Origin of the sequence: Bacillus sp. A260, from assembly GCF_009861435.1 — a bacterium.
GTDB lineage: Bacteria > Bacillota > Bacilli > Bacillales > Bacillaceae_G > Bacillus_A > Bacillus_A cereus.
In genome coordinates, this window is record NZ_CP046398.1 from 3323995 (window position 1) to 3439337 (window position 115343).

Below are 115343 nucleotides of genomic sequence, written 5' to 3' on the forward strand. Positions count from 1 at the left end.
TGATGTCAATTTCATATCCTCCCTTTTTAACGGACAAAAGACATGACCTATTGAACAAAAATGTGATGTTTATAAAAAGGGCGGTAAAGTTTTATCTCCTTACTCAAAGAATTATAAATGATTTAGAATTAGATGAAATTGAAGCTAATATTGCATCTCCCTAAAAAGAATGTTACTCTAAAAATAGAATTATGAAAGGAATGATGGATGAATAATGATTAACTAATTTATATTTTAAGTTGAATTTTATAACTTCAAACTACAAAATATAGGGTTAGTCTATCCATTTTTAAAATTCAGTTCATACTTTATTTGTCATGATTCAAATGATTAATAAGTACTTATTAAGTATAGACGAAAGACTAATCCTTCCGATTACAAATTGGGGGATTTTTTTATTCCCGTTTGTCTTAGTTGAAACTTACTAATTGTTAAATGTACTTCACAAATAAAGGAGCGAGAAAAATGAGTACTTCAGATACTATTGTTACACATGTAATGCTCTATATAAGTCGTTAATATCCATCAAACTTATATAGAGGAATTAAAAAATGGATGGATGCTCCGACTTTATATGAAACGTTTCGATATATAAAGGAGGAATTATTATGTCAATGATAAAGGTCCAAGACTTAACTTTTTCATACCCAGGTAGCTTTGATAATATTTTTGAAAGTGTAAACTTCCAAATAGATACGGATTGGAAGCTAGGATTTATTGGTAGAAACGGACGAGGTAAAACGACATTCTTTAATTTATTGTTAGGGAATTATGAGTATAGCGGGAAAATCCTTGCTTCAGTAGAATTCAATTACTTCCCCTACTCTGTTTCAGATAAGAACAAATTCACTCATGAAATCCTTGAAGAAATTTGTCCCCAAGCCGCAGATTGGGAACTTCTACGTGAGATATCCTATTTAAATGTTGATGCTGAGGTCATGTACAGACCATTTAAAACATTATCAAATGGGGAACAAACAAAAGTGTTGCTTGCTGCACTGTTTTTAAATGCGGGTCAATTTCTATTAATTGATGAACCAACAAATCACTTAGATACAGATGCACGAAAGATAGTCTCCGATTATCTAAGGAAGAAAAAAGGATTTATTTTAATTTCACATGACAGAATCTTTTTAGATGGGTGCGTTGACCATATCCTATCTATTAATAGAGCAAATATTGAAGTTCAAAGTGGTAACTATTCTTCTTGGAAGTTAAATTTTGATAGACAGCAAGAACACGAGAAGGCTACAAATGAGCGTCTACAAAAAGACATAGGGCGATTAAAACAGTCTTCCAAACGTTCAGCAAGTTGGTCTAATGACGTGGAAGCTTCAAAAAATGGAACGAGGAATTCAGGCTCTAAGTTGGATAAGGGGTTTGTAGGACATAAAGCAGCCAAGATGATGAAAAGAGCAAAAAACCTTGAATCAAGGCAACAAAAAGCTATTGAGGAAAAATCAAAATTACTAAAAAATGTGGAAAAAACTGAGTCATTAAAATTGGAACAATTGCAATTTAAATCAAATGAATTGGTTACTTTAGTTGACGTGTCCGTTAAGTATAATGATCAAATTGTGAATGAGCCGATTAGCTTCATAGTTGAACAAGGTGACCGAATTGTACTTGATGGAACGAATGGGAGCGGAAAAAGTAGTATCCTAAAACTAATTCTAGGACATCCGATACAGCATACAGGCTTAGTTACTTTAGGTACAGGACTCATCATTTCCTATGTCCAACAAGATACTTCTCATTTGAAGGGATCGCTATCAGGCTTTATTGAAGAGCACAAGATTGATGAAACCTTATTTAAGTCCATCCTAAGTAAGATGGACTTTGACCGAATTCAATTTGAAAAAGATATATCTCATTATTCTGGTGGACAAAAGAAAAAACTGCTTATCGCTAAAAGTTTATGTGAAAAAGCTCATATATATATATGGGACGAACCACTAAATTTTATAGATATCTATTCCCGCATGCAGATTGAAGAACTTATTCAACAATTTAATCCCACAATGGTTATTGTTGAGCATGATAAAATATTTCAACAAACAGTTGCAACGAAAACTATATCTATATAGCTCAAAACGAATACTTGAAAATATAATCATTAACTTGAGTCCTTGAATTATAAAAACTTTAATGAATTGATAAAAAAAGCCTAATTTCTCTACAATACATTGAGAAATTAGGCTTTAAATAGTAATAATAGAATTCATAAACACTGAATAATTTACACATTAGGTTTATCTGTTAATGCAGTAACAATCCTGTCCACTAAGTTTTCTGGCATCCATTCATGATTTGTATCATTCGTTTCATTTGGTCCTAAAAAATCAATAAACTTTTTAAACTTTGGAAATAAAACAATAGAAGTGATCCAATGTATTGTATGATTTATGGAGAAGAAATGAAAAACTCCTTGCTTTTCACCCTCCTGTAATATTTCTTTTAACTGTTCAAAATTACCTATAAAATATGGTTGCTATTTTAAATGCCATTCACGCTTAAATATAGGAGTCTTCTTGGCTAAAATGATAAAAATAAGCACATCTTGTTATAAAAACAGATGTGCTTATTTTTTAATTTCTATGCATTTTTACGTTTTAAGAAAATCACTCCACCAACAATTAACAGTAATGCTCCTGCAGCCATAGAGATCCAACTTGTAAGATTAGTACCTGTTTGCGGTAACCATCCAATTTTAGATTGAATTTCTTTCTTAAGTTGTGGTTGTTCTTTTACTTGCTCGTTAGGTTGCTCTGGTGTTGTCGTATTTTTACCTGAATTTGGCTGTTCTGGTTTTGGTTGTTCCGATTTTCCCTCTTTAAATTTCACTGTTTGTCCCTTATCTTCAATTTCAGCGTGAATAGCTACTAATATATTATCTTGATACAGTTCTTCAAATACTACTACTTCTTTACCTTGTAATGCAGAAGCATTGAAAGTGAAGTCTAATGTGATAGAACCATTCTTCTCTTTAGCAGTAAACTTAGATTCTACTGTTACTTCTTTACCATCAACTAATAATGGCTTGTTTGTTGCTTTATCCACTAGTTTACCTTTTACTACGTACTCTTTACCCACGATTAAGTCTTTGTATTCCACTTTATCTTGGATTGTTACAGATTTAGAAGCATCTAACTCTTTAGAACCATCAGCTTTGTTTGTTGCTGTCGTTTTTACTGATGGCTTAACGAACTTAACTGTTTGACCTTTATCATTGATATCAGCATGTGTCGTAACAACTTTTCCGTCTTTCAATAACTCTTCGAATACTACTACTTCTTTTTCTTCTAAACCAGTTGCATCAAAAGTGAAATCTAGTGTAATAGAACCATTTGCTTCTTTTGGTGTAAACTTCGTTTCAGCAGTTACTTCTTTACCATTTACAACTAATGGTTTATTAGTCTCTTTATTCATTAATTTACCTTTTAAAGTATACTCTTTGCCTACTTGTAGGTCTTTGTATTCCACTTTATCTTGGATTGTTACAGACTTAGACGTGTGCATTTCTTTTGTACCATCTGTTTTATCAGTAGCTTTTGTTTCTATTGAAGGAATCTTTTCATCTTTGACAATGTGTTTAATGATTTGACCATTCTCTTTAATTTCAAAAGAGAACGTTTCTTCATTTAATACATAACCTTTTGGTGCAACAGTTTCTTTATATGTGTATTTTCCAAATGGTAACTTTTCAAATTTAGCGATTCCTTTATCGTCTGTTTTTCCTTTTACTACTTCTTTTCCTGCTTCGTTATAAATCGTAAATTCTGCATTTTGAAGCTTGTTATTTCCATCAGCTACATCTACCTTTGTAATTTCTAGATCACCTTTGATAAGATGATTAACTGCCAATAGCTCAATAATCTTTCCATGTTCCTTTATTTCGAACATAATTGGTTCTTTAACAAGAACGTAACCATTTGGAGAAGCCTTTTCTACAAATGAATATTTACCATACGCTAAATCTTTGACGTTAATCTCACCATTTTTATCTGTCTTATATTCCCCAACTACTTTTCCACTTGCATCTTTTAGCTCGAATACTGCACCTTCTAATTTTTTACTAATATCTTCATTATCTACTTTTAGTAATTTTACACTACCTTTCACTTCGGTATTTTCCACTGTAAAAGTAAGTGTTTTATTGTGCTCTTTAATTTCAAAAGGATACTTTGTTTTATTTCCAATATATCCATTAGGTGTTTTTGTCTCTAAGAAATAATATTTACCATACGTAAGACCTTCAACGTTTGCAATTCCATTTTCTTTTGTTACTACTTTTTTCACTTCTTTTCCATCTTCAGTGAAGACTGTGAATTCAACATTTGGTAAAATCTTTCCTGAATCACTAAGCTTTTTAATTTCGATGTTACCTTTTACTTTGTTATTTACTATTTGGACAGCTCCTGTTTCTCCTGTCTTAACTTCAATAGTTTGTGGTTTATCATCTGAAACATAGCCTGTTGGTGCTTTAATTTCTTTTAATGTGTAAGTACCAATTGGTAAGTTGTTTAATTCTGCCATACCATCAGCACCAGTCGTGATTTTTCCGACTGATTCATTATTTACATTAAAGACCTCAAATACTGCACCAGCTAAAACTTCTCCATTTTCTCCAACCTTTTTAATTTTTAAAGAACCAGCTGCTTCCCAATTTACTGCAAGATCACTACTAAGCTTTTCTTCATTTCTCTCTAATAGTACTGTAGCATTCTGAACAGTATCCGTACCACGGTAAGCAATTGCTTGAACTTTAGTTAAATTAGCAGCAACACTTAAATTAAATTCACCCGTTTTTGTATTCTTAGGAATTTGGATACGAAATTTTTCTCCAACTGAAAGCTGATCTTTCACTTCTCCATTTTCACTTACAATTCTAACTCCATTAGGTGCATTTTTCGCTACTACCTTATAAGAACCACTCTTAGCATTTGTTTGTACTGAATATAGATTTGTTTCGAAGAATTCGCCCTTTAATTCTGCTTTTTGCTTTTCAGCAGGAATCACATTCATAAAAACATCTTGAGTCTCTTCACTATTATTAGCATTACTAATAATAGCCTTAGCTGCTTTTTCAACATTTTTATTCTCATATTTTAATTCATTTACATCGAGTTGACCTAATGCATTCCAAACCGCAAGTTGCGTTGCATAATGCGCTTCATTTTTATTAGCTACTCCCAGCTGTTCAGCACTTTTTTGCGGGAAACCATTTAATAAGGCTCTATATACTACATTATCTGTTTTCCCCATTTCAGGAAGATCTTCACCATTTGGTGATTTTAATCCAAGGGTTAAGCAATAAGCAATTTGACCACTTGAATTTTTAATCATTTCAGTGCGAATGTACTTACCTAGACTATTACTATAACTCCAGTCCATTGAATATTTCTCATGCGTCATAACCTCTGCACTAGCCCTAGGTAAAAATACATTAAGGAATAATGCCAGTACTGATAATAATGTAAAAACTCTTATAATGACTCTCTTACCCAATTTTGTAACCTCCCTAGAATAAATTAATCCGAGTATATATCGCAATATCTAAAACATTCACGATCGACCCATTTATCATTATAAAACAATAAATTACAAATATTAAATAATTTTAATAAAATAGTCAAAAAATTTACACATTTTATTATTTATCAAGTTTTTTAACGAATTTACTATATACAAATTCTAAAACACGCCTACAATTTAAAAGACAAATATGTATGTTAAATATATAAATAGCAATTCCTTTACTCCAGTTATTAAGCTTTCCCCTATTAAAAATATCCTCTTCATTTTCTTGTTAACCTGAGTAACTTATACACCTCTTCTAATCTATTACACTCCTCCATTTAAATATAAAGGTGACTTCTCGTTCAAAGAATAAAGTGAAACTTTAATCCTCCCGATTCCCATCTAACTTCTTTGCTTTCATTGAATTTTGGGGCGGGAGTCTTACTGCCCCAAAATAGCGGAATACATTATGCAATATTGCATTTGATAATCATTTCCAGTGTAACTATAATGATTACAGGATTACTATTAATCCAATATTCTACATGGAGGTTTTATTATGTTTAAAAAAATTATTGTATCTTCTATGGCGCTTACTATGTTCGGTGGAGCTGCAACTATGCTAGAGGCACCTACTGCTCAAGCAGCTTCTTATAACTCAACGTCATCCTCTTACTTTGATGTCACTCCTGAAGAGGCCGTGGCTTTCTATCAATCTCAAGACTATAAAAAATTAAAAGTATTTTTGGATGACTTTGAAGCTAGAAACCCTTATACTCCAGGTGGAGGCTACGCTCAAGGGAGTGTACGTATGCAAAAATTCAACGATGCTCTTAGAGATGCCAAATTAACAAATGTCTACCAAGAATTTATTAGAATCTCATACTACAATCATTATCCAGAACCAAAATAATAACAACGGATTAAATGTTTATTATTTCTATAACTTAGCCTAATTTTAAATGTATAACCTAAAAATAATTACTAAAACCACTCATATAAGGGTGGTTTTTCTATTTCCCCATATAATTTAGCGGAATGTTACATCATCTTTATTTTAATATGTTTTATAGTAGACATTCTCTAGTTGACACAATCTAGTAGGTTAGCAATGAGAATATCAAAATATATTTATAATTATTTTCTGTTTAATAGCAAAAAACGAACACCCTCTCACAATTAGATAAGGTGCTCGTTTTCATTTTTATCGGTAATTCTCAATTCACTTTAGCTTCTTTCCAATAAGTAAAGATTAAATTAACTTAAAAACAAAGCGTTTTAAATTTAATTCATAGATCTTACTGAAACTTGGAATTGCCCCTTAGAACCATCATCATTTGAAACGTAAATTTTATATGTTCCATTCGGCAATGGAGATAAAGCATTCCGTACATTTGTAACATTAATTTGTTGTTCTCCAGGTTTTATATAACCACCAACAATTAGCTCTGTATTTGGACCTTTTACACTATATCCCATTGTATTTTGACCATTATTTTTCATAGAAAAGCTTAAGTCAGTACTCCCATCATATACGAAAGAAGTTACAGCCTCGCCACTATAATCCATTGTTTGGGTTAATAATAAGTCTGCAGAAACATGTTCAACTACATGAATTGGATCATTCGTTTTGTGTACTTCTTCAGCATAAGTATTATTCCCTAACACACCAAGTGTTAATGCTGAAACTACTCCACAACTAAGCACTAGTTTATTTAACTTCATTTTAAGTTCCCCCTTGATGTTTGTATTCTATTACCATCATACATCCTTTTTTAAGTGCGTTTTTATGTAATAATTCATATCTATAAACCTATATATATTAACTTTCCGCCTTAATAGTTATTGAGAAAGCCACATAGATAAAGCTACAATATTACACTTCATAAAAAACTTATAAATTTTAAAATCTTTTTCTAACAAAGTTTTATACGAGGAAGTACCAAAATACTCAAATAAATAGCATTTCTATTTCAGATAAAATGTACTAATAAAATTTTTCTAAAATTTCACTTTGTAATTTGATATATTCCATGTTAATATAACGAAGGCTACAAAACAGGAGTCACCACACATATCACTTTCACAGAATATTCATACTTAAAGAACCTTATTTTATCAGTAACTCAATCCCAATTTTACCTATACAAAAGTTAGTTTATAAATTCATATGCACATGAATTTAAATAGATTTTTTATCTATTATTTTTTCTATTTTCCTTATCGATTTTAATACGAGTAATATAACAGCACTTTTCAAGTACCCTTCCTTTTTAGATAAAAAGTCTACTAATACTAAACATCTTTGTCCAACTCATACATAATTCTACTTACAAACTATCGGAGATGCAAAACTATGGGAATTTCTACTCTTTTATTAAATACCTTTATTATAATAATTTGTATCCTTAGCTATCACGTACTCTGGCTAGAGTTTAAAGAAAAAATAACATGTAATAATATGTTATTTTCTATCCTTTCCTCCATTGCTATTATTTTTTGTATGACTTTTCCTTTTCATTTACATGTGGGATTTATTTATGATTTACGTTTTATTCCTATTATATTAGTTTTTCTATATGGAAATACAAAAAACATTGTTTTTATAGGAATTTTATATCTTTCTTACCGGTTTTACTTAGGAGGAAATGGCGTTCTTCCATCATTTATTATCTTCACTATTATTTTGGGTATAACAATGCTCTTTCGTTACTTATTACCTATGTATTTTAAAGAAAAAAAGATATTATTAAGCTTACTTCTTATTTTAGTATGTACAGCTTCACTTTCTATTTGCGGTATTGTAACTCAAATAAATACAGGAGGTAAAATAGACTCTACTCTCATAGAATTTTTATTAAATTATATAGTCATTAATATTTTCACAGTATTATTATCAGTTTATTTTATAGAGGAAATGATTGAGAAATATAAAATGAAAGAAAAACTGCAACGGGCTGAAAAATTTTATATAGCTAGCGAACTAGCAGCGTCAATTGCACACGAAATCCACAACCCACTAACCACGGTACATGGATTCACTCAATTATTAAATGAAAAACATGCCTCTAAGCTATCTCAGGAGCAATACTTAGAAATCATGTTAATTGAAATGCAGCAAATACAATCTACTATTAATAACTATTTATCTTTAACCAAACCACAGAACACCCTAAAAGAGAAAATAGATATTAATCACATTTTAAATCAGGTGAAAGATACTATTTCACCACTCGCTCTGTCATACAAAGTTGAAATCAAACAAAATAGTACAGATTCCTTTTATATAAATGGGGACCCCGAAAAATTCAAACTCTGTCTAAACAACATCATCCAAAACGGAATTGAGGCTATGAAAAATGGTGGATTATTACAAATAAATATACAAAAAGTAAAAGAAAATATCATAATTGATATTATTGATTCAGGAATTGGGATGTCATCTCAACAAATAAAACGAATTGCTTTGCCATTCTATTCAACAACAGAAAAAGGAACTGGGCTTGGTACTATGATTGCTTATAGTATTATTAGAGAATTAAACGGAGATATAGAGATAGAGAGTGAATTAGGTAAAGGGACACGTTTTTCTATTAGTATCCCTTGCTAACGTGATAACAATTTTCTATTTAGTTAATTACATAAAAGGATCAGATCTTATCTATTGTTACAGATATACTCTGATCCTTTAGTTTAATTCAATTAAAAACACTTAATATTTATAACTTTTCTTACATCGTGATGAAATACTAGTTCATCGATTTTATCTCATTTACTGATTAGATTTGTTTAATGTAAATATAATATCTCGCGATACTTAATTTGTTATTATCATTAGGGACATTTCCTGCAGTTGTTTTTTCATTAAAGTACAGACCTTATGCCATTCATTGAAAAAGACAACTCCCTTTTTACTACTTCACTTCCACCGTATAATTCCCTGTTCCACCACCATACTGATACACATGTAAATAATACTTCCCTGGATACGTGTAGTAACTACCTACTAGTTTATTCCCTTGTTGCTGAGCATACGTAACATAATTATTTAAATCTGCTTCAGAATAAAGTACCCAGTTCATTCCGATATTATTTTCATTCGTTACGTTAATTTGAAGGTTTTTAGCATTCTCCACATTAATTTCAAAGAAGTCACTTGTATCGCCATTTCCTAAACTAGCACGTAAAACTTGATTTAACTGCAGTTTGTTTGCTGTTTGGAATGAGTTATTCGGTTCTTTTTCTACACTGTTATCTTCTTTCTTTTGAACAGTTACAGTCGCTGTAGCAGTATTAGTTGCTCCTTTATCGTCTGTTACTGTTAATTTAGCCGTATACGCTCCTTCTTTTGTATATACGTGAGTTGGATTTTGCTCATTACTTACTGCTCCATCACCAAACTCCCATTTATATGAAATAATTTTCCCATCTTCATCTTTTGATCCGTTGCTTGTAAATGAAATTGCTTCATTTACATTTCCACTATACGGACCGTTTATAACCGCAACTGGTGCTTTATTCTCTGCCCCTTCTTCCGTATCAATACCATGGAACACAACATCATATTCAAATTGTCCTGATGCATTCACGCGATAATTTACGAAGTATGCTGTTACTGTTTTATAGCCTGTCCATTCCTTTACACTTAAACGTTTTAACGTATCATTAACATTTTGTGTAATTGTTTTCCAATCTTCATATTCTCCTTTTGCTGCAGTTCCTGTATATGTTCCTTGTAGTGTGAATGTATTAAAAAACTGTGATTTATTTTTCTTCACTGATACATTTTTCAATTTTGCTTCCGCTGTTATTTCTGCTGCAATATCTGAAACTGGCTTCGATGCATGATTCGCTAAATAATCGTCTGATACTAATGGCACATTATACTTCTCACGATTATCAACTAGCATTTGCATATAGTCTTGATATTCTTTATTTAAATTCGCATCTTTACTTAATGTAGAGCGATATGCATCATATGCTGTTACATCATTTTTCCTAATAAGATCATGTATTTTATCGAACATATCATATCTCTTATTGTACATATACGATTGTAAAGCAAAGGAATAATTATAGAAATCCCACGTTCCATACTTTGCATTTAACGTTCGCTCTGCCGTATAACGCTCTGCTGGATTTGAAGATAATCCTCCTATAATACTCTTTCTCGGTACAACATTATCCGTTCTCGTTGCCCCTGCAAAAAATTCAGCATTCCCTTCTTCAAACCAAGATAATCTTTCATTTTCATATATTTTCCCTTGTCCCCATAACCCTGGTACTTCATATCTACCTTGTAAATAATGCGTGAACTCGTGTCTGAATAATTCTTCTAAACTATAAATACTTTCTTCTGGCGTACGCTCATAAGTAAAGAACGTACCTGTTCCTTCTATATAAAGACCACCGTTATTCGTTTCATAACCGTACAATTGACGATTAAATTGATATTCTGCTGGGCTATTATAAATAACCATCGTTAGTACATCATCAGGATTTCCTTTTTCTAAAGGTTGATCACTTTCAACCGTACGATGGAATTGTGCCTTCACTTCTTTTGCCGCCCAATATAAACGTTTTACTTTTTCTTCTGTCACTTTATCTCCAGCTTTTAAAACAATTGCCCCATCATCAAACGTATACGTTTTTGGCAAATATTTTTTCTTTCCATCTTCTCTTATTTGATCTAAATTCACCACTTTACCATTTGCATCTTTTCCGCCATAATTCGTTGCGATTTGCTCAGCAGCTACGAAATATTGCTCCCCTAAATACGGATAAATTTTCATCGCATCTGTTACAACTTGTAACCCTTTCGTTCCTGTACTATGGAATGTACCGAGTCTACCTGTATAATAAATGCCATTATTAATAAGCCAACCGTTTTTTGCTGTAATCGTTCCCATTAATGCAAAACGACTTAGTTCATTAATATAACTATCTATTTTCTGATACCATACTGTATCTTTCGGTGCTTTCCTCGTATCGTACAAATACGATTGAATGTCGTAATCAACACCTTGCATAATATCGTAAATAGCATTTCCAGCTGAAAGATTATCTACTAATGTAGAAAAATTATCATTATATTGTTTAAAAATCTTTGCAGCTGATGTTATCGTTTCCACATCACTCGAAGCGTTTCCTATTAACTTTCCGTATGATGATACCACTCTATTTTGCTCTAATGTACCCAGCTTGAAATTTGAATTGTTAGCTATCGCTTTTAATGCAGGTAAGCATTTATCATGATAACTCCGTTCATTTAATTTACTAAGTTCCGAATTATAAAATCCTAAATAAAATCCTGAACGCAATACCTCCACTAATGTCTCAATCCCTTTTGAATCATCCTTCGTATAGGCTTGTCCTTGCTGCTTCAATTTATCAATAATCGCCTGCATCCTACTATCATTTTGATAGAATGCTAGACTGTCTGTATTAAACTGAAATAGCCCCGTAATTTGCTCCCAATCAATTGTTACAAGTAAATCTACTAACTGCTGATTGCTTAATTGATTTAATTCAGCAATTGTATAAGTTTTCGCTACAGCTAATTGCTTACTTTCTTTTTTCACCTCAGGTGGTCTTTGTGATAAATCGGCAAATTGTAGCCTTTTCTCAAAAGACTTGCTTTCGAGCACTTTCGATGAATGAGCTAATTCTTGTACTGGTAGTTGTACACCGACTGGCTCCATTTTGAGCACATTTCGATAAGAAACTTGCTCTCCCTTAGTATCTTCTGCCAAACTGCCCCCTTGAAAACTCCCTAACATTAAACTAGCAAAACTTACCCCTACTAACATTTTCTTTGAATAGCTTTTCATGCTCTCCCCTACCTTACATTTTTAGTGTCCCGCTCCATTATTTTACTATTTTTACTTTTTGTCCTGTATTGAGAAAAAATAAGGTAACGTTCACACATATATTCATTTCATGTAAAATTAACGCTTGACTTTCCTTGCATTTTAGATCAAAAAAAGATAGATAATAGCAAAATTTCTGCTACATCTATCCTCGTTTTCAACACTATGACTTTAACTTTATAAACGTAACTTCCGATAATGTTTGCATATGCTGAATAAACTCATTCTTTTCTTCTGACGATATATTTTTCAGCTGCATTCCTACCTTATAAACAGTTTCTGTACCTTGCTGTGAAGCTTCCACCTCATATGAGAGTATTGGGATGCCTTTCACTTGTAGTGTTTCTAATATTTGTTGTATCGCTTCATGTTTATTTACAAACATTTGCACTGTTATATTTTGTGGAAATAGAAATTGCACCTTAAAAATACGACTTACAATTTCTAAACCAATTAAAACGAGGATCGTCGCTCCAATGCCTACTACATACATTCCCGCTCCAATTGCTAATCCTATACCGGCAGTAGCCCATAAACCAGCCGCGGTCGTTAATCCTTTCACCGCCTGTTTTTGAATAATAATTGTGCCTGCACCTAAAAAACCAACTCCACTAACGACTTGTGCTGCAATCCGACTTGGGTCTAGAGACGTATGCTCTTCATACACAATATCTGAAAAGGCATATTTCGAAACAACCATTATTAACGCACTTCCTACCGCTACGAGGAAATGAGTCTTTAATCCAGCTTCTTTCGATCGAATTTCTCTTTCAATACCAATCATTGCTCCTAACAAGCCAGCAACACCGATTCGTATAATAAAATCAAAATCTACACTCACGGGCACTTCCCCCTTTCATTCATTATAGATAGATAAAACAAAAATTATCACAAACATCCATTTATCACCATGAAAGAATACCACTAAAATACACTTAATACTCCGACTGTTTTATGTTAATATTTTAAATATTAACATAAAATAAATAACTCCTGATTTTAAACCTTCACTAATTTTCTAAAAAACCAAAGGTGGATTGCATGAAATTAGGTTGAGAAATTTTAGAAAACGCTTTCATTTTGTTTCATAATTTTTTATAAAAAATACATAAATAAAGGAGCTTACTAACAATGAACGTCTCGTTACTTACACCTACTACTGATTTACAAGAAGAATACTTAGATTTCTATAACGAATGGAAAGATAGCGGTGAAACAATGATCCCGTGGGTTATCTCAAAAAATCCTGCCAACTTCCCAGCTATGGTTCAAGAACTTCTCGATGCGCATAACGGAATAAATATCCCTGAAACTTGGGTACCAGACTCTACATATTGGCTTGTTACAGATGAAAATAAAATTCTGGGAGCTGTTAATATACGTCATAGTTTAACCGAACATTTATTTAACGCTGGCGGTCATATTGGTTATGGCATTCGCCCTTCTGAAAGAAGAAAAGGTTATGCTACGAAGTTACTAGCATTATCATTAGAAAAAACGAAGGAATTAGACATCACGAAAGTACTTGTCGTTTGCGACGCAGTGAATACCGCTTCTGATAAAACGATTTTACATAACGGCGGGCTTCGTGATGATGATTTCACTGAGGAAGATGGGAATGTAGTAAGAAGATATTGGATTGAGCTATGAATGATCACAAATAAGCGAGAAAGTGATTATACACTTTCTCGCTTATTTTACACTGCTTCTATTTCAAACTGCACTGTAATACCACTTGGATCTACCACCACAAACCCATTTGTAGTTTCATTTATTTCATGTTGTTTTTCTATTAATCTTTCTTTCACTTCATCTAACGCTTCTTTATACGGTAGTACAATCGTATACACCTTTAGCCCAGTTGCATGTACTGGTGGGTGTGGATTGTTTACTCCGTTCCACGTATTTGCACCAATATGGTGATGATATCCCCCTGCTGAAATAAATAAGCAATCCTCTTCACGCTGTTGTACTTCAAAACCTACTGTTTCCACATAAAATTCATGTGATTTCTCTACATCAGCTATTCGTAAATGTACGTGCCCAACGACAGTATTAGCAGGCAAACCATCAAACTCATAATCAACGACTGTTGCCAATTCTTTTAAATCAAGTGGTGTACTTCCTCCTGGCCCTTCTCCCCATCGATCGCGCGGACGGTCTGCATAAATTTCAATACCATTCCCCTCTAAATCTTGCAAATAAAAAGCTTCGCTATATGTATGATCACTTGCACTATTAAACCTTGAAATTGGTAAAATTTCATTTGAATATGTATAACGCCCTTCTTGCTCAGCCGGGCTGTCAATTACATTCTTATTACGAAGAACCCCAAATAGCGCAGAAGCAAAAGCTTCACGAGTCGGAACTAAAAAGGCTACATGATATATACCAGTCGTACGCGGTTCTTGCAGTACCCCGTCCTCTAACTTTTCAAGAACAAGTAACGCATTCTTTCCACCTTTTCCAGATAAATATGCTTTATTCCCCTCTTGCTTAATTACCTCTAATCCTACAACATTCTCATAAAAAGCAATTTGACGCTCTAAATCTTTCACTTTAAATTCAACATGACCAATACGTGTTTTCGGATGAATTTTTACCATGAATAACTTCATCTCCTTATCCCTATATTTTCCCATTACATATAACCGTTACTATGAAGGATACAACTAAAATCATCCTATGTAAATAAGAAAAGTCAGAATTTACATACATTTTTATTTTCATAATAAAAAGCCACCTTTTCTAACTTTTAGAAAAGGTGGCTTTTTAACTCTTATCTCATTTTATGTACTTCAGCAACTAGCTTTCCACCCTGAATGCCCATATAAAGCTTCACAGGTGCATCATTCGTATTTTCAAATACTAAATCTAAGTATGGATATGCAATTGTAGCATCTCTTCCTTGTGGAACATAACCTACCGTTTTAGAATGTGTAGTTCTCTCCACCATTTTCAGACCAGCTTGATCTGCTGCATTGTATAAAGTTGAAGATGTTTGACAAACACCACCGCCATATCCATCTACTAATTTACCATCAACTATTTCTTTCCCTAATTGATATCCTTTATCTGGTGTTGTATCACCGATTAATGAATTAAAAGAGAAACGGTCTCCTTTTGCTAACACAACTCCATTTATGCTCGCTGCTGACAAACGAATATTCTCAATACGGCCACCTGTTGAACCACCTAAGTTCGTTTCATATCTACCAATTACCGTACCATTTCCTTGCGCATCACTTAATGTTGCGACTGGTTTTTTCTCCACGATCGGCAACTGATACGTAGCATCCCACATACCAACATTTAACAATTTATCTACTAATTCTTTTTCCATTAATTCATAAGAAGGTTTTCCTTCTTGCCAACTTCCATCAGGTGCTATACGTGAAGGAACCATTTTTTTGTCGACGCTTTTTCCAACCTCACCAACAACCTTTGTTACAGACTTTTTAAATTTCGCTTCATCTTCAAAATAGCCTAAACTAGATAAATCTAATTTTTTCACTTCAGTACCAGTTCGACCATCAACTAAACTAATAGTATCCTGCACTTCTGCTTTAGCCTCTACAGTATGCCCACCAATATCACTTACCAATGCAACATCACTTACTTTTGCACCACAGCCACTCATTATAGCTACACATAACACCCCAACCAATATACCCTTTACTTTACGGAACAATATACTCTCTCCCTTTCCCCAACATCACTATTATGTATTTATTTCATTTTTATGTATGTTTTGTTACAATCATTTTACAATATGTTTATAAAATGTTACAAGTTATTTTTCACTCTATATAAATTACTCTTTTCTTTTATAAATGTCTATACATATTTACATAAAAGTTTGAGTTTGATAGAATTGTAACTTTTATGTAAACTCTCTCTTTTATCCAGTATATACCATTAAGCAAAAGAAATACAAATCAAAAACCCTCAAGCTATTTTTTATAAAGTGAAACTGTAATCAGTGGGGGTTTTACGGGCATCCCGACCTTCTTTGTTTCTGCTGAATTTTGACATGGGGGTCTTATTGCCCAGCAAATAGCGGGATAAAGAGAAATCCCGTCAACATAAATAGGTATTTGCCGTGCCACCACTCCGCTTTTGCACATACATTATGGTGAATTCAACCTATTTTAAAGAAATGGAGGATGTTATTATGTATCCCTACAATCCATATGATCCATATAATCAATATGCGTACCAACAACCACAGTATGACTTACAAACACAATATCAATCTTATATAGATCAAGCAGAGCACACGAATCCATATGACCAAAATAGACAATTCCAACTTCCAATCTCTTTTCCTGGCACTGGAAATCGTCAATTAGAAAGACGCGTAAATGAGCTTGAACAAAGAGTTCGTCAACTAGAAAATACAGTTGAGCGCCATACACGTAGACTAAACCGCTTAAACCAACGTTTACGCACAGTAGAAAACAGACTAAACATTCCATTCGCAGCATTAGAAGACGGATTTTAATCGAGAAAATAAAGATTATATAAAGGAAGGGGCTTCCCCTTCCTTATATAAATTGACGAAAGTTTTTTCCATCTCTATACTGATAAGAGTTAATGAAATGAAACAAGGTGATAAATATGGATTTTGAAATAAATTATCTTTCCTTTTATGTTGTACAAGTAGAAGGAAAAGGTGAAGCAGTTGATAAACGCTACAAACATTTTCAAACTTTAGACGCTGAAGAATATGAAGATAGTTCCTTAAAAGAATTTTTGAATGGTGAGTTATTAAAAATATCGAAGCGAAAAGTAGAACGTCATGCAAAAACAGAACAAGCCCCAACAAAAATTGGTCGCTTTATTGTAGAAGAAGGGCACGAACTTGATTCAAACCCTCATTACAACCTTTTTAATCGTATTCGCTTTGCAGAAACAAAGGACAATTTTAAAGATATGAGCGAACCTCTCGTTTATACATATCTTGACACAAGCGCTGTACGCGGTGGTGTATTTTTAATTGCTCAGGCAAAACTACGCAAATACTTTGATGACCCATTCGTATTCGTAATGAAATGCGACTTCGAACCAAAGGTTGCTTCTATTTCTGATGAATCCACACTGATTCGTAACGTTGAAATGGCCATCACAACAAAGAATATGAAATCTATCCAATATCCGTACATGCCTGAAGAAGGTATGGTTGAAGTAGGCGAACTAAAAATACACCAAGCATCACATGCCCGCTACTTTGAAGACTTCTTAAAATTCGTCGAATATGAACGCTCTATGCCTGAAATTATGAAAACACAAGTAATGGACATGGTATACGACCAAATTGAAGATGTATTTGAAGAAGGTACGGAAGAACGCGAACAATTCGACCAAGCGATGGAAGTATGGGCTGCTAGTCCGAAGCGGGAAATTATGGAACAATTTTCAACCGAAGAAGTAATGGAAGCTACCGCTCAAATCGTCGAGCATGCTCCTGAAGTGGAATTAAAACTAAAAGCCGATCATATCTCTGTGAAGGCTTTGCTTGCTGATTTCGGGGATCAAATACATATTGCGAAGGTAAATGACCGATATGTACTTATGATTGAAGCAGACACACTTACGTTTGAAAAAGGCTTCTCTCCGATTGAGTTTCTGAAGCCAGATGAGCTGCAGGATGTGATTGAGCGGATTGAGAATAAGCAGCAGTATTCGTTTGATCCGAGCGGTATTGAATAAAATGAAACTTTAATCAGTGGGGTTTTGTTCATCCCCCACTAATTATTAACCCTCACCAATCGGGCTTTTACGGGATAAATACTTCCATATAACTGTTGTTACTGGGCGCTTATAATAAGCGCTCTTTTGTTTATATTAAAAACCGATTCTACTAAGAATCAATTTTTCTGCTTTATAATAAAACATGTTTATTTTCAAATTTTTTTGATGCAAGATGACATTTGTTGCAGAATCAAATACATCCCTTCCTTGTTATACAAGCTTATTTCCATTAGAAATATCTACTTCAATATTTCTATTTGACCAAGTCCTTCTATAAGTTGTTAAGATGCAAATTTCACTTTACTACCTCAAATTTATTGTACTCGTAAAAAGATAATTGAAAACGATATTCCGGATGTTCTCTCACCCAATCGTAGGCTTCTTCTAAAATTTCCATTTTGTTTTGCAAGTCATTAAGTTCACTACATTCGTCCCTTTTCTGTTTGCACAGAGGGCAGAATCCATTCACTATTTCCGCACTCGTCGCCCTAATAGTTTTACTTTCTAAATCAACTACTAGACGAAGAATAACAGAATGCTCTTCTTTTGTAGTCACCTTCATTTCAGCAATCCGATCCTCATTCCAAAAGACACCGTTTAATTCCATCTTTACTGTGACATCTTTAATATCCAAGTCTACCACTATCACACCTCCCTTGTACAAAGCTCAATCTTACTCTTCTATTTTAAACTTTAATACACCACAACTTAAAGAGATATTAAGTTTTTTCCAATTCTTCTTTACTATGAAAGAAAGTGTAGTTAATGCTAATTGTGTGGTAAATATTATCCCAAAAACTAAAACAGTTAAAATGTTAAAGATTGTTTCCATTAAACTACACTCTTTTCTTTATATATATATATATATTATTAATACGGTTTAAAGCTCTTATTACGTCTTAACACTCCCAAAGCAATTATAATGCACAATCACAACAACAAGTTGATGCCTATTTAATATCAATACGCTGTTATTACATGTATGTAGTTAGAGGCGGAGGAGAAATTCATTTAACCTCTGTATTCTCCTCCATCTCAGCCAAATACCTAATCTGCCGTTCCGCTTTTCTCACTGCTGTACGAAAATGTTTTTTCAGGAGTTCTACTGTATTTTCACTTATATAATATCTTTCCGTTATACTTTCCCACGTGTCACTACTTTCAAATGTACTCCATTCAAAAGGGCGTTCTGTATTTTTCTTTAGTTCTTTAAATACCCATTTTCGCATCTTTTTTTTCGCTTTTTCTGTTAGTTTTCCGTTTTTTACAAGTTCAAGTTCACCATGTCTTTTGTATCGCTTATTAATATCTCTCTCGCTATATACTTTAAGAAGTATATTTGCTGTATTTTCAGCATCTGCTAAAGCACGGTGCTGTTTTCCTTCCCACGTTAAAGCGAGCTGTTCTACCGCAAAGTGTAAACTTGGCGTATGTTCAAACAATTCCTCATATGCTTGGAAAACAAATTTTTGCAAATCAATTCTATTTTCTTTTTCTATACTTGGGCATTCAACACCATATAATGTACAATCATGAGATAGAAAGCGATAATCTTCTTTTCCCCATGAAACAAATATAGAACCTTCGCCGATGAACTGAATAAATTTCTCTATAATTTGAGGGAATTTTTCTACACCCATTAAATCTTTTTTCGTAATACCGGTTAATTTTGTTGTATGACGAGTTAATCGTGCACTTGGTTTTACTAACTCCGAAAATTCTTCAATTATCTTCATTGTACCTATTTCTATTTTTACAGCTCCGATATCAACTATTTCTGATGGATCTTCTGATTTATACGGTCTGAAATTCCTTTCAATATCAAACACAATGAAATGTGTAGCGTTTTTCAATTTATTTACCTCTTTCTAAATTCCTTTTCACACAAACACTTTATTTTCAGTATTTATTTATTCATGTACTTTATACAAAAATACTCCGAATAAATAAATGAAAATTCAGTCTTGTTATGATATGTAAGTAGGAGGACATCTATAAAAATGCAAAAAAAAGAAGGGCGAGCCCTTCTTTTTTCAAAAATTACTTCTTGTTTACGTTAGTAGCTTGAGGTCCACGGTTACCTTGTTCTACTTCGAAAGTAACTTCTTGACCTTCTTCTAAAGTTTTGAAGCCTTCGCCTTGGATAGCTGAGAAATGAACGAATACGTCTTCTCCGCCTTCAACTTCGATGAAACCGAAACCTTTTTCTGAGTTAAACCATTTTACTTTACCGTTTTGCATGAAAAAAATCCTCCTACAATGTACCTATATGTACATATTCATTTTCAACCACCTTACAATAATAAGCCAGATATTAAAAAACTGCAACCCCTGAGGAGATTTAACATTGCTATCCTCCTCGGAAGTTACAGCTCATTTAAATCTCTATATTATTAAAAGTAAAATGGTTTAAATATACTATATCATATCAATATAATAAAAGTAAAGTTTTTTTCTTAAATTATTTTTTGTTCCCACTGCATTGCTTTTAATTCACCTGATCCGGCTACTACATAACCATCTTTTTGATTAACAATGCGCCATCCGTGCCCTTTAACTGAATCACATACTGTAACAATACCTTCTTCAAGAAGCACACGGCACACACTACTAATCCCCGCCTTATTTTGCGTTGAAGTTGTATATAAAACATGTTGATCTACACTTAAGTCTAAATAACTACTTGCTTTCTGCTCACTTTGACATGTATGCCAATATATTTTTTCACTTGCAATACTTTCATCTATTTTACAATAAGAAATATTTCCGCTAACTCCCTTGCACGATCCACTTGCCGCTACTAAATAAGAATTGTGTAAAGTCAACGCGGAGATCATTTGATTCATCGCAATTTTAATCCTCTTTAATTTACGTGTCTTCAAATCAAAGAGCCAAACACCACCATATTTAGCATGTATTTTCGTACCAATAAATAAGTAATGTTTATATAAAAATAATGATCGAATAGACGGTGCCGCACTGCCATACTCAAGAAACGGATGAATAGTTTCCCATGTCAAACCGAAATTATTAGAAAGATACAGCGTTTTTTCTCCATGAGCAACAACAGTTCCTTGTACATTGCTACATACATTCCAACTCGTTGCTTTTGTTGGAAAACGCTGAATTGTCCAGTTCTCTCCACCATTCATACTGCGAATAAAAATCCCTTCGTCACCTACACCATAAACTACATTATCTTCGCTATGTAAATCCCTAATTCGTTTTTGAAAACCATTTAAAATTCGTTTCCATTCTCCGTCTTGTTCAACAAATAAGCCATTATATGTAGTAGCTAACAGCAGTTTTCCATCTCTTAACTTTGTAATAGCAGTTGCACTTAACATTGTCTCCACGTTGACACTCCCATTCTTAGAACTTCTCAGCAAATGCAATTGCAAAATTACTGCATTTTTCAACATCCTCTTCATCTTCTGGAGCTAATTCAATTTTCAGCCCTTCTTGTACAAGCTCTGCACCGCGTTCCACAAGACGTTCTTCAAATATCGTTACCGCTTCACAAAACAGTTCATACGCTGTATCACCCGATCCGAATACCGCTACCTTTTTCCCAGCTAAATCTATATTTTCTAAGTCATCATGAAAATCTTCCGCTTCAAATGGTAATTCACCATCGCCCCACGTATAAGATCCTAAAATGATTCCATCATAAGCTAATAATTCTTCAGCGTCCATGCCTTCCATTTCTTGCAATACTACTTCATGATCAAAAGCATCTAAACTAACTTTAATTAAATCAGCAATACTCTCTGTATTTCCTGACATACTTGCATAAGCTATTAAAATTTTTGCCACTTTGGCATCCCCCTCTAACAATAAATGATTCTCATTCTCATTATATTAATAATGATAATCAATTTCAATTGATTTTTTCTACTTTTATTTACATTTCACATTACTTATTTCAAATAAGGTGAAACTTTAATCAGTGAGGGTATTCATCCCCCACCTAACTTCTTTGTTTCCGCTGAATTTTGAGGCGGGGGGCTTACTGCCCGGCAAATAGCGGGATAAAGTGAAAGTTTAATGAGTCCTCACCAATCAGGCTTTTTCAGACAACCCACAAAGAGCGGAATAAATAAAAAAGCACAGATGACTATACAATCATCTGTGCTTTTTTATTATTTTTTAAAAATACCAAAAGGCTTTCCTACTGGTAAAACAACTTTTCCGAAGTGTGTATTTAACACTGCTGCAGCTGAACCGTAGAAAGATAATAATGAAATAAGAAGTTCAGAATATGCTGCTAAATTATGCATTGCATGCGGCATAACACCTAAAGTACTTAATGAAAGACCGATAAATAAGAAATCAATAAGGACGAAAATCATAAATAATACTTTATGTGTTTCCATTGCACCAATTGTCATAAAGATTGTGAAAATCAAATATCCGATAAAGGCTACACCAAGCTGTTTTGAATCTGCAGCTTGTGCTAATTTTTCGCCAAATACTCCAAGTTGAATTAACCAAGTCATTCCAACACCTAGCCAAAATAGACCGTACGCACCGAATGCTGTTGTACCGAATGTATTGTTATGCTTTGCATCATGAATGCAAGCAAAGATTTGTGCAAATCCTCCTAAAAAGATTGCCCACGGTAATACAAGTGAAACGCCATCTGTTAAGCCTAACTTTTGAGATGATGCTACAAGTGTTACCATCGCTAATCCAAATAGACCAATTCCAGATGGATCCGCTGTTGTCATTTTCACATGATGTGTAGTAGTTTGATTGCTCATATAAACCTCCTGATTATAAACATACTCGAATACAATACTTAAATCAGAAGACTATGTCAATGGTTTTTTTTGTATGTTGTCAGACGTTATATTTTATAATGATTAAATATATTTCTGACCACTTCATAAGGTTTTATATTCACTTTTCCAACTCGTTTATCGGTAGCCATAACGGAATATAATTTCCCCTACCTTCCAGCTGAAATTCCTCAGCTGTTCCGCTTCCGAACACTCCGCCTGTAATATAGGCAGCATAATAATATTCATTTCCTTTATATTTTACCTTTGCAATAAGGTGCTCCACTTGTATATGTACCCCTAATTCTTCGTATACCTCTCTTTTCGTTGCCTCTTCAGGCGTTTCACCTTCCTCAATCCCTCCGCCAGGAAAAACATAATATCTTTCCTCTTCTCGAATACGTTTTATAAGAGCGATTTTTCCTTCCTGTACAATGATAGCGGCTCCGCGATTTCTTATCATTTTATTACCTCAATACGAATCGCAACTGTTCCCCACTCTTTTTCTTGTTCTTTCGTATATATTTTGTATGTACTTTCTAACATTTCCTCTAAACTATCATTTTCACAATCCAATAATTTTTTATCGATTTGTTCATATATAGCTTTAAAGCTCTCGTATCGCTTTATTTCCGTTACTTTTACCGTCATCATTTCTGTTGTCTTAAGATTCGTAAATACGATTTCATCGTCTTTGTTTATTAGTTGACGTTTTTTATCGTATAGGCGTACTTCATATACTTTTTTCCCTGATCGAATTGACTGAAACGGTTTATTATATAAACCCATTTCGTATCGCATACATCCCACTCCCTTTTGTTCATTTCACCTATTAATACAGTTCACATTACTACATCTTGCATATAATATTCCATACGTATCACTTAATTGAGAAAGGAGGCTGAAGAAGCATGTTATATTTAAATCAAAAACCTGAATATAATAAATATGATATTGGTGATTATACTTATAGTAAAGTAGGGCCAACCATTTTTTCTTGGAACGATGAAACAAAATTGAAAATAGGTAAGTTTTGTTCATTAGCAGAAGAAGTCGTTTTCATACTTGGCGGTGAACATCGCGCAGACTGGATAACAACTTATCCATTTAATGCACTTTTTGATGAAGGAGCACATATTACTGGTCACCCTTCTTCAAAAGGTGATATCGTAGTTGGCAATGATGTATGGATTGGTTATCAATCCTGCATTTTATCTGGTGTTACAATTGGTAACGGTGCCATTATTGGTGCAAAAAGTGTTGTTACAAAAGACGTCCCTCCATATGCAATTGTGGCTGGTAATCCAGCAAAATTTATTCGATATCGTTTCCCGCAAGAAACAATTGACAAACTAGAGAATCTTGCATGGTGGGACTGGGACATTTCTGTTATAAAAGGAGCTATTCCATTACTACTTTCCGACAAAATCGACGAATTTTTCACCTCGCCCGAAAATGAATCTATATGATTAAAACAGAAAGAGCATCCAATTATTTTTCAGGATGCTCTTTCTGTTTTTATTTTTTATGTCCATGCAAATGATTACACGGAGAACATTGAAATGGAATCTTATCTAAGCAATTAAAGTTTGTTTCGCAAATTTGTTCAATCGTTGGAACAAATGGAATGACAACTATGTTACTTTCTACTATTTGTGTAACAGGTGGCAATACTGTGCCTACTTGATGTTCAAAACGAATACTCGCTTGATTTATATAATTTCCTGAACCATTTGGCGCGCTCTGTACTGCTACTTGGAACGAAACTGTCCTTGCTTCACCAGGATTTAAACTTCCGATAAGAAACCCTACTGCCGGGCTTACATTCGGCACTGGCGTATTATCAACCGTTACACTTCCAGGAACAAATCGAACACTACTATCTAACATATCTTGAAAACGAATATTTTGCATTACAGTATCACCCGTATTTGTGATGACTGTCGTAAACGTAATGACATCTCCAATTGTTGCTACCTGTAAATCTGCCGTTTTTACGACTGTCGTTGAGACATTTTGAGGAATAAACGGGATAACAACTGTATTACTATCACCTTCAACTACTACTGGCGGCTCATTCGGATTTACAGTTGCAAGCCCATTCGCTGTAGCAGTATTTGTAACTAAATTATTTACTTGCCCTCCTATTATTACAACTTGGAAATTAATAATTGCTGCATCATTTGGCTGAAAATCACCTAACGGAATACCAGTATTCGGATTAGCAAATGGAAGAGGTACATCATTTACAGTTACCGTACCATTTATAAATAGCGTATTCGGATCAATGATATCTGTTAACACAATATTGGTCACAGGAACTGTACTATCATTTATAACAGCGATTCCGTAAGTGACAACATCCCCTATCATTGCTACTTCAAAGTTTGCTCCTTTTGCAACAAATAAGATTGCAGTATTTACCGTCACTATAACTGTATTGCTTGTATCCATCACTGTAACTGGCGGCTCCCCTGGTACTAAAATATATTCTGCTAACGCCCCAGCAACGTTCACTACTGTACCACCATCCGGAAAACTTGTAATCGTAGCTTCATATGTTACAAGTGCCGTCTCACCAACTGGTATATCAGGTATCGTAAATCCAATCTGCGGATTTACCCCCGGTTGCGGAACCCCATTTATCGTTACACTATTTGGAACGAAATCAGCTTCCTGAGATAGCACATCGATAAATTGAACATTCATTGCATCAGCAGTACCAGTATTTAATATACGAACAGTATACGTTACCGTTTCTCCTACACCAACAACTGAATGGTCTACTTCTTTTAGCATATCTAAGCTACCTCTATTTACCGGCGTAACCGTCGTATTACTTGAATTTGTAATTGTAGACGGAGGTTCTCCTGGAATCAATTCGAAATCACCCGTTACTCTTGCTGTATTCATAATGCTACTAGAAGGCGGAACTGCGATTACATTTACTTCAAATGTAATTAATACACTATCCCCTACTGCAAGATCAGGCAATGCAAAGCCTACAAATGGATCTAAACCTACTTGCGGAATCCCATTTATTTGTACACTTCCAGGAACGAATTCTAAACTAGGTGATGGAACATCGATAAACTGAACATTCGTTGCTGTTACCGTTCCCGTATTTGTAACTTGCACACTATACGTTAACGTATCTCCTAATCGTGTCGCTTCTTTATTTACAGATTTTATAACGCTGAATCGTCCTCTATTCACTCTAGTTATCGTCGTATTACTCGGCTCTGTTACTACAACTGGTGGTTCTCCTGGCACTAAAGTAAAGCTTCCTGTTATATTTGCAACGTTCGTAATTGTTCCTGATGACGGGATGTTTGTAACTGTCGCTTGAAACGTCACTATAACTGTTTCACCAACTGGGATATCTCCAACTCCAAATCCAGTAATCGGATTTAAGTTTGGTTGCGAGGCTCCATTTATCGTTACACTATTTGGTACAAATGACGCCCCTGCTGAAATGGTATCAACAAACTGAACAGCATTAGCTGTTACTGTTCCAGTATTTGTTATTTGAACCGTATACGTTAATATATCTCCAACGAGAGTAGCAACCCTATTTACTTGTTTAATAACATTAAATTGCCCTCTATTTACAGTTGTAAGTGTTGTATTGCTCGGCTCTGTTACTATAACTGGTGGTTCTCCTGGTACTAATACAAAACTTCCAGTTACATTTGCCGTATTGGCAATTGTTCCGTTTGATGGCGCACTAACAACGGTTACTTGGAAGATGACTTCTACACTTTCACCTGGGTTTATATCTGGAAGCGGGAATCCATTATTCGGATTGAATCCAGGTTGTAACACACCGTCTATCGTTACAGTGTTCGGCACGAATGCTATAGAGGAAGGTAATACATCACTATATTGAACATTCGTTGCTGGCACTGTTCCTGTATTTTGAACTACTGTTGTATATGTGATTGTATCGCCTACTGCAACAACCGGCTGACTCACTGATTTTAAAACATTCAAACCAGGCTCATTGATTTCTGTTAATGTCGTATTACTTGTCGTTGTTTCCGTAATAGGCGGTTCTGTTTCACTTACAGCAAATGTAGCTGTAACGTCTACAAAATTAACAATCGTTCCACCTTCTGGTATGCTTGTAACCACTTCCTGATATGTGACAAGTACAAAATCATCGACAGGTATATCTGGAACTGTAAAACCAATGAAAGGATCTAATCCTGGTGCTGGTACCCCGTTTATGCTCACACTTCCTGGTACAAATGCTACACCCGCGGAAGTAGTATCGATAAATTGAACATTCGTCGCTGGCACTGTTCCGAAATTAAAAATCAATACATCATACGTTAATATTTCTCCTACCGTCGCTACTTCTTTATCTACTAGTTTCAACGGAAAAATAAAGGCTATATTAATTGTCGTAACGACTAAATTTGTTAATATCGTTTCCGTAATCGGTGGTTCCTGCGGATTTGGTTGTGAAGTAAATGTAACATCTGCATCATTTAATATGACTTCATTATCTGGAATTTCTGTAATCGTCACTTGGAATGTGACCTCAATACTTCCACCAGCGATTAATAATGGAGTAACTGTAAATCCTATTTCTGGATTTAAACCAAGTTGCTGCACTCCACCTATCGTTACACTATTGTCAACAAACGTCGTTCCTTCTGGTATGACATCTTGGAAGAACACATCTGTAACAGGGATAATTCCTACGTTTGAAATGAGCACAGTATACGTTAATACATCCCCAATGGCCCCAGTTGCAACATCAACTGTTTTTGTTGCAGTTACTTCACCAGGAGGAGGTAACGGTATTGTAACTACCGTTGTATTACTTGAATTCGTTGTTGTTACAGGTGGCTGTAAAGGATTTAATAAGAAAGTGGCTGTAGCAGATGCTGTATTTAATACCGCTCCACGTGTAGACGGTGCAACTACCGTAACTTGGAACGTTACTGTCAATGATGTTCCAGCTGCAATATTAGGAAGCGGGAAACCAACATTTGGGTCAAATCCAGGTTGTGGCGTTCCATTTATCGTTACACTATTTGCTACAAAAGTTGTTTCTAAAGCAATTGGATCAAGGAAAGAGACATTCGTTGCTGTTACTGTACCGTTATTTCGAATGACAACAGAATACGTGTAAGTTTCTCCAAGTGCTGCTTGTTGTACAGATGAAGATTTTTGTATATTTAACTGTGCTGTGTTTACTTGCGTCACTACAAAATTACTATTTGTAACAGTCGTTATTGGAGGGTTTGCTGGATTTATAAGAAAACTTGCAGTAACGTTCGATTGGTTTCTTATATTTCCACCGCTCGGAACACTCGTCACTGTAACTTGAAACGTAATCGTAGCCGTTTGCCCGACCGGAATATTTGGTACCGGGAAACCTAGCATAGGATCCGCGCCTTGCTGTACGACTCCATTTATCGTCACACTATTTGCTACAAAGGCAGTACCAGACGGAATTGGATCTTGAAAAACAATATTCGTTGCAGGAACAGTTCCTGTATTTTGAATAAGAATCGTATACGTTAACGTATCTCCTACACCGGCTTGTAGTGTATTTACACTCTTCATTACATTAAGTGATCCTACATTCACTCGCGTCACAACAATATTACTAATCGTTACAATTGTAATTGGTGGCTGGAGAGGACTTACTTGGAAATCAGCAGTGACATTCGCATTATTCGGAAGAACTCTATTTGGTGGTACACTCGTGATTGTCACTTGAAAAGTGACCGTCACCATTCCTCCTACTGGAATATTAGCAAGTGGAAATCCAGTTGTCGGGTTTAAACCTGGTTGAGGCGTCCCGTTTATTGTTACACTATTCGCTACAAAAGTGGTTCCAACTGGAATCGGATCAAGGAATGATACATTTGTCGCTGTCACCGTTCCACTATTTTGTATACGAACTGTATACGTTAACGTATCTCCTACACCGGCTTCAGTAGCACTTACACTTTTCATTACATTTAACCCTGAAGAATTCACGATCGTCATAACAGTATTACTTGGTACTGTTACAGTAATCGGCGGCTCTGTTGGATTTACAAGGAAATCTCCAGTTACATTCGCATTATTTACAACATTATTTCCTTGGGGAATTTCATCAATTAATACTTCAAATGTAACAATAACACTGGCGCCAGTAGGCAAATTATTTAATGGGAATCCAAGTTCTGGATCTGCCCCTTCTTGTAAAACACCATTCACAACTACACTATTTTCAATAAATAATGTCCCTTGGGGAATTGAATCTTGGAAAAATACATTCGTAGCTGGTACACTACCTGCATTTATGACTTCTATTGTATATACTAAAATATCCCCTACTGTTGCAACATCCGTATTGACTGCTTTCACAACTTCAAAGTTTCCTGATTGTACTGTCGTATTCACAACATTACTCGGTACATTGATTGTTACTGGTGGTTCATTCGGATTCACTTGAAAGCTTGCTGTTACATTTGCTTGATTTAAAATATCTTCATTTTCTGGATTCTGTACAATTACTACGTCAAATGTGACTACAACCGTTTGAGCCGCAGGAATATTCGGAAGAGAGAATCCTGTATTCGGATTTAGTCCACTTTGCTGTACTCCATTAATTGTTACAGAATTTGCAACAAATGAAACAGCAGAAGAAATAGGGTCTTGGAAAAATACATTTGTTAACGGAACATTCCCTGTATTTTGAACGGCAATTGTGTATGTTAAAGTGTCTCCTACTGCCGCTTGCGTTGTATTCACTTCTTTTATTACATTTAAACCGCCTGTATTAACTTGTGTCACAACTGTATTCGTTTGTCTATTAATCGTTATTGGTGGCTGATTTGGAATAACGACGAAATTAGCAGTTACATTTCCGCGATTCGCAATTGTGCCTCCTGATGGCGTTGATGTCACTCGTACTTGAAAAGTCACTGTCCTACTTCCGCCGGGAGATATATTTGCTACTGTAAACCCAGTCGCTGGATTTACCCCAGGTTGTGAAACCCCATCCACAGTCACACTATTTGCTATAAATGTCGTTCCAATTGGTATTGGATCTTGAAAAATAACGTTCGTTGCAAGTACATTTCCTGTATTTTGAATTGTTACCGTGTACGTAAGAACATCGTTAACCGTTGCAAAAGCTCTATCCACTGTTTTTCTCGTTGTTATATCAGCTATATTAATTGTCGTAACTACAGTATTACTTGTCGCTTGCCCTGAAACTGGTTGTTGACCAGGCACTGGAGTAAAGGTAAATGTTGCACTTGCACGGTTTGGAATTGGATTGACAAGAGGGTTCGATGTTACTCGAACTTGAAAGCGCACTACAGTCGTTTGCGAAGCATTAATACTTCCTAGATTAATACTACTTGCTGGATTCGCTCCTGGACGCGCTACTCCATTTACCGTAACGCTATTTGCGACAAATGTTGTTCCAGCAGGGATACTATCAACAAAAATAACATTGCTCGCAGTGACATTTCCATTATTTGTGATATTAACTGTGTACGTTAATACATCATTAAGCGTTGCCGTCTGTAAATCTACAGATTTCTGCATACTTATAGTTGCTTGATTCACTGTCGTTTGTACTGTGTTTGAAGAAGACGTACTTGTAATAGGAGGACTACCAACGAAAGGACGAAATTGATATGACACCATTGCACGATTTAAAATAGGATTGGGATTCGGGAATGATATTATTCGAACTTGAAATGTAACAATTCTTTGCGTGTTATTTGGGATTGTACCTAAATTAATTCCATTAGAAGGGTTTGCATTCGGCTGTGTTACTCCCCCTACCGTAACACTACCTGCAACAAACGTCGTTCCGTTCGGAATACTATCACGTAATACAACGTTTTCTGCACTTCCTGTTCCTGTATTTGGGACCGTAATCGTATAAGTGAGGGTATCCCCTACCCCTGCGACTGTTCTATTAACTGATTTAACAGGATTAATAATTGGACCTGTTGCATCAATTTGAACACCAAAACCAGCTGCTGCGTATCCATCTCCATTTGTAACAAATCGAACCGTTGCTGATGTTTGACTGTTTACTAAAGATGAGGAGGCATCTACATTCGTAATATCCCACCCTTGTCTTCGGACGGCCAAAGCTACCCCTAACGGCTGATTCAAATCTCCAAACGTGCCGCTCGTATCTAAATTTCCACTATCATTACAAATTTGTGACTGAAAGAAATTATTCGCAGGATTTCTCGGTCCGAATAATGCAACTGTAGCATTTGCATTCGGCCCAAAGCGAAGTTGATCTCCAACAATGTTAGAATCACCTTCTTGAGCAGTTACGAGCACTCTTCCTGTAACAGCTCCTGTTGCCGGCGTAGCAAAACCTGAAATTGTAGCATCAACTGGCGGGGATGAAGCATCGATAATTTCTTGACCTGCATATACTGACAAATTTCGAAGTGGTAAACTTGCATTTTGATACACAACCTCAAGCGTCCATCCAGCTGAACGACTGATTGTCGGGTCGGCTGAAGTTCTTGCAGCTGGCACAGCACCCGTTGTATATGTGCCTGCTCCACCTGCACTAACAAGATTTGTTACATTGGCAGAGCGAGCATAATAAAACTGATTTCCTACTGAACCTTGCTGCGCGGTAGCAGGATCTGGCGTAACAGAAAACGTCCCTGCTGGCGTTGTAAATGTAATGTTATCATTTAAAAATGGTAACACATCTTCCGTATCAGTCCGGAAAGTACCAGCCCAAACTAATTCTGCATATAATACACTGCTTCCCGCTGGAAGATTTAAAATTGCACTTGAAGAATTCAATTGCCATTCATCTGTTGTCCCTGCTGGGAACCCTGGTACTTGCAATGCTGTATTTACTGTCGTAAACACAGCAAGTGTACCAAAAATATTACCTGGTGCAGGTGATGTAGGGCTAAGTCCCAGCGTATTCCCAGTAAACGTGACGGCACCAGGTACTGTTGTCGTAAACCTATTTATAAAAGGCACACAATCATCTCATTTCAATTATAGTAAAAAGTGCTCTATACTATAAAATGTAGACAAACTATACAATGTACGTTGTCCAACAAAATTCCGCACATATGAGAGGGGTTTATAAAACTATGCGCTACGTTATCATAACAGGAACTTCACAAGGTTTAGGTGAGGCAATCGCTACGCAATTATTAGAAAAAAATACAACTGTCATCTCTATTTCTAGAAGAGAAAATCAAGAGCTTACAAAACTTGCAGAGCAATATAACAGCAATTGCATTTTTCATTCCCTAGATCTTCAAGATGTACATAACTTAGAAACTAACTTTAAAGAGATCATTCCATCTATTAAAAAAGACAATGTATCCTCTATTCATTTAATTAATAATGCGGGTACAGTTGCACCTATGAAGCCAATTGAAAAAGCTGAAAGTGAACAATTCATTACGAACGTTCACATTAATTTACTTGCACCTATGATTCTTACATCTACATTTATGAAACATACGAAAGACTGGAAAGTAGATAAACGCGTTATTAACATTTCATCTGGTGCAGGAAAAAACCCTTACTTTGGCTGGGGCGCTTATTGTACAACGAAAGCTGGTGTAAATATGTTTACACAGTGCGTAGCAACTGAAGAAGTGGAAAAAGAATATCCAGTAAAAATCGTCGCTTTTGCACCTGGCGTTGTTGATACAAATATGCAATCACAAATTCGCGAAACAAATAAAGAAGATTTCATAAATTTGGACCGCTTCATTGCATTAAAAGAAGAAGGAAAACTATTATCACCTGAATATGTTGCGAAAGCTATTCGTAACTTACTAGAAACTGAGGACTTCCCTCAAGGCGAGGTTATTAGAATCGATGAATAACAAAAAGGCGTGCTAAAATAGCACGCCTTTTTGTTCTACTTCTCTAAAAATATAAGCACAGACTCCGCAATTTGCTCATAACCAATTTCTTGATAAATTTTATTCGATGTCGGATTCGCTAAATCAGTATATAACGTAGTCGTCTTGTACCCTTCATCTAACATACGTTGACTAAGTGCCGCTACACACTTAGATGCGTATCCCTTTTTCCTTGCTTCTTTCGGCGTATATACAAAATTAACTGTTATATTATTTTTAGTTGGTCTCGTTTTTGCAGCTACAGAAACGAGTTTCCCATCCACTTCCAAACCAAACAGTCGATTTGTAGTTATTAATGTATATGCAGTTTGTTTTGCTTCTTCTTTCGTAGTAGGAAGCTTTACATCTTCACAAAATTGATATATCCACTGTTCTATTAATGGTAATTCATCATTATTTACCGCTCGAAAAAGTCCATTCGCATTACACTTCTTCTTTACTCTGTTCAACTCATACACACCTTGCTCCATTGCAACATTCATTTTCTTATTTTCTAATACCGCAATCTCTTCCGCTAATTTCTGTACAATTTTCTTATTACCGATCAATCCAGGAATATCCGGATATACTTTCGTTAACTCTTTTGCAAGTTCCTCAATAGCTACTCCCGAAATTTCAGAAGTTGCAACAATGATTTGTTTCTTCTCTTCTGTTTGCAGAAATACAACCGCAATTTCTTCTCCTTGTTTCGCTATCCCCATAAATGTTGGTTGTTGGACCATTTGTAATACACCTAATATGAGATTGTTTTCCTGCTCATTCTTTTCTAGAAATGGTGTAACATCTTCTTTAAAATGAAAAATCTCTTCATATACATGTAATTGAATCATCGACAATCTCTTCTCTCTATTTATATTTTAATTAAGTATTGGCGATTAATTCATTAAATCCCTCTTTTACGATTCAATAATATTCAAAGCTAATGTATTCAAAGCATTTTCAGCTTGTAAAATTCTCTGTTTTTCCTTTTCAAATACATCTTCTTCTTTTCGAAATGACTCTTGTCGATTTTTAATCATACGATTCATTTCTTTTTTACTCGGTCCACCGTATACATTTCTTTTTTGAATAAAAGCTTCTGGCGATATAATTTCTTTCCACTCTTTTTCTAATAAATTTATTTTAACATGTTCTTGCAAGTACATATTTACCTCTTTGAAGTGTAATTCATGTAGTTCTTTTTTCTGCTCCAATGACATATTTGCAATAGCACTTGCTGCATGATGAGCATGCCGAAATGGAATTTCATAGTTTTTTGTTAAAACATCGGCGAAATCCGTTATCGTTATTGCATGTTTATAGGAACGACTTTTTAACGTTTCTTCTTCTACTTTCATCGTTCGGATCACTGCATTCATCATACAAAAAACACGAATTGCCTTTTCAATCCCTTTATATAAATATGGCTGCAAGTCATCTTCCGTATCGACAATATCACCAAATGGTGTATTATGAATCATTTGAAATACTGTAAATGCTTCTCCTAAAGCACTGCTCGTAATTGCACGAGCGTGTTCAATTGAAACCGGATTTCGTTTTTGCGGCATAATACTACTAATTTGTACATATGGCTTTGCAACAGTAATACCGTCATATTCTTTCGTTGCTAACAACAAAAAGTCATGAATCCATCTACTCGTATTCGTCATCATTACCATAAGTAGCGAGCTAACTTCTAATAAATAATCCGCTCCGGCAACAGCATCATATGAGTTCTCAATTACAGTTGTAAATCCAAGTAGATGAGCAACTCGTTCTCGTTTAATCGGGAAACTTGTTGTAGAGAGTGCAGCCGCCCCCATTGGAGACTGATTTAAAAGCTGGTACGTTTTTTTCATTCGTTCTAAATCTCTTTGCATCGTATCATAAATTGCTAACGTATAATGACCAAATGTTGTTGGCTGTGCCGGTTGTGTATGTGTATAAGCTGGCATGATCGTTTCCTTATGATCATCAGCAAGTTGCAGTACACTTTCTTGCAATAGCAAATAATGTTCCATTAATCGTAATATATACCGCCTTAAACTCATGCGATACATCGTTACACCCATATCATTTCTACTTCTACCAATATGCATATTACTTACAAAATCGCATTTCGCTTCTTGAGAAATTAAATGTTCGATTAAAAAAAAGAGGTCTTCATGCTGCTCTGTATATACCAATTTATCTTTTGGTATTCGCTCTACTTTTCTAAGTGCGTTTAATATAACTTTAGCTTCTTCTATTTTTATTAAACTTTCTTCAGTCAGCATCGTAATATGTGCTTTATGCACTTGAAACATATCTTTCAATAAGTAATTTCGTTGAAAATCAAATACATGTTGTAATACACAATCCACATATGTTTTTCCAGGGAAATCAGCGCCTTCACTCTTTATAAACTCTTCCTTACTCTGTTTCATCACCTTTTCCCCTCTCACCTAAGTATTACTACCCATCATACCCATTGATAGAAAAAAAGTGCCTGTACATCAAAATAAACTCGGTGCTCTCTGCACCGAGTTTATTTAATAAAAGTCGCATCATACTTATCACTTTGCAACACTTGGAAATGTAAGTTTGCTAAATGTTTCCGTATTTCTGCACTATCGTCTTCATTTAAATTATTCGCCAAAAACACAATCTCCGTACAGTTTCCACGTTTATCCATAGCGTAAACTGCTTTTGTAACCGTCCATGGTGTATAACCATTCTTTTGCCCAGCATGTCTAAATGTTTTACGGTATTTCTTGGCACTCATGTCTGTTTCAACGATATTTGCCCACACTTTTTCTTCAGCTTCTGTCAAGCCACCTTTATGGTTTGCCTTTTGAAGTAATACCATATAATCATTTGCAGAAGCTGCTGGTAATCTATCTGACCAAATTTTGTCGTAACGTTCCTCTAAATAAAGCGGAATTTCCTTCTGTAATAATGGTCCCTTCTTCTTTAAGCGTTCATGAATAATCATCGCATATTCACGATATTGCTCTTGAGACATTTCTTTTAACTTTTTCTCTATTTTATATTTTGGAACATGTAATTCTTTATGCAAATATCCCGGGATATACAAAGATGAAACGATTGGAAATAGTGGTTGATGTGCAGGAAGTGATAAACTTTGTAAATTTCGATTGATGTTATCTAATCCTAACAATTCCATTAAGTATTCAGCATTTGCATTCGAACTAAACTTAACCATTCCTTTTGCCACTTCTTCTAAAGAAACCGCTCCTTCAGTTATCTTGCCCGTTTTCTCCAAATACTTTTGCCATCTATCTTGTGCACCACCATCTGTATTCGGCACATAATAGCGATTCACATCATTAATCGACACGAAACTAGAAGAATCAATTTTCCCTTCAGTAACTTGTTTCGTATATTCAAGCGCCACAATTAATTTCATCGTACTAGCAACTGGCAATACAACATTTGGGTTTACAGAATAAACAACTTTATCATTTCGCTTTACTAGAAGCGCACTATTTTTTTCATCTTTATGTTCTTCAATAAAAGATGCAATATACTGTGCATCATCATTATTTGAACTCCACACTTTTTTCACTAAAAAGTTACCCGATATTAGCAAAACAAAAATACCCACAATTACTGCGCATACTATAGTTTTTTTCAAGTAAAATTCCTCTCCTATTGTGTAACTCTTCTCTATTTATCATTTAAAAACAAAATAATGGAGATGGTCATTTACATAACCATCTCCATTATTTTAACTTGTATGCTCCTATTATGTCTACGTCATAAATTTCACAAAATCCTCAAGAAACTTTTTATAATGTAACGACCAACCAATTCGCACCCAATTTTTTAATGCTTTTGCATCAGGTTGAGGCCGAAAATCAGCAATACTCTCTCCTTTTGCAATTCCAGCTGTATCTACATCGACACGACGATATACATAATCTAAAAGGGATGGATTTGCCGCAACCATCATTGTAACGACGTCATGTACTGGACTTCCTTTTATTTTCGGATTTAACTTTCTATAAGCTTTATAATAGTACGTAAATATCGGCTCGATTAACTTATTAAAACTCGTTTTAGAGTGTTTCGTAATATATTTTACCATTTCCGGTGTAATAATTGCTTCAGATGTAACGTTAAGTGGCACTAATGTCACATTTTTGGCATTTTGCATAACTAATTGTGACGCAATGGGATCACCATGAAAATTCGCCTCTGCGACTGGTGTTACATTGCCAGGCATTAAGAAAGCACCGCCCATTATATAATATTCTTTCACATACTTCATCATCGGCTTTTCTAAAATAAATGCTGTCGCTAATGTTGTTGATCTACCAGCATCGACTATTATTAATTCTCCTTTATATTTTTCAAGAAGATCAAAAAATGTACAAAAAGGCTTTATATTTGGTGAAAAAGTTTTTGGAGGTTTAATTGGCCCTAAACCGTCTGTCCCATGAATTTCTGGATAATACGTCGTAATATCTCCGGATAAAGGAATTTTCGCACCATTAATAACAGGTATATCTTCCCGTCCTGCCATTTGCAATAAATATGCGGCATTACTTGTCGCCTTTTCTTGTGTTACATTTCCATATCCCGTTACTACACCAACAATATCAATATCAGGATGCAACAATCCATACATAATTGCTAAAGAGTCATCAATTCCTGGGTCTCCTAAAAATAACACTTTTTTCATCGACCTCAACTCCATCCCCTCAGTTGTTATTAATTTATGAATAACCGTGGATATACAGAATAAAAAAAGAACAAATTCATACGAAAAAACGCAGTCTTATAAGGACTACGTTCTTCAGCTAACCTATACTGTTTTTTTTACAGCACTCATACTTCCAATAACATAAGCGATAAACGCAAAACAAATCGGGAAGACAACTGTATGTATACCGAACGGATTTGGATAGAAAAGATGAATACACATATATGAGCCTACCCCAACTAAAATAGACGCAAGCGCTCCTGTAGCATTTCCTTTCCTCCAATATAACCCTAATACGATTGGCCAAATGAATGCTGCTTCTAATCCACCGAAAGAAAATAAATTTAGCCATATTAAAAAATCTGGTGGTTTAATCGCCGCTGCATAAACGAGTAGTCCTACAATACCAGTAATCCACAAACTTCCTTTTTTTATCGTACTGTCTGCTGCATCTTTATTTATGTAATTTACATATATATCTTTAATAATTGACGAGCTTACAAGTAATAATAAAGAGTTTACTGTAGACATAATCGCTGCCATCGGTGCAGCTAAGAAAACTCCAGCTAACCAAGGAGGTAACACTTCCATCGCAAGTAGCGGCATTACTTTATCTGGTACCGTTATACCTGGAAGTACTACTCTTGCAAATACACCAGTTAAATGCATACCGATCATAATTGTGCCAACGACAACGGTTCCAATTATTAAAGCTTGATGCATCGCTTTTGAATTTTTATAAGACATGGCACGCACGCTAATTTGCGGTAAGCCGACAACGCCAATTCCAATTAAAATCCAAAATGATGTAACATATGATTTCGTTAAACTGCCATCTGCTCCGAATGGTGTAATTAACTTTGGATTAATTTGAACAAGTTCCTGCATAATCTTTTCAATTCCACCACCAGCAATGACAGTAGCAATTAAAATGATTGTCGTTCCAACTAACATAATGATTCCTAATAATGTATCTGATAGAGCAACTGCACGAAATCCACCAATTAATACGTACACAAGTACAGAAAAAGTAAATAAAAATAGTGCTGTTGTATACGATAGACCAGTTAGTGACTCGATTAATCGTCCACCACCGACCCACTGGGCTACTGTCGCTGAAAATAAAAAGATAATAATACATAACGCAGAAAGTATAACAACTGCTTTATTATTGTATCTCCCTTTTAAATAATCGATAAGAGTAATTGCTTCCATCTTCCTAGCGATAATTGCAAACTTTTTACCGATAACCGTTAAAACGATATAGCCTGTTACAACTTGAATCGCAGATAACAGTACCCATCCAAGACCCATATTGTAAGCAATACCAGGGCCACCAATAAAGCTACTTGCACTACCGTACGTAGCAATCATTGTCATCGCTAATAATAAACCGCCTAGCTCACGCCCACCAAGAAAATATTCTTGTAAAAATTTATTATGAGCAGTTGCTTGCACACGTCTTGAAGCATATACACCAATTAAAAATACAACGATAAACGAAATTATCATTGGAATGATTACATACCAATTCATCTATTATTCCTCACTTTTTTCTTCCTCATCGAGTGAAATATCTTGAAATACAAAACGAACAACTAAACTAAGTAAAATAACCATAACGATAAATCCAACGATACAGCTATAAAAAAACCATGCGGGAAAACCTAATACATATGTATATTCATTCGGATTTTTACTACCAAGCCCATAAGCAAATCCGTACCATATTATAAAATTAATAATAGCAAGTCCAAGACCAATTAACGCTTCTCTATGGGCTATTCGAAAGCGTGGATCATCATGATAATCTTTCATTTTTACCCCTCCTCTCACGATGTATTATTGTACCATTGTTCTTCTAGTTTTTCCTACTAGAAAGCAAAAACAAGCAGGATTTTTTATAATCATATAGAAGATTCTCTTACATTACATATTTTTTACAATTGTAACACAAATGAAATTTGAATTTTCAGTATTTCTTAATTATGATTTTAATTAGAGGCTTTCCATCTAGTTTCCACATCCTTGATTTCGGAATAAGCGCCGTCTCATACTGCGTTTACATTATATTTTCAAGGGGGTTATACAATGAGTCAACTAGCTGTAAATCTTCATGAAAAGGTAGAGAAATTTCTTCAAGGTACAAAAAAGTTATATGTGAATGGATCTTTCATTGAAAGCGCTTCCGGTAAAACATTTAAAACACCTAACCCAGCAACTGGTGAAACACTTGCCGTCGTTTCTGAAGCTGGTCGCGAAGATATTCATAAAGCTGTAGTCGCAGCTCGTATGGCTTTTGACGAAGGTCCTTGGTCTCGTATGAGCACCGCTGAACGAAGCCGTCTCATGTACAAGTTAGCTGATTTAATGGAAGAACATAAAGAAGAGCTTGCACAGCTCGAAACATTAGATAACGGAAAGCCAATCCGTGAAACAATGGCAGCAGACATACCACTTGCAATTGAGCATATGCGCTATTACGCTGGATGGGCTACGAAAATCGTTGGTCAAACAATTCCTGTTTCCGGTGATTACTTTAACTATACACGCCATGAAGCTGTTGGTGTCGTTGGTCAAATTATCCCTTGGAACTTCCCGCTTCTTATGGCAATGTGGAAAATGGGAGCAGCGCTTGCTACAGGATGTACAATCGTTTTAAAACCTGCAGAACAAACTCCACTATCTGCTCTATACTTAGCTGAATTAATTGAAGAAGCTGGATTCCCGAAAGGTGTTATTAATATCGTACCTGGATTCGGTGAATCAGCTGGACAAGCTCTCGTTAATCATCCACTCGTTGATAAAATTGCATTTACCGGTTCTACTCCTGTCGGTAAACAAATTATGCGACAAGCATCCGAAACATTAAAACGCGTTACACTTGAATTAGGCGGTAAATCACCAAATATCATATTGCCAGATGCTGATTTATCTCGCGCGATTCCTGGTGCACTTTCTGGTGTTATGTTTAACCAAGGACAAGTATGCTCTGCTGGATCACGCTTATTTGTTCCGAAGAAAATGTATGATAATGTCATGGCTGATCTCGTCCTCTATTCTAAAAAACTAAATCAAGGTGTCGGTCTTAACCCTGAAACAACAATTGGCCCTCTCGTTTCCGAAGAACAACAAAAACGTGTAATGGGCTACATTGAAAAAGGGATTGAAGAAGGCGCTGAAGTCCTTTGTGGAGGAAGTAATCCATTCAATCAAGGCTACTTCGTTTCTCCTACAGTATTCGCTGACGTAAATGATGAAATGACGATCGCAAAAGAAGAAATTTTCGGTCCAGTTATTTCTGCAATACCATTTAACGATATTGATGAAGTAATTGAACGTGCAAATAAATCACAATTCGGCTTAGCGGCTGGTGTGTGGACAGAAAATGTTAAAACAGCACACTATGTTGCAAGTAAAGTACGTGCAGGTACAGTATGGGTAAACTGTTATAACGTCTTTGATGCAGCATCTCCATTTGGAGGATTTAAACAATCTGGTCTTGGCCGTGAAATGGGATCTTACGCATTAAATAACTATACAGAAGTAAAGAGCGTTTGGCTTAACTTAAATTAATGAGAAAGAACCTGACCTACCTGGTCAGGTTCTGTTCATTATGTATTCCTTTAAACTTGCAGTCCTCCGCTCACATTTAATACTTCACCTGTAATATAAGATGCGTATTCTGATGCTAAAAAGGCTGCTGCGTTCGCAATATCTTCTGGCGTTCCAATTCTACCAACTGGAATAGCGCCAACCATCTTTTCTTTCACTTTATCTGGTATCGTTTTGGTCATATCTGTATCCATAAACCCCGGACAAATCGCATTACAAGTAATACCGAAACTTCCAACTTCTTTCGCTGCTGTTTTCGTTAATCCTACAACTCCTGCCTTTGTAGCCGCATAATTTGCTTGACCTATGTTTCCTTCTCTACTAATTGAAGATATATTAATAATGCGTCCATACCCTTGTTGTCTCATGTAAAGAAGCGCGGGTTGCATACAATAAAAAACTCCAGTTAAGTTCACTTGTAATACTTGTTCCCAAGCAGACTTCTCCATTTTATGTAACATTGCGTCTCTTGTAATTCCAGCATTATTCACCAAAATATGTAATGTACCAAATTTTTGAACCGCATATTCAATTAACGACTTTGCTTCATTTTGATTACTCACATCACATCGATATGAGCACACTTCATATCCTTCATCTGATAACTCACGTGTCGTTTTTTGTAGATTTTCTTCATTTACATCGCTAATTAATACTTTCGCCCCTAGTTTTGCATAAACCCTTGCAATCTCTTTTCCAATTCCCTGTGCAGCTCCTGTTACAACAGCTGTTTTCCCATTTAAAAACTCCATTCCTATCCCCCATTTCTATTACTTATACTGTATATTTCGGCTCCTTGCTTTCCAATTCCTCTTTGTATAAAAAAGTCTATTTGTGTCAAACTAACTTTGCAACGTCGCATAAACGCAAGGAGATTGTGTCGAATGAACAAAAAGAATTTCAAACAAAGCAAAGCAACTGATGGCATTGATGTTGAGTTCTCTCGCGAACTCGCTGACCACAATGACTTAGAAGCAAACGCACGTGCAAATGCCGCTGATGCACGTCAAAAGCGCCAATCAACCGAAAAATAAGGTACATCACAACCTTATTCTTTTCAAAAGGGACCTACTACCCAACAAAATAAACCGAGAGACATCTCTCGGTTTATTTTCTATATTTTTTTGCATAATGAGCCAAAGTAAGCAATGGATATATATGAGCATAACTATGATAACGAATATAAAACCCACCTGGTAAACCTGTTCCAGTAGGATATTTTTCATTTATATAAGAGTTGGAGAGCAAATATGAAATACCTTTTCGAATGACTGGCGTTTCTTTATCATAGTAAGAAATGAGGGCATCTAACGCCCATGCTGTTTGGGATGGTGTACTAAATGGCAAAGTAACAAATCTTTTTTCCACACTACTTTGGCAAGATTCTCCCCAGCCACCATCTTCATGCTGTATATGTTCAAGCCATAAAGCTGCTCGTTTCACTGATGGATCGCTAGATGGTATTCCTAGTGACCGTAAACCAGTCAACACTGCCCACGTACCATATATATAACAAATTCCCCATTTCCCATACCACGATCCATTTTCCTCTTGTACATTCATTAACCAATTTATCGCACTTTGTTTTTGTTTCTCGGGCAATTCATTTTGCGTATACGTTCCGAAAAATTCTAATACTCTTCCTGTAATATCTGGTGTAGAAGGATCTGTAATCATATCACTTGCATTTTCGATTGGTAAATTTGCTAATATATGGCTCGTTACCCCTTTTTCAAAAGCCCCCCAACCACCATCATTATTTTGCAATCCTTTAACCCAATTAACCGCTCGCTTCCAAGCAGTGTCTACATTTTCGTTCCCTCTACTTCGCGCCAATGCTCTTAACGCAGCAGTTGTATCATCAACATCTGGAATCGTCGTATTCACATCCGAAAAGCCCCAACCACCCGGGAAGAGATCCGGTGCATGTACACTCCAATCTACTTTCTTCGTTTGCTGTTTTCTTAGTAAATATGCTGATGCATTGTGAATCACTTTACTTGCTTTCGGAACTTGAGCTTCTTGCAAAGCATAACTGAGTAAAGCTGTATCCCATACAGTTGATGGAGAGTTTTGCAAATGGCTCCCTCTCTCCATCTTCCATATATAAGATGTGATTCCCGTTATAGCTTTTTGAATAATTGGTGATTGAATAGAATGTCCTAATGCAAGTAAAGCATAAATCATATAAAACGAGGCAGTTGCGTAGCTATATAATGTTCCATTTTCATCAATACGCTCTTTCATAAAACGTTCTACTTCCTCATATCCTTTATGATGCAAAGAAAGTGGATACGTTATAATTTTCTTCACGTCACTTACTAACGTTTGAAAAACTGGAGACCGATCCTCCCGAAACCATTCTCCGCCCCCGCCTGCAATGTGATTTAAATTTGGCAATAACTTTTTCCCTACTCGAAATCTTTTATTTAAACACAACATCATCGGAATTAAATGAATACGTGCTGAGCTACTCAGTTCAAAAATACTGAGAGGGGAATCATTCTGCAGAAACATAATTGGTGTTGGCAAATGAAAGAGAGAAGGATATTCATATTCTCCATGAATCGCTAATAAAAACTTCGTCATAAAATGAGCACGCGCTACCCCACCGCGCTCATTTATAAACATTTCCGCTCGCTTCATATTCACATCTTCTTTTGTATATTTTTCCGATGCAAGTAAGGCAGCATAAGATTGAATTGTAGCAGATAAATTACCACCCACTTCATCTTCATACAATTTCCATGTTCCTTCATTTGTTTGGAGTGATGCTAATCTTTTTACAAACGGTTCTATCTCTTTATCTTTACCTAATAATTTTAATAAAAAAATCATATGACAATCTGTTAGTGGCGCTCCTTCAAAACAAAACCGCCACGTACCATCTTGCCGTTGCATTGTTTGAAGTGCAGTTGTTCTTCTCGCTATTTCTTCATGCACTTTTTCATATAATAACAAGTTGCTCACCCACCCTTTCGAAATCCGTATAACGATATTCAAAAAGGTAGCTGAATATGTATAAAAACAAAGAAAAGCAGAACATATAAAATGTTCTGCTCATAAACAATACCCTACTCCGACAATAATCCCTAATAAAGCACCGACTACTACTTCATACGGTGTATGCCCAACAAGTTCATTTAACTTCTTATATTCTGTTTCTCTACCGTGAAAAAAGTCATTCAATATTTTTGCTTGTTTACTTACTGCAAGCCTTACTCCTGAAGCATCATACATAACAATAATGGCAAAAATTGTAGCAACCGCAAACATCGAGCTTTCCACACCTTCTACTACTCCAACTCCTGTAGCAAGCGCTGTAACTGTTGAAGCATGAGAACTTGGCATCCCACCTGAAGCAAAAAACTTTGCAAAATCAAATTCACCTGTTTTAACTAATTTGAAGACTACTTTCGTTAATTGTGCTAAAAACCATGAAATTACAGCTGCCATAAGCGGATCATTATGTAAAATTGTTTCCATGTTCTCAGCTCCTTACTGACTATAATGGAAATTCTATATAATATAAGTATAAAGAAAAATGCGTAGAAAATACTACGCATTATGATACTTTTGCTGATTTATTTTTTATAAATTTCGGTTGTTTCTGCACTAAAAACTTAGTCTTCGCTACCGAGAATACAAATAATGCAACCCATATACAGAAAAATGCAATCATATGAGTAGATGTGAAATGTTCACCAAATACGAATACACCTAAAATTAAGCTAATTGTTGGTGCAATATATTGTAAAAAACCTACCATATAAAGCGGAATAAGTTGGGCTCCTTTTGCAAAATAAAAAAGTGGTAGAGCTGTAACAATACCTGCTCCTATTAATAGTAATGTCGATAACATTGAAATAGATCCAAATGAGCCGAAACCATGGGCGCCTGTCATAACAAGGTAAATGATTGCAAGCGGTGTCACTAACATCGTTTCCATCGTAAGTCCAATTGTAGCATCATAGTTTAACAGTTTTTTCGTTAATCCGTATAATCCAAATGAAAAGGCAAGTGAAAGAGAAACCCACGGAATAGATCCGAAACGCACTGTTAAAATGATAACCCCCACTCCAGCTAAACCAACTGCAACATATTGCCAGAAGTTTAACTTTTCCTTTAAAACGACTGTACCAAGTAAAATACTAATAAGCGGATTAATATAATAGCCAAGACTCGCTTCAATAACATGATTATGATTAACGGCCCATATGTAAACAAACCAGTTTCCGCTAATCAAGACTGAAGCTATTGTTAATGACATTAATAATTTAGGTCGTTTAAAAAGATTCACAAATTCCCCAATAAACTGACGAAACCTCTTCGTAACACCTAATACGAGTAACATAAAAACAAATGCCCAAACGATGCGGTGTGCTAATATTTCATCTGCTGGAACTTCCTCAACCCATTTCCAATAAATCGGTAGGATTCCCCACATCGTGTAAGCACCAGCCGCGTATAGTATCCCTTTTTTTTGCTCTGCTGATTGACTCCCCATCTTCCTTTTTCTCCTCTTCTCATTTTTTCTCCATTATACGGTCTCACATGCTCACTTTACCAATAATCAATCTGCATTTCTTTCGACATTTCTCATACAACGAATAATAAACATACCGTTATTACAACAAGTAACGGTATGCCGAAAACAAATTTCTTTTTATGAGTTTTATGATGAAACATATACATGCCGATCCAAGCTCCAACTGCTCCTCCAGCTGCCGCCGATAAAAACAACGTACTTTCTGGCGTTCTCCACTGTTTCTTCTTTGCTTTTCGTTTATCAAGCCCCATAAGGCTAAAAGCTATAACGTTAATAATAAGAAAATAAATCCATTTCATCGCTTTCTCTCCTTATGAAAAATTCGATTAATAGTAACACGAAAAAACGACGGAAACAACTGAAGAACTCTTTTTATCCAACTAGTTTCATTCCTTTTTCTTAATTAGTTACCTTCATATTTACATAACCAACTAAAATCGCAGTTAAAGCATTTAATATAGAAAAATGTTATGAGTAGAATCTTATATTTCATTACATTCATCCACTACCATATCATCAAAAAAATTGCTCTCAATCACTTTCTCATCAAAACGAAGAACTACAATTAGCCCTACATATAAAGAAACAAAATTTAGAAACCATTCCCCATTCTCATCTTTCTTAGCTAAGCATTTAAATATCTCTTGAAATTGCACCCGCTCGTCTGCAGCAACAATGTGACGTACACCAAAATATTTCAATACAAGATTCAGCTTCAGCTGTACGGATAATGATAAAATATATTTTAATAGCTTCGTATACTCTGCACTATCTTTTTGACTATACAACTTCACAAGCTTTGGATGTAAATTCGAAATCGATAATTCCTCGTCAGTCACTCTAGTTACTTCTATCGTTTCAATCATCTTTTTCATATCCATCACATTCACCCCTTCTGAAAAAATTCTAAAGCCAAAGAGTACTTAATTCAAAATGTACAACAATTGTGCGTTTCTCGTCTCTCGTTCTTCCTCACTGACTAAATCATACTTTTTTAGGAGGTGAAAAACATCATTTAATAATTTCTGTGAATGAATACCTTGCAAAAAACTCTTTAACTCTTTAAAGATCCCTTCAGGTAAAAAATTCTTTTGACTTTCAAGCTTATTCATCACATCTTCAATAGAATGATCAATGTTACATACCATACTAAACTTCCCCCTCTATCCTCTATAAATAATATCCTCAGCTAACGATGTAAACACTTCTCCAACAAGAGAATCTTCATCATATACAGATGAACCATTATTTTCTTCACGTTTCGCAAAAGGTATTTTGGCAATTACTTCTGTTTGCAATTGTTCTGCAAGCATTTCGCCGCCGCCTTTTCCGAAGAGATAATTTTTCGATCCATCTTCTTCTTCATAATAAGCCATATTTTCCACAATACCTAAAATCTCATGCTTCGTATGTTTTGCCATTACACCAACTCTTGAAGCAACGAATGAAGCTATATTGTGCGGAGTTGTAACAATTATTTCTTTCGCTTGCGGAATCATCGCTGCAACATCAATCGCAACATCTCCTGTACCTGGTGGTAAATCAAGTAATAAATAATCTAATTCTCCCCAGTGCGTATTCGCAAGGAAATTTTGAATCCATTTATTTAGCATCGGTCCGCGCCACATCACTGGGTTATTTCCTTCTGTAAAGAATCCCATCGACATGATTTTAACACCGTGACTAATGACTGGAATTGCCGTTTGATCAATCATCGTTGGTTTCTTATTCGTTTCCATCATAGCTGGAATACTAAAACCATATATATCTGCATCTAATATCCCCACTTTTTTGCCCATACGAGCTAGTGCAGTTGCAAGATTAATTGTCACCGTTGATTTTCCAACTCCGCCTTTTCCGCTCGTTACAGTAATAAAACGTACTCCTGAATCCGGGCGAAGCATGCTCGGCATACCAGTTTCTGTTCTAGTATTTCGCTTTAACTTCTCTGTTAAAGCTGCACGTTCTTCTTGTGTCATAGAACCAAATGTTACCTCCACTTTAGAGGCACCAATTGCGTGAAGCGATTCTTCAATATCTTGTTGAATTTTTGCTTTTAACGGACAACCTTGGATTGTTAGTACTACTTCAAGTTTAACCTCTGTTCCGTTCATTTGTATATTTCTAACCATATTTAATTCTACAACACTTTTGTGTAACTCTGGATCCTCTACATGTTTTAATGCATTCATTATTTGTTCTTGAGTAAGCATAGAACTCATCCCTTCTCTTATTCTAATTTATATACAACATTTTCTTGGCACTTCATCTGGTGAAAAAGCTTATTATCCCCCGCTAACGGGTGGGATTAATGCGACTATATCTCCGGCTTTTATCATCTCTTCATTTATTACAAACTCTTCATTAACAGCCACCATCACTTTATCCAGCGATTTTAAACAATAGCTGGCTTTGAGCCATTCTTTTAATTGCTGCACTGTCATTTCTTGCTTTTCTGAAATTACTAATCGATCCGATCCAACTTCCTCACGCAAATTTGCAAACAGTAAAATTGTAATCATTTTTTCATTCTTCCTTCTTTGGTTTTCCTTCTGGATAAGGTGTGTTTTCAAGTTGATCTCCAACCCACATCGTTCCATCTTCCCAAAATTCTTTTTTCCAAATTGGAACGATTCGTTTTATACGTTCAATCGCGTACTCATTCGCTTCATAAGCTACTTTACGATGCGGTGATGAAACTGCAATGACTACCGCAATATCCATTATTTCTAGCCGCCCTACACGGTGCGTAATTGCTACTTTTGCATCCAGCCATCTTTCACTAATTTCTTCACCAATTCTCATAAGTTGTTTTACTGCCATCGGTTTATATGCTTCATACTCTAAATGTAGCGTTCGTTTTCCTTTTGTTAATTCTCTCACCGTACCAATAAATGTTGTAATCGCACCTGCTTCCCTTCTTGCGACTTTATTCGTTACTTCTTCAACTAAAATCGGTTTATCTACAATCTCAAATAGCACTTGTCCCATTAAAACCACCTCTCACTTTATGAAATGTCCAAGGCCATTCACTACCTTCGTTATCTTCTAATAAAAGAACATCGACAAACATATCTTTTTTATATCCTCTTGTCCCGCCCGGCAATACGATAAACGCGTTGGATTCTGCCAATGAAGAAACTGAGCTAGATTTATCAAACCCTGATGGATAAGCGATTAATTTCCCCTCATCATATTGCAATTTTGCTCGTACAAATCTTGTAAATGGATTCGGTTTTAGAAAATCTTCTCCTAATAACGCTTTTTCTCTTTTTAAATGTACTTTTTCACTAAACATATACGTCCGAATACACGGTCTTACGAATAATTCAAACCCTACGTAACAAGCTGATGGATTCCCTGATAAACCAAATAATAACTTGCCATTTAATTGTGCTACAGTCGTAACACTTCCTGGTCGCATTGCAACTTTATTAAAAAGAACAGATGCACCTAACTTTTCGTAAATAGCTGGTAAATAATCATAATCTCCTACTGATACACCGCCCGTTGTAATTAACATATCTACTTGGCCAAGCGCTTCTTTCACAGCTGTAAAACACGTATTAAAATCATCACTAAACTTCCCAAAATATTTTACTCTTCCGCCCGCTCTTCGAATTTGAGACAATATCATGTACGTATTACTGTTTCGGATTTTCCCTGGCTGTAATGAATCATTGACATCCAGTAATTCACTCCCAGTCGCTAACAGTCCAATTACAGGCTTTCTCGCAACTGGTACTTCACTATAACCGAATGTAGCAAGAAGAGCTGAAATACCTGGATTAATGTACGATCCCTTCTTTGCAAGAACTGTTCCTTTACGAGCATCTTCACCTTGAAAAGAAATATTGTCGCCCGTTTTGAATGATCGCTTCACTTCCATATAATTGTTGCCATTCTTCTCATATTGACGAGTCAGCTCTAACATAACAACCGCATCACACCCATTCGGAATTTGTGCTCCTGTCATAATTCGAACTGCTTGAAATGGACCTACTTTCTCATGGAATAGCGATCCTGCACCAATTTCACCCACTACTTCAAATACAATTGGCGTTTCATAACTTGCTAAATTAGTATCTTCTGCTCGAATAGCAAATCCGTCATACGGCGAACGATTAAATGACGGTACATCATGGTCAGCTACTAAATCCTCTGCTAATATACGTCCATAAGCTAATTCAATTGGTAATAGCTCCTTTAAGCCCTTATCAGCAAATCCCATCACTTTACGAACAGCTTCTTCAACCGTAATTGGCACTCTTCTTTCCATTGTTGACATCCTCTCTATTAACCGAATACGCGATAATATAGTTGTTTCGCTTTCGAAATATCATTTGTACCATGAATAAAAACACGACCATCCCGAAAAAAAACGATGCGGTAATCATCGAATTGGCAAGATAGTAAATACGGATTCCGATCTACTTTTCCCAGTTTTTTTAATACTTTTTCTATATCATCAAAATTGTATTTCCTATTGTCTACTGTTCTAATTTGAACTGTATTTCTTCCGCATAAAACAGCTGCTTTCGTTTGATTTTCGTATGATAAATAAGGATAAGTTCGATTCAAACCGCATGAGAGACAAGCGTCTGTTTTTATTTTCCCTAATTTTATAAAATGATTTTGATTACTCCATATATCAAACATGAAAAATGTTTTTCTAATTGCTGAGAAATCTTCCACTAAAATTTTGAGCGCTTCTGCCACTTGATATGCTGCGACGATTTGAACAGTCGGGCTAATAATCCCAGCAGTATCACACGTCACACCTGTAACAGGGATATTTTTCAGCATACAATGTAAACACGGTGTCTCTTGCGGAATAATTATATAACTCATACCATATGATCCAACGCAAGAACCATATACCCACGGAATATTATGTTTTTGTGATAAATCATTTATTACAAATCGAATATCAAAATTATCTGTTGCATCAATGATTACATCTACATTTTTTAATAGACCTTCCATATTTTCTGAAGTTGCATCCATTACGAAAGCATGTATTTGTACTTCCGAATTAATTTGTTCTAGCCGATTTTTTGCAGCAATTGCTTTCGGCATTTTCTCTCTCGCATCTTGTTCAGAGTACAATTGTTGCCTTTGTAAATTACCCCATTCAACGTAGTCACGATCGATAATCGTCAACTTACCAACACCTGCACGTACGAAACTTTCGGCACTTGCACTTCCTAATGCGCCTGCCCCTACAATTAACACATGTTTATTTCGAATTTTTTCTTGTCCTTTACTCCCAATTGGTTTGAACAACTGTTGTCGTGAATACCGATCAGCCATTACATACCCTTCCTCTCAAGAACTCTATTTCATATTAGAATGTTGTTTCTGATAACAAGCAAAGTAAGCAAAACCAACAAACCCAGCTCCTCCAATTACATTTCCGATAAAAACAGGAACAAAATTTTTAGCCAGATCCATCCACGTTAGATGACCAGCAAAAATAACAGCGGAAATGACAAACATATTTGCTACTACTTGCTGAAATCCAATCACTACAAATGCCATAATTGGAATCCAAATTCCGATGATTTTCCCGACAAAATCACTCGTCCCGTAAGCGAGCCAAAGAGCAAGACAAACGAGCCAATTACAACCAATTGCTAAAATCAAAGTTCTCCCAAATGATTCATGTAACTTCCCTTCCGCTATCGCTACCGTTTTATTTAAATACTCTCCCTCTGTTAATCCGCCAAGATGTCCAAAGCAATACGCAACGAAAATTGCCCCAATAAAGTTCATGAGAGTAATCCAAACCCAGTTATTCAGTACACTTATCAATGTAATTTTCTTTGCATAAAGCGCCATAGACAGTGACATCATATTTCCCGTAATTAATTCTCCTCCTGCTAATACTACGAGCATGAGTCCAACAGGAAATACTGCTCCTCCTAAAACATTCACTAGACTTCCCCAGCGCTCAGGTAAATTCCCTAAAACTCGAATGTTAAGTAAAAAACCTATCGCAATAAACGCTCCTCCTAAAAAACCGAGAATAAGCATCGCTGGCAATGTCTGTCTTACTTTTTGAACACCGGCCTCAATGACAAGCTCAGCAATTTGTTCCGGCTTATGAAATGCCATTACCCATTCCTCCATTTTCTCCAAATAAAAAAGCAGCTTCAAAAAACCTCCTCAAAATAAAGGTTTTTGAATGCTGCTTAATTTCTCTGCACATCTTTTACAGAGATATCAATCATCACTTTTACTATAAAATAGAAAATCCACAACTCTTGTAAATTTTCCATTTTTCACTATGACGCTAGCTATATATATTAACCACCGATATGTGACATTTCAATTTTAGGTATTGTTTTCTTATTTGTATGATTTAAGCGTTCATCTGAATAACGATCTTCCCTATTATTCCATATATCGCGTACTACATCTGTAATGTCCTCATCTGTATGTTCAGAACGAAGCAATTCTCTTAAATCATTTCCTTTAGAAGCAAATAAGCAAGTATATAATTTTCCTTCTGCAGAAATACGAGCTCTCGTACATGATGAGCAAAAAGAATCTGTTACTGATGAAATAATACCTATTTCCTCATCGCTTCCTATATAACGATACCTAGTAGCCACTTCACCAGAATAATTTGCTTCTATCCGTTCTAACGGCATAACTTGATGAATCGTATCTACTATTTCTTGTTTAGAGACGACCTCTTTTAAATCCCAACCATTATAATTTCCAACATCCATATACTCAATAAAACGAAGAATATGCTTATTTTCCTTAAAATATTGCGCCATCTGCAAAATGTCCTGTTCGTTTTTTCCCTTTTGAACGACCATGTTTATTTTAATTTTCATTCCAACTTCAGCTGCAGCCTGTATTCCTTCCAGAACCCTTTGCACTTTGCTCCTATTACCATTTAAATAGAAAAACCGCTCTTCTTCTAAGGAATCTAAGCTAACTGTTACACGTGATAGTCCCGCCTTATATAAATCAGGAGCAAACTTTTTAAGTAACGATCCATTGGTTGTTAAACCGATATCTTCTACACCATCAATTTTATTAAGGCGCTCAATAAGCTTTGGAAGCCCTCTTCGAAGTAACGGTTCTCCGCCTGTAATCCGTAATTTTCTCACACCTAAAGAAACGAAAATACGTGTTATCCTTTCAATTTCATCAAAAGATAAAATTTTATCATTAGACAAAAACGAGTAATCAGGACCAAATATTTCTTCTGGCATACAATATCGGCAGCGAAAATTACAGCGATCAGTAACTGAAATACGTAAATCCTTTAACGGACGTTGCAACTTGTCTAATGTAACTGATTTCATCTTCATTGCCTCACTTTTATTTTATATTTAAAACACGTTCTGGATGGGTATATACATTTAAGGAGTGATTACGAATAAATCCTATTGTCGTAATACCTAAATCTTCCGCTAGTTGCAAAGCTAACTCAGTTGGAGCTGATTTTGATAGTATAATTTCACAACCGATTTTTGCAACTTTCAATAATATTTCCGAAGAAATACGACCACTAAAAACAATGATTTTATCTTTTATAGAAATATCGTTTCTTAAACAATAACCGTAAATTTTGTCTAGTGCATTATGCCTACCAATATCCATTCGGCTTAAAATAATACCATTAACATCACATAAAGCTGCATTATGAACCCCACCAGTACGATGAAACGTATCCGCAGATTGCTGCATTTCTTTCATTAACCGAAAACAATCATCGGCAGCAACCTGTACATGGACACCCTTCATTTTTTTTGCACTTAGTGCATCATTTGCAAAAACAAACCCTTGCCTACTCATACCACAACAAGACGTAATATAGCGTTTATTTTGCATTTGTTCATAATACGGATTTACTTTTGTCGTTGTTATATGCACAAATCCTTCTTTCTCCTGCACCCATACACTATCAATGTCTTCATACTTCCGAATGATTCCTTCAGACGCCAAGAAGCCTATTACCATATCTTCTATATATTCTGGAGTACTAACCATTGTAACAAACTCCTGTCCGTTCATTTTAATGGTGACAGGAAACTCTGTTACAATGCTGTCCTCTATATGTTTAAATGCTCCTTGTTCATAACGAAAGATTTCTCTTTCTACCTGTATCGGTTTCACGATCAGTATCCTTCTCTCACGTTATATTTTTATCAAAAACAAATACAGAAACTGCAATATCTTCTTCTACTTTCATATCTGAAAACAAATTCACTAATTTCGCTCCAACAAGTTCCTCCAAATGTTCACGGGAATTCGCAGCATACACTTCTTGAATCATTTTCGTTCTAGCCATATGAACCATTTCCGCACCGTCCATCGTACTTGAAATAAATTTTTCAGTAGGTGTTAAGTTTCCATAAAGAGTCGCTATAGCCATATTTTCCGCAAAAACAGTATGAATTCGTTCTGGTCCTTTTCCGAAAAGTTCCTTTCGAAGTTTTCGTATCATATCATTAAATTCATGTACTTTTTTTGACATACAATTATACCTCCCAAAAGCCTCATTTTACTCTATTATATATTTTACCAAAATGAGCCTTCCGCCCAAACTATTTCCTACAAATATTTGGGCGGAAAGGTTCACTTCATGAAGTTTATTCGTCTTTTAACCCTTTCCCCATACCTTTTAAGAAATGAAGCCCAAACCCGATAGCACGGTTAATATCTGGGTCTTTCAATACTTTCATAAGATCGAATACCCCTACTTTTTTATTACTTTCTAGATGTTCATTACCTTCTTCTAGCCCGACTAATAAACTACCTATAAGCTTTTTCGTAAGTTCTGGGTCAAGATCAGTTAACGCACCTGCAGCGCCCATCATATTATTAATTAAATTTGTAACAGGCTCACGAGTTACTTGACCTAGAACAATTTTCGCAATTGGTTCTTTCGCTTTTAGCATTGAATTTGCAGCTTCTAGCATTCCAATGTCATTTAATTCCCCTACTATATTAAACATCTGATTTAGAGCTTCTTCATTATTAGTTAGAAGCTCTTTTAAATCATCTAACTTTTGCTGTTTTATTTCTTCCTCAGTTAATTCTTGTTTTTGAATCATTTTTATAGGTGCAGCCATAGTTTTCTCCTCCTACTTATCCGTTAAATGCACATACCCTGGACGTGCCCACTTACGATGTACCTCAATTCCAGCTTGAGGGTGACGTTTTTTATTGCGTGGGTTCGCTTTTGGCATCGGATTTTCGCCATCAACTTCTAATACTTCCATACGTACTTTTGTTTGTTTATACGCAGGTGTATTCGTACGTACATCCACAGCAGGACCTGTTAAGAAATTAATTGCCGTTTCGTTATCTGTAGAGTTCATCGGTAAATATAACTCATTCGCTTTTACACGATCTGTAACGAGTGCACGTAATTTTAATGCTCCAAAAGGAGAGACAAGACGAACTAACGAACCTGTTTTTACGCCACGTTCTTTTGCAAGGTCTGGAGAGATTTCAACGAAAACACCAGGTACTTTCGTTTGAATACCTGTTGATTTATTTGTCATATTCCCTTCATGGAAATGCTCAAGCATACGACCGTTGTTAATGTGAAGGTCAAACTCAGCTGGAAATTCAGCTGGACGTACCCAGTCAGCAATCGCAAAACGAGCCTTTTTATCTGGGAAGTTAAATCCGTCTTGCAACAGAAGTGGTGTATTCGTTCCATCAAAACTTCCCCAATGGAAACTGTTCCATCCTTCAAGCACTTCATAGTTCGCTTGCGAGAACAATGGTGATAAACTTGCCATCTCAGCAAAGATTTCACTTGGGTGGCTATAATTCCAGTTTGCACCTAGTTTATTCGCAACTTCCTGGACGATCCACCAGTCTGGTTTCGCATCTCCTAGCGTAGGAAGAACTTGATATAATCTTTGGACACGGCGCTCTGTATTTGTGAAAGTACCTTCTTTCTCAAGAGATGGCGCTGCTGGTAATACAACATCTGCATATTGAGCAGTTTTAGAAAGGAAAACATCTTGCACAACGAAGAAATCAAGGCTCGATAACACTTCATGTACATGATTTGCATTAGAATCTACAAGAGCCATATCTTCTCCGACAAGATACATTGCTTTCATTTTTCCTTCGTCAATTGCGTGAAGCATTTCGATATTATTAAGACCTGGTTCACTATCAATTTTCACTCCGTAAGCAGTTTCAAATTTCGCACGTTCCATTTCGTTAGTAACGTGCTGATATCCTGGAAGCCATCCTGGTAAAGTACCCATATCACAAGCACCTTGTACGTTATTGTGGCCTCGAAGTGGGTATGCGCCTGCTCCTGGACGACGGTAGTTCCCTGTTGCAAGAAGTAAGTTTGAAATTGCAGCGGAAGTATCAGAACCACCTGTATTTTGCGTTACCCCCATACCCCAAAGGATACATGTACCATCTGCATCACGAATCATTTCAGCCATTTGAATAAGCGTTTCTTTTGAAATGCCTGTTACTTCTTCTGCATATTCAAGTGTATATTCCTCTAGGCTTTCTTTGAAATCTTCAAAGAAGTTTACATTCTCATTAATGAATTCCTGATCATGCCAACCTTGATCAATCATATATTTCGTAACAGCCATTAACCAAACTTGATCTGTTCCTTGTTTTGGACTAATAAAGACATCTGATCGCTCTGCCATTTCGGTTTTACGAAGATCAGCTACAATTAACTTTTGTCCGTGTAATTTATGTGCACGTTTAATACGTGTAGCTAGAACAGGATGACCTTCTGTCGGATTACATCCTACAATAATAACAAGACCAGATTGCGCAATATCTTTAATCGTTCCGGCATCACCGCCCATACCAATTGTACGGAACAAACCATCCGTTGCTGGTGATTGGCAATAACGTGAGCAGTTATCAATATTATTCGTTCCAAATACTTGTCGAGCTAATTTTTGAATTACATAATTGTCTTCATTTGTAATTTTAGAGGAAGAAATAAATCCGATAGAACCTTTACCGTACTCTTCTTTAATAGCGCCTAATTTATTTGCAACTACATTCAGTGCTTCTTCCCATGTAGATTCAACAAACGTTCCATTTTTACGAATTAAAGGTTTTGTTATTCGTTCTTTAGAATTTACGAAATCCCAACCAAATTTCCCTTTTACACAAGTGGAAATTGCGTTAACTGGTGCATCTGAAGATGGCTGTACTTTAAGAATTTTACGCCCCTTCGTCCACACTTCAAACGAACAACCTACACCACAAAATGTACATACTGTTTTCGTTTTCTTCGTACGAGTATCACGCATGGCCGCTTCCACTTCTGATACCGCAAAAATACCGCTATATCCAGGCTCAACTTCTTTAATTAAATCTACCATCGGTTCAAGAATATCTGGTTTTAATCCCGTCATAAATCCAGCTTCACCGAGCATCGTTTTCTCCATTAAAGCGTTACAAGGACAAATCGTTACACATTGACCACAGCTAACGCATGAAGAATCATTAATATTTACTCCTTCATCCCAAATAACTCGTGGGCGTTCCGCTTCCCAGTCTATCGATAACGTTTCATTTACTTGTAAGTTTTGACACACCTCAACGCATTGACCGCATGCAATACATTGATTAGGATCATAGCGATAAAACGGATGCGTCATATCAACTTCACTTACATCTACTTTCGGTTCATACGGATATTTTTGATGTTCAATTTCCATTAATTCTGCTGTATTATGCAGTTTACAGTTCCCATTGTTGTTGTCACATACTGTACAGTATAATAAATGATTTTCTAGTAACCGATCCATCGCCTCTGTTTGTGCTTCTTTTGCGCGAACAGAAGCACGTTCAATGTTCATACCTTCCGTTGCTATCGTCGAACAAGAACGCATTAACTTTCCGTCAACTTCTACAATACAAGTGTCACATGTTTGAATAGGATCTACTTCTGGCACGTAACAAATTTGCGGATGTTCAATCCCGTTCTCATTAATAACACCCAATATCGTTGAACCGGGCTCCGCTGTATACTTTTTTCCGTCAATTGTAATATGAACCATGTTGTTATTCATGGTCTTTCCCCCTTTTTGAGAATAAAAAAACTCCACCACGAAAATATACGCACCACATTTCGGCACGTTATTATCATGGTGGAGTAGTTTATTAGCACATCTTGCTAAAATACCAATCCATTTATTCATAAATAAAACGATAGAGTCATAACAGATCATATCACGATTCCATCTTTAACACTATAATTATAGCGTTAAAGTTAAAAATATACAATATAAAATTTAAACTACGCATATGTCAGCTTGTAACTATCCATAATAACCCATATAAAGTGAAACTTTAATCAGTGGGGGGTTTTCTTCATCCCCCACTGATTATCAGCCCTCACCAATCGGGATAAAACATAACAAGGAGTAAGCGAACAAATGGGGTCTTTTAATAAATGGATTCGTGGTGAAAAATCTCTTTCTACCCAAGAGCAAGCTGATTACGCATTAAATAAATCTATCTCTTCTTCCCTTTCCCTTAATTTAAAGCACTTGTCCAAACTGTTTAGCGGTATTCCAGAATTAATAACACGCACTTTTCCATTAAAAAACGGACAGGAAGCTGCACTCATATATATGGAAGGACTTGTAGACAAAACTGTTATTAACGTAAACATTCTTCGTCCTCTCTTATTTAAAGAGTGGAATGAAGACGATTTTTGGAAAGCCTCTGTTTCTATCGGAAATATTAAAAAAGTTCAACAGTGGACAGACATTGAACAATCTCTTTTACACGGCAAAAGTATTTTATTTATAAACGGACAACTATCCGCTTTAGAGCTCGATACACAAGCGGCACCAAAAAGGAGTATTGAAGAACCTACAACAGAGAGCTCCATAAAAAGCTCACACGAAGGATTTAATGAAGTAGCGAGCGACAGCCTTGCACTTATTCGTCGATATATTCCAAATCGCGAACTGAAAGTGAAGGAATTCACTGTTGGTGAACGAGCTACTTCAAAGGTTTTTTTGCTTTATCTAGCAGATGTTGCGAACGAAAATGTCGTAAAAGAAATGGCATCCCGTATCGAGTCAGTAAAAGTTGATGCGATTCTTACTACTGGTGAATTAGAGGGGTTTGTTGAAGATAATTCATTTACTCTCTTTCCGCAATTATCAATAACTGAACGCCCCGACACAACAGCACATCATATTCTTGATGGGCGAATTGCCGTTGTTGTAGATCGCTCACCAGGCGTATTAATAGGACCTATGACCTTTTCATCCTTTTTTCAGACGATAGATGATTACAGCTTCAGACCTATGATTCCATCTTTTATACGACTCCTTCGTTTCACTGGGCTATTTATTGCAATATTTGCTCCTGCTCTTTATATTGCTATGATTTCCTTCCATTATGAAGTGATTCCGCTCAAATTGTTGTTAACGATTGGAGAATCTCGAGCCAAAATTCCTTTTCCTCCCATATTAGAAGCTTTATTAATGGAATTAGTTCTCGAAATGCTCCGAGAAGCAGCGATTCGGCTTCCTGGACCTGTTGGGCAAACAATCGGCGTCGTAGGAGGAATTGTAATTGGACAAGCTGCCGTTCAAGCTGGGATTGTTAGTAACGTTATGGTTATCGTCGTATCAATTACTGCGGTTGCCTCCTTCATTATTCCTAACTTAGAAATGTCAGCAGGAATTCGGCTTCTTCGATTCCCAATGATGATAGCCGCCTCTTTATTTGGCGTCATTGGAATTATGGTTGGGATGGCGATCATTATTATTCATATACTTTCTATGGAATCTCTCGGTGTTCCTTATGGTAGTCCTTTTTCTCCGTTATTTGCTTCGGATTTAAAAGATACCCTTGTACGTTTCCCATGGAAAATTATGAAGAAACGGCCACTATCTCTACAATTAAAACAAGATAACCGGCAAAGAGATGTTGAGGAAAAGGAGGATAATAAGTGACAAAACGTGCAAAGAGGGAGATTAGTTTATTTCAATACATTTTAACGATTAGTGGTGTTCAAGTAGGATTCGGTGTCCTTACACTTCCGCGTGAAGTTGCACAAGGGGCAAATACAGATGGCTGGATGTCTATTATTATTGGATGTGCTCTCACTACTTTAGTCAGTTTATGTATTGTGAAAATTATGGAAAAGCATCCTGGATATACTTTACTCGATGTGCTAACTCGTTATCTTGGGAAGTGGCTAGGAAGAGTAGGAATGATTTTTTGGATTTTATATGCTGTCCTTGCAGCTATTTCCTTAATTTTTTCCCTCTTATACGTTATTCACATTTGGATTTTACCTAGAACTCCAATGTTTTTAATTATGATTTTACTATCTATTCCAATGTTAATGCTAGCATGTAAAGGCGTTCTTATTATAAGTCGCTATGCTGTTTTCACTGTATTTTTCACACTATGGATGCCTTTTCTATTGTTTATTCCGCTTAAAGATGGGCATTGGATTTATCTTCTTCCTCTTCTTAAAGAAGGCTGGATACCAGTTTTAAACACAGTAAAATCAACTATCATTGCGTTTCTCGGATTTGAGTTTGCATTTGTCCTTTATCCTTATCTCAGTAATAAATCATCTGCAAAAAAAGGAATTGTTCTTGCGAATTTGATTACGCTATTTATTTATCTTCAAGTCACCTTTGTCTCTTTTGTTTATTTTAGTCCAGATGGTATAACAAAGTTTTTATGGCCGACTCTTTCTCTTGTTACACCGTTTCACTTCTCATTTCTTGAGCGATTTGAAATTATCTTTTTGTCATTTTATCTCTTTATTATTTTTGATTCCTGTATTCCTTATATTTTCACTGCTTCAGATGGAATTAATCAATTTCTTAACAAAAAAGGCAGTTCATTACCTATTTATGTTTTATTATTTGGGTGTATTTTCATCTTATTCTTTTATATCCCTTCTTCTTATCAGATAAGTGCGTTGCGGGAATTTTGGGGAACTGCTAGTTATTTTATCGTTTTTCTATTCCCGGTCGTATTTCTCTTATACATGACACTTTATCAGCATTGGAAAAGGAGAAGAGTTTAAATGAGGCGCTTTATTCATTTCACTATACTTTACTTTCTCATAACCTTTTTAACAGGCTGTGGAGATCGACTCGACTTAGAAAAACAATCGATTTCATTAATTTACGGCTTTGACGCAAAAGCAAAAGGAAAATTAATTGTGTACCACGTGAATCCTATTTTTAATGAAGACGTAGAAAAAAAGTACGAAACACATGAAGCGAAAGTACGTACACCTCGAGAAGCAAAAGCAACGTTTAATAGCTCAAGTGGCGGTTTAGTATCTACAGAAAAGTTACAGCTCATTTTATTTAGCACAAATTTTTTAAAACAAGAAGGGGCTATGCCTTACCTTGATGTTTGGTATCGTGATCCTAAAAACACTGGAAACATGCGCATGGTTGCAGTAGACGGTCCAATTTCTTCAGTTATATATAATAACTTTAAAGATAAGCCTGCCCTTCCCGAGTATTTAACAGATTTAATTAATACGAACAAACTGTACAATCGGACCGTTTTTACGACATTCCATGAATTTCACAGGCAAACGTTTAATAAAGGTATAACACCTGCTATTTCAGAAATAAAAAAAGGTAAAAAGGATGTTATCGTTACTGGTTCCGCGCTATTAACTTCTCGCGGAATTTATAAAATGTCATTAAATCGTTATGAAAGCGCCCTTCTTCTTTTGTTACAAAAGAAAGCGAATACACCGGTTTCGCTTACATTGAAAATCCCTTCTACTTCAGTTGAAAGTAATAGTGATTTAAAAGATACCGATGGCGGCGATTTCGTAACAATAAATGTTCTTAGCATGAATCGTGATATCCATACAGATTATAGCGATAACCACTTCAAATTTCATGTTAAAATGGATTTAAAAATTGCTGTCTCTGAACTTACATTCAATATGGATATAGACAAAGATAGAAAGAAATTAACTTCTCTTATTACAAAACAACTAAACAAAGATTTGAACGATTTAATCCACAACATTCAAAAACAGCAACTTGATCCATTCGGATTTGGTGATTATGCGAGAGCGTTTCAATATAAAGAATGGAAACAAGTTGAAGATGATTGGCCGAGTGCCTTTTCAAAAGCTAATGTGAAAGTGGCACCAACTATTAAAATTTTAGAAAATGGGATTATTAAATAGAAAAAACACGCTACTTGTTCTTATATGAATAAGTAGCGTGTTTTCATTTCCATTACAAGTATTATTTCAATGGACTATACTTTATTTCTATTTCTAACATTACTATGTTTTTTAGCATATACAAAATATATGAAAACACCTACTATAATCCATGCAACAAAACTAATTAAAGTAAGCTTAGAAAGGTTCAAAGCTAAATATATACAACTTACTATCGAAACGATAGGTAAAAAAGGTACTAGAGGAGCACGGAATGGCCTCTTCATATTAGGATGTGTCTTTCTTAATACAATGACAGCTATAGATACAAACACAAACGCTGTTATCGTTCCCATATTCACTAAATTAGCTAATAAATTCAAATCCACTAATCCCGCTAATAAAGCTGCTAGTATACCTGTAACCCATGTATTAAAAAATGGAGTTTGTAAACGTTTATGAACACTTGAAAGTCTTTTTGGTAACAATCCATCTCGACTCATCGAGTAAGATACACGAACAAATGCAAACATAGCTACTAACAGAACTGTTGTTAGCCCTGCTATCGCTCCGACCGATAACAACCCAGCAATTCTATCTTCTCCTACAGTGCGCAACGCATATGCAACCGGATCAGCAACATTTAATTCCGTAAACGGAACCATTCCAGTTAACACGAATGAAACACCTACATATAGAACCGTACAAATGAACAAGGAAACAAGTAGCCCAATTGGCACGTTACGTTGTGGACGCTTCACTTCTTCTGCGGCTGTTGCAACTGCATCAAATCCTAAAAAAGCAAAAAATACAGTAGCAGCGCCTCCTACCACACCGTGAAAACCAAACGGTAGAAATGGTTGCCAATTCTCTGGTCTTACATATTGTGTCCCTACAACGATAAATCCTACAATAACAGCCAGTTTAATAATAACCATTATATTATTTATTCGTGCACTTTCTTTTGCACCACGGCTTAATAAAAATGTAACAACTAAAATAATAAGAACTGCTGGTAAATCAATGATTCCACCCTTCCCCATTCCTGGTGCCGAAGCAAAAATCGTAGGAATGTGAATATTAAAACCTAGTAGCAATGACTGAAAATATGCTGACCAGCCTGCTGCAACCGCAGAAGTCGCTAATAAATACTCCAGCATAACACACCAGCCAACTATAAATGCAAAAATCTCACCTAGTGTCATATATGTATATGAATATACACTTCCCGAAACTGGAACTGTAGATGCAAATTCAGCATAACAGAAAGCTACACATGCACATATAATTGCCGCTAATACAAAAGATAATACAATCGCTGGACCAGCATGTTTCGCTGCTACAATACCAGTTAATACGAAAATACCTGTACCAATAATTGCTCCAATTCCTAAAAGAGTTAGATCAATCGCTCCTAAAGTTTGATTCAATACTTTTTTCTTTTCTTCATCCATTGCTTTCTTTATGAAAAGACTCATTCTTTGAAACCTCTTTTTCAAGTTTATCTCTTACTTGTTACATTCTTTATTACTGTTCTATTTTAAAAATAAAAATATACATAGTTCACTTCCCCTATAGACTTAGTAACCCACCTAAAAAAAACAGAAAAATCAATCTCCTTATGACATATTGAATTTTCAAAATATTAATGGTACAAAAAAAAAAAACATTAAGAATGCTGATTGAATTTATCATACAATTAATTATATTGTCAATAATAAATCAATCAAAAATAATCGGTTGATTATGTATCAAATGTTATTTTTATACATAATTATTTTCTCAAAAACATTGTTGTTTTCCACCTTAATATTCATACACATTTTATTACATTGATTTTCATACAATTTTCATTGCATACAATGCAATGAAAATCATAATAACCTCAAATGAATTATTATTTAAAAATAATAATTCATTTGAGGTTATTTTACCATTTTAATACTAACAAAAAAGTGCAGATTTTCATCTGCACTTTTTTTATTCTTCCGCTTCAGCTTCTGCACTACTAGTTTCAAGATGCTCCTTCTGAGCTTCCTCTTGCAGCTCCGCTGAAATCATCCCATAATAAAGTTCCGGATATAACCCAAATATTTGATATACACTTCCTAAAAACGGCATCAGAATCCCTCTTTTCTAAAGTTGTCTTGCCACTTTTAAGGATTCCCTTTTCATTCATTATACATTCGTTTTTGACATTTCTTCTTCATCTTGAACACCTAATAAATTTTGCCATTTTTTATACGGAGCGCTATTTGGATCTACATATCCTTTTGCATGCGAGCGATCCCACAATTGTTTAATAAACATTTCTTTCTCTTTCTTTGCCACCATATCGGCACCTGTACCGTAATAGTTCTGGAAATACAACTCGATTTCATCAAGGAATAGTCTTAATAATTCATCTGATGTTTCTTCTAACGTCGGATCATACTTCGCTTCACGGTCATACATTAAAATCATATCTAAAAGATTGTGGACATGTTCTTTTCTAAGCCATCTTACATCTTGGGCTCCTAATACGAACGGATGTGTATATAAATGTCCACCTTGTATCATCGCCTTTTCTTGCTCTTCTTCAAATCGTGACAAGATGTTTTCATAAATAAACGGATTATGAAGCAACGCTCTGTGTAATTTATAACTTTCGCTTGAAATATTTTTCCCCATCGACTGAATTAAAAAGCTACGGCCTACACCGTTATATTGATACACAAACTGTCCATCAACAGCAACTAAACTAATCCAGCGATACATATATGCGTATAGTAATGCACGATTACATTTATCATAATCTAATTTTGTTTGAGTCGCGTTTAAATCTGGCATAAAGGCTGGTAAGTGCCAATACTTATCTAAATGCGGCGTTAAACTAGATTTTTTACTATTTAATTTGTTTACACGGCGATAATACGATTGGAAATAGTCACCTTTATCATTCATAAATCCATTTGAAATATGTCCTGATGATAATTTAGGAAAGTCTTGCAGCGATAAGCCGTAATGCGCTCGATAACAGATCACTTCAAATGGCGAAAAGGCTTCATGTACTGTATCTTTTTCTTTAAACATTTCTTGAATTAATTCCTCTTGCAACTCTTTCTTTAAAGAAGGATGTATACCCCAATATTGTAATTCCCTATGATGAGCAACTTTCGGAACGAATGGACTCGCTAAATGGAACAGGTCTTCAATTTTTTCACGAACGTATTCATCGCGATCACGTTTCTTATAATCTGCTTCTTTTCGCAACGCTTCAATAATATTCAGTTCTAATTTATCACGATAGCGTACTTGCAGTTCGTCATAACAATAGCTCAGTATATGTTCTCGGTAGAAATCCTCTACCTTTTTCGACTGAATCTCTTCTGTTTTCGCATCACGACAATATTCCCCGTACAAACTCATATAAATTTCCGCTGATATATCTTTCGGTAGTACACCTAAATTTAAATGTTGCTGCATATCTTGCCATATCTTTTCTTGCAGCTGTTCCTCAGCTAATACATATACATTCGTCGGGTTTGTTTTCCCTTCAAATTCCTTACTGCGCTTTTGGATTTCAAACAGTAAATTTTCACGTGTTTCATGTAAATTATCAAAAAATCTTTCCCAATATTGAATCATTTTATTAACTGCTTGATATAGCGATTGATATACAAGTTCTAATAGCATTTCTTTTCGATATTCATTTAATTTGTGTACATATTGCGTTACGATGTCTTCAAATTCTCTTTTGAATAAACGTTGCTGATTATTAATCATTTTTCCGAACCAGCCTTGTTGTTGAGCAATTTCTACTCGGCGTACAGCCGTTACCGTTCCATCAATATTACCCACATTAAATTTTTTATCGTAATTTTGAATTACATTACGCTTTTGTTCATTATTTTCATGTAGTCGATTCATTTTTTCTACTAACTGCTTTCGAATTTCATATAACATAAAACGTGCTGCTACTGGGTGAACGGGATCTGTTTTCTTTAAAAACCATGTATTTAATTGATAGGACTGCCCTTCAGAACCACTTGGTGAAAAGCGGTCTGATTCAATCATGTCATATAAAAGTGTCGTTACATGTTCATGTACCCGGCTCGGAATCGCATACGCATATAAACGAACCGCATGATCCACTCTTGCCACTTCACCCTTCATTTGTTCCATCATTTTCAGTTTCGTAGCTGAAATTTTACACTCATGTTGCAGACGATTTAATTCCTCATCTTTTTGCACCGTTCGTTGTACATAACTTTCTACAGCTTCTAAAAACAGTTTTGATTTCGCAACTCCGAGCTTACCACCCTCTGCTCCTTCACGTGTTTCATTGTACATTTGTCTATAGAAAATATGAGCTTGCTCTGGACGGGTAGCAAGATGCTCCAAGTCCTCTAAATAACTTTTACCTCTCTCCGGCTTTTCACGTTGCATCCCACGTTTTACATCTTGATCGTATCTTTGCTTCTTCTCTTGAAACAGTTGATCTAAATGAAGCCACGATTCATCTAAACCTTGCACAGCCCATTTTAAAGCACAATATTTTAACACATGTTCATATGGATAAATGAGTTTTGCTGTTCCTGCCCCGCAATATCGTCCTTTTCCGCTTGATTCTGCTAATTGCTGAATTTGATTGTCTTCCTGTGCAAAATGACTTGTGGACATCGGGCTAAATAACTGTAAATAAATTGTATTTGCCATCTGTTCCATATAGTCTGATAAATTGTGTAAATGGTGTCCATGTAGGTTTTCGTAATCGTATAAGAAACAATAATTGTACGGTAAATGATGTTGTTTAATTGTATGATTCGTTCTTCCGTCTTCATCTACTTGATCAGGGCGATACTCTAATTCAATTGTTACACCGCCGCGTTTTGATAATTCTCCAGTAGACCCGAGCGTAATAGCATGTAATTCTTTTAACGATGCATAGCCGTTTGCTTGCACCGTTTCAAATTCTTTCGCGCTAACCGTTCTCGTCTTTACTAAAACATCCGGCATTAAAAACGCACCGCGTATTAAAATGTTATGATGCTGTAATTTCTTCCGAAGCATTTCACGTAAATATAAAGCAATTTGCAGAAACATCCCTGAACCTGTTCCGCCTGCTAGTGATGTTACTATGATGACACGCACACCATATTCCGTTTGATCACTTGTAACCGGAAAAATTTTCTCGATTTCTTGCCAAAAAGACGTCAATTTATCTTCTTTCATCGCAGCACGTAACGCTAAACGTGAAATGACGCGTAACTGTCCTGCTCCTTCTGTTAATGGTTTATCAAGTATAGTCGGATCCATCGGAAACCACTCTGGGATCGTTGGATCTCCCGCAATATACTCCCTAGGCGTTTTACTAGAACTTGTTTGTGTCTTAAACTTTCGAATATGATCGAATTTACTTAATGTATTCACATCTGTATCAAATACGTGCATTGCTACCTTTTTCCGGCGCTCTTCAGGCAGTTTTTCATATATTTGATGCGTCACAGTACTACCGATTCCACCTAAACCAATTAATATTGTTGGAACTTGTAATGTCATGTGAACCACCTTCCTATTCTTGCTTGTTTGAAAAAAGGGAAAGAGGATCAATACTCCATCCCCTTCTTATCCCTACCTACTATTCACATTCGTACTTGTAAATCTCTTTACCATATCCCCTATCAATTAGTAAAAGTTCATTTGGATATAGTGTCTTATGTTCCATTCCTACTTCATCCTCTGCTATAAACATTCCATCAATAATCATTCCAACTACTTGTGATTCTTTCGCTACAAAGACAGATTTCGAACCTTTCTTCGCTATAAACGTAACGGATTGCACGGTTTTTCTTTCTGCTCTAAATGGGATACCAAAATAATGGTTCCACCATTTATTTCGAAGTAATTCTGGTTCAGATTGATATAGCCAATCTTTCGCTACCTCTTGATCCCATTCATAATACAGTAGTGCTTTCCGGTGAAATCTTGGCCGAACAATCCATCCTAAAACAATGATTCCTACTACTAGCAGTAATAAAGTGATAGGAATGACAAACTTAAAAATAAGCGCATATTTTTCATAAAACGGAGCATCTTGAATATGGAATGTTATGTTTTTCTTTACTTCTTGTAACTTTGAATCCTGCATTACGATGGTAGCTTCTACGGTGCCGGTATCTGTAAAATTAAATGTGTCGGAGTAATAGGGACGAGGATAAACATAGATTTGATTTCCATGTTGCTTTATTTCATAATTGATTGATTGTTTAGATGTGACACCAGTAGATTTTAATAGTTTTTTTACAGCTTCTTCTGTCATTAACTTACCATCTAACTGTGGTTGTAAAACAAATGGTTTACTATTCTCTAAATTTGTCACTTTTTCTTCATAATCTTTTGTAACAGTTTGAAGTGATAATTTCGGTTTCTCAGCTGTTTCAATTTTAAATTCTTTCGTCTGTCTATAAAACCCCTTTATATTCATATGAACTTTCCCGCGTACTAATCCTTTACCAAGCTTCGTTTCGTAATAAAACACATGCCTTTTATCGTTCCACTTCATTGCATATTGTTTTCCATCTATTTCTACTTCTGCCTGAAAGTAAGAAGACTGAACTGGCAACTCCGTAGGCTTTGCTTCAATAACAGCAGTAACACCTTCGTACATTTTCTCTACATTTTTTTGACTACTATCATCTTTGTCATAAGTAGAAACCGTATAATTAAGCGCTGGTTCAACTAATACTTGTAGTCCTTCTTTCTCAATGTCCTGGTCCACTTCTATCGTATAAGTTCCTGGTTTAATAACTTCCTCATTTTCCGTACTTATATGAACTATATTTCCGAACAATTTTGCTTCTCCTGGTGCATGTATGGAAAAAGAAGATTGTAATTGTAATGGTTTAGAAATTTGTGTGACTTGATAATCGGGCAGAGAAGGCGATTGTCGTACAAGCGTCATACGCTTTAACGGAAATGGTGTTGTAATCTCTACTCTTTTCCCCACTACTTTCGTTTTTACAATCGATTCAACAGAGGAGAATGGATCACGATTTGCAACTAATGCTGCCACTTGATTTACACTTTTTACAATGCCATCTTCTCCGCTTGACGGCATCGTAACGCCATTTATCTCTTTCTTCCATATTTCCTTGAACGTATTTAGTTGTTCTTTTTCTTGTTGTCCTAAATCTTCTTCCATCGTAATTAAGACTGGATGTAACGATATCTTTTTTGCATCCATTTCTTTCTTAAACTGGGCTAATTTCTGCAAAATTTGTTCTTTTCCGCCAACCTTATCTTTCTCTAAATCATTAAATGCCCCGTCAGTTAATACAATAAGCCAAAATTCACGTTTTCCATCTATATCTGCTTCCTTTTTTATAGATTGCATCGCCGTTTCTACCGCGCTAAATGGAGTATTTAAATACGTTTTCCACGCTCCAATTCCCTCAATTTCTGTTTGCCTTTTATCCTTCGTTAACGAAATGTTTAATGGATCATTCGGCTTACTCATTGGAACGTAAGAAAATTTATCTTTTTCATCCAATAGCGCAACTAAACTTTGCAAAGCATAATTGGCATATTTCCAGCGATCGTTATTTCTCATGCTGCCCGAATCGTCATATACAAGTGAAACGACCCTTTCCTTTGCCTCCTCTCCTTTTGCAAAAGCTGATAAAGGTAAACATATAAATAGAAACAACATGAACGTGGCACAAATTCGGATTTTCATGATGAGGCTTCGCCACCTTTGTAGACAAATTCCTATGTTTAAATTTATGAGAGGAAACAAGATATATGACTTGTATTTTAGGACAACTAACCCACCATAACTTTATTATGTAAACAGATCATACACTTGGTAATATTTCTTCTAGCATTCTCTATCCAATTATATAAGTAAAAAAGCCTGTTTAAGCTCCACGCTTAAAACAGACTTTTCCTACTTTTTATTTTAAAAACACATAACAAAAAGTTTGATTTTTAACTTAACACATCACTTCTATTGTAAATCCACCAGGTGCTTCAACGTAAAACGTATACGCATGGGCATGCTTAGGAGGCTCGACCAAAAATCCATCTTCCTTCAATCTTTGATTTATCTTATCTACTTGTTCTTCACTTTCTTGTGGAAATCCTACATGAAATGTTTTTGGATACTGAACTTCTTTCCCTTTCATTAACGTTAGTATAAATCCATCATTATCACGCATAACTGCAAAGGCATTCCCCCTTGTTCCACTACAAGTTAAGCCAAAATACTTTTCTAAAAACTCTCTTGCAGCTACTACATCTGCAACTGTTAAATTAAGATGTTTAATTCCCAACTCATCACCTTCTTTCTTAATTTTCTAACATTTTATCATACAATTAAAAAACACGCCTTTCACAGCGTGTTTCATTGCTTTACATACACTTCAACAATCGGATTCTCTTTATGATCCGCATGCAAGCGTATATTCTCTTCACCTGTATTATAAATACTAGCTAATAACATTATCGTTAACACATTAGGTGTCTTCGCATCACTTCCGTATTTTCTCTCAAGCGCTTCCTTATATTCAAAATCTAAATCCCCCTGCACATATGTATACACTTCAAAACCATCTTCTAAATTGCAAACTACTGTATCAATAATATCTGCCCCTACTTGCTTCTTCATTTCCTCTCGCAACGCTTCAATAAATTCTTCCCACGGTACTTCGTATGTCTGAAACTGATCTGTAGATTTCATGCCTTTTCCTCCTTATATATCCTCTTCTTATATTTCCCCTTTCCTATAACAATTATGATAGATAGGGCATTCGTACAAGCCGCACTTGTCCCCCTTACATATCGTATTACTGTAATGCGGAAGGAGGAAAGAACATGCATAGACAAAAATGTTATGATACATGCCGACGTTACTTCGGAAAAGTTGTTCGGATTGAAGACCGTGATGGCCGTATACATTTAGGAAAAATAATCGATGTGACACAAAGCTCTGTATGGATTGAACCGGTGCAACAGCGCTCATCTTTTGATTCAGGATTCGGCTACTATGACGCTTATGCAAACGGTGGTTGTGACCTTTGTGGAGGCCTTAGCAGGTGTGATAGTTGTGGATTCGGATGCGGTGGTGGATTCAGCAGCTGCGGATGTGGTGGTCGTGGTTGTAGTAGTTGTGGTTGCGGCGGCTGGGGAGGCGGCGGTTGTGGCTGGGGTGTTGAACTCGGATTTGGTTTCATCTTCGGAATTACATTAGCTGCATTATTTTTCATTTAACATAGTAAAGAGTTGGCTACCTTTAGCCAACTCTTTTTCTTTATTTTTCACATATAAAAATACGATGCCCTAAAATGTGTTGGTACATAAGCCGTACATTTTCATGCTGTACCCACGCCTCATATAACTCATTCGGAATATGTGAGGATACATTCCATTCTGGCTCTTCTACATAGCCAGAGATCGTTTCTGCAATCGTGCCACCGCCAGCAATTGTAATTCTTTTAAAATTTGCTTTCTGAAATAATTGTACCCACTCATTCTCAGTTAATAATTCTTTCATACCATATAATTGGGCGATTTTTTCTTCCTCACCCTTATCAATGTGCCTATCAATAATCATTTCAATGACAACAAGCTTACCGTCCTGCTGTAATACACGATAACACTCCGAGATAACCCTTTCTTTGTCTGTAAAAGCGATGATTGATTCTCCAAGTACGAACTCAAATGAGTTATTCAAACACGGTAATTGCTCTACATTTTCTTCAATTAATTGTATATCTAACCCTTCAAACAACCATCTATCTTTTGCCTTTTGAATCATAATTTCATTCTTTTCAACCGTTGTTACTTTATAACGAAATTCCCTTGTCATATATGCCGCTGTTTTCCCCGTACCGCAACCTATCTCAAGGACATTCGCTCCATATTTAAAAGGCAGTTGTGCTAACAATTGTTTTGTTAACGTAAAACCACCAGGATGAGCACTTCCTATTCCGTAATAAGCTAGGAAATCGATGTATGTGTTTCGTTTCATGGGATTCTCCCTTTTTTATTTTATATATTCGAGGACGGAAGAAAAGTGCATAGAAAAAGGGGCGTATTGTACGCCCCTCATCTTACTTATCCTCTGTAATATATGCCCATTTATAGCTGTAGTCTCCACCAACTGGATGGTGAACAATACCTTTTACTTTAGGTCTTTGAACGATAGCATCACCACGTTGATATAATGGTGCAATTGCTGCATCTTCCAATAACATTTTCTCCGCTTTCAGTAAGCTATCCCAACGCTCTTTCGTTTTCGTTAATAGCTCACCTTTACCTTTTTGTACAATTTCATCATATTTAGGATTTGAATATCCTGTTTGGTTATGAGGGCCATTTGTAACAAACATATCAATGAATGTCATTGGATCTAAGTAGTCAGGCCCCCAACCAGCGTAAGATAAATCATAATCTAGATCTGATTCTAATTTTAACTTTTGTTTAAATGGCTGGTTTTTCAAATTCACCGTTAAACCTGGTAAGTTTTTCTCAAGTTCTCCTTTTAAGAATTCTCCTACTTTTTTCGCACCATCACCATCATAGTTTAATAGTTCTACTGTAATTGCATCTTTTCCAAGCTCTTTTTTCGCTTTTTCCCAATGCTCTTTTGCTTTTTTCACATCTGTTTTTAAAATATCTCCATTTTCTTTACGGAAGTCTTTTCCATCTGGGCTCTTAGCAAATTCTTTTGGCACTAAATAATCTGCAGGTGTAGAACCATCATTTAAAATTACATTCGTTAAGCCTTTTTTATCGTACGCTTTTGCAATCGCTAAACGTAGATCTTTGCTCTTTAACACTGTATCTTGCCCACCACGTTTTTGGTTTAAGCGTAAGAAGTACGTTGACGGTGTTTTTTGTGTAAAGAAGTCGGGGCTTGATTTATATTTGTCAACAAATTCAGATGTAAGTCCTGAACGATCGATTTGTCCACTTTCATATAAGTTAACACGTGTACCGCTATCTTTTACTACGTTAAAGTTGATTTCATCTAACTTAACTGTTTTATTATCCCAATATTGTGCATTTTTCTTTAACTTCCAACCTTCTTCATGTTTCCAGTCTGTTAATGTAAACGGTCCGTTGTATAACGTCGTATCTGATTCTAAACCGTACTTTTCTCCTTTTTCTTTTACAAATTTCTCGTTTAATGGATAAAATGTTCCAAATGAAGTTAATTCTACAAAGTAAGGAACTGGATTTTCTAATTCTACTTCTAACGTATAGTCATCTACAGCTTTTACTCCTAACGTATCTAGTTCAGCTTTTCCTTCATTAATCGCTTGTGCATTTTTCAAATCAAACATAATGTATGCATATTCTGCTGCTGTATTTTTATCTACCGCACGTTTCCAAGCAAACACGAAATCCTTCGCTGTTACAGGCTCTCCATTTGACCATTTTGCATTTTTATTTAATGTAAATGTGTATTTTTTACCATCATCACTCTTTTTATATGATTCAGCAACTCCTGGTGTTGCTTTATTATCTTTATCAAGTCGATATAAACCTTCCATTACGTTGTTTAAAGCTAGAAACGATACTTGGTCTGTCGCTTTAGCAGAGTCCATAGATGGAATCTCTTGAGACTCTGTTAAATTAAGCACTTGCTTCGCCGCTAGCTTTCCGCCTTCTTTTTCACCACTTTTTGGTGTTGTGCTTGCCTTCTCTTTATCTCCTGATCCAGAGCAAGCTGTTAATGCCATACTCATTACTAAAACTGGTGCTACAACCGCTGTCAATTTTTTCATCTTTTTTCTCTTCATTTTTTTGTACCCTCCTCAATTATATGTACGATATTAACATTTAGAAATTCTCTACTAACTTTTGTTATCAGAAAATTCTTATTAATTAATATTCTACTGTTTTTTAAAATTTTGTAAAGTATTTTTGTAAATTTTCTAAATATTTATTTTTTTATTATAGTAACTTGCTGTTTTAACTACTATATGAATTATCCCCCGTCTACTATATGTAAACATCCCTTCCCTTATTCCAATCTATTACTACGTTCTATATTTTTCTTATTAGCATGAGGTCTCTTACTATCATTCATCTGTCTTACTACTTACTGACCTCTCTATTTTCCTCCGATAGAACCTTCCTAATTACCTACCCGATTCTCAATAGGCTAACGAGATTTATTCCCTTATGCATACTAAAAAGCATTTCAAAAGCAGCTCAGCCACTTTTGAAATGCTTTCACTTTATTTTTTTCCGCCATCCTCAGTTACATACGCCCACTTAAAGCTATATTCTGGACTGATGTTATGTTTCACAATTCCTTTTACATTCGGTTTCATTACGTACGATCTTCCTGTTTGATATAAAGGAACTAACCCTGCATCTTCTTCAAGGAATAACTTTTCAGCTTTCCCTAACGTTTCCCAGCGTTTTTTCGCATCACTCATTAATTCATTACCTGCTTTTCCTACCATTTCATCGTATTTTGGATTTGAATAACTCATTTGGTTGTACGGGCTCTTCGATTCAAACATATCAATAAATGTCATTGGATCCGCATAGTCTGGACTCCAACCTGCATAAGAAATTTCATAATCTTGCGCAGTTTCTAATTTTAATTTTTGTTTGAACGGCTGAATTTTTGTATTAATCGTTACACCTTTTAAATTTTTCTCAATTTGATCTTTTACATAGTCAGCAATCTTTTTCGCAGTTCCATCATCATAACTTAGCAATTCAATTGTAACTTGATCTTTTCCAAGTTCTTTTTTCGCCTCTTCCCACGCTGCTGCTCCTTTTTTCGGATTATATTTCAGACCATTTTTAAATGTATCTTGATAATCTTTACCATCTGGCCCTGTCGCAAGTCCTTTTGGAACCAATTGATCTGTTGCTTTCGATCCATTATTTAAAATTACATTTGCCAATCCTTTTTTATCAACCGATAATGCAATTGCTTCACGTAGTTTTTTGCTCTTTAAAGGCGTATCTTGTCCGTTACGTTTTTGATTTAAACGTAAGAAGAATGTACTTGATTCCGCATACTCACCATATTCTTCTTTGTTCGATTTATATTTATCTACAAACTCTCCTGATAGTAATGTAAAATCAATTGATCCTGTATCATATAAGTTTACTTTAGTTGCAACCTCTTTTACTACACTATAGTTAATTTCTTCTAATTTCACAGTCTTTTTATCCCAGTACTTATCATTTTTCTTCAGCTGCCAACCTTGTTCATGTTTCCATGAAGACATAACGAATGGACCGTTATACACAGTTGTATCTGCTTCTAAACCGTACTTATCACCTTTTTCTTTTACGAATTTTTCATTTAATGGATAGTATGATGGGAATGCTAATAAATTTAAGAAATAAGGTACCGGTTTTTCTAATTCTACTTCTAGCGTGTAATCATCTACCGCCTTCGCTCCTAATTCAGTTACAGGTTTTTCTCCTTTATTAATCGCTTCTGCATTTTTAATATAGTAAGCAATAAATGCATATTCTGCCGCAGTATTCTTATCAAGTAAGCGCTGCCATGCGAAAACGAAATCTTTCGCTGTTACAGGATCACCATTTGACCATTTTGCATCTTTTCGCAGTTTAAACGTATACTTTTTACCATCTTCACTTTTCGTACTAGACTCTGCAGCAGCAGGAATTGGCTTATTATCTTTATCAAGGCGATATAGGCCTTCCATCGTGTTCCCTAAAATTTGCGCACCTAATGTATCAGTAGATTTAGAAGTATCCATCGTCGGAATTTCTTGGTTTTCCGTACGATTTAATACTTGTTTCGCTGCATATTTAATATCAGATTTTTTTTCTTCCCCACTATTTGATGTAGTAGTCGTTTTCTTTTCCCCACCTGACCCAGAACATGCTGTCAATGCAACACTCATCGCTAAAACTGGTACCACAACTGCCGTTAACTTTTTCATCTTTTTTCTCTTCATTTTTGTACCCTCCCTAATTATATGTACATTACCAACCCTTGAGAGACCCCTTACTAAAGATTTATTTTTATGAAAATTACAACTAATGCTATTCTACTCTTTTTTTCGCATTTGTAAATAGTTTAATTTTAAATATTCTGACTTTTTATTTTAGTAGGATTTATCCCCCATCTACTATATGTACATACTATACACCTTATTCTCCTCTATTTAACCATACTAAAAATTAGTATTTTAAGCTCACAAAAAAGCATTTAAAGATAGCTAAGCCACTTTTAAATGCTTTTTCAACTCTATTATTTTTCAGTCACATATGCCCACTTAAAGCTAAATTCTGGACTGATATTATGTTTTACTACTCCCTTTACATTTGGTTGTAAAACATAAGAATCTCCACGTTGATATAAAGGTACAATCGCTACATCTTCTTCAAGTAATGTTTTTTCAGCTTTTCCTAACTCTTCCCAACGTTTTTTCGCATCGCTCATTAATTCTGTTCCAGCTTTTTTCACCATGCCATCATATTTAGGGTCAGAGAAGCTCATTTGGTTATGAGAATGTCCAGTCTCAAACATATCTAAGAACGTCATTGGATCTGCATAATCCGGATTCCATCCGCCATACGAAATATCATATTGTTGTTCAGTTTCTAATTTTAGTTTTTGCTTAAATGGTTGAAGTTTAATATTAACTGTTACACCTTTTAGGTTTTTCTCAATCTGATCTTTAATATATTCGCCAACTTTTTTCGCATTACCAGTATCGTAGTTTAAGAATTCAATCGTAACTTGATCTTTTCCAAGTTCTTTTTTCGCTTCTTCCCAAGCTGCAGCAGCTTTTTTAGGATTTGGTTTCAAACCGTTTTTAAATGTTTCTTGGAAATCTTTACCGTCCGGTCCAGTTGCTAACCCTTTTGGTACTAAGAAGTCAGCTTCTTTTGATCCATCATTTAAAATTACATTTGCTAAATTCTTTTTATCAATTGATAGCGCAATTGCTTCACGTAATTTTTTGCTCTTTAATGGCGTGTCTTGTCCATCACGTTTTTGGTTCATACGAATGAAATACGTACTCACTTGTGAATATGTGCCAAATTCATCTTTCTTGCTTCTATATTTATCAACGAACTCTCCATTTAATAAAGCAAAGTCAACTTGACCGCTATCATATAGATTGACTAAAGTCGCAGCCTCTTTAACAACACTAAAGTTAACTTCTTCCAGTTTCACAGTCTTTTTATCCCAATATTGATCATTTTTCTTTAATTGCCATCCTTGTTCATGCTTCCAATCTTTAAGAACGAACGGTCCATTATAGACAGTTGTATCAGACTCTAAACCGAACTTCTCGCCCTTTTCTTTTACGAACTTTTCGTTTAATGGATAATATGATGGGAATGCTACTAAGTTTAAGAAGTACGGTACTGCTTGCTCTAACTCAACTTCAAGCGTAAGATCATCTACTGCTTTTACTCCTAATTCAGTTACAGGTTTTTCTCCTTTATTTACTACTTCTGCATTTTTAATCGGGAATGCGATAAATGCATACTCAGCAGCTGTTTTTGGATCTAATAGACGTTGCCAAGCGTATACGAAATCTTTCGCAGTTACTGGATCTCCATTTGACCATTTTGCATCTTTGCGTAGTTTGAACGTATATTTTTTACCATCTTCACTTTTCGTGCTAGATTCTGCTGCTGCTGGAATCGGCTTATTGTCTTTATCAAGACGATATAACCCTTCCATCGTATTACCTAGCATTTGTGAAGATACTGTATCAGTTGATTTTGAAGAGTCCATCGTCGGAATCTCTTGTGTTACTGTTCGATTTAACACTTGTTTTGCTGCTAATTTTTCCCCTGATTTACTATCTCCACTAGAGCTAGAATTTGTGCTTGTCTTCTTATCTCCACCTGATGTAGAACATGCTGTTAACGCCATGCTCATTGCTAAAACCGGTGCTACAACTGCTGTTAGTTTTTTCATTTGTTTCTTTTTCATTTTGTACCCTCCCTAATTCTTAACGATAGCTATTAAAGAATTTTCTGATAATTCTGTTTTTCTCTATATATTTATCAGACGATTCTTACTAATTCTTATTCTACTAATTTTTTAATTTTTGTAAAGTATTATTATTGAAAATTTTTAAAAAATTATTTTTTTACAGTAATATTCATAAAAATTCCATATTTTGTTCAAACCTTATTTCGCATTCATACACATTCGTTGTTTTAATCACTTTCATCTCATTTACCACTTGAATACTTGTTAATTATTACTAATAAATAATGCATATATCTAAAAACATCTTTTCTACAAAAATAAAAAAGTCAGCAAAGCTGACTTTTTACCCGACCATTTTTTCTCTTTTCATTTCCTCTACTACTCTCGTATACTTCTCATCATCAAATTCATTTTCACTTTTCGCAACAACTACAGTTGCAATACCGTTACCAATTAAATTAACGATAGCACGTGCTTCTGACATGAAACGATCTACACCAAGTAATAACGCTAAACCTTCTAATGGGATAACATTCATTGCAGATAGAGTAGATGCTAGTACAATGAATCCCCCGCCGGTTACTGCTGCTGCTCCTTTAGATGTAACTAACAAAATAGCTATTATAGTTAATTGTTGACCTAGTGAAAGATCGACGTGAAAAACTTGCGCTAAAAATATAGTAGCCATCGATAAATAAATTGTTGTTCCATCTAAGTTAAAAGAATAGCCTGTTGGAATGACTAAACCTACTACCGGTTTCGAACACCCGAAGTCTTCCATCTTTGTCATCATCCGCGGCAGTACTGATTCTGACGATGATGTCCCGAGAACAATAAGTAATTCTTCTTTAATATACGCTAAATATTTCCACAAACTAAATTTATACAATTTACAAATAAAATTTAAAACAATAAAAACAAATAATGCCATTGTCGCATATACACAAATCATTAATTTACCAAGTGGTATGAGCGTGCTTAAACCATACTTCCCAATTGTAAATGCCATCCCACCGAATGCTCCAACCGGTGCTAATTTCATTACAATTGATAAAATGTTAAAAAATACTTTCGATAATCTTTCAAAAAAGTCAATAACCGGTTGTCCATTTTTTCCTAACATCGTTAACCCTGCTCCGAATAAAATGGAGAAGAACAGAACTTGTAAAATATCACCTTTGGCAAATGCTTCAAACATGTTAGACGGCACGATATGTAAAAAGAAATCCATCCATTTCATTTCTTGCCCACTTTGTACATATTGTGAAACATCTCCGCCTTTTAGTTTTGAGGGATCTAATCCATCTCCTGGACGTACAACATTCGCTACGATGATACCAATAATTAAAGCCGCTGTTGTAACAATTTCAAAATATAATAGTGCCTTCCCACCAACACGGCCTACCTTTTTCATACTTCCCATACTTGCAATACCGAGCACAATTGTTAAAAAGATAATCGGTGCAATAACCATTTTAATCATATTGATGAATGTTTCACCAATTGGCTTCATTTGTTGTCCAACACTCGGCCAAATTGCCCCTACTGCAATACCACAAATAATGGCCACAATAACTTGGAATGTTAAATTCTTTACGATTCTCATTTTTGATACTCCCCTGTATTTTCATTTCTCCCATACTATTTCAATAATTGCTAATGATATATTCTATGTAATAGCCCCCTGTTATTTAACTTAAACTATAACTTTATGTTACACTATTATCTTAAATTTGAAAATAGTATATAATATTTACGAATAAAAGACATACTATTTAACATAATAAAAAAGCAGACATTACATCTGCTTTAATTCTCCTCAATCTGTTTTTCACTTAATCCTAGATGTGTTCTAAGAGTATTACTCAAACTCTGTAGATCTTTTTTATTAGGATTATAATAATATACACGTTGCCCGTTTGGGCCATTAGGTAAGTATAAATCATCACCAGCTAATTGTATTTTTTCAACTGAACCGTTTAAACCGTATTTATAAAAAGATAAAATATCATCCATTACTAAATTTGTTTTAAAATCATCATCAACCGCCTCAACTATTTTTTCTAGCTTCGTAACCGATCCTACACTTTTTAATTTACTTAAAATCGCTTCAATAACAAGTTGTTGGCGCTGTCCTCTCATTGCATCACTATCAATATGGCGCGTTCTTGCTAGTGCAAGTGCTTCTTCCCCATTTAATTTTTGTAATCCTTTTTTCAAATGAATCGCATCAGGTTCATCTTTACTATTTTGCTCCGTAAATTCAACTGGGACATCCACTTCAATACCATCTAACCCATCAACAATTTTAGTAAAGGAACCAAAATTAAATTTCACAAAATAATCAACAGGCACCTGTAACAATTTTTCTACCGCTTCCACAGAAGCTTGCGGTCCTCCATCTTTACCATTTTTAACGAAACCACTTCCATATGCATGGGTTATTTTATCTTTTTTCTTTTCAACTGGAACATATGTATATGTATCACGTGGTATGCTCGTTAATTTCACTGTTTTATCGTCTTTATTAAAAGTCGCTAACAATAATGCATCTGTATGAAATGCACCATTATATTCCTTTTGTCGTTCTTGATTTTCATCAATTCCCATAATTAAAAGTGAAACATGATTTGCAATTGGTTTTACAGATTTCTCACGTAAATTGGATTTTTCACCTCGTGCTAAATTCAAATTAGATTTTTGTACAAGACTAGAAGTTTTCATATATACATAGGCTCCATAGCCAATTCCACCAAATAGTAATACCGCCAATAGTAAACTTATTATCTTTTTCTTTTTATATTTTTGCTTATTTTTCTCTTCTCTTAAAGATGAATGATTCCCCATTTACTCTCCTCCTGTTTCTATTCATCCAATATGTTTTTCATTTTTTCATATTTAGCACTATCCTTTTGAAATATACTTTCTTTCAATCCCTTATCTATTTGTATCCATTCAGTCGTAACTGAATATTGAATCAAGCCTTCTTGAAAACTAAGAAATTTCAACATAATCCCTGTATTTTTCTCCACAACCATTTCGAATTTCCCTCTTAAATTTTCAGAGGTGCTAACAGGCATCTCTATGTTTATAACTCCTTCAATTTTGTAGCAATCTAATCCAAGATATTTCGTTTCTTTATAATTCCAATCTTTATATCGAATTAATAAATCTGCGAATTCTGATTGAATACTATATTTAGCTAGCCCTACATATTCATCATCATATCTCTTTTTCTCATCTGATTTTCTCACTAACCTTTCCGTAGGATTTAATTTTAATAGTTCATTGTTTCTTTCTTTCGGGTTCCATTTTGTCTCTTTATAGGTATACTTCTCATCATCAAACTCTTTTTTCTTGCCCTCGTTATATATAATTGTTCGTTTTTTGGCTAGTTTATCTTCTTTCGAAGAGATACCTCTTTGTTTCTCCGTATCAATCGCATACTTATATGTTGTAGCAATTCTTGATGAGCTAGAATATTCCTCAAATTGTCCTGAAATATTTTTAAAATAATCAATAGAATCTAGCATTTTTTGATGAATCTTTTCTTTATCTGGATAATGTACATTCGATTTTATTTCTTCTTCATTTTCATAATCAGAAAACGCTTTTTTCTTTACATATTCAAATACTCCACCATTTTGCGCAAAACTTTGTATAGAAAACTCAGACATAGATACCACTGAAAGTATACAAACCGCTGCACTAATTATCATCATATGAATTTTGTAACTCTTCTTTTTTACCTTAAGATTATGTAGCGTGCTATTAATCTTTTCATTTAACTCTGGAGGTACTATAACATTTTCATCTTTTATTCTCTTTTTTAATTTCTCATCAAATAATTTTTCATTATCCATCCTTTACACCCCCTATTCCATCTTTAATCGTTTTTGTAGTTGTTCCCTCGCACGTGATAATCTTGATTTCACTGTTCCTTTCGGTATTTCTAACAGCTTTGCTATACTCTCTTGATGCATGTCTTCATAGTAATAAAGCACCGTAACAGCTCTTAATTCTTCATGTAACGATTGAATCGCATTACACAAATCTATATCTTCATACTGATCACAAGCACTCATATTGTAATCATTCTCTTCTGTCACAATTACATTTTTATACGCTCTAATAATATTGTTACACTCATTTATTAGTATTCGAATTAACCAAGTTTGAAAAAATTCTTCTTTTTTAAATTTTTTTATATTTTCATAGGCTTTTAAAATTGTTGTCTGTATCGCATCCTCTATATTTGTCTCATCACGTAACATCGCCTTTGCTATTCGATACATCTTCGCTTTTTCTGTATGTATAAGCGCTATAAAGGCTTCATGATCACCTTTTTTCGCTAAAGAAACATCCGTTTCTTCTTTTACAATCATTTTATATAAAGGGATTACTTTCACAATTGCTCCTCCTGTTTCATCCTCACTTCATCACTTCCAATTTAACTTTACATGTATTAGACGTATGAACCTAGAAAAAGGTTCACTTTTTTGAATATTTCTGTAATTAAAAAGATAAATATCCTTTATAAGTGTTATGTGATAAACATACTAGTTTAAATTTACAAATAAAAAAAGCCCACTTTCTCAGTGGACTTTCTACTCTATAACGGTAAATCCCTCTTCCTAAATAATACAATCGCTACGATAAAAATACAAAGCGCTACAGTAGTTAAACCTATACTTATCGGCCATATATTATATGATCCTTCAGCAATTTCTTTCGGACGAAACAGCGTAAATAATGATAGGTTTTTCATCCATTCTAACTTATCACTTAACTTCCCCACCATATCCAATACGAAAAATAAGATAGTTAAACTCGCTGAATAACTTAGTGCTTTTCTTTCGTCATTACATATACAAGAAAAGAAAAATGAATACGCACTAACGACTAAAAATATGAGCCCTCCGACTACATTTATCTTCAAAAATAATTCTTTATTTAAGTTGTTATCTTGTAAAAACCATTCTGCACCTACTAACCCAGCTACATACGTAACAGATACAATAATTAGAAGTCCCAATATGAGAACAGCAGCTTGTGTAATCGCAATTTGCACTCTAGATACAGGTGTTGCTAGCAAGTATGCCATTGCTCCTTTATCTACATGACGAGCAATTAAATGTGTCGCAACTGTTACGCAAAAAATTGTTAAAATGATAATAAACAATAGACTATAGTATTCGCCCGCTAGAAAATCCATTACGTTTTGAATCGGACTTTCCATACCAACGATTTTTTTCACACTATCAGGCATGGCAGCTATTAATTCATTTAGCCCTTTCGCTGATACCATTGACGGGAATATCCAAATTAATAACCACAGATATAAAGCTGCACCAGACGCATAACTCAAAATACTTTTTTGTGTTTCTTTCAAACTAGCTAAAAATAATTGCTTATTCATGCGTTACCCCTTCTTTCTTATCGTAATAATGCATAAATAAATGTTCTAAATCCATCGCTCTCGTTTGAAGTGCCGTTACATTATAGTTTGAAAGTGTTTGTAAAACAGTTTGATAGTTTCCTTGTACAATGATAGATGCCTCTCTACCTTTTACCGCTTCAAATTGCAAATTACACTTTGTAAGGGACTCAATCTCTTCTTGTGATGATACTGTTACATCTATCACCTGTCTTCTCATACTTTGTAAATCGTGAATATTTTCAACCGTTACGAGTCGACCATCTTTAATAATAGCTACTCTGTCACAAGTTCTCTCAATTTCAGTAAAAATATGTGATGACATTAGGATTGTTTTTCCTCTTTGCTTTTCCTCTAATATTAAATCTATAAACACTTGTTGCATAAGTGGATCAAGTCCAGATGTTGGTTCATCTAAAATTAACACCTCTGGATCGTGCATAAATGCAGCGACTATCCCTACTTTTTGCTTCATTCCTTTAGACATTTTGCGAATCGGTGTTTTCACATCAAATTGCAGACGCTCTATCAGTTCATCTCGTCTTTTCGTATCCTTTAATCCACGCATTCCCTGCATTAATTTTAAAAACTCTAATCCATTCATTCCTTCAATAAAAGAAATTTCACCTGGCAAGTAACCAACTTCCCTTTGAATTTTCGCTGCTTCATTCCAACAATCTAATCCAAAAATTGTCGCTTTACCAGCTGTCGGTTTTATAAATCCCATTAAATTACGAATCGTCGTTGATTTTCCGGCACCATTCGGTCCTAAATAACCAAATACTTCTCCCTCTTTTACATCAAATGTAATATGAAACAAACCTTTTCCATTCGAAAACTGTTTTGTGACATCTTGAACTGAAATCATAATTCCACCTCATTTTTTTGAAATATTTAATGTTTGATATTTCAAAATTATTGTACTCCTCATCTTCCATATTCGCAACAACTTTTTGAAATATTTATTAGTCCATATTTCAAAATTATTGTTTTCCATTATTTTTTCTTGTATATTTTAAGTGAGGTGATTGCATTGAACGGCTTTGAAAGAGTAAAAGAAAAGAAAAAGCGTGCCATTAAAGAAGCAGCATTCGTATTATTTTCAGAACGTGGATTTAATGAAGTGAAAATAGAACATATCGCAAAAGAAGCAAACGTTTCTCAAGTTACAATTTATAATCATTTCGGAAGTAAAGATGCGTTATTTAGGGAGCTTATACAAGAATTTATCATATCTGAATTTCAATATTATAAAGAGCTTGCAGAAGAAAAATTACCTTTTCATGATATGATGCAAAAAATGATTGTAAGAAAAATGAATACTGGCGGATTATTTCAACCTGATATGTTACTACAAATGATGCAGAGGGACGAAGAACTCCGTAAGTTTATTTATAGTTATCAAAATGAAAAAATCCTACCCTGGTATTTAGAAATATTAGAACAAGCTCAGCGCAAAAACGAAATTAATCCACACCTTACTAAAGAAATGATGTTACTTTACATTCAAATGTTTACAAAATTAGGTGATGAATTTGGAGCACAACTTCTTGAAGGAGATCGGGAAAAACATATAAAAGATATCGTTACGATGTTCTTTTATGGACTGTCCGTCCCAGAAAAATAATTGTTTCTAAAAAACAAATACAATCACCAAAAAGCCCTTTGGATATTTAAATCTCAAGGGCTTTTTCATATCAAATAAATAGCTAAAACTAACTTTATCTTAAAGAAGTTAAATGCTGCTTTATAGATAACACCTTATTATAGATTAACTCTTTTAGCATAACAGGCTGAATTGAAATAATCGTTTCACCGAAATTCAGAAAATAATTTGAAATAAAATCAGATTCTTGCTTGTTAAAATAGCCTGTTATAATGTAATTTTCATTTTCCTTTTGCAACCTCATGGAAGGGTAATTCTCTTTATCAAAAATGTCTTTTCCTTTTTGATTAACAATGACGCTAAAATCAATTGCATCAGACTTTCTGTGAAAGGTAGTAAGATAACTTAATAATTCTTCAAGATTTTTTGGATGAACATTGCTTGTTTCCACAATAGAAAGAATTTTATCACATCTAATTATTTGAACATGATTTGTCTCAAAATTAAAGATTTTAGCATACCACTGGCCAAATTTAGATTCTATTCGAATAAATTGGGCAACCAATGCTTTCTCCTCACCTTTTTTTAAATATGTTAAATGATAAACTTGCTCAGCAAAAATTCCCTGTAAAATTTCTTTTAAGAACGGACTAAAATTACTATGATTTGTTACTTCAAAGGAAAGCGTTCGTTCCATAATTGAAATATTTTTACTCACATTATCAGGTAATACATGTTTAAATTTATTTTCAAGCGCAATACTTTCTACATTAAATGGTTTTGTCTTGTATCCATTTAGCGTAAGAATTGAAAAGTATAACGCATACATTTCATCCACACTAAAATAAATTGGCGATAACACACTATTTTCTATAATTTTATAACTTCCATTTCTACCTAATTCAGAATATATGGGTACACCTATTTCTTCCAATGATTGAATATCTCGCAACGCAGTACTTTTAGAAATATCATATCTAGCCATTAAATCTTTTAAATTAAAATATCTTTTATTATTTAAGAAAATAAGCATGTCATTTATTCGTTCAGTTTTTTTCATATTTCCCTCCCAAAAAGGTATCATGTATTGAAACCTTTTTAATCTATATTATAATTATCAACTAATAAAGGAGTTATATATTTATGACATTAGAGATAGCTATTTTTCTTTCAATGAACGGGCAAGCAAAGGAGGCGATTAACTTTTATACACGTAATTTAGAAGCCAAAAAATTAATGATTGTTACGTATGAAGAACTGGCGAAAAGAGATAGTTCTTTTAAAATTACAAGTGAAAATAAAGATCATATTGCTCACTCTGTTTTACAAATTGGGAATACAAAGCTAATGATAGCAGAAGATACAATGAAGCATAATGAACGTTATAACGTTGGAAATAACATGTCACTTTGCATTCAAAGCGCTAATTTAGAAGAAATACAACGGTTTTATAATAATTTAATTTCCGATAAGCATGTGAAAATAATCTCTCCGCTAGAAAAAAATATATTTAGTGAAGCATATGGTATTATTGAAGATCCTTATGGCATACAAATCCAATTAATGTATGATAAACGACTAAACTAATTAATTAATCATATTCACATATTCCTAATAAAAAAGACACGAATTTCGTGTCTTTTTATTTTATAGAAATGACTCTACCCTTTTCACTACTTTCAATCGCTAATTGAATCATTTTAATAACATCTAAACCTTCTTTTGCTGTTACAGGTAGTTCCTCACCATTTAATATACTATCTCGTACACCTTTATAATAATTGTCATAACAACCGACTTCTGTTGGAATACGCTCTAAGCTTTCTTCTGTTTCTAAAGTAGCAAAATTCTCTTCATCGTCTACTCCATAACCGTTATCACCTGGCTTCATTCCATTTTTTAATTGCTCTTCCTGCGAATCCATACCGTACTTCACGATAGAACCTTTCTCTCCATGCACTATAAAATGTGGTCCAGCTTTTTTCACATAACTACTACTACGTAAAATGACACGTTTAACTCCGTAATGAAGTACTATGTGGAAATAATCATCCACCTCTGCACCTGGTCGTTGTTTTATTACATCTGCACTTATCGCATCTGGTTTCCCGAATATTGATAACGCTTGGTCAATTAAATGCGATCCTAAATCGTATAATATACCGGAGCCTGGTAGATTTTTTTCTCTCCATCGATCACGTACATGTGGACGGAAACGATCAAAATTCGATTCATATGCGTATACATTCCCTACTCTGTTTTCTCCTAACAATTTCTTAATTGTTAAGAAATCATTATCAAAACGACGATTATGATATACGCTTAACATTACATTATGCTGCTCTGCTAATGAAATAAGCTCTTCCCCTTCTTTAATTGAGACAACAAATGGTTTTTCTACAACAACATGCTTACCTTTTAAAATTGCTTCTTTTACATATGGAAAATGAGTTGTATTAGGTGATGTAATAACAACTAAGTCAACATCAGCTCGCTTCACCAATTCATCAATTGTACTAACAACATTAGCGTTTGGTAATGTTTCTTTTACTACCTCTTCTTTTGAGGATAATACAGCACGAATATCATATTCTTCTATTGTTTGTAATAGTGGGATATGAAATGTCGTACTAGAAAAACCAAATCCTACAATCCCTACACCTATTTTTTTCATGTTGCCCCTCCATTTGTCCCGCTTTAACGGGCAGTAAGATTCCTAACTCAAAATTCAGTGAAAGTTAAGGCATTAGGTGAGGAATCAACTGCTTGTTAAAGCCCGATTGGTTCAACTAATAATCAGTGAGGATGAAGAAACTCCCCATTGATTAAAGTTTCACTTTATGAGAACGATTTCATTCAGTTATTATAACAAGATTATTATTATTTACATAATAAATTGCCTAGAAAAAAGCATCTTGCTACTATTCATAGCAAGATGCCCTCTTTATTCTGGTCTTTTCTTCGTCCACGTTTCTACTACTTCACCAGTATCATTAACATCTAGCACAAGGCTACCATTACTATACCGGTCTTTATTTCGATACGCTTTCGGATCAATTTCTTCTACAATGTTTTTCTCTGTCTTCATGTAAACTAATTCATCGTCCCGAACGATTTCAATACCGACAATGCGGTACGGATTACGTTTTAATTCTTTGAAAATAACAAGACCTCGCTTCGCCCTCGTTGATTTCTCAATTTCTGATGCTTTTAGGCGTTTTACAGCACCGCGCTGTGTTACGAGAATAAGTTGATCTTTGTCACCATTTAACGGTTTACCAGAAGCGACATAGTCATCTTCTTTTAAATTAATTGCTTTCACTCCAGCAGCTCTTACACCGACTGGACTTACTTCCTCTTCATGGAAAATAAGTGCATATGCACCGTGTGTAGCAAGAACGATATCACTCGTTCCATCTGTCGCAAATATATCGACAACTTCATCATCTTTTTTCAAGTTTACAGCAACGAATGCTCTTGAATAACGCTGAACTTTATATTGATTTAATTCTGTTTTCTTTATCATACCATTTCTTGTTACAAATACGATAAATCGTTTTTCTTCCTCAAAGTTCGGTACAACCGTTGCCCAAATGATTGTTTCATCCCGGTCGAGTGAAACGATATTAGCAACGTGCTGACCTAAATCTTTCCAACGAATATCTGGCATTTCGTATACTGGCAGATATATATAGTTTCCTTTATTCGTAAATAAGAGGACTGTCTCTGTCGTATTCGTATCGAATCGTTCAAGTAAGATGTCACCCTCTTTCATACCGAAGTCTTTGCCGTTTGAGGCATTATGTGAGCGCCATCCAGTACGTTTCACATATCCTTCTTTCGTTACAGTAACGATGACATCTTCTTGTGGGATCATCACTTCTACATCGATTTTAATTTCCTCGATTTGATCTTCAATAATCGCGCGTCGATCATCACTATACGTTTTCTTAACTCTCTTTAAATCAGTTTTAATTACTTGAAGTAATCTTTTTTCACTTTGTAAAATTGCCTGTAGCTCAATAATTTTCTTATTAAGCTCATCTGCTTCTTCTTGTAACGCCGTAATGTCTGTATTCGTTAAGCGATATAATTGCAAGGAAACAATTGCTTCTGCCTGTGCTTCTGTAAAGCCAAATTTTGCACTTAAATTATCTTTCGCGTTACGTTTATCTTTTGAAGCTCGAATTGTCTCAATTACTTGGTCTAAAATCGATAATGCTTTCTTTAAACCTTCTACAATATGTTGACGATTTTCTGCTTTTCGTAATTCATATTGCGAACGTCTCGTAATAACCTCTTTTTGATGTCCAATATAAGCATCTAAAATTTTCGGTAATGTCATAAGTGTTGGACGACGATTATTGATCGCTACCATATTAAAGTTATATGGAATTTGCAAATCTGTATTTTTATATAAATAATTTAAAATACCTTCGGCGTTTGCTTCTTTCTTTAATTCAACAACAATTCGTAAACCAGTACGATCTGTCTCATCACGCACTTCAGCAATACCATCTAACTTTTTATCTAGACGTAATTCATCCATTTTCTTTACAAGGTTTGCCTTATTCACTTCGTAAGGAATTTCAGTGATTACAATTTGTTGTTTCCCACCACGCACTGTTTCAACTTCTGCTTTTCCGCGAATAATAATTTTACCTTTACCTGTTTCATACGCCTTTTTAATACCATCAATCCCCTGAATAATACCGCCTGTTGGGAAATCTGGTCCTTTCATAACTGTTAATAAATCATCAACAGTACTATTTGGCTTATCAATACGCATCATTGTAGCATCAATAACTTCTCCAAGATGATGCGGAGGAATTTCTGTTGCATAACCAGCGGAAATCCCTGTAGATCCGTTCACTAATAAATTCGGGAACGCTGCTGGTAATACAACCGGTTCTTCACTCGTATCATCAAAGTTTGACACGAATTCAACTGTTTCTTTATCAAGATCACGTAATAATTCAGATGCGATTGGTGATAAACGAGCTTCCGTATAACGCATCGCTGCCGCTGGGTCCCCATCAACACTACCATTATTACCATGCATTTCAACTAAAACATTACGTACTTTCCAAGTTTGGCTTAAGCGTACCATTGCTTCATATACAGAGGAATCTCCATGTGGATGATAATTACCGATAACATTACCTACTGTTTTAGCTGATTTACGAAACGCTTTATCATGTACATTACCTTCTACATACATAGAATATAAAATACGTCTTTGTACTGGCTTTAAGCCATCACGTGCATCTGGAAGTGCACGATCTTGAATAATATATTTACTATAACGTGCAAAGCGATCACCTAACACGTCTTCAAGCGGGAGGTCATGAAACTTCTCTGCTTGCATGTTATTCCACCTCCGTCTCCATAATCATTTCATTTTCTAAAATATTTCCTTCTTCTTGCATACCAAACTGTACATTACGTTCAATCCATTTACGGCGCGGTTCTACTTTATCGCCCATTAATGTTGTAACGCGACGCTCTGCTCTTGCTGCATCATCAATTTTCACGCGAATTAATGTACGCGTTTCAGGATTCATTGTTGTTTCCCATAATTGATCCGCATTCATTTCACCAAGTCCTTTATAACGTTGTAACATATAGCCTTTTCCAACTTTTTTCGTTACACCGTCTAATTCCTCATCTGACCAAGCGTATTCAATTACCTCACTCTTACCTTTTCCTTTACTTACTTTGTATAAAGGAGGAAGTGCGATAAATACTTTACCAGCTTCGATAAGTGGCTTCATATATCTGTAGAAGAACGTTAATAACAATACTTGAATATGAGCCCCATCCGTATCGGCATCGGTCATAATTACAACTTTATCGTAGTTAATATCTTCAACATCAAATTCATTTCCTACACCGCCGCCAATCGCATAAATGATTGTATTAATCTCTTCATTTTTAAAGATATCAGCAAGCTTTGCTTTTTCTGTATTAATTACTTTACCACGTAACGGTAATACGGCCTGGAAACGTCGGTCTCGTCCTTGTTTCGCAGAACCACCGGCAGAGTCACCCTCTACTAGGTACAGTTCATTTTTTTGCGGGTTACGTGATTGTGCAGGTGTTAATTTCCCGCTTAACGTACCTTCTGATTTTTTCTTTTTCTTACCACTACGCGCTTCTTCTCTTGCTTTACGGGCTGCTTCACGGGCTTGTGCTGCTTTAATTGCTTTTCTCACAAGAAGTGTAGCTACATCAGGGTTTTCTTCTAAAAAGTATGCTAAATGCTCAGATACAATGGCATCAATTGAAGAACGCGCTTCACTTGTACCTAGTTTCCCTTTCGTTTGCCCTTCAAACTGAAGCACTTCTTCTGGTACACGTACCGAAACGATAGCCGCTACACCTTCACGAATATCTGTACCTTCTAAGTTTTTATCTTTTTCTTTTAATAGTGCTACTTTACGAGCATACTCGTTAAACACACGCGTCATCGCTGTTTTAAATCCAGCTTCGTGTGTTCCACCATCTTTTGTACGTACGTTATTTACAAACGAAAGAATATTTTCTGAGTAACCATCATTAAACTGGAATGCTAGTTCTGCTTCAATCCCGTTTTGTTCACCAGTGAAATATACAACCGGGTGAATTGAATCTTTTTCTTCGTTTAAATATGAAACGAAAGCTTCGATTCCTGTTTCATAATGAAATATATCTTCTAAATCATTACGTTCGTCTTTTATCGAGATTTTCATTCCTTTTAATAAGAATGCAGATTCACGTAATCTCTCACATAATGTTTCATAATTGTAATTTGTCGTGCTGAAAATCGTTGTATCTGGTTTGAAGTGCATTGTCGTACCAGACTCTTTTGTTTTCCCGATTTTCTCTAACGTTGTTGCAGGAACGCCACCATTTTCAAAACGTTGTTCATAAATGTTACCATCACGCTTAATTGTTACTACTAACCATTCTGACAAAGCGTTTACAACTGATGCCCCAACACCGTGTAAACCACCACTCGTTTTATAGCCACCTTGACCAAACTTACCACCTGCATGAAGTACAGTTAAAATAACTTCAGGTGTAGGTTTCCCAAGTTTATGCATTCCCGTAGGCATTCCTCGCCCTTTATCTATAACGCTAATACTATTATCTTTATGTATTACGACTGAAATTTCGTCGCCAAATCCCGCTAACGCTTCGTCAACGGAGTTATCTACTATTTCATATACTAAATGATGCAATCCACGGCTATCCGTACTCCCGATATACATACCCGGGCGTTTTCGAACGGCTTCAAGTCCTTCTAACACTTGAATCGCATCTTCATTATATTGGAACTGATGCTTTGCCAAACTCCTTGCCCCTTTCCTAATCCAAAATCAGAACATATGTTTCTATTATAGAATAACGCCTCGACTATAGTTTTGGCAAGTTATCTTATCTCTTTTATATACCATCTTCAATAGAAAAATCCTTGTTTTCTCACAAGGATTCCTCTAGGCTACTATTTCAGAAAAATAATCGTTTGTCAACGAGAAATGGATATGTATTCCAAGATTACACATTCCAAACCTTTATTATGATCCAAATGATCAAGATCCAAAATGGGATTACAAATAACAATCCCCAAAAACAGCCTTTAAAAAATCTCATGATGAACACCTCGTTCATCGGCCCTACTTATCTATAATGAGGGCTGAATCAATCTTTCTACCTTTAAATCTATACTATTTTGTCATCGCATGTTCTACTTTAATACAACGATCCATTATTACAGTATAGTCTTTTTCTTTTAAAAGTTTATATGTATCCTCATCTTGTACTCCTAATTGTGCCCAAAAAACATCTGCATCAATCTCTACAAATTCTTTTGCAACATCCATTAAAAACTCTGAGCGACGAAATACATTTACAATGTCAACGTGTCCCTTAATATCCTTTAGTGAAGAAACTGCCTTTTCTCCGAGCACCTCATCTACTGTTGGATTAACTGGAATAATGCGGTATCCAGCATCTTGCATTGCTTTTGAAACCATATACGATGTACGTTCTGGCTTATCTGATAATCCAACAACCGCAATTGTTTTGCTTTTCTTTAACACTTCACCAATTTCCGTACGAGTTGGGTTTTCAATTGTCATAATTAATCCCTCCTATTCCTTTAGTATAGCCGATAAAGAAAGTCTCTTTCAATATGAAAGAGACTTTCTTTTATTTCGATTATTGATTCTTTGTAGCTGAATTATCTGCTAAAGTAGCCGATTTCGTCATTTTTTGACCGTTACGGTAGAATGTAACTTCTACTTTCTCGCCTACTTTTTTCTTTTCATATAAATATTTACGGAATTGAAGAGCATTCTCTACTTTTTGATTATCTAATGCTACTACAATATCATATTGCTCTAAACCAGCTTTTTCAGCTGGTGATATTGGGTAAATTTTACCTAATACAACGCCGTTTGTTACTTCTTTCGGTACTTTCAATTGATTGACTGCATAAGCTTGCACATCTTCTAGTGAAACAACACCTACTCCAAGAGCTGGACGTTTTACTACTCCATCTTTTTCAAGAGATTCAATAACTGGTTTTGCGATGTTAATTGGAATAGCAAATCCAATTCCTTCAACTTCTTGTTGTGCAATTTTACTTGAATTAATCCCAATTATTTCACCATTTTGGTTAAATAATGCACCACCACTATTACCTGGATTAATCGCTGCATCCGTTTGAATAACTTGTGCTTGCCAATCTGGTCGTTTATCCCCATCAATATCAACCGGAATTTCGCGTTCTTTACTACTGATTATACCTTCCGTTACACTTCCATCAAATCCAAGTGGATTACCGATTGCAATGGCTTTTTCACCCGCACGAAGTTTACTTGAATCACCTAAAGTGGCAACTTTATTTACATTAGATCCATCAATTTCAACAACCGCTAAGTCTAACCAAGGGTCCTTACCAACTAATTTCGCATCAACTTGCTTTCCGTCGCTCAGCTTCACAGCAAGTTTATTTGCTCCATCTACTACGTGGTTGTTTGTTACAATATATGCTTTATTTCCTGCTTTTTTATAAATAACACCTGATCCTGAACCGGCTTGTTGTTCTTGACCTGTCGGTTGCATTGCAAATGGATCAACACTTTGTTGCATATTAATAACACCTACAACAACATCTTTCGCCCCTTCAATCATACCAGGTAAATCAGTTTCATTTTTCGCTTTATTTACAACAGGAACTACAGTACCTTCTACTTTTGAATCCGAACTAAATGATGATACTGGCGCTCCATTATTTTGAGCCCATGGCATATATGGTGCTGCAAAACTAATCGAAACCGCTCCGACTACAGCTCCCACTAAACCTGTGAAGAAATAGCCTTTTTTACTACCTGATTTTCTCACTTCTCTCGTTTCACTATGCTCTTCATTTAAATTTGGTCCGTCGTAATATCCCATGTTTTATTTCCCCTCTCTGGTGAATTCGTATTTTCAGTATAGTCACGTTTTGTGTCCTTCTTGTGAACTCATCGTGAAATCCAATTAAAAAAATACACTTATCTAACATTGTAGACAAAAAAAGTATTTTTTGTACATTTTACCTTCAAAAGAGAGTATAAAATTACCATTTCCCTAGGCTAAATTACACAAATCGTTCTAGATTATTCTTCAAATTTATAACCAACTCGAATAACAGTACCGATATGCTTCGCTTTATCTCCTAGCTTATTTCGAAGTTTTTTAATATGGGTATCAACCGTTCGGTCATCACCGTAATAGTCATATCCCCATAACTGGTCTAATAAATGTTGACGTGATAACACAATTCCTTTGTTCTCCATTAAATACACAAGAAGTTCAAATTCTTTATGTGTCAATATAATTTCTTCTCCATCTACTAAAACAGTTCTAGATAGACGATTCACTTCTATTCCAGCTAAAGACATAGCATTTTCTTCCGCTACTCCTACCGCACCATCCGCACGTTTCAATAACGTCTTTGCACGAGCTACTAATACTTTCGGGCTAAATGGTTTCGTTACATACTCGTCTGCACCTAATTCGAAACCTAGCAATGTATCATCCTCATCCGAACGTGCTGTCAACATAATAATTGGTACTGCTGATTCTTTTCTAATTCTTCTACAAACAGACCATCCATCTATTTCCGGTAACATAATATCTAACATAATTAAATCAATTTCATGCTCTGCAAATAACTCTAACGCTTTTTTTCCATCTTCTGCTTCGATTACTTCAAAGCCTTCATTACGAAAATAATCACTAACAATTTCACGTAATCTTCTTTCATCTTCAACAAGCAATACCGTTTTGTTCATATAATCTATCCCGCCTTTTTACTCTTTCAATCGAATAATACGTTGATTGGAGCTTCCGCGAAATGGAAGTGTTAAATCTTTTTCCTCAATTTCAAACCTTCCATCGACTAAAACATCCCCATAATGTAACAACTCTATCATATCATTATTTTGAGAACTCTGTATCTCTTCTAACGTATAACCTGTATACATCCATAGGTTTTTTTTCAAATCTTTCACGATTTTTGCTACCTTTTTCACTTCAGCAGCTTGAAAAAATGGATCTCCACCTGAAAATGTTACATCAGTTAATGGATTACTTGCAATCTCTTTCACAATTTCTTCTACTGTCATTTCCGTTCCGTTGCAAATATTCCACGATTTCGGATTATGGCAACCAACGCAACGATGCGGACAGCCCGCAAAAAACACGACTGTCCGCAATCCTTCTCCATCTACTACACTATCATGAATAATATTCATCACTTTCATTTATGTTTCACCCGATCTATCTCTTCACTACGTTTCGCACTATTCCACTTTGACATATCTCCTACAAGATAGCCTGTTATACGGCGAATTCTTTCTATATTAGCCTCATCTTCATTCCCGCAACTTGGACATTCATTCCCAATAACCCCGTGATAACTACAGCACTTACAACGGTCAACAGGATGATTAATTGAACCGTATCCAACGCCATGTTCTGCCATGGCTTGTACAATTTGTTTTAATGCCTTTTTGTTATGCATTGCTGCTCCGTCTAGTTCAATATAAGTAATGTGTCCTCCATTACAGAGAGCATGGAACGGGCCTTCTAAACGGATTTTATTTATCGCTTGAATGTTATAATAAACTGGAATATGGAATGAATTCGTATAGTAATTATGGTTCGTTATGCCGCCAATCACGCCAAATTCTTCTCTATCTTTTTTCACAAACTTCCCTGATAATCCTTCTGCTGGAGTTGCAATTACTGAGAAATTCAGTTGATGTTCTTCTGTCGCTTTATCCATTCTATCTCTCATAAAGGAAATAATTTCATACCCAAGTTTCCATGATTCTTCATCTTCCCCATGATGCTTTCCTGTTAAAGCTACTAAACATTCCGCAAGACCGATAAAACCAATACTTAACGTCCCTTGTTTTAAAATCGAGGCTACGGAGTCTTCAGGCTGCAACGTTTCTCCACCACGCCATACACCTTGTGAATATAAAAACTGAAAATCTCTTGCTCGCTTCGTACATTGATACGCATATCTTTCTAATAGCTGCTTAATTCCTAAATCTAAATAATAGTTTAGCGCTTCAAAAAACGCTTCTTTTGAACCACTAATTAACGCTAATTTCACTAAATTAATAGACGTAAATGATAAATTCCCTCTACCAATCGCTGTTTCTTCTCCATGTATATTAGACATAACACGGGTACGACATCCCATGTAACATACTTCACTTTCTGGTCTTCCATCATAATGCACTGCATTAAACGGAGCATCTAAAAATGAAAAGTTAGGGAATAATCGATCTGCGGTTGTCTCTAATGCTAATTCAAATAAATCGTAGTTCGGATCACTTTCTTCAAAATTCACACCTTTTTTCATCTTGAAAATTTGAATCGGAAAAATCGGTGTCTCTCCTTTACCAAGTCCAGCTTGTGTCGCTTTTAAAAGTTGTTTAATTAACATTCTTCCTTCTTTTGATGTATCTGTTCCGTAATTAATAGAAATAAACGGTACTTGTCCTCCGCCCCTACTATGCATACTATTCGAATTATGAACGAAAGCCTCACACGCTTGATACGTATCATTTTCCGTTTCTTTCCATGCAAATTCTTCTATTTGTTCTTTCGTAAGCGGATATGATTGTAATCGTTTTTTATGTCTCTCAATTGTTTTTCGTACATAAGGTGCTAAATCAATATCAAAGAGTGCAAACGATTGACCACCATGCTGCATATTTTGATTCGCTTGAAAAATAATAGACGAAAGAGCCAATGCACTTTTAATGTCTTGCGGTTGTCTCATATGTCCATGTCCAGTATGAAAACCGTTAGCAAGCATTTGCGCTAACGGAATTTGTGAACAAGTCGTCGTTCCTGTTGCATAAAAATCTAAATCATGTGGATATAATATATTTTCATTTATCGCTTTTTTCACTTGATCTGACAATAAATTCTCAACAGCATAATATTTTGCACTCTCAGATGCGAACGTTCCCATTACGCCCATTGGAGAGCGGCCGTCTACATTTGCATTTTCTTGCATCAAATCTTGTTCATTGCCGTGGACTATTGTCTCAAACACTTTCATTAATTCTTCTTCTCCACGTGTATTATTTTGTAACATTTATAACCCTCCACCAATATGTTGTTATCTTTTGATTAAAATGTTACTACATATAGTCTTACTGTTTCTGTGAGAAATGTAACATTACTGTGAAATTTTTTTCACGAAATAATGAATTTTTCATTTACAAAAAAGAAATGTGCTCTTTACAAATGTATGGTACAATATACGGGAAAAACTCTTTTTACCCTTTATCAACACATTTGAATAAAGGAGACTGAACTTATGGTTACTACATATCTTTTATTTATCGTTGCCTACTTACTTGGCTCGATTCCATTTGCACTAGTTGTTGGAAAAATCGGCTACGGAATCGATATTCGTGAGCACGGGAGCGGTAATCTAGGCGGAACAAACACATTCCGCACATTAGGGAAAAAAGCAGGTTTTACCGTTACAATTGCTGACATTTTAAAAGGGACATTAGCAACAAGTCTACCAATGATTTTCGGATTAGATATTCATCCACTATGGTTCGGGTTAGCGGCTGTTCTTGGACATGTCTATCCAATCTTTGCGAAATTCCGCGGTGGTAAAGCAGTTGCAACTTCTGCTGGGGTGCTATTATGCTATTCACCAGTTGTTTTTGCAATATTGGCTGTTGTATTTTTCACCCTTTTATTTACAACAAGATACGTATCACTTTCTTCTATGGTAACAGCAGTTGTTGCTGTTATTGCATCCATTGTTAGCGGGGATAAAATCTTCATTATTGCGATGTGTTTATTAGCAGGTATGGTTATTTATAAACACCGTGCAAATATCGGACGAATTATAAATAAAACTGAACCAAAAGCAAACTTTTCTAAAAAGCAAAAATAAGATCGTAACCCACATAACGCAAAAAGAAAACGTGAAGCATATTAATAGCGTCTTTTTGCGTTATTTTTTATACTAAAGAAAAAGCAACATAATTTGGAGGAACTATACATGAATCTTTCCGTAACAAAAGAAGCAGCACAATGGTATAAAAATGAATTAAACTTACAATCAAATGAAACACTACGCTTTTTCGTACAATACGGTGGTTGCAGTACTGTGCAAAAAGGACTTTCTTTAGGTATTCGTAAAGATGACCCTGCACATCCTGCTGTTCAAATTCAAGAAGAAGGTATTAACTTCTTTATTGAAGGCGATGATGAATGGTTCTTCGATGGACATAATTTATCTGTTACACTTAACGAAGGTGACGACTTCCCACAATTTAATTATGAAAAATAAAAAAACGTGGCTTCTGCCACGCTTTTTTATTTTTTCTTAATTTCCTCATATTTCGCATACCACTCAGGATATAACTTTTTAAATGATACAGGGCGGAACCCTTCTTTTTTCGCACAAATATTCGTCGTACTTGCAGTAATACAAAGTTCACCATCACCATTATATATTTCATATCCATATACAACGCGAAGTGGGCTCACAGTATCTACCCATGTTTTTACGATTGCTTTTTCTCCGTAACGCATCGCTTTACGGTATGAAATTTGTAAATCTAACACAGGAGAAATAATTCCTTCTTTCTCCATTTCAACATATGAAAAACCTAAATCTTGTATAAGTTTCGTGCGACCTAACTCAAGCCACACTAAGTAGTTTGAATGGTAAACAACACCCATTTGATCTGTTTCCGCATAACGGATTTCAACTTCATGTTCTGCTACAAACATATGTATATTCGCCTTCTTTCACTTCTGCTACCTTGCATACATTTAATCATAATACAGTAACATCAAAAATAAAATAAAAACAGTGAATCTTTTACTGAAAGGAGCCAGCATATGATTCAAATTGTAACTGTTCGTAGTGGTGATAGCGTATATAGCTTGGCATCAAAATATGGATCAACACCTGACGAAATAGTAAAAGACAATGGATTAAATCCAGCTGAAACGCTCGTGGTTGGTCAGGCACTTATCGTTAATACGAAAGGGAATAATTATTATGTACAGCCTGGTGACAGCCTATATCGAATTTCTCAAACATATAATGTTCCCCTCGCTAGTTTAGCTAAAGTTAATAATTTATCTTTAAAATCTATTCTCCATGTCGGACAACAATTATACGTACCAAAAGGTACAAAACGAGCTGTAGAATCCATCGCTTATTTACAACCTTCCACTATACCGATTAAAGAGAGTTTAGTTAATGCTACACGTGCCATCAATCCATTTTTAACATACTTAGCTTATTTTAGTTTTGAGGCAAAAAGAGATGGCACATTAAAAGAACCTACTGAAACAGCTAAAATCGCTAATATTGCAACGCAGGGTAAAACAATCCCTATGCTCGTTATTACAAATATTGAAAATGGTAATTTCAGTGCCGATCTAACATCGGTTATTTTACGCGACGCAACGATTCAAAACAAATTTATTACAAACATTTTGCAAACAGCTGAGAAATATGGCATGCGAGACATTCATTTCGATTTCGAGAGTGTAGCACCTGAAGACCGCGAAGCGTATAATCGTTTTTTACGAAATGTAAAAACACGCTTACCTAGCGGGTACACATTGAGCACAACTCTCGTACCGAAAACAAGTTCAAATCAAAAGGGAAAATTTTTCGAAGCTCACGATTATAAAGCGCAAGGGCAAATTGTTGATTTCGTCGTCATTATGACATATGACTGGGGATGGCAGGGCGGGCCACCGATGGCAATTTCTCCTATCGGTCCGGTGAAAGAAGTACTTCAATATGCAAAATCTCAAATGCCTCCCCAAAAAATTATGATGGGGCAAAATTTATACGGGTTTGATTGGAAGCTTCCATTTAAACAAGGAAATCCACCCGCAAAAGCAATTAGCTCTGTCGCAGCTGTTGCACTAGCTCGTAAATATAATGTCCCTATTCGTTATGATTTCACAGCCCAAGCTCCTCATTTTAATTATTTTGATGAAAACGGCGTGCAACACGAAGTTTGGTTTGAAGATTCACGGTCTGTTCAAAGTAAATTCAATTTAATGAAAGAACAAGGTATAGGTGGTATTAGTTACTGGAAAATCGGTTTACCATTCCCACAAAATTGGCGTTTACTCGTTGAAAATTTTACAATTACGAAAAAGGGCTGACAAAAGTCAGCCCTTTTTGTACATTTTGTTAAGATTCATCTTTGATTTCACTTTTTAATGAGTCAATACTTTCTAAACGTCTTTGATTTTTTGCTTCAATAGCAGCACGATCTTTTTCATTAGAAAGTTCCGCTGTTTCTTTTGCTTCATTAAAGTTATCAACTGTATTTTGCACCATTTCTTGTAACTTTTCAGCGTTATCACTTCGATTATCTGGATTTGGCATGTACTTCCCTCCTAATATTGTATATACACACCATCTTAAATTACCTATCTTTCCTCAAATTTATACATAAAAAAGGAGAATGTAATATTCTCCTTTTCTTTAACCATTATCAACAATCGGTTGTTTACCTGTTTGATCTTGCATTTGCTTTCCTTTATTTCCACCAGCTTTTTTCGATTGTGTTCCAATATGATTTGGTGCAAAGTCTTTTGAATTTTTTTTCGGATTACCCATTACTATCGCCTCCTTAACACTAGTATCGTACTAGTGTTAAGAATTATTCAGCTTGCTTAAAAAGTTTCATTTCATAACGTTTTTCAATGCGCTCTTCAATGCGATCAATTGCATCACGATCGCTTAATAATTGTTGTTTATTTTCATTTACAAGTTCTTCAAACGATTTACGGCGACTTCTTCTCATGTTGTTCACCCTCTCTCCTTCGCTTTCTTATTACATAGTATGAGCAAACAAAAACTCTTTAATCAGATTTGCAAGAAAATTTTATGTTTTAGTACTCCTAAAAAAACTCCGTGTACAATATATTGCACACGGAGTTTTTTATACCATAATATTTAAATACTCTTTCAACTTTTCATCTGCATTCATTTCATTTTCTTTATAATCATGAAGCGCCTGTAATACAAAATCATACTGCTCTAAAATATAACTTTCTAATTTCATAACATCCTCTAAGCTATTAAGCATAATTCTCGTATTACCAACTTCACTTTTTAACGCCGGTTCACATTTTAAACTTGTACATATTTCTTTCACATCTTCTTCTAATATCTCTGTTAATACATATTTCTTTCGTCCTTTTACCTTTAATCTCATAACTGGATAAAAAGCTTTTATATCTAAATAACTTCCTACGTTCATACAACGTAGCCATTCTACATTACGTTTATTACATGCAAGTATTTCTTTCACCGCTTCATATACCGCAGTTTCATCAAGCATAACCTTATTTACTTTTCGTTTCCCTTCTTCTTCAATAGCTGCACACTTTTGATAAACAGCAGCACACGTAATGCAATCGTCAAATGCATTATGAGAGCTTAAACGAATTCCAAGCATTCGTTTTAACGTTTCAAGTTTATGATTAGGCGCATGCTTCATGTATTTCTTCGCTAAAAATACAGTATCAATTACTTTATTTTTAGGTTCAGGCAACCCAAGCATATTTACATTACTTTTCAAAAAGCGCATATCAAAAGAAGCATTATGAGCCACAATAACATTTGTATGTAAAAATGCTAAAAATAAAGGTAACACTTCTTCAATCGTCGGTGCATCTGAAACGCGATAATTGGTAATACCTGTTAAACTCGTTATTCGGTCCGGAATTGGCCGCTCTGGATTCACGTATGAAACAAATTGATCTACCAGTTCATGATTACGATATTTCACCGCTGCAACTTGAATAATTTTATCATTATAAGGGTTAAATCCTGTTGTTTCAAAATCAATTACAACATAATCTAACGGTAAGGATACATTCCCCACTCCATACACTCCTTTATCTCTAAACGTTTATATTTCTTACATCATATCATGAAGTTATTACTACTTGAAAAAGAAAAGGCAGAAATGGGAACTCTCCACCTCTACCTTTTCACCATTATTTTAATTTAGCAACCCTTTTCTCCATCTCTTTTTGCGTCATCGGCCCAATAAACTTATCTTGAATGACACCTTTTGTATCTATAAAATACGAAGTTGGAATCGTAATTACTTTATACGCTGTTGTCACATCAATGTTCTTGTCCAATAAAACAGGAAAAGTAATTCCTTTTTCTTTAATAAAATTGCTTACCTTTTCTTCCCCCCCACCTTTTTCTGAAGGCGTATAATTGATTGCTAAAATTTCTACGTTTTCTTTATGTTCTTTATAGAAAGCCTCCATATCAGGCATTTCTTGCTGACATGGTCCACACCACGTAGCCCAAAAGTTTAAAATTACTTTCTTTCCTTTTAAATCCGATAACTTTACATTTGTCCCATCTAACTTAGTTAATTCAAAGTCTGGTGCGCTCTTCCCTATCTCAATACCATTCCTTGCGATAATCTCTTTCATCGCAGCTTCACTTTTTTCTTGCTTCACTTTTACCGCCTGCTCTTTATTACCAAACTGTTCATAAGCTGCATATCCCGCTAAACAAAGTAACACTACAATAATCGTAAGCTTCCGCCACATTTTATATCACCCTAACGTATTATCTTCTTTTAACACATTCATCAAAATACTATATATCTTATTTTAGCTTATACGGACAAGCTTGGAAATATTCAGAGTCGAAATAATCAGAATTCTTATAACCAAGATGAAATATTTACCTTTTTATCATATAATTAGAAAAATAGATGAAGTGTTGTTTATCTTCTTATGGGCCCATTCACCTTTTTACTTTCGTACTTATATAAACTTCAACAAAAGGGGGATTTTTTATGAATTCATTCGAAAAAATAACATTATATATTCTTAGTTTTCTTTTATACCCAATCGGTATTATTACATGGATCATTTCACTCTTTAGTAACGATCTTGAAAAAAAGAAAGTAGGGCGTATTTGTCTTTACATCTCTCTAGTCTCATTCGTCCTTTTCTTAATCCTTGGAATTGCAACTTTCCTTATGACTGCTACTTTTAACGTAGATCTAAATCATTCAGAATCTATCCAATATCAAATAAATGATGTTGAATAAAGATAAGGGCACTGCTCTTATCTTTATTCACATCTCTTTCAAAATGAATGACTATTTATTAATTTTTCAGGACTTCCACATGCAACAATACTTCCTTCTCTCATTATGACAACACGATCCGCTAGTATCACTTTCTCTACATCATGTGTTGCCACAATTCTCGTTACATCTCTTCCTAGTCCTTCAATCATATTCCAAACAGTTTCTTGATTACTCGGATCTAACCCCGCAGTCGGTTCATCTAAAATAATAAGATTCGGATTTGAACCAATTGCTCGTAATAATGCAAGACGTTTTCTTTCGCCTCCTGAAAGCTCTTCACCGCTTTTATGTAGCACAGTTTGACTCCCTTCAGGTAACCCTCTAATAATCGGCGTTACATTTATAAGTTCACTATTTTTTTCTAACTGATTTTCTAAACACTCTTCCCCGAAATACATATTCTCTGTTACCGTCGTTCGGAAAAAACGTGGTTCTTGCCAAACTGTAGTCATACGAGCTTCATTACCATAATAAGCAATGCTACCGTTAGATGGTTTATACAAGCCCGTTATTAACTTTAAAAGCGTTGTTTTTCCTGCACCGCTTTCTCCCACAATAATAACGAGTTCACCAGGACGAATTTGCAAATCAATATTACGAATTCTGCATTTCTCTTCGTCATTCTCCTGAAATGAAACATTTGTTATCCTGATACCCATCGCTCTTTCTACATTGTTATCTGCTGCTCGTTTATTTAAAAAGCAAAAAGTTCTATTTGCCGAAGCGACTGCAACTTGTGTCATTATTAATAAATCGCCCACATAACGGACAGGGAAAAAGAGCATCTCAATTGTCGCTAACACTGCAATGAGTGAACCAACTTCTATTTCTCCCCTCATTATTTTTTGTGCACCTATAATGAGAACAAGGATATATGCTCCTGTTTCAATCACCGTTCCAACTACTCCAATACAATGTTGCATCATCGTCTTCTTTACTTCCGATTTATACGATTGTGCCGTTACTCTTTTAAATAAGCGAATTGCCCATTTTTCTTTTTGTAAACTCCGCAAATCTTGTATCCCCTTTACAAACTGTGACACCATCTCTACAACACTTGAGTGATTTTTTTGAGCAACGCTTGCAATATCTCTTACCTTTTCTCCCATCAGTATTGGAACAATTGTACTTAAAAATAAAAACGGAGTTACCCACAATATAAACTGTATATCTATATGTTGTAGTGCTATGAAAGCTCCAATAAATTGGGCAATAGCGTGTATATATTCTATTAATATAGAGCCATATAATCTGACCCAGTTCGGAATATCAGACACGACCAAAGTTTCTAACTCTCCTTGCTTAATCTTCTCACTCTCTTCAAACGGTAATGAGAAATAGTGACGCAATAATTCTATACGTTTCGTTTGTAATATACGTTGACTCGCTTTTGAACTTATATAATCAAATAAAAGATTGTTCGCCCACATTAAAAAGCGACTACCCGCAAACAAAGCTATATATAAATACGCACCTTTTAGCTCTCTTTGAATAAGATTGTCTACAATTAATCCCATGAAAATTGGGCGTGATAAATTTAAAATGGCAGCAATTATCCCACTACATACAGCTGCTATTACTAATATTTTCTCTTGTCGTAACGGCAACAATATTCTTTTATACTCTGTCATGACGTTTCCTCCATTTTTATAGTAAAAAGAAAGGGATGAAACCAAATGGTTTCATCCCTTTCCATAAAATAAGGAAGCTAACAGTTGTTAGCTTCCTTCTCGTTCATTTCAATTATTTAGTTTGACACTTTTGACTCTTCAATTTTCTCACGAAGAACCATTTGCAGAATACCACCGTGACGGTAGTAATCAATTTCAACTTCACTATCGAAACGAGCTACTACTTCAAATTGTTTTTCGTTGCCATCTAAATCAGTTGCAACTACTTTTACAAGATCACGTGGTCTAACTGATTTGTCGATTTGAATTTCAAATGACTCGTTACCAACAAGACCTAACGTTTCAGCACTTTCGCCATCTTTAAATTGAAGTGGTAATACACCCATTAACACTAAGTTACTGCGGTGAATACGTTCGAAGCTTTCTGCGATTACTGCTTTAATACCTAATAAGTTAGTACCTTTCGCAGCCCAGTCACGAGAACTTCCCATACCATAATCTTTACCAGCAACAACTAGAAGACCTGTGCCATCTTCTTTATATTTCATAGCAGCATCATAGATTGATGTTACTTCACCAGTCGGCCAGTATGTTGTATATCCGCCTTCTGTTCCTGGTGCAATTTGGTTTTTAATACGGATGTTCGCGAATGTACCACGCATCATAACTTCATGGTTACCACGACGAGAACCGTAAGAGTTAAAGTCAACTGGTTGTACGCCGTTTTCTAATAAGTAGCGTCCAGCTGGTGTGTGCTTACCGATTGAACCTGCTGGTGAAATGTGGTCTGTCGTTACAGAGTCACCAAATTTACCAACTACGCGTAAGCCTGATAACGTTTCAACTTCACCTGGTTCTTTAGATAAACCTTCAAAGAATGGTGGGTTTTGAATGTATGTTGAATCATTATCCCAAGTATATAAAGCTTCGTTTGAAGTTTGGATTTCATTCCAACGCTCATTGCTATTAAATACTTGTGCATATTCTTTCTTGAACAGCTCAGATGTAACAACGCTTTGAACTACATCTTCAATTTCTTTAGCTGATGGCCAAATATCGTTGAAGTAAACAGCATTACCATTTGCATCTTTACCGATTTCATCATTTTTCAGGTCAATATCAACAGTACCTGCAAGTGCATATGCCACAACAAGTGGTGGTGATGCTAAGTAGTTCGCTTTTACAAGTGGATGAATACGACCTTCAAAGTTACGGTTACCAGATAAAACAGATGTTACTAATAAGTCGTTTGCTGCGATTGCTTCTTCTAATTCTGGCGCTAATGGACCAGAGTTACCGATACAAGTCGTACAGCCGTAACCAACTGTTTGGAAACCTAATTGGTCTAAATATGTTGTTAAACCTGATTTATCTAAGTACTCAGTAACAACTTTAGATCCTGGTGCTAATGATGTTTTTACGTACTCAGGTACTACAAGTCCTTTTTCAATTGCTTTCTTCGCAACTAGACCTGCTCCAATTAATACGTATGGGTTTGATGTATTTGTACAGCTTGTAATTGCTGCGATTGCAATTGCACCTGTTTTCATCGTTACTTCTTTATCTTCTAATGTAACCTTCACTTCTTTATCGAACTCTTGCTCATTAAATCCAAGTCCTTGTGTTCCAACTGGTGCTACAACAGCTTTGTGGAACGCATCTTTCATATCTGAAAGTGGAATTAAATCTTGTGGGCGTTTCGGTCCAGAAAGGTTAGATTCAATTGTATTTAAATCAATTTCAACAAGATCAGTGTAAATTGGATCTTTGCTGTCTGCTGTATAGAATAAGCCGTTCGCTTTACAGTATTCTTCAACAACGCGAATTTGTTCTTCATCTCTACCTGTTAAACGTAAGTATTCTAATGAAATATCATCGATTGGGAAGAATCCACAAGTTGCGCCATATTCTGGTGCCATGTTTGAAATTGTTGCACGGTCAGCTAAAGGCATGCTCTTTAGTCCATTACCGAAGAACTCAACGAATTTACCAACTACACCTTTTTGACGTAATACTTGTGTTACTTTTAATGCAACGTCAGTTGCTGTAGTACCACTTGGAAGTGTACCAGTTAATTTTACACCGATTACTTCAGGTACTGGGAAGTATGAAGGCTGTCCAAGCATTCCTGCTTCTGCTTCAATACCACCAACGCCCCAACCAAGAACGCCGATACCGTTAATCATTGTTGTATGTGAGTCTGTTCCAACTAATGAATCTGGGTATGCAACTAAGTCACCTTCAGCATTTTTCACCGCGTGAACAACTGGTGCTAAATATTCAAGGTTTACTTGGTGTACAATACCTGTAGCTGGTGGAACTGCGCGGTAGTTATCAAATGATTTCTGTGCCCAGCTTAAAAATTTATAACGTTCTTCATTACGTTTAAACTCTAAGTCCATGTTGAATGCAAGCGCGTCTGCCGTACCCGCTCTATCAACCTGTACAGAGTGATCGATTACAAGGTCTACAGTAATTTCCGGATTAATTTTATCAGGATCCCCACCCATGTCTGCCATTGCTTTACGAAGCGAAGCCAAATCAACAACAGCTGGAACACCAGTGAAATCTTGTAAAATTACACGAGATGGTTTAAATGGAACATCGATATCTTGCACATCTTTCGTTCCCCATTTCGCTAAATTTGTAACATGCTCTTCTGTGATTACACGTCCGTCTACTTGACGAAGTACTGATTCAAGTAAAACTTTCACGGAATATGGTAATTGAGATACGTTGCCAACCCCTGCGTTTTCAAGCGCTTTCAAATCATAATAATGATACGTTTTTCCATCTACTTCAAAAGTTGCGCGTGATTGAAATGGATTATGTTTGACCATTATGTTTCCCCCCTGTTAAACGTGACTAAGTTGTCTGAATATAAAATGTAGACAAACTTTTCAATACCTTACGATAATATCTTATTACAACTTTCTAAATAAGTAAATAATAAGAAACTTATAGATTATCATAAGTTTTCTTTATGTTTCTAAATTTGAATAGTGTTCATGTTCCTTATGAATACTATTACCATAAAGTAAAGTGCTCTATTAGCGCTTTCTTTACAGTTCATACATACTATGAACTGCTCATCATGCAACTTACAAAAAAAGTTATAGAGGTGAAATAAAATGGGTAAAAGAAAAGCAAATCATACTATTTCAGGAATGAATGCGGCATCTGCACAAGGACAAGGTGCTGGTTATAACGAAGAGTTTGCAAATGAAAACTTAACTGCTGCAGAACGACAAAATAATAAGAAACGCAAAAAGAACCAGTAACGAAAAATCCCAAAAGGAGCATTCACCTTTTGGGATTTTTTCTAATGTTTATAACGTAACAATTCCGAAACCGTTACAAATCGATAGCCCTGCTTTTTCAGTTCAGGTAAAATTTTTGCTAGCGCTGCTACTGTTTGACTACGATTATTTCCACCATCATGTAACAATACAATATCACCACTTTTTGCATTTTTCACTACATGATTTACAATGGATTCAACCCCTGGATTTGCCCAATCACGTGGATCTTGATGCCACGACCATAGAACAGTTTGATAACCAGCTTCTTTCGCTGTTTTAAATACAGCATCGTTAATATATCCACCCGGTGGACGGAATAGCAAAGGTTCTTTCACCCATTTTTCGAAAAATTTCTTTCCATCTAAAATATCATTTTCTAATTTTTCATCTGATGAATTACTCGCATACAAATGATTCATCGTATGATTTCCAATTTCATGTCCCTCTTTTAACACTTGTTTCACTAAATATGGATTACGCTGAACCCGAAATCCAATCATAAAAAATGTCGCTTCTGCTTTATATTGACGTAATAAATTTAAAATTTGTGGTGTATAAGTTGGATCCGGTCCATCATCAAATGTAATAGCAATAATCTTTTCATTATTAGGTACTTCCCATGTTACATAGCCAGTTGGTTCTAGCTCTTTTCTGAGCAACATTTTCGCTTCCACTTTTTCAACTTGAAATATATGTACTGCGCATAATAAAGAAAAAACGAGTAGAAAAATTTTCTGTTTTAGCATAATATTCGTTAAAGTAATGAGGTTGTCGAATACACAACAACCTCATTTACTTTTCTAATTGATCTACATGCTGCATAATATTTTGAAGGTTATTTTCGTATTGCTCAAGTTGTGGGCGTTGTGTTTCTGAAGCTACTTCTAGTGCATTTTGAATTTGTTCATACGCTTCCTGAACCTCTTGGCGTAATTCTTTTAAATCATGACCGTAGTTTGGATCATTTTTTACAATGTTGTTAAATGCATTTTCTGCTTGTGTAACACCTTGCTGAGCTGCTTGAAACGCTTGTTGTTTATCTTTATGATATGGCATTATATAATCCCCTTTCCATAATAGTTAGTCCCATTTATCTTTACCTTTTTTTCTAAAAACATTCTCGTATAAATTTGCAAACTTCTCTCATTCTAAAGAGGAAGAGGAGGTGTCACATACAATGGGAAAAAACAATCGTGAAGCGAAAGAAAAAAAAGGACAACCTGAACCATTAAGCGGATCTCATAAAGTAAAAAACCGTAACCATTCACGCCAAAAACATCATGCGCATCATGATATGTAAAACAAAAAGTGCACACTAGCTATCTTTTCCACATACAATGTTTATATTTTTCCATTTATTCTTCACCCCTACTTCATTCATGCATAACATAGTATGAATTGAGATTTCACGGAGGGTGTCTTACATGGGCAAGAAAAAGAAGGATTGTCTTTTTCATGTTGATGGTTTCGAAGAATGGATGGATCAATTTTGTTCTGACTCTTGTAGTAACTTTAGTTTCCCAAATCAAATTCATATTGACCTTTGCGAAACGGAACAAGAATACATTTTGGAAACAGATGTACCAAATGTAACTGAACAAAATGTAGTCATTAAAAAGATGAAGACAGGCCTAACCATTTGCATACTTCATAATAATATTTCTTTACAGCGGATCATTCCTTTACCCGATAATATTATTTATAAGAAGATGCTAGCCTGCTTAGAAAATGGATATTTAGCCATTCATATTTCCAAAAATGAAGTTGCTGATAAGCATGAAAAGAAAGTTCTTTTTTCAAATTAAGAGTTAATATAATACACACTAAGCCCCAGTTGGTTACTGGGGCTTATGTTATTTCGCATGCATTTCTATATTAGAATTTCTATCATATCTTTTTTTCGATAAACCTTTTGTAACTAAAAGCACAGGAAATGCCACAGTTGAAAATATAGCTAGTGCTGAAAATATTGCAAACCCATTTTGGTACCCGTAGTAATCGAGAAGTACTCCTCCAAACCACGGACCTATTACTGCTCCAATTCCCGAAAAACCCATCGCACCGAAGTATGTTCCTTTTAGATGCGCAACAGCAATATCATCAATAAATACATCCGTCATTGAAAACATTAAGACTTCTCCAATTGTAAAAATAATTGTACAGACGGCAGCACCTAGTATAGATTCTACTACTCCAAATCCAAACAATCCTCCGCTCACAAATAAAGTTCCAACCATAATGGATGCTAATGGTGTGTATTTTTTGCACATTTGAATAACAGGGTATTGGATAATCACTACAACAATTGCATTTAAAGCGAGCATATATGAGAATAGCTTCACTCCATCCTCAAATATATGTGCATTTGCAAAATATTGAGATACTGTCGTCGTTAAATGTGAAAAACCGCAATTACTCAAAATAATACCGACTAAAGCAACTAAAAATACTATATCTTTTCGCAATATACGCATTGCATTTAACATTGTAATAGGTTTTTCTGTACTCACTTTCTTTTTTTCCATTGGATACTTCTTAAATTGGAACGCTAATATAGCTGTATATAGAATATATACCCCAGCTGCTACTAAAAAAGGAATTGTTGATTTTGCACTTCCAATCTGTAATCCAACAATTGGTCCAATAGCAACTCCAACATTTATTGCACCGTATCGTAAGTTATAGACGAGTAACCGATACTCAGGCTTTGTTAAATCTGATAATAATGCTCTTGATGTTGGCTCAAAAAACGACCTACATAATCCATTTAAAGCGTTTAATAAAAAGAAAATTAAAACATGATCCGCAAGTGAAAAACCTATAAACACAAAAATCCAAACGATCATGGACCAGAGCATAATCGTTTTCCGGCCAAATCGATCTGATAAATTCCCTCCGATAAAACTAGCAAAAACACCAACAAGTGCACTCGTTCCGATAATAGCACCAGTCATTCCAGCTGATACACCTTTAACAGTCGTTAAATAAATCGCTAAAAAAGGGATACTCATTGAAGTTGCAAACCTAGCAAACAATGTCCCTAAAATAATACTCATTCCAAGCGGATGAATATGCTGTAACTTCCCCTTCATCGTTAAACCTACTCTCTCTATTTTCACAAAAAAAGAAAGCAAAGGATCTGCTTTCTTTTCCTTTTTCTATACTTGAGCTGTTGATACCCGAGTTGTTCTCGTTATGTCCATATCAATTCCATATGTGAACTGTAATTCTTTACACACATCTTTAATTAAGATTGCGACATTATACTTTTCATTAAATTGTAAAACTATGTTTTCTACTTCTTCATATGTATACTTATATTCCCCTGTAATGACACTTTTTAGATCAAAGCATTCGTTAATACAAAGTTGTACAAGTAGCTGGTCATATTTCTCTATTACATCTTCTTTCTTCCAAAGTAACTCTTTTACATATAACCGATCAAACTTCACACTTTCTCGATTACAATCCGTTAAAATCCGGGTCATTTCATTTAATTCTCGATATAATTCGGAAATATTTCTACTTAAACTAAGCAGTTTATCTACGCCGTTTTCATATAACATATTCATTCCACCCCCGCATTTTCTTTTTCTTATTATAGCAAGAAAATTCTAAAAATAGTTTCTTTCTTCTGAAATATTAGGAAACTAATTTCAATTGCTTTACAATGAAACTAGTTAATGCGAGAGGAGAAAGAAAATTGGAGCACAAATTATATTACACTGACGCTTATAAGCAAGACTTTACTACTAAAATTATAAAGCAAGATTATGATAAAGGCGGTAACTTATACGTTGTTTTGAATGAAACAGCATTTTATCCGACAGGTGGCGGACAACCATATGATACTGGTACATTAAATGATATCAATGTAATCAATGTAGAAGAGATAAACGGAGAAATTCGTCATTACATTGCAGAACAATTACATACAGAAGACGTAGAAGGTAAAATCAATTGGGAGCGCCGTTTTGATCATATGCAGCAACATGCGGCTCAGCACATTTTATCTGCTGCCTTTTGGGACCATTTTAACATGCCTACAATTGGATTCCATCTTGGTAAAGAAACAGTAACAATTGATTTAGAAACAGAAAATCTTCATGCAGAAACGGTTGAAAAAGCAATACAAATTGCAAACAAAATTGTTTTTGAAAACCATCCAATCCGCATCCAGTGGATGAACTTAGAAGAAGCGAAAACGTTGCCCCTTCGTAAAGAACCGACTATGACAGAAAATATACGCGTTGTTATGATCGAAAACTTTGATTATAACGGCTGTGGCGGAACACACCCGAAACGTACTGGTGAAGTAGGTCCTATTCAAGTTCTTAGCTGGGAACGCAATAAAGGTGGCATACGACTAACGTTTATCGCTGGCTGGCGCACACTTAAATTAATAGGGCAGCAACAACAAATTATGAAGAATGTCTCCAAACAATTAAACAGTAGCGAAACTGATATTCCAACAAAAGTGGCGCAACTGCTTACTTCTCAAAAAGAAAACGAAAAAGCAATACAAACAATGAATGAAAAATTATTATTTGCAGAGGCAAATGAACTACTTCAACACCCTACGGAAATACATGCCGGCATACTTATTTCTAAAGTATTTACAAATCGTTCTATGCAAGAAATCGCAAAGCTTTCCGCTATTATTACAGAACAACAAGAGCATGCAATTACGTATTTCGTCATCGAAAATGATGACAAACTACAATGTATTCTCGCTTGCGGAAAATCAGTATCACTCGATATGAATGCTCTTTTAAAAGACGCTCTTCCTACAATCGAAGGAAAAGGTGGCGGAAATAAGAAGAGTGCTCGCGGTGGCGGGAAAGCAATTATGAGCGGAGATGAATTTTTAAATCAGCTTGTTTCTTCTTTACAGTCAGCAGTTTAAAACATGTTATGAAGGATAGCGAACGGCTATCCTTCCCCTATATTTACAGACCTATATTTTGTTTCAAACCTTGATAACTCCCTGCATTTACAAAACCTTCACTTATAAGATTGATAAAAGTTTCCGAAAAACCATAATGACTTAAATCTTTAATCGGCACCATTTGCACATCATGAATTGGATTATGATCAAACTCGTTAGAAGGTAGCATAATTTCACCTTCAATCCTTTTAAGCAAAAACGTTATATGTAATAAAGACGGGCGAGCATCTGGTTTATCACAAACATAGAGTAGCTTCTGAATGTTAACTTCTAACCCTGTCTCTTCTCTCATTTCTCGAATCATTGCTTCCTCTAACGTTTCGCCATTCTCTGCTCTTCCTCCAGGTAAAGACCAATTTCGATTAGCCACTTTTTGCTTTACTAGCAATACCTTTTCATCTTCAATTAAAATTCCTGTAACACGAACTTGCATTACATTTTCCATATGCAACCTCCTCTTCCCATTATATTTACAAATTAACCCTTCCATAAAAAGAACATATGTTTTATAATTGAAGAAAATTATGGAAGAAAGTAGTTGTTACATTCATGCGTCCACCTTTAACAAAGTCTATATCACTTGAAGATTTCCAAAACTATTATTGGTTAAAAGCAGAACTCCAAACATTTTGTCGTGAGAATGGGTTGCCAGCTAGTGGCTCTAAGATCGAAATAACCGATTGTATCTCACATTATTTAACTACTGGTAAAATATTAAAAAACAGCTCTGTTCAAAAGGTGAGTAAAACTTCCCTATCCTATAAAGACCTTTCTCTTCAAACGATTATTACTAACAATCACCGCTGTAGCGAAGATGTTCGTGCTTTTTTCAAAGAAAAAATCGGAACAAACTTTCGCTTTACAGTAGCTCTTCAAAAATTTTTCAAAGAGAATGTTGGAAAAACATATGAAGACGCGATAGCTTTTTGGCATGAAGAAAACGAACGAAAAAAAGACCCTACATACAAAACAACTATCGGTACACAATTTGAATACAATCGCTTTACTCGTGACTTTTTCGAAGATCCAAATAATAAAGGGAAAGCAAAAGCTGATGCGATTGCTGCTTGGAACGAAATGAAAGCGAAGCCTGGTAGCAATATTTATGTTCCTCAAAAAGTAGAAAACTAGTTACCTCGCTAGTCTTCTACTTTCTCAAATAATAGCGCAATCCCTATCCCGCCTCCAATTCCTAATGTAGCAATTCCATATTTCATAGACTCTCTTTGTGCCTGATAAAACAAACGTGTTACAAGCATAGCACCAGATGCACCGTACGGATGACCGAGCGCAATTGCTCCACCATTTACATTTACTTTTTCGTACGGGATTTGTAACTCTTTTGCGCAAGCAACAACCTTTGAAGCAAATGCTTCATTTATTTCAAAATAATCGATGTCCTCTACTTTCATATTCATTTCGTTTAATAATTTGTTCACCGCAAATATCGGACCAGTCCCTGGAAGCTTGGGATCCACTCCCACTACAGCACTACGAACGAAACGAAGGACAGGTTTATAACCTAACTTTCGGGCTTGTCCCTCTTCCATTACAAGAACAGCACATGCCCCATCATTTACACCACATGAATTACCTGCCGTCACTGTTCCATTTTGTAAAAATGCGGGCTTTGTTCTTTTAATGATTCGTTCATAATTCATTTCTGGCTTTATAGATTCATCTAATAATCCATTAAAAGAAAATATTTCATCATGTATATATCCTTTTTCTAACGCTTGCAGTGTCCGCTTATAACTAAGACAAGCATACTCGTCTTGCATTTCTCTCGTGATGTTATAACGTTCTGCAACATATTCAGCCGCTACTCCCATGTCAGGATCACCAATTGTTTCAGGTGAAAATCGTGCTCTTTTTTGAAAAGGTGACGTACTTGTACTCTCTACTCCCCCGGCGATATAACACTTACCTGCCCCGCCTT

Annotated in this window: 102 protein-coding genes and 2 pseudogenes (1 of these 104 running past the window's edge); 25 read left to right on the plus strand and 79 right to left on the minus strand. The window is 35.3% G+C overall.

Annotated elements, in window-relative coordinates:
• The first annotated feature begins 608 nt into the window (after window positions 1–608).
• Window positions 609–2087, plus strand: a complete 1479-nt coding sequence (locus GD442_RS16695) for an Lsa family ABC-F type ribosomal protection protein (RefSeq protein WP_000061798.1) — start codon at window positions 609–611, stop codon at window positions 2085–2087.
• 152 nt (window positions 2088–2239) lie between these two features.
• On the opposite strand, the pseudogene GD442_RS16700 reads toward GD442_RS16695, so the two are convergent.
• Both GD442_RS16700 and GD442_RS16705 read right to left on the minus strand, forming a co-directional pair.
• Window positions 2240–2491, minus strand: a pseudogene (locus GD442_RS16700) (TetR/AcrR family transcriptional regulator); the annotation flags it as partial.
• Window positions 2492–2595: 104 nt separating this feature from the next.
• Window positions 2596–5508, minus strand: a complete 2913-nt coding sequence (locus tag GD442_RS16705; RefSeq protein WP_000520154.1) for a VaFE repeat-containing surface-anchored protein — start codon at window positions 5506–5508, stop codon at window positions 2596–2598.
• Window positions 5509–6079: 571 nt separating this feature from the next.
• Here GD442_RS16705 and GD442_RS16710 point away from each other — a divergent pair.
• Window positions 6080–6433, plus strand: coding sequence for a hypothetical protein (locus GD442_RS16710; RefSeq protein WP_000473483.1), 354 nt, complete (start codon window positions 6080–6082; stop codon window positions 6431–6433).
• A 371-nt stretch (window positions 6434–6804) separates the two neighbouring features.
• On the opposite strand, the gene GD442_RS16715 is transcribed toward GD442_RS16710, so the two are convergent.
• Window positions 6805–7245 (minus strand): hypothetical protein, encoded by a 441-nt coding sequence (locus tag GD442_RS16715; RefSeq protein ID WP_000773522.1) that lies wholly within the window; start codon window positions 7243–7245, stop codon window positions 6805–6807.
• Between the two features lie 631 nt (window positions 7246–7876).
• Here GD442_RS16715 and GD442_RS16720 point away from each other — a divergent pair.
• The gene (locus tag GD442_RS16720; protein WP_000513034.1) at window positions 7877–9130 is read left to right on the plus strand and encodes a sensor histidine kinase; all 1254 of its coding nucleotides are present in this window, start codon (window positions 7877–7879) and stop codon (window positions 9128–9130) included.
• A 304-nt stretch (window positions 9131–9434) separates the two neighbouring features.
• Here the strand turns inward: GD442_RS16720 and colA are convergent, their stop codons facing one another.
• Window positions 9435–12350: a collagenase ColA gene (gene colA / locus GD442_RS16725; protein WP_000844553.1), complete on the minus strand. Its 2916-nt coding sequence runs from the start codon at window positions 12348–12350 to the stop codon at window positions 9435–9437.
• 202 nt (window positions 12351–12552) lie between these two features.
• A complete protein-coding gene (locus GD442_RS16730) occupies window positions 12553–13230 on the minus strand; it encodes an MgtC/SapB family protein (protein ID WP_000109729.1) in 678 nt (225 codons plus the stop codon).
• Window positions 13231–13520: 290 nt separating this feature from the next.
• Between GD442_RS16730 and GD442_RS16735 the strand changes: the two genes are divergently transcribed.
• The gene (locus GD442_RS16735; RefSeq protein WP_001103117.1) at window positions 13521–14039 is read left to right on the plus strand and encodes a GNAT family N-acetyltransferase; all 519 of its coding nucleotides are present in this window, start codon (window positions 13521–13523) and stop codon (window positions 14037–14039) included.
• 47 nt (window positions 14040–14086) lie between these two features.
• On the opposite strand, the gene GD442_RS16740 is transcribed toward GD442_RS16735, so the two are convergent.
• Together GD442_RS16740 and GD442_RS16745 are read right to left on the minus strand one after the other, a co-directional pair.
• Entirely contained in the window at window positions 14087–15031 is a 945-nt protein-coding gene (locus GD442_RS16740) for a VOC family protein (protein WP_002041596.1), read from the minus strand.
• 137 nt (window positions 15032–15168) lie between these two features.
• Complete coding sequence (locus GD442_RS16745; RefSeq protein WP_000488973.1) at window positions 15169–16080, minus strand: VanW family protein; 912 nt, start codon at window positions 16078–16080, stop codon at window positions 15169–15171.
• A 483-nt stretch (window positions 16081–16563) separates the two neighbouring features.
• Between GD442_RS16745 and GD442_RS16750 the strand changes: the two genes are divergently transcribed.
• Both GD442_RS16750 and GD442_RS16755 read left to right on the plus strand, forming a co-directional pair.
• Window positions 16564–16893: a hypothetical protein gene (locus tag GD442_RS16750; protein WP_000283715.1), complete on the plus strand. Its 330-nt coding sequence runs from the start codon at window positions 16564–16566 to the stop codon at window positions 16891–16893.
• A 116-nt stretch (window positions 16894–17009) separates the two neighbouring features.
• The gene (locus tag GD442_RS16755; RefSeq protein WP_000345034.1) at window positions 17010–18101 is read left to right on the plus strand and encodes a DUF3900 domain-containing protein; all 1092 of its coding nucleotides are present in this window, start codon (window positions 17010–17012) and stop codon (window positions 18099–18101) included.
• 337 nt (window positions 18102–18438) lie between these two features.
• Here the strand turns inward: GD442_RS16755 and GD442_RS16760 are convergent, their stop codons facing one another.
• The 8 genes and pseudogenes from GD442_RS16760 to GD442_RS16795 form a co-directional block, all read right to left on the minus strand.
• Window positions 18439–18786 (minus strand): hypothetical protein, encoded by a 348-nt coding sequence (locus tag GD442_RS16760; RefSeq protein WP_000227983.1) that lies wholly within the window; start codon window positions 18784–18786, stop codon window positions 18439–18441.
• Window positions 18787–19150: 364 nt separating this feature from the next.
• A complete protein-coding gene (locus GD442_RS16765; protein WP_000786414.1) occupies window positions 19151–19996 on the minus strand; it encodes an exonuclease in 846 nt (281 codons plus the stop codon).
• A 187-nt stretch (window positions 19997–20183) separates the two neighbouring features.
• Window positions 20184–20384, minus strand: coding sequence for a cold shock-like protein CspB (cspB, locus tag GD442_RS16770; protein ID WP_001179150.1), 201 nt, complete (start codon window positions 20382–20384; stop codon window positions 20184–20186).
• Between the two features lie 215 nt (window positions 20385–20599).
• Window positions 20600–21499, minus strand: a complete 900-nt coding sequence (locus GD442_RS16775; protein ID WP_000449496.1) for a WD40/YVTN/BNR-like repeat-containing protein — start codon at window positions 21497–21499, stop codon at window positions 20600–20602.
• A 16-nt stretch (window positions 21500–21515) separates the two neighbouring features.
• Window positions 21516–21959 carry a flavodoxin gene (locus tag GD442_RS16780; protein WP_001062752.1) on the minus strand — a complete coding sequence of 148 codons (444 nt, stop codon included), beginning with the start codon at window positions 21957–21959 and terminating at the stop codon, window positions 21516–21518.
• Between the two features lie 326 nt (window positions 21960–22285).
• Complete coding sequence (locus GD442_RS16785) at window positions 22286–22906, minus strand: acetate uptake transporter (RefSeq protein ID WP_000070938.1); 621 nt, start codon at window positions 22904–22906, stop codon at window positions 22286–22288.
• Between the two features lie 86 nt (window positions 22907–22992).
• A pseudogene (locus GD442_RS16790) lies at window positions 22993–23387 on the minus strand (NUDIX hydrolase).
• Entirely contained in the window at window positions 23384–23725 is a 342-nt protein-coding gene (locus GD442_RS16795) for an ASCH domain-containing protein (RefSeq protein WP_001268367.1), read from the minus strand. The pseudogene GD442_RS16790 and the gene GD442_RS16795 overlap by 4 nt, the downstream one beginning before the upstream one ends.
• Before the next feature lie 110 nt (window positions 23726–23835).
• On the opposite strand from GD442_RS16795, the gene GD442_RS16800 reads away from it, so the two are divergent.
• On the plus strand, window positions 23836–24393 hold the full coding sequence (locus tag GD442_RS16800; RefSeq protein ID WP_000966303.1) for a CatB-related O-acetyltransferase: 558 nt from the start codon (window positions 23836–23838) through the stop codon (window positions 24391–24393).
• Window positions 24394–24442: 49 nt separating this feature from the next.
• Here the strand turns inward: GD442_RS16800 and GD442_RS16805 are convergent, their stop codons facing one another.
• Window positions 24443–31915 carry a DUF7507 domain-containing protein gene (locus GD442_RS16805; protein WP_001115933.1) on the minus strand — a complete coding sequence of 2491 codons (7473 nt, stop codon included), beginning with the start codon at window positions 31913–31915 and terminating at the stop codon, window positions 24443–24445.
• Window positions 31916–32031: 116 nt separating this feature from the next.
• On the opposite strand from GD442_RS16805, the gene GD442_RS16810 reads away from it, so the two are divergent.
• The gene (locus tag GD442_RS16810; RefSeq protein WP_086407698.1) at window positions 32032–32781 is read left to right on the plus strand and encodes a (S)-benzoin forming benzil reductase; all 750 of its coding nucleotides are present in this window, start codon (window positions 32032–32034) and stop codon (window positions 32779–32781) included.
• Between the two features lie 35 nt (window positions 32782–32816).
• On the opposite strand, the gene GD442_RS16815 is transcribed toward GD442_RS16810, so the two are convergent.
• From GD442_RS16815 to GD442_RS16840, 6 genes are all read right to left on the minus strand, one after another.
• On the minus strand, window positions 32817–33650 hold the full coding sequence (locus tag GD442_RS16815) for a GNAT family N-acetyltransferase (RefSeq protein ID WP_000615384.1): 834 nt from the start codon (window positions 33648–33650) through the stop codon (window positions 32817–32819).
• A gap of 66 nt (window positions 33651–33716) precedes the next feature.
• Window positions 33717–35225 carry an argininosuccinate lyase gene (gene argH, locus GD442_RS16820; RefSeq protein WP_000813970.1) on the minus strand — a complete coding sequence of 503 codons (1509 nt, stop codon included), beginning with the start codon at window positions 35223–35225 and terminating at the stop codon, window positions 33717–33719.
• A 101-nt stretch (window positions 35226–35326) separates the two neighbouring features.
• Window positions 35327–36436, minus strand: a complete 1110-nt coding sequence (locus GD442_RS16825) for a serine hydrolase (protein WP_000751366.1) — start codon at window positions 36434–36436, stop codon at window positions 35327–35329.
• A gap of 117 nt (window positions 36437–36553) precedes the next feature.
• Window positions 36554–37486: a nucleoside hydrolase gene (locus GD442_RS16830; protein WP_000756458.1), complete on the minus strand. Its 933-nt coding sequence runs from the start codon at window positions 37484–37486 to the stop codon at window positions 36554–36556.
• A gap of 123 nt (window positions 37487–37609) precedes the next feature.
• Window positions 37610–39043 (minus strand): sodium/pantothenate symporter, encoded by a 1434-nt coding sequence (panF, locus tag GD442_RS16835; RefSeq protein ID WP_001104820.1) that lies wholly within the window; start codon window positions 39041–39043, stop codon window positions 37610–37612.
• 3 nt (window positions 39044–39046) lie between these two features.
• Complete coding sequence (locus tag GD442_RS16840) at window positions 39047–39325, minus strand: YhdT family protein (RefSeq protein WP_000656239.1); 279 nt, start codon at window positions 39323–39325, stop codon at window positions 39047–39049.
• Window positions 39326–39598: 273 nt separating this feature from the next.
• On the opposite strand from GD442_RS16840, the gene dhaS reads away from it, so the two are divergent.
• Entirely contained in the window at window positions 39599–41083 is a 1485-nt protein-coding gene (gene dhaS, locus GD442_RS16845) for an aldehyde dehydrogenase DhaS (RefSeq protein ID WP_000080282.1), read from the plus strand.
• Window positions 41084–41133: 50 nt separating this feature from the next.
• On the opposite strand, the gene fabG is transcribed toward dhaS, so the two are convergent.
• Complete coding sequence (fabG, locus tag GD442_RS16850) at window positions 41134–41874, minus strand: 3-oxoacyl-ACP reductase FabG (RefSeq protein ID WP_000395038.1); 741 nt, start codon at window positions 41872–41874, stop codon at window positions 41134–41136.
• A 132-nt stretch (window positions 41875–42006) separates the two neighbouring features.
• On the opposite strand from fabG, the gene GD442_RS16855 reads away from it, so the two are divergent.
• On the plus strand, window positions 42007–42156 hold the full coding sequence (locus GD442_RS16855) for a YfhD family protein (protein ID WP_001035815.1): 150 nt from the start codon (window positions 42007–42009) through the stop codon (window positions 42154–42156).
• A 73-nt stretch (window positions 42157–42229) separates the two neighbouring features.
• Here the strand turns inward: GD442_RS16855 and GD442_RS16860 are convergent, their stop codons facing one another.
• The 17 genes from GD442_RS16860 to fdhF form a co-directional block, all read right to left on the minus strand.
• A complete protein-coding gene (locus tag GD442_RS16860) occupies window positions 42230–44083 on the minus strand; it encodes a terpene cyclase/mutase family protein (protein ID WP_000928146.1) in 1854 nt (617 codons plus the stop codon).
• Between the two features lie 99 nt (window positions 44084–44182).
• The gene (locus tag GD442_RS16865; protein WP_000447820.1) at window positions 44183–44608 is read right to left on the minus strand and encodes a divergent PAP2 family protein; all 426 of its coding nucleotides are present in this window, start codon (window positions 44606–44608) and stop codon (window positions 44183–44185) included.
• A gap of 79 nt (window positions 44609–44687) precedes the next feature.
• Window positions 44688–45629, minus strand: a complete 942-nt coding sequence (gene rarD / locus GD442_RS16870; RefSeq protein ID WP_000535539.1) for an EamA family transporter RarD — start codon at window positions 45627–45629, stop codon at window positions 44688–44690.
• A 92-nt stretch (window positions 45630–45721) separates the two neighbouring features.
• The gene (locus tag GD442_RS16875; RefSeq protein ID WP_000871349.1) at window positions 45722–45970 is read right to left on the minus strand and encodes a DUF1294 domain-containing protein; all 249 of its coding nucleotides are present in this window, start codon (window positions 45968–45970) and stop codon (window positions 45722–45724) included.
• A gap of 183 nt (window positions 45971–46153) precedes the next feature.
• On the minus strand, window positions 46154–46552 hold the full coding sequence (locus GD442_RS16880; RefSeq protein WP_000367296.1) for a hypothetical protein: 399 nt from the start codon (window positions 46550–46552) through the stop codon (window positions 46154–46156).
• Window positions 46553–46594: 42 nt separating this feature from the next.
• Window positions 46595–46819 carry a hypothetical protein gene (locus GD442_RS16885; RefSeq protein ID WP_000227056.1) on the minus strand — a complete coding sequence of 75 codons (225 nt, stop codon included), beginning with the start codon at window positions 46817–46819 and terminating at the stop codon, window positions 46595–46597.
• A 15-nt stretch (window positions 46820–46834) separates the two neighbouring features.
• A complete protein-coding gene (locus GD442_RS16890) occupies window positions 46835–47884 on the minus strand; it encodes a P-loop NTPase (RefSeq protein ID WP_000957507.1) in 1050 nt (349 codons plus the stop codon).
• A gap of 72 nt (window positions 47885–47956) precedes the next feature.
• A complete protein-coding gene (gene moaD, locus GD442_RS16895) occupies window positions 47957–48193 on the minus strand; it encodes a molybdopterin converting factor subunit 1 (RefSeq protein WP_000628498.1) in 237 nt (78 codons plus the stop codon).
• Between the two features lie 4 nt (window positions 48194–48197).
• Window positions 48198–48662, minus strand: a complete 465-nt coding sequence (moaE, locus tag GD442_RS16900; RefSeq protein ID WP_000531881.1) for a molybdopterin synthase catalytic subunit MoaE — start codon at window positions 48660–48662, stop codon at window positions 48198–48200.
• Entirely contained in the window at window positions 48643–49950 is a 1308-nt protein-coding gene (locus tag GD442_RS16905; protein WP_000442200.1) for a molybdopterin molybdotransferase MoeA, read from the minus strand. The genes moaE and GD442_RS16905 overlap by 20 nt, the downstream gene beginning before the upstream one ends.
• Before the next feature lie 17 nt (window positions 49951–49967).
• Window positions 49968–50984, minus strand: coding sequence for a molybdopterin-synthase adenylyltransferase MoeB (locus tag GD442_RS16910; RefSeq protein ID WP_000785255.1), 1017 nt, complete (start codon window positions 50982–50984; stop codon window positions 49968–49970).
• Between the two features lie 24 nt (window positions 50985–51008).
• On the minus strand, window positions 51009–51788 hold the full coding sequence (locus tag GD442_RS16915) for a formate channel (protein ID WP_000863998.1): 780 nt from the start codon (window positions 51786–51788) through the stop codon (window positions 51009–51011).
• 191 nt (window positions 51789–51979) lie between these two features.
• Window positions 51980–52996: a GTP 3',8-cyclase MoaA gene (moaA, locus tag GD442_RS16920; RefSeq protein WP_000844124.1), complete on the minus strand. Its 1017-nt coding sequence runs from the start codon at window positions 52994–52996 to the stop codon at window positions 51980–51982.
• A 16-nt stretch (window positions 52997–53012) separates the two neighbouring features.
• Window positions 53013–53810, minus strand: a complete 798-nt coding sequence (gene fdhD, locus GD442_RS16925; protein ID WP_000802683.1) for a formate dehydrogenase accessory sulfurtransferase FdhD — start codon at window positions 53808–53810, stop codon at window positions 53013–53015.
• 16 nt (window positions 53811–53826) lie between these two features.
• Window positions 53827–54171 (minus strand): Na-translocating system protein MpsC family protein, encoded by a 345-nt coding sequence (locus GD442_RS16930; RefSeq protein ID WP_000039582.1) that lies wholly within the window; start codon window positions 54169–54171, stop codon window positions 53827–53829.
• 115 nt (window positions 54172–54286) lie between these two features.
• The gene (locus tag GD442_RS16935; RefSeq protein WP_000729896.1) at window positions 54287–54769 is read right to left on the minus strand and encodes a helical membrane plugin domain-containing protein; all 483 of its coding nucleotides are present in this window, start codon (window positions 54767–54769) and stop codon (window positions 54287–54289) included.
• Window positions 54770–54781: 12 nt separating this feature from the next.
• Window positions 54782–57721 (minus strand): formate dehydrogenase subunit alpha, encoded by a 2940-nt coding sequence (gene fdhF, locus GD442_RS16940; protein WP_086407697.1) that lies wholly within the window; start codon window positions 57719–57721, stop codon window positions 54782–54784.
• Window positions 57722–58087: 366 nt separating this feature from the next.
• On the opposite strand from fdhF, the gene GD442_RS16945 reads away from it, so the two are divergent.
• The 3 genes from GD442_RS16945 to gerSC are packed head-to-tail and all read left to right on the plus strand — an operon-like array spanning window position 58088 to window position 61857.
• Window positions 58088–59626, plus strand: coding sequence for a spore germination protein (locus GD442_RS16945; RefSeq protein WP_000534526.1), 1539 nt, complete (start codon window positions 58088–58090; stop codon window positions 59624–59626).
• Window positions 59623–60720, plus strand: a complete 1098-nt coding sequence (locus GD442_RS16950; protein WP_000166517.1) for an endospore germination permease — start codon at window positions 59623–59625, stop codon at window positions 60718–60720. Before GD442_RS16945 ends, GD442_RS16950 begins: the two co-directional genes overlap by 4 nt.
• Complete coding sequence (gene gerSC / locus GD442_RS16955; protein ID WP_001252213.1) at window positions 60721–61857, plus strand: spore germination protein GerSC; 1137 nt, start codon at window positions 60721–60723, stop codon at window positions 61855–61857.
• 74 nt (window positions 61858–61931) lie between these two features.
• Here the strand turns inward: gerSC and GD442_RS16960 are convergent, their stop codons facing one another.
• From GD442_RS16960 to GD442_RS16985, 6 genes are all read right to left on the minus strand, one after another.
• The gene (locus tag GD442_RS16960) at window positions 61932–63314 is read right to left on the minus strand and encodes an APC family permease (RefSeq protein ID WP_000051656.1); all 1383 of its coding nucleotides are present in this window, start codon (window positions 63312–63314) and stop codon (window positions 61932–61934) included.
• 502 nt (window positions 63315–63816) lie between these two features.
• Window positions 63817–63957: a hypothetical protein gene (locus GD442_RS16965; RefSeq protein ID WP_001116194.1), complete on the minus strand. Its 141-nt coding sequence runs from the start codon at window positions 63955–63957 to the stop codon at window positions 63817–63819.
• Between the two features lie 57 nt (window positions 63958–64014).
• On the minus strand, window positions 64015–67377 hold the full coding sequence (locus GD442_RS16970) for a tubulin-like doman-containing protein (RefSeq protein WP_000175123.1): 3363 nt from the start codon (window positions 67375–67377) through the stop codon (window positions 64015–64017).
• Window positions 67378–67456: 79 nt separating this feature from the next.
• Window positions 67457–69553, minus strand: a complete 2097-nt coding sequence (locus GD442_RS16975) for a vWA domain-containing protein (RefSeq protein WP_000702061.1) — start codon at window positions 69551–69553, stop codon at window positions 67457–67459.
• A gap of 256 nt (window positions 69554–69809) precedes the next feature.
• Window positions 69810–70148, minus strand: coding sequence for a VOC family protein (locus GD442_RS16980; protein ID WP_000511515.1), 339 nt, complete (start codon window positions 70146–70148; stop codon window positions 69810–69812).
• 71 nt (window positions 70149–70219) lie between these two features.
• Window positions 70220–70555, minus strand: coding sequence for a hypothetical protein (locus GD442_RS16985; protein WP_000842900.1), 336 nt, complete (start codon window positions 70553–70555; stop codon window positions 70220–70222).
• A 134-nt stretch (window positions 70556–70689) separates the two neighbouring features.
• Between GD442_RS16985 and GD442_RS16990 the strand changes: the two genes are divergently transcribed.
• Window positions 70690–71085 carry a hypothetical protein gene (locus GD442_RS16990; RefSeq protein ID WP_000555000.1) on the plus strand — a complete coding sequence of 132 codons (396 nt, stop codon included), beginning with the start codon at window positions 70690–70692 and terminating at the stop codon, window positions 71083–71085.
• A 40-nt stretch (window positions 71086–71125) separates the two neighbouring features.
• Here GD442_RS16990 and GD442_RS16995 read toward each other — a convergent pair whose 3' ends face one another.
• The 10 genes from GD442_RS16995 to GD442_RS17040 form a co-directional block, all read right to left on the minus strand.
• The gene (locus GD442_RS16995; protein ID WP_159365133.1) at window positions 71126–71845 is read right to left on the minus strand and encodes a class I SAM-dependent methyltransferase; all 720 of its coding nucleotides are present in this window, start codon (window positions 71843–71845) and stop codon (window positions 71126–71128) included.
• A gap of 82 nt (window positions 71846–71927) precedes the next feature.
• Window positions 71928–73622, minus strand: coding sequence for a peptide ABC transporter substrate-binding protein (locus GD442_RS17000; protein WP_000823448.1), 1695 nt, complete (start codon window positions 73620–73622; stop codon window positions 71928–71930).
• Between the two features lie 441 nt (window positions 73623–74063).
• A complete protein-coding gene (locus GD442_RS17005; protein WP_000823467.1) occupies window positions 74064–75779 on the minus strand; it encodes a peptide ABC transporter substrate-binding protein in 1716 nt (571 codons plus the stop codon).
• 296 nt (window positions 75780–76075) lie between these two features.
• Window positions 76076–77779 (minus strand): peptide ABC transporter substrate-binding protein, encoded by a 1704-nt coding sequence (locus GD442_RS17010; protein WP_000730167.1) that lies wholly within the window; start codon window positions 77777–77779, stop codon window positions 76076–76078.
• A 346-nt stretch (window positions 77780–78125) separates the two neighbouring features.
• On the minus strand, window positions 78126–79388 hold the full coding sequence (locus tag GD442_RS17015) for a dicarboxylate/amino acid:cation symporter (RefSeq protein ID WP_001223629.1): 1263 nt from the start codon (window positions 79386–79388) through the stop codon (window positions 78126–78128).
• A 203-nt stretch (window positions 79389–79591) separates the two neighbouring features.
• Window positions 79592–80629 (minus strand): LCP family protein, encoded by a 1038-nt coding sequence (locus tag GD442_RS17020; RefSeq protein WP_000526727.1) that lies wholly within the window; start codon window positions 80627–80629, stop codon window positions 79592–79594.
• Window positions 80630–80646: 17 nt separating this feature from the next.
• Entirely contained in the window at window positions 80647–81645 is a 999-nt protein-coding gene (locus GD442_RS17025; protein WP_000368251.1) for a hypothetical protein, read from the minus strand.
• Window positions 81646–81657: 12 nt separating this feature from the next.
• The gene (locus tag GD442_RS17030) at window positions 81658–82191 is read right to left on the minus strand and encodes an RNA polymerase sigma factor (protein ID WP_000864728.1); all 534 of its coding nucleotides are present in this window, start codon (window positions 82189–82191) and stop codon (window positions 81658–81660) included.
• Window positions 82192–82394: 203 nt separating this feature from the next.
• Window positions 82395–83201, minus strand: a complete 807-nt coding sequence (locus tag GD442_RS17035) for an ABC transporter permease subunit (RefSeq protein WP_001041429.1) — start codon at window positions 83199–83201, stop codon at window positions 82395–82397.
• On the minus strand, window positions 83194–84087 hold the full coding sequence (locus GD442_RS17040; RefSeq protein WP_000626569.1) for an ABC transporter ATP-binding protein: 894 nt from the start codon (window positions 84085–84087) through the stop codon (window positions 83194–83196). Before GD442_RS17040 ends, GD442_RS17035 begins: the two co-directional genes overlap by 8 nt.
• A 156-nt stretch (window positions 84088–84243) precedes the next feature.
• Here GD442_RS17040 and GD442_RS17045 point away from each other — a divergent pair, with 156 nt between their 5' ends.
• Window positions 84244–84846 carry a TetR/AcrR family transcriptional regulator gene (locus GD442_RS17045; protein ID WP_002041614.1) on the plus strand — a complete coding sequence of 201 codons (603 nt, stop codon included), beginning with the start codon at window positions 84244–84246 and terminating at the stop codon, window positions 84844–84846.
• Window positions 84847–84940: 94 nt separating this feature from the next.
• On the opposite strand, the gene GD442_RS17050 is transcribed toward GD442_RS17045, so the two are convergent.
• Entirely contained in the window at window positions 84941–85909 is a 969-nt protein-coding gene (locus GD442_RS17050; protein ID WP_002041615.1) for a helix-turn-helix transcriptional regulator, read from the minus strand.
• A gap of 59 nt (window positions 85910–85968) precedes the next feature.
• On the opposite strand from GD442_RS17050, the gene GD442_RS17055 reads away from it, so the two are divergent.
• Window positions 85969–86412, plus strand: a complete 444-nt coding sequence (locus GD442_RS17055; RefSeq protein WP_000171342.1) for a VOC family protein — start codon at window positions 85969–85971, stop codon at window positions 86410–86412.
• Window positions 86413–86467: 55 nt separating this feature from the next.
• On the opposite strand, the gene GD442_RS17060 is transcribed toward GD442_RS17055, so the two are convergent.
• From GD442_RS17060 to GD442_RS17095, 8 genes are all read right to left on the minus strand, one after another.
• Window positions 86468–87499, minus strand: coding sequence for an oxidoreductase (locus GD442_RS17060; RefSeq protein ID WP_000719764.1), 1032 nt, complete (start codon window positions 87497–87499; stop codon window positions 86468–86470).
• A gap of 270 nt (window positions 87500–87769) precedes the next feature.
• The gene (gene parC, locus GD442_RS17065; RefSeq protein WP_001147464.1) at window positions 87770–90193 is read right to left on the minus strand and encodes a DNA topoisomerase IV subunit A; all 2424 of its coding nucleotides are present in this window, start codon (window positions 90191–90193) and stop codon (window positions 87770–87772) included.
• A gap of 1 nt (window position 90194) precedes the next feature.
• On the minus strand, window positions 90195–92159 hold the full coding sequence (gene parE, locus GD442_RS17070; RefSeq protein WP_001062194.1) for a DNA topoisomerase IV subunit B: 1965 nt from the start codon (window positions 92157–92159) through the stop codon (window positions 90195–90197).
• 375 nt (window positions 92160–92534) lie between these two features.
• Window positions 92535–92948 (minus strand): CoA-binding protein, encoded by a 414-nt coding sequence (locus tag GD442_RS17075; RefSeq protein ID WP_000151393.1) that lies wholly within the window; start codon window positions 92946–92948, stop codon window positions 92535–92537.
• Between the two features lie 79 nt (window positions 92949–93027).
• The gene (locus GD442_RS17080) at window positions 93028–94269 is read right to left on the minus strand and encodes a S1C family serine protease (RefSeq protein WP_000542646.1); all 1242 of its coding nucleotides are present in this window, start codon (window positions 94267–94269) and stop codon (window positions 93028–93030) included.
• A 203-nt stretch (window positions 94270–94472) separates the two neighbouring features.
• Window positions 94473–95150 carry a response regulator transcription factor gene (locus GD442_RS17085; protein WP_001044679.1) on the minus strand — a complete coding sequence of 226 codons (678 nt, stop codon included), beginning with the start codon at window positions 95148–95150 and terminating at the stop codon, window positions 94473–94475.
• Between the two features lie 18 nt (window positions 95151–95168).
• On the minus strand, window positions 95169–95621 hold the full coding sequence (gene nrdG, locus GD442_RS17090; protein WP_000867076.1) for an anaerobic ribonucleoside-triphosphate reductase activating protein: 453 nt from the start codon (window positions 95619–95621) through the stop codon (window positions 95169–95171).
• Window positions 95618–97477: an anaerobic ribonucleoside triphosphate reductase gene (locus GD442_RS17095; protein WP_000940065.1), complete on the minus strand. Its 1860-nt coding sequence runs from the start codon at window positions 97475–97477 to the stop codon at window positions 95618–95620. The genes nrdG and GD442_RS17095 overlap by 4 nt, the downstream gene beginning before the upstream one ends.
• A 225-nt stretch (window positions 97478–97702) precedes the next feature.
• Here GD442_RS17095 and plsY point away from each other — a divergent pair, with 225 nt between their 5' ends.
• Together plsY and GD442_RS17105 are read left to right on the plus strand one after the other, a co-directional pair.
• On the plus strand, window positions 97703–98299 hold the full coding sequence (plsY, locus tag GD442_RS17100; protein ID WP_000258974.1) for a glycerol-3-phosphate 1-O-acyltransferase PlsY: 597 nt from the start codon (window positions 97703–97705) through the stop codon (window positions 98297–98299).
• 108 nt (window positions 98300–98407) lie between these two features.
• Window positions 98408–98698: a HesB/YadR/YfhF family protein gene (locus GD442_RS17105; RefSeq protein WP_001054453.1), complete on the plus strand. Its 291-nt coding sequence runs from the start codon at window positions 98408–98410 to the stop codon at window positions 98696–98698.
• Window positions 98699–98724: 26 nt separating this feature from the next.
• On the opposite strand, the gene GD442_RS17110 is transcribed toward GD442_RS17105, so the two are convergent.
• Window positions 98725–99144, minus strand: a complete 420-nt coding sequence (locus GD442_RS17110; RefSeq protein ID WP_000495812.1) for an acyl-CoA thioesterase — start codon at window positions 99142–99144, stop codon at window positions 98725–98727.
• A gap of 111 nt (window positions 99145–99255) precedes the next feature.
• On the opposite strand from GD442_RS17110, the gene GD442_RS17115 reads away from it, so the two are divergent.
• Window positions 99256–100548: a glycoside hydrolase family 18 protein gene (locus tag GD442_RS17115; protein ID WP_000614855.1), complete on the plus strand. Its 1293-nt coding sequence runs from the start codon at window positions 99256–99258 to the stop codon at window positions 100546–100548.
• A gap of 28 nt (window positions 100549–100576) precedes the next feature.
• Here GD442_RS17115 and tlp read toward each other — a convergent pair whose 3' ends face one another.
• From tlp to GD442_RS17140, 5 genes are all read right to left on the minus strand, one after another.
• Window positions 100577–100774 (minus strand): small acid-soluble spore protein Tlp, encoded by a 198-nt coding sequence (gene tlp / locus GD442_RS17120; RefSeq protein ID WP_001133511.1) that lies wholly within the window; start codon window positions 100772–100774, stop codon window positions 100577–100579.
• A gap of 99 nt (window positions 100775–100873) precedes the next feature.
• Complete coding sequence (gene sspN, locus GD442_RS17125) at window positions 100874–101008, minus strand: acid-soluble spore protein SspN (protein WP_000527987.1); 135 nt, start codon at window positions 101006–101008, stop codon at window positions 100874–100876.
• A gap of 43 nt (window positions 101009–101051) precedes the next feature.
• Window positions 101052–101195: an FbpB family small basic protein gene (locus GD442_RS17130; protein WP_001254699.1), complete on the minus strand. Its 144-nt coding sequence runs from the start codon at window positions 101193–101195 to the stop codon at window positions 101052–101054.
• 138 nt (window positions 101196–101333) lie between these two features.
• Window positions 101334–102281, minus strand: a complete 948-nt coding sequence (locus GD442_RS17135; RefSeq protein WP_000528758.1) for a 3'-5' exonuclease — start codon at window positions 102279–102281, stop codon at window positions 101334–101336.
• A 115-nt stretch (window positions 102282–102396) separates the two neighbouring features.
• Window positions 102397–102972: a redoxin domain-containing protein gene (locus GD442_RS17140; RefSeq protein WP_000269084.1), complete on the minus strand. Its 576-nt coding sequence runs from the start codon at window positions 102970–102972 to the stop codon at window positions 102397–102399.
• Window positions 102973–103223: 251 nt separating this feature from the next.
• On the opposite strand from GD442_RS17140, the gene GD442_RS17145 reads away from it, so the two are divergent.
• Complete coding sequence (locus GD442_RS17145; protein WP_001083876.1) at window positions 103224–103481, plus strand: hypothetical protein; 258 nt, start codon at window positions 103224–103226, stop codon at window positions 103479–103481.
• A gap of 38 nt (window positions 103482–103519) precedes the next feature.
• Here the strand turns inward: GD442_RS17145 and GD442_RS17150 are convergent, their stop codons facing one another.
• Window positions 103520–105154 carry an ABC transporter ATP-binding protein gene (locus GD442_RS17150; protein ID WP_000141521.1) on the minus strand — a complete coding sequence of 545 codons (1635 nt, stop codon included), beginning with the start codon at window positions 105152–105154 and terminating at the stop codon, window positions 103520–103522.
• A 116-nt stretch (window positions 105155–105270) separates the two neighbouring features.
• Window positions 105271–107994 (minus strand): aconitate hydratase AcnA, encoded by a 2724-nt coding sequence (gene acnA / locus GD442_RS17155; protein ID WP_000238564.1) that lies wholly within the window; start codon window positions 107992–107994, stop codon window positions 105271–105273.
• Between the two features lie 291 nt (window positions 107995–108285).
• Between acnA and sspO the strand changes: the two genes are divergently transcribed.
• Window positions 108286–108435: an acid-soluble spore protein SspO gene (sspO, locus tag GD442_RS17160; RefSeq protein ID WP_000518051.1), complete on the plus strand. Its 150-nt coding sequence runs from the start codon at window positions 108286–108288 to the stop codon at window positions 108433–108435.
• A gap of 41 nt (window positions 108436–108476) precedes the next feature.
• Here sspO and pdaB read toward each other — a convergent pair whose 3' ends face one another.
• On the minus strand, window positions 108477–109202 hold the full coding sequence (pdaB, locus tag GD442_RS17165; RefSeq protein ID WP_002041622.1) for a polysaccharide deacetylase family sporulation protein PdaB: 726 nt from the start codon (window positions 109200–109202) through the stop codon (window positions 108477–108479).
• A 46-nt stretch (window positions 109203–109248) separates the two neighbouring features.
• Entirely contained in the window at window positions 109249–109512 is a 264-nt protein-coding gene (locus GD442_RS17170; RefSeq protein WP_001146294.1) for a hypothetical protein, read from the minus strand.
• A 121-nt stretch (window positions 109513–109633) separates the two neighbouring features.
• Between GD442_RS17170 and GD442_RS17175 the strand changes: the two genes are divergently transcribed.
• Both GD442_RS17175 and GD442_RS17180 read left to right on the plus strand, forming a co-directional pair.
• Window positions 109634–109756: a small acid-soluble spore protein P gene (locus GD442_RS17175; RefSeq protein ID WP_000517649.1), complete on the plus strand. Its 123-nt coding sequence runs from the start codon at window positions 109634–109636 to the stop codon at window positions 109754–109756.
• A gap of 124 nt (window positions 109757–109880) precedes the next feature.
• A complete protein-coding gene (locus GD442_RS17180) occupies window positions 109881–110261 on the plus strand; it encodes an Hsp20/alpha crystallin family protein (RefSeq protein ID WP_000516748.1) in 381 nt (126 codons plus the stop codon).
• A gap of 48 nt (window positions 110262–110309) precedes the next feature.
• Here GD442_RS17180 and GD442_RS17185 read toward each other — a convergent pair whose 3' ends face one another.
• Both GD442_RS17185 and GD442_RS17190 read right to left on the minus strand, forming a co-directional pair.
• The gene (locus tag GD442_RS17185) at window positions 110310–111548 is read right to left on the minus strand and encodes an MDR family MFS transporter (RefSeq protein ID WP_000676807.1); all 1239 of its coding nucleotides are present in this window, start codon (window positions 111546–111548) and stop codon (window positions 110310–110312) included.
• A gap of 66 nt (window positions 111549–111614) precedes the next feature.
• Entirely contained in the window at window positions 111615–112022 is a 408-nt protein-coding gene (locus GD442_RS17190; RefSeq protein ID WP_000965149.1) for a hypothetical protein, read from the minus strand.
• A 137-nt stretch (window positions 112023–112159) separates the two neighbouring features.
• Here GD442_RS17190 and GD442_RS17195 point away from each other — a divergent pair, with 137 nt between their 5' ends.
• Window positions 112160–113362 (plus strand): serine-tRNA(Ala) deacylase AlaX, encoded by a 1203-nt coding sequence (locus GD442_RS17195; RefSeq protein ID WP_000400378.1) that lies wholly within the window; start codon window positions 112160–112162, stop codon window positions 113360–113362.
• A 43-nt stretch (window positions 113363–113405) separates the two neighbouring features.
• On the opposite strand, the gene GD442_RS17200 is transcribed toward GD442_RS17195, so the two are convergent.
• Entirely contained in the window at window positions 113406–113849 is a 444-nt protein-coding gene (locus GD442_RS17200; protein ID WP_000432568.1) for an NUDIX hydrolase, read from the minus strand.
• 104 nt (window positions 113850–113953) lie between these two features.
• Between GD442_RS17200 and GD442_RS17205 the strand changes: the two genes are divergently transcribed.
• Window positions 113954–114535: a DUF6434 domain-containing protein gene (locus GD442_RS17205; protein ID WP_001247747.1), complete on the plus strand. Its 582-nt coding sequence runs from the start codon at window positions 113954–113956 to the stop codon at window positions 114533–114535.
• An 8-nt stretch (window positions 114536–114543) separates the two neighbouring features.
• Here GD442_RS17205 and GD442_RS17210 read toward each other — a convergent pair whose 3' ends face one another.
• A protein-coding gene (locus tag GD442_RS17210) for an acetyl-CoA C-acyltransferase (protein WP_001078008.1) crosses the window boundary here: on the minus strand, window positions 114544–115343 show its 3' portion. The gene runs 292 nt beyond the window's last position; the window shows 800 of its 1092 coding nt (coding positions 293–1092); the start codon falls outside the window, past its right edge; the stop codon is at window positions 114544–114546.

Bases quoted from the DNA above. Each gene is read 5' to 3' on its own strand.
- GD442_RS16935 (WP_000729896.1), bottom strand. From the start codon at position 54,769: ATGGCTGCACCTATAAAAATGATTCAAAAACAAGAATTAACTGAGGAA.
- GD442_RS16855 (WP_001035815.1), top strand. From the start codon at position 42,007: ATGAACAAAAAGAATTTCAAACAAAGCAAAGCAACTGATGGCATTGAT.
- GD442_RS16875 (WP_000871349.1), bottom strand. From the start codon at position 45,970: ATGAAATGGATTTATTTTCTTATTATTAACGTTATAGCTTTTAGCCTT.
- pdaB (WP_002041622.1), bottom strand. From the start codon at position 109,202: ATGCTAAAACAGAAAATTTTTCTACTCGTTTTTTCTTTATTATGCGCA.
- GD442_RS17035 (WP_001041429.1), bottom strand. From the start codon at position 83,201: ATGAATAAGCAATTATTTTTAGCTAGTTTGAAAGAAACACAAAAAAGT.
- GD442_RS17170 (WP_001146294.1), bottom strand. From the start codon at position 109,512: ATGCCATATCATAAAGATAAACAACAAGCGTTTCAAGCAGCTCAGCAA.
- GD442_RS17185 (WP_000676807.1), bottom strand. From the start codon at position 111,548: ATGAAGGGGAAGTTACAGCATATTCATCCGCTTGGAATGAGTATTATT.
- GD442_RS16970 (WP_000175123.1), bottom strand. From the start codon at position 67,377: ATGACATTACAAGTTCCAACAATATTAATTGGTTTAGGTGGAATCGGT.
- GD442_RS17040 (WP_000626569.1), bottom strand. From the start codon at position 84,087: ATGATTTCAGTTCAAGATGTCACAAAACAGTTTTCGAATGGAAAAGGT.
- GD442_RS16960 (WP_000051656.1), bottom strand. From the start codon at position 63,314: ATGAGTCTTTTCATAAAGAAAGCAATGGATGAAGAAAAGAAAAAAGTA.
- moaA (WP_000844124.1), bottom strand. From the start codon at position 52,996: ATGAAATCAGTTACATTAGACAAGTTGCAACGTCCGTTAAAGGATTTA.
- GD442_RS16865 (WP_000447820.1), bottom strand. From the start codon at position 44,608: ATGGAAACAATTTTACATAATGATCCGCTTATGGCAGCTGTAATTTCA.
- GD442_RS16990 (WP_000555000.1), top strand. From the start codon at position 70,690: ATGCATAGACAAAAATGTTATGATACATGCCGACGTTACTTCGGAAAA.
- GD442_RS17095 (WP_000940065.1), bottom strand. From the start codon at position 97,477: ATGTTACAAAATAATACACGTGGAGAAGAAGAATTAATGAAAGTGTTT.
- GD442_RS17015 (WP_001223629.1), bottom strand. From the start codon at position 79,388: ATGAGAATCGTAAAGAATTTAACATTCCAAGTTATTGTGGCCATTATT.
- GD442_RS16735 (WP_001103117.1), top strand. From the start codon at position 13,521: ATGAACGTCTCGTTACTTACACCTACTACTGATTTACAAGAAGAATAC.
- tlp (WP_001133511.1), bottom strand. From the start codon at position 100,774: ATGCCAAATCCAGATAATCGAAGTGATAACGCTGAAAAGTTACAAGAA.
- GD442_RS16830 (WP_000756458.1), bottom strand. From the start codon at position 37,486: ATGAAAAAAGTGTTATTTTTAGGAGACCCAGGAATTGATGACTCTTTA.
- GD442_RS17205 (WP_001247747.1), top strand. From the start codon at position 113,954: ATGCGTCCACCTTTAACAAAGTCTATATCACTTGAAGATTTCCAAAAC.
- GD442_RS17145 (WP_001083876.1), top strand. From the start codon at position 103,224: ATGAATTCATTCGAAAAAATAACATTATATATTCTTAGTTTTCTTTTA.
- GD442_RS16795 (WP_001268367.1), bottom strand. From the start codon at position 23,725: ATGCGATACGAAATGGGTTTATATAATAAACCGTTTCAGTCAATTCGA.
- GD442_RS17105 (WP_001054453.1), top strand. From the start codon at position 98,408: ATGAATCTTTCCGTAACAAAAGAAGCAGCACAATGGTATAAAAATGAA.
- GD442_RS16965 (WP_001116194.1), bottom strand. From the start codon at position 63,957: ATGCCGTTTTTAGGAAGTGTATATCAAATATTTGGGTTATATCCGGAA.
- moaD (WP_000628498.1), bottom strand. From the start codon at position 48,193: ATGATTACAATTTTACTGTTTGCAAATTTGCGTGAGGAAGTTGGATCG.
- GD442_RS16885 (WP_000227056.1), bottom strand. From the start codon at position 46,819: ATGGTATGTAACATTGATCATTCTATTGAAGATGTGATGAATAAGCTT.
- GD442_RS16975 (WP_000702061.1), bottom strand. From the start codon at position 69,553: ATGAAAATCCGAATTTGTGCCACGTTCATGTTGTTTCTATTTATATGT.
- GD442_RS17190 (WP_000965149.1), bottom strand. From the start codon at position 112,022: ATGTTATATGAAAACGGCGTAGATAAACTGCTTAGTTTAAGTAGAAAT.
- nrdG (WP_000867076.1), bottom strand. From the start codon at position 95,621: ATGAAAGTGATGAATATTATTCATGATAGTGTAGTAGATGGAGAAGGA.
- GD442_RS17150 (WP_000141521.1), bottom strand. From the start codon at position 105,154: ATGACAGAGTATAAAAGAATATTGTTGCCGTTACGACAAGAGAAAATA.
- GD442_RS16905 (WP_000442200.1), bottom strand. From the start codon at position 49,950: ATGGAAAGAAGAGTGCCAATTACGGTTGAAGAAGCTGTTCGTAAAGTG.
- GD442_RS17005 (WP_000823467.1), bottom strand. From the start codon at position 75,779: ATGAAGAGAAAAAAGATGAAAAAGTTAACGGCAGTTGTGGTACCAGTT.
- GD442_RS16995 (WP_159365133.1), bottom strand. From the start codon at position 71,845: ATGAAACGAAACACATACATCGATTTCCTAGCTTATTACGGAATAGGA.
- rarD (WP_000535539.1), bottom strand. From the start codon at position 45,629: ATGGGGAGTCAATCAGCAGAGCAAAAAAAAGGGATACTATACGCGGCT.
- plsY (WP_000258974.1), top strand. From the start codon at position 97,703: ATGGTTACTACATATCTTTTATTTATCGTTGCCTACTTACTTGGCTCG.
- dhaS (WP_000080282.1), top strand. From the start codon at position 39,599: ATGAGTCAACTAGCTGTAAATCTTCATGAAAAGGTAGAGAAATTTCTT.
- GD442_RS17055 (WP_000171342.1), top strand. From the start codon at position 85,969: ATGACATTAGAGATAGCTATTTTTCTTTCAATGAACGGGCAAGCAAAG.
- gerSC (WP_001252213.1), top strand. From the start codon at position 60,721: ATGAGGCGCTTTATTCATTTCACTATACTTTACTTTCTCATAACCTTT.
- GD442_RS16740 (WP_002041596.1), bottom strand. From the start codon at position 15,031: ATGGGAAAATATAGGGATAAGGAGATGAAGTTATTCATGGTAAAAATT.
- GD442_RS17110 (WP_000495812.1), bottom strand. From the start codon at position 99,144: ATGTTTGTAGCAGAACATGAAGTTGAAATCCGTTATGCGGAAACAGAT.
- GD442_RS17175 (WP_000517649.1), top strand. From the start codon at position 109,634: ATGGGAAAAAACAATCGTGAAGCGAAAGAAAAAAAAGGACAACCTGAA.
- GD442_RS17080 (WP_000542646.1), bottom strand. From the start codon at position 94,269: ATGGGATATTACGACGGACCAAATTTAAATGAAGAGCATAGTGAAACG.
- GD442_RS17085 (WP_001044679.1), bottom strand. From the start codon at position 95,150: ATGAACAAAACGGTATTGCTTGTTGAAGATGAAAGAAGATTACGTGAA.
- GD442_RS17075 (WP_000151393.1), bottom strand. From the start codon at position 92,948: ATGACAATTGAAAACCCAACTCGTACGGAAATTGGTGAAGTGTTAAAG.
- GD442_RS16785 (WP_000070938.1), bottom strand. From the start codon at position 22,906: ATGAGCAATCAAACTACTACACATCATGTGAAAATGACAACAGCGGAT.
- GD442_RS17020 (WP_000526727.1), bottom strand. From the start codon at position 80,629: ATGGGGAATCATTCATCTTTAAGAGAAGAGAAAAATAAGCAAAAATAT.
- GD442_RS16720 (WP_000513034.1), top strand. From the start codon at position 7,877: ATGGGAATTTCTACTCTTTTATTAAATACCTTTATTATAATAATTTGT.
- sspN (WP_000527987.1), bottom strand. From the start codon at position 101,008: ATGGGTAATCCGAAAAAAAATTCAAAAGACTTTGCACCAAATCATATT.
- sspO (WP_000518051.1), top strand. From the start codon at position 108,286: ATGGGTAAAAGAAAAGCAAATCATACTATTTCAGGAATGAATGCGGCA.
- GD442_RS16750 (WP_000283715.1), top strand. From the start codon at position 16,564: ATGTATCCCTACAATCCATATGATCCATATAATCAATATGCGTACCAA.
- GD442_RS16915 (WP_000863998.1), bottom strand. From the start codon at position 51,788: ATGGCATTTCATAAGCCGGAACAAATTGCTGAGCTTGTCATTGAGGCC.
- GD442_RS16840 (WP_000656239.1), bottom strand. From the start codon at position 39,325: ATGAAAGATTATCATGATGATCCACGCTTTCGAATAGCCCATAGAGAA.
- GD442_RS16755 (WP_000345034.1), top strand. From the start codon at position 17,010: ATGGATTTTGAAATAAATTATCTTTCCTTTTATGTTGTACAAGTAGAA.
- GD442_RS17010 (WP_000730167.1), bottom strand. From the start codon at position 77,779: ATGAAAAAGAAACAAATGAAAAAACTAACAGCAGTTGTAGCACCGGTT.
- GD442_RS16800 (WP_000966303.1), top strand. From the start codon at position 23,836: ATGTTATATTTAAATCAAAAACCTGAATATAATAAATATGATATTGGT.
- GD442_RS16810 (WP_086407698.1), top strand. From the start codon at position 32,032: ATGCGCTACGTTATCATAACAGGAACTTCACAAGGTTTAGGTGAGGCA.
- GD442_RS16695 (WP_000061798.1), top strand. From the start codon at position 609: ATGTCAATGATAAAGGTCCAAGACTTAACTTTTTCATACCCAGGTAGC.
- GD442_RS17050 (WP_002041615.1), bottom strand. From the start codon at position 85,909: ATGATACCTTTTTGGGAGGGAAATATGAAAAAAACTGAACGAATAAAT.
- GD442_RS17000 (WP_000823448.1), bottom strand. From the start codon at position 73,622: ATGAAGAGAAAAAAGATGAAAAAATTGACAGCGGTTGTAGCACCAGTT.
- colA (WP_000844553.1), bottom strand. From the start codon at position 12,350: ATGAAAAGCTATTCAAAGAAAATGTTAGTAGGGGTAAGTTTTGCTAGT.
- GD442_RS17130 (WP_001254699.1), bottom strand. From the start codon at position 101,195: ATGAGAAGAAGTCGCCGTAAATCGTTTGAAGAACTTGTAAATGAAAAT.
- GD442_RS17025 (WP_000368251.1), bottom strand. From the start codon at position 81,645: ATGGATAATGAAAAATTATTTGATGAGAAATTAAAAAAGAGAATAAAA.
- fabG (WP_000395038.1), bottom strand. From the start codon at position 41,874: ATGGAGTTTTTAAATGGGAAAACAGCTGTTGTAACAGGAGCTGCACAG.
- GD442_RS16715 (WP_000773522.1), bottom strand. From the start codon at position 7,245: ATGAAGTTAAATAAACTAGTGCTTAGTTGTGGAGTAGTTTCAGCATTA.
- GD442_RS17180 (WP_000516748.1), top strand. From the start codon at position 109,881: ATGGGCAAGAAAAAGAAGGATTGTCTTTTTCATGTTGATGGTTTCGAA.
- GD442_RS17200 (WP_000432568.1), bottom strand. From the start codon at position 113,849: ATGGAAAATGTAATGCAAGTTCGTGTTACAGGAATTTTAATTGAAGAT.
- cspB (WP_001179150.1), bottom strand. From the start codon at position 20,384: ATGCAAAACGGTAAAGTAAAATGGTTTAACTCAGAAAAAGGTTTCGGT.
- parC (WP_001147464.1), bottom strand. From the start codon at position 90,193: ATGCAAGCAGAGAAGTTTCATGACCTCCCGCTTGAAGACGTGTTAGGT.
- GD442_RS16880 (WP_000367296.1), bottom strand. From the start codon at position 46,552: ATGGATATGAAAAAGATGATTGAAACGATAGAAGTAACTAGAGTGACT.
- GD442_RS17060 (WP_000719764.1), bottom strand. From the start codon at position 87,499: ATGAAAAAAATAGGTGTAGGGATTGTAGGATTTGGTTTTTCTAGTACG.
- GD442_RS16710 (WP_000473483.1), top strand. From the start codon at position 6,080: ATGTTTAAAAAAATTATTGTATCTTCTATGGCGCTTACTATGTTCGGT.
- GD442_RS17115 (WP_000614855.1), top strand. From the start codon at position 99,256: ATGATTCAAATTGTAACTGTTCGTAGTGGTGATAGCGTATATAGCTTG.
- GD442_RS16815 (WP_000615384.1), bottom strand. From the start codon at position 33,650: ATGATTCAATTACATGTATATGAAGAGATTTTTCATTTTAAAGAAGAT.
- argH (WP_000813970.1), bottom strand. From the start codon at position 35,225: ATGAAACAGAGTAAGGAAGAGTTTATAAAGAGTGAAGGCGCTGATTTC.
- GD442_RS16910 (WP_000785255.1), bottom strand. From the start codon at position 50,984: ATGGCTGATCGGTATTCACGACAACAGTTGTTCAAACCAATTGGGAGT.
- acnA (WP_000238564.1), bottom strand. From the start codon at position 107,994: ATGGTCAAACATAATCCATTTCAATCACGCGCAACTTTTGAAGTAGAT.
- GD442_RS16890 (WP_000957507.1), bottom strand. From the start codon at position 47,884: ATGCTTACTCAAGAACAAATAATGAATGCATTAAAACATGTAGAGGAT.
- panF (WP_001104820.1), bottom strand. From the start codon at position 39,043: ATGAATTGGTATGTAATCATTCCAATGATAATTTCGTTTATCGTTGTA.
- moaE (WP_000531881.1), bottom strand. From the start codon at position 48,662: ATGGGACAAGTGCTATTTGAGATTGTAGATAAACCGATTTTAGTTGAA.
- GD442_RS17140 (WP_000269084.1), bottom strand. From the start codon at position 102,972: ATGTGGCGGAAGCTTACGATTATTGTAGTGTTACTTTGTTTAGCGGGA.
- GD442_RS16985 (WP_000842900.1), bottom strand. From the start codon at position 70,555: ATGAAATCTACAGATCAGTTTCAGACATACGAAGTACCGTGGGAAGAA.
- GD442_RS16945 (WP_000534526.1), top strand. From the start codon at position 58,088: ATGGGGTCTTTTAATAAATGGATTCGTGGTGAAAAATCTCTTTCTACC.
- fdhF (WP_086407697.1), bottom strand. From the start codon at position 57,721: ATGAATAACAACATGGTTCATATTACAATTGACGGAAAAAAGTATACA.
- GD442_RS16930 (WP_000039582.1), bottom strand. From the start codon at position 54,171: ATGTCAAAAAAAGTACATGAATTTAATGATATGATACGAAAACTTCGA.